Genomic DNA, 112,824 nt, shown 5'->3' with positions numbered 1-112,824 from the left:
CCCCGTACATGCCGGTCAGGTCGAGGTCCGGCCCCTGGCCGGTGTACATCCGGGCGGTCTCGAACGTCGGGGTCAGGCCCAGTCCGCCCAGCAGGGCGGCGGCTCGCGGATGGGCGTCCGGTACGTCCACGGCCACCGCGCCGTCGGGCGTCCGCTCCGCGAGCCGGAACAGCAGCGCCGCGGCGACGGCCGGGTCGGCCGCGTAGAGCGGGCCGATCCGGGCGGCGCCGCTGCCCGGCCGGACGACGCCGAGCCCCTCGATCCGGCCGTCCCGGACGGCGGCGAGGGCGCTGCGGCCGGGCAGTCCGACCCAGGCCGCGAGGAAGGCGTCGCGCGGCGCGGGGAAGAACCTCCGGTCGTACGCGGCGAGTTGCCCGAAGGGCAGGGTGGCGGCGTCCACGATCCGCACCTCGGGCGCGGCCTCCTCCCTTCCCGTGCCGGGCGGCCCGGACTCCCGCGGCACCCCCTCGTGGCGGACGTTGTTCCAGGCCGAGCGGAAGCCGGACTTGCGGTAGTTGTCCTGCTGCTCGACCACCCCGTCCAGCCCGACGAGCCGCCCGTCGAGCCGCTCCATTCCGGCCTTCCACAGCCGGATCCCGTACCCCTGGCCGCGGACGTGGGGACGGGCGATGTAGAAGCCGATGAAGCCGAATCCGGCCCCGTACCGGATGGCCGAGATACAAGCGACGGGCTCCCCGCGGAGCCGCCCGACGAGGAATCCGCCCGGATCGGCGGCGGCGAACGCGAACCGGTCGGAGTCCCCCGGGTTCCAGCCCTCTTCGTCTGCCCAGTCCCGGATGAGCGCCATGTCGGCGACGCTCGCGCCGTTGATCTCGAATCCAGCGAGTCCCGTCATGTCCGACGTTGTACCAGATGCGCCCGCGCCCCGGCCCGCGTCCCGTCCGGGCTCAACCGGCCGTCAGGAGGCGGACGAACGCCGTGCGATCGGCCTCCCGGTGCAGGTCGCTCACCTGCCCGTCGCCCACCTCCACGACCCGCCAGACGCCGTCCGCGCGCAGCGCGAGGTCCGTGGTGACGAAGGCGCAGCCGAGCTCCGCGACGGCGGCCCGCACCGGTGCGAGGTCCGGCGCCGCGGCGACGGCGTACGGGCTGTCGGGGTGGGCGGTGACCAGTCGGGGCTCGCCGTCGCGCCACCAGACCCGTACCTCGCCGGCCTCGCCCTCGGCCGCCGTGAACTCTTCGAAGGCGCGCAGCACCACCCCGCCGACCAGGTCCTCGCCCTGGAGTTCCACGAACCGGTTCACCACGCGGTGGACGGCGGCCCGGTCCGTGAGGTCGGGGAGGTGGCAGGCCTCGGCCCACTCGTGCTTGCGGGACTTGACGTAGTCCTTGACGATGCCCGCGCGCGAGGGGAGGGCCACGGCGGCGTCCGCGAGCCGGGCCGACTCCGGGGTCTTCCCCGGGGGTGTCGCCAGCCAGCGGCTGGGCGGGGTGAGTCCGGCGAACGCCTCGTACCAGCCGGGGAGTTCGTGGGCGCGCCGGTAGGCCTTCGGGGTGACGCGCAGTCCGGCGCCGCGCTCGCGCAGGGCCGCGTCGAGGTCGGCGTACCGACCCGCGGGAATCATCCAGCCCCGGTACCAGAGCGCTCCCGCCCCGGCGGGGACCCCGGCCACGGCCCGGCCGGCGTCCCCGGCCAGCAGGGCGTCGTGATCGATGAGCCCGATGCCACCCCCGGCGTCGCGCACCGCGCGGGCCTCCTCTGCGAAGTGGGCTTCGGCGCGGCGCCCGTTCAGCGGATCGGAGCAGTACAGGACGGTGGTCGGCATGCGGCCACCCTACGGAGTCCGGCGCGAAGACGGGGGCCGGGTTCCCCGGGCGCCCACCGGGATGATCTGGTCCCCGTGGACATGGCAGCCGGCGGCCGGGAAGGTGGCCGTTGCGGCCTGCACCTCGGAGGAGGTGGGCGGCGCGGTCTGCCGCCTCCTTCCGGTGGCCGCCCTCGTGGACTTCGCGGTCCCGCGCCTCCAGAAGCTCCTGGACGCGGACACGGGCGTCGGCCCGGCCCTCGGACCGTACGTCGGACCGGACCTCGGCCCGGACGCCGGACCGGGCACGGGCGTAGGCGCGCACGCGTCGGGCTGAGCGAAACCCTGTGGAGAAGAGCGCGCCCGCTCCCTAGGCTCGGCGCATGGGAAAGCCGCTCGTCGCAGTGTTCAGTGGGGCCGGAATGTCCACCGATTCGGGAATTCCCGACTACCGGGGGCCGCGGGGATTGTGGCGGCGGGAGCCCGACGCCGAGAAGCTCGTGACCTACGCGCCCTACATGGCCGATCCGGAGATCCGGCGCCGGTCCTGGCTGATGCGCGCCGAGCTCGGCGCCCTGGGGGCGCGGCCGAACGCCGCGCACCTCGCCGTCGCCGATCTGGAGCGTGCCGGGATCCCGCTGCGGGTGATCACGCAGAACGTGGACGGGCTGCACCAGCTCGCCGGGACCCCCGCGCGGAAGGTGTTCGAGCTGCACGGCACGGCGCGGGCGGTGGTGTGCACGGCCTGTCGTGCCCGGACCGGCATGGACGAGGCGCTGGCCCGGGTCGCCGCCGGGGAGCCGGATCCGGCCTGCCTGGCGTGCGGCGGGATCCTGAAGGCGGCGACCGTGATGTTCGGGGAGCGGCTGGACCCCGAGGTGCTGGCGCAGGCGGTCGCGGTCGCCCAGGGGTGCCAGGTCTTCGTGGCCGTGGGCTCGACGCTCCAGGTGCAGCCGGCGGCCTCGCTGGCCGGGATGGCCGCGGAGGCCGGGGCCCGCCTGATCATCGTGAACGCGCAGGAGACCCCGTACGACTCCCTCGCCGACGAGGTGATCCGCGAGCCCATCGGGACGGCGCTGCCCGCCCTGCTGGCGCGGATCGCCTCGGAGGGCGCACGCCTCTAGCCCGTCTCTTTCGGATCGCGCCGGGACCGTCTCAGCCCGCGTCCGCCGCCCGCCGCATCTCCGCCACGTCGAGCTTCTTCATCTTCATCATCGCGGCCGCCGCCCGGCCGGCCCGCCCCGGGTCGGGGTCGGAGATCAGCTCGATGGCCCCGGCCGGGATGACCTGCCAGGACAGCCCGAACTTGTCCTTGACCCAGCCGCAGGCGGATTCCGCGCCGCCGTCGGCGGTCAGCGCCTCGTAGTAGTAGTCCGCCTCGGCGTCGTCCGCGCAGTGGATCTGGAAGGAGACGGCCTCGGTGAAGGGGAATTGCGGGCCGCCGTTGAGCCCGACGAACCTCTGGCCGTTGATCTCGAACTCGACGACCATGACCTCGCCCGCCACGCCGCCGCTGTGCTCGGGACGAAGGCCCACGCGGCCGCGCTTGCCGTCCTTGAAGACCGAGAGGTAGTAGTCGGCGGCGGCCTCCGCCGCCCCGTCGAACCACAGACACGTGATGAAGGGGTTGCTCGCCATGACTGCCTCCGGAGTGTGAGGGACGGGGAATCCGTTCCCTCACATACAGACCGGCCCCGGCCCGGAAACTCATCGGTGGGGCCGGGACCGGTCCGAATCCAGTCCGCAATGCACTCCGGCGGGTTACACGTCGAGCATGCGATCGACGATGCGGCGGGCCGCCTGACCGTCGTCCAGGTCGCAGAACTCCTCGCGGAACGCCGCACGCGCCTGCGCGTACCGCGCGCCCACGGCGTCCGCGTTCCGCACGGCCTCGATCAGGCTCGCCGAATCCCTGAGCAGCGGGCCCGGGGCCTTCTTCTCCAGGTCGAAGCTGAAGCCGCGCAGGGTGTCCCGGTAGTGCTCCAGGTCGTAGGTGAAGAGCAGGACCGGCCGGTCGGTGTGCGCGAAGTCGAAGATCGCGGAGGAGTAGTCCGAGATCAGCACGTCGGCGACGAGCAGCAGGTCGGTGGTGTCGGGCCAGCGCGAGACGTCGACGACGAACCCGTCTCGGACGCCTTCGCACACCTGCTCGGTGACCTTGTGGTGGCTGCGGACCAGCAGGACGTGGTCCTCGCCGAGCTCGCGCCGGGCCGCGTCCAGGTCGATCCGCTGGTCGAGCTTGTAGCCGGAGGTGAGCGTCCAGCCCTCGCGGTTCTCCCGCCACGTGGGCAGGTAGAGGACGACCTTCTTGCCCTCCGGCAGGCCGAGCCGCCGGCGGACCTCCGCGATCCGCGCCGCGTCGGGGCGCACCAGGGCGTCCGTGCGCGGGCTGCCCGATTCGATGACCTCCCCGTCGTAGCCGAGCGCGCGCTTCAGGACCGGGGTGGCGTACGAGCCCGGGGAGGCGAGCAGCGACCACTGCGCGCTGTCGTGCTCCAGCGCCTCCAGCACCGCGGGGCTGGTGTAGTAGTCGTGGTTGAAGTCGTGGCCGATCTGCTTCAGCGGCGTACCGTGCCACGTCTGTACGACGGTCTGGCCGGGGCGGCGCCGGAAGGCGAGCGGCACGCTGTCGTTGACCACGTAGTACCGGGCGCGCGCGAGCAGCTCCCAGAATTCGAGGCTGTCGTACTGGACGGCGCGCGCGGTCTGCGGGACCTCGACGCGGCCGTCGCGCACCAGCCAGACGTGTTCGAGCTTCTCGCCGCGCCGCAAGAGTTCCTCGTGGATGGCGCGGGGCGAGTCTCCCGCGCCGTGCCCCTGGAAGGCGTCGTAGAGCACGACGTCCTTGAGCGGGAGCGCCCGCTGCGCCGGGTACGTGACATCGCGCGCGACCCGCTGCGCGTAGCGCGAGCGGTCGTGCGGGCTGAGCATCGGGTCGGCCACCAGGACGAGCCGGTCGTAGAGGCGCGATTCGAAGCGCATCCGGCGGCCCAGGACCGTCACGGCGTGGGGTCCGGAATACAGGGCGGTCGGGGAGAATTGCAGCGGGACGCCCCGGTCGACGCCGAGCAGGCTCGCGGTAGCCCCGCCCTGGGAGACCGGGCGCAGCGTGGGCCACCAGCGGCCCTGCGGCAGCGGGACGCGGCCGGCGTGGTGCTCGGGGAACACCGGCTCGAAGGAGGCCTCGAAGGCGTCCCCGTCACGGGTCACGGGATAGCTGAACTCCACGCCGGACGCATTGTGCAGGACCAGCTCGTAGGGCTCGTCCAGGGGCGCGACGAACCGGCCCCGGAGCGTCAGGGCGCCGTTCCCGGTCTCGACGGCGTCGACCAGCGGCGGGGAGGGCTGGATCGAGAGGATGAGGTGTCCGGTGGTGCCGCGCTTGGCGAAGAGGGCCCGTCCGGACTCCCCGCCGGGCAACGGGACGATCAGTCCGGCGAATCCGGCGCGCTCGTCGTGTGCCAGGCGGTGCTCCACGCCGTCCGCGCCGGTCACGGTCAGGTTCCACGGCTTGGGAGCCCACTGGCCGGGCACGCCCGGGGAGGCCGGGACGGCAGCCAGATCGGCCAGCGGAATCCGTACGGTGAAGGGGATCCGGCCGCCGCCGACGGCGGGAGCGGTCTCCATCGGGAGGTTGAGCACGGCCCGGCTGGAGACGTGCAGCGCGCGCAGGGTGGCTCCGGCGCCGACCTCGGCGGCGAGCTCGCCCGACACCTCGATGTCATCACCGTCGAGGCGGACGTCCAGGGCGCGGGCGCGGACGATCTCGACCTGGACGCTGAAGAGACCGCCGGTGCTCGGCACGATCCGCACGTCCGGGGCGACCCAGTGCGCGGGCGGGTTCTGTCCGCTGTCGTGTTCGCCGTGCGAGAGCCGCTCGCGGTGCAGGCCGCCGGCGCCCGTGGCGATGACGGACCCGGTCCACACGCCTTCGTTCCACTGGCCGTTCGTCTGAAAGGCGGTGGCGTCGATGGCGGCGCTGAATCCGGCCCAGTCGGCATGGCGCAGGGTGAGGTGCGGGGAGTTCGCCGTGGCCAGGGGGGAGGCGACCGTACGGGTGGTGACTACGGCCCGGCGAGGCTTGTTCTTGCCCTTGCCCTTGGCCTTGCGCTTGCCCTGCTCGCGGAAGACCAGCATCTTGCGCGAGCCGAGGCGGCTCTCGGCGCCCAGGTGGCCGGGCACCGCGTAGCCGCGCAGCAGCAGCTTGCCGTCGGCCCATTGGACCTGCTCCACGCGGCTGATGACGTGCCGTTCGCTCGGGCCGAGGGCGAGGATCTTCGCGGGAACCGGCGCCTTGAGGAAGGGGTAGTCGGCCTGCGGGCGGGCCAGCCCCTTGACCGGCAGGCTGTGGTGGAACGCGCGCTGGTGCCGTATGAGGGCCACGAACTCCTCGACCCGGCCCTGTTCCGCGAGGTAGGCCTTGAGCCGGTCCCCGACCGGCAGGTCGGACCAGGTTCCGGATCCCATCTCCCGGACGAGGCCGCCGACTTCCTTGGCGAAGGCGGCACGGAAGTCCGCGCCGCCCTCCGGAACGAACTTGTAGATGAGCTGGAGTTCCTCGGTCAGCAGGTTGTGGTCGTAGTCGCGCAGGTGGCGGGCGTGGACCGCGCCCTGCTCGCGCTGGAGGGCCTCGCGGACCAGCCGGATGGAGGCGACCCGGTCGATGACCGAAACCGGGTCGGTGGTCCGCTGGGTGATGGAGCGCTCACCGGCTTCGCGGACCCGCCAGTGGTAGACGCACTCGCCGATGACGTCGACGCTCTTGGCGAGGTAGTGCGCGGGGATGGAAACGGGGGCGTCCTCGTAGAGGATGCCTTCCGGGTACTGGAAGGCGTGCTCGTCCCAGAAGCTGCGCCGGTAGACCTTGTTCCACGCGGTGCGGTCGGTGACCAGCGCCGGGAACTTCGAGACGTGGGTCTTCAGCCGGGTCGAGGCGAAGGGGACCCGGTGTCCCCAGGCCTGCTGCATGCCGACGGAGCGGAAGCGCTTGACGTTGCCGGCGGCGAAGTCGGAGCCGGTCTTGTCGAGGGCGTCGATCATGCGCTGGTAGGCGTTCGGCGGCAGGGTGTCGTCGCTGTCGACGAAGGCCAGGAACTCGCTGTCCGGGCTGATGTGCCGGGCGCCCGCGTTGCGGGCCGCGCCGAGTCCCGCGTTCTCCTGGAGGACCAGCCGGAAGCGGTCGTCCCGGTCCACGAAGGCCTGAGCCAGTGCCGCGCTGCCGTCGGTGGAGCCGTCGTCGAGGAGTACGACTTCGAAGTCACCGAAAGTCTGTGCCGCGATGGACTCCAGGCACTCGTCGAGATAGAGCTCGACGTTGTAGACGGGCACGACGATGCTCAGGCGCGGGGGCATTGGTGGCGAGTTCTCCAGCTCAATAACACTTTGATGATCAGCCGATTACAGCATCTTACTCTGTAACGAGATGATAAATATCGGTCATCTCGGGCATAAAGCGAGAAGCCGCGGGGCGGGCGGCGATGAGTTCGGCCGCCCGCCACCTCGCCGTCATCGAATCAGACGTCCAGCTCCGCCTCGATCCTCTTCAGCTGGTGCCGGGCCATCGCGAGATTGGCCCGCGTCTTGTCGAGCGCGAGGTAGAGGAAGAGCCCCGCGGAGCCCCGTCCCTTCAGGAGCCGGATCAGGTGGTACTGGCTTCCGAGGGTGATGAGGATGTCCTCGATCTCGTCCTTCAGGCCGAGCATCTCCATCGTGCGGAGCTTGGCCCGCACCACGTCGGTGTTGCCCGCCGCGGCGACCGTGAGGTCGAGGTCCTTTCCGCCGCCGATGGTGCCGAGGGCCATACCGCTGCTGCAGTCGACCAGGGCGACGCCGAGCACGCCTTCGATGCTGGTGGTGGCTTCCTTGAGCGATGTCTCCACGTTGGCCATGGCTGTTCCCATTTCTCTTCGGTGTCCTGGACGTTTTCGGTCAGTGCGGTTCGTCAGTGCGGTTCGTCAGTGCGTTCGGTCGGTACGACGGGATCAGGAGCCCGGGGCCGGGCCGCGGCGGCCGAGGCTCTGGTCGATCAGCTCCGCTATGCGCAGGCTGGAACGGCGGGCCTCCAGGTGCAGCCGGCCGACGTTGACGCGCGGCTCCGCGATCAGGGTCAGCACGGCCGCTTCGCCCGCCGCGTAGGTGGCGACGTAACCGTCCTCCCCGCGCACGAGCAGCTCGCGGAACCCGCCCTGCCCGGTGCAGTCGCTGAGCCGCTGGGCCACTCCGAGGGCCGCGGCGGTGAGGGCCGCGACGGATTCCGCCTCGGCGGCGGCGCTGTCGTGGGCCAGGACCAGGCCGTCGACGCTCGCGGCGAGGGCGCCGCCCAGCTGCGGGACCCGGGCCCGCAGCCGGCGGAGCTCGGCGAGTATCTCGGCCTCGGCTTCGGCGGGCACCGTACTCATGTCGGACCTTCTCCTTTCGGACTGCCGCCGCTCGGAACGGTCGCCGCGCTGGGCGGCTCGCAGCGGGAGCCTCACAGGCTTGCCTCCAGTGCGTCGCGTAACCGGCGCAGCAGCGCCACGTCCGGGGACTGCGCCTGCGTCATCCAGTCGGGCAGCGGCGCCTCCGCCGCGGCGGCGGGTGCCGGCGCGTGCGGGGTCTCGACCAGCCCGGCCGCCGCGAGGCGTCGTACGTCGAGCAGGGTGTGAAAGGCCGGCCGGCCCAGCACCCAGGCGAGGTCCGCGGGTGTCCTTACCCCGTCGGCCAGGTCGAGCAGGATCCGCTGGCGGGCGGTGACGGTCTGCCCGGGGGCGGCGGCCCGGGGCACGACCGGGGAGGTGTCCAGCAGCGGATAGGGCCAGACCGCGTCGAGGAGTTCCCGGCGGCGGCAGGTCTCCCGCTCGACGGCGGCGGCCGGAACGGAACGGACGGAGCCGATCCAGTGGGTGGCCCCGCGCCGGAAGCGGGAGGGGCCGCTGCCCGGGGAGAGTGCGAAGAAGGCGGCGTCGAAGATCGCGGCGAGGTGGCATATCTCCAGCTCGCCGCCCGCGAGCCCGCCACTGTCGACGAGGAACCGGGCGACTTGGCGGCGGGCGCCGGCCTCGTTCACGGCTTCGGTCCAGCGCTCGGGGGTGAGGCCCCCGCCCGTGGTGAGCAGGACGTCGAGTCCGGGGGTGGCCGGGCTCTCCGCGTGCACCACGCGGCCGTCCTCCAGGAAGAGCGTGCCGCGTTCGCGGAACAGGGCGCCGGTCGCCCGCTCGGCGGCGAGCCGGGTGAGCAGGGGGGAGACGGCGACGGTGGCGACGGCGGTCATTTCAGCACCAGCTCCTCGGCCAGGGCCCGGAGTCTGTGCCGGGCGAGCGCGAGGTTTCCGTCGGTCCGGTCGAGCCACAGGTGCAGGAACACGCTGCTGTCGAAGCTGGTCTCGACGAAGCGGAGCACGTGGTAGCCGGTCCGGGTGGTGACGATCAGGTCCTCCACGGGCGGCCCGGCGCCGTCCTGCGCCTCGGGCCCGCCCGGGGCGAAGGACTCGTATTCGGCGGCCGCCCGGGCCAGCTCGGCGGTCTCGGCAGCGGTGGTCTCGTGGTCCCCCACCGGTGATTCCCCGGCGGTGCCGAGGGCCAGTCCGCTGCTCCAGTCGACCAGCGCGGCACCCCTGGCGCCGGGCAGGGCCATGGCTTCGAGCAGACATTCGTCGATCCCGGGCACGCGGGCTCCCCTCCCGGCCGGACCGTGCGTGGTGCACGGGCTACGGCGCGACAGAAGGGAACTTACTCAACTTCCACACTGTGGAAGGGCGTTCTGGCATTTTCCGCTGGAACATGCGCGATGGCACGTGACAGCTTGGCCGGAACCCCACGCATTTTGATCATTACCTTCGATCGCGCGCCCCGAACTCCCCGCGCGCGGGCCGCCGTCACGAGGCGAGCGGCAGATCGTCCGCGAGCCGGAAGGATCCGCCCTCGCGCTGTACGTAGCCCTCGTGGCTGAGGGTGCGCAGCAGGTGGTACACCGTGGGCAACGGGATTCCGGTGAGCCGGGAGAGCCGCTTGGCGGTCGCCCCGCCCTCCGCGTACATCGCCTCCACGAGCCGCAACGCCCGCTGTACGGAACCGATGAGGGTGGGAGCGGTGGTGGTGGTGCCGGCGCTGCCGCTTTCCGTGCTGTTCGCGCTTTCGATGCTGTTCGCGCTGTTCGCGCTGCCCGCGCTGCCCTTCGGACTGTGTTCGGTACCCATGAGTGGTCCCCCCTGCTCCGGTACGAGGCCTGGCAAACCCATCAAAGTCGCTCACCGGCCTCAAAACCAGCGGACGCGCGTAAACCTGAGCATAAGATCAACTAATGCTCGACCCCCGGAAACTGAAGCTCCTGGTGGACGTCGCGCGCACGGGCACCATCGCGGGTGCCGCACTGCGCGCCGACGTCACCGCCTCCGCCGCCTCCCAGCAGCTGTCCGCGCTCGAACGCCAGACCGGCTGTCCGCTGCTGGAGCGGTCCGGTCGGAGCGTACGCCTGACCGCCGCCGGGCACACCCTGGTATCCCACGCCACCCGCGTGCTCGCCGAGATCGAAGCCGCGGAGGAGGCGCTGCGCGATATCGCGGGGCTGCGCGACGGCCAGTTGCGGGTCGCCACCTTCGCCTCGGCCGCGGAGCCCTTCACGGTGCCCGCGCTGGCCGCGTTCCGGCGGACCCATCCGGGTCTCGACGTGAGCCTGACCGAGCTGGAGCCGGAGCTGGCCCTGCCCTCGCTGGCGGCGGGCAGCCTGGACCTGGCCGTCACCCACCAGTACCCCCACCTCCCGGAGCCGGACCTGCGCGGGCTGCGGCAGGTACTGCTGCGCCGGGAGAAGCTGCTGCTCGCCGTGCCCCCGCACGCCAGGCCACCGCTCGACGGGCCGGTCCGGCTCGGCGAGTTCGCCCGTACCGCCTGGGCATCGACCACGCCGAGCACCGGATTCCAGGCGGTGACCGAGGGGATCTGCCGGGCCGCCGGCTTCGAACCTGACATCGCCTTCCGCGCGGACAGCTATCCGATGCTGCTCTCCCTGGTCGCCGCCGACTTCGCGGTCGCGCTGGTGCCGCAGAGCGCGGCGGAGCGGCGCGCGGAGATCTCCTTCCACGACATCGCCGAACCGGCGCATCTCGTACGGGACATCTACGCGACCGTCCGGACCGGGGACCGCTGCCCGGCGACCGAGTCGATGATCCGCCACCTGGCGCGGCAGCTCGGCGGCTGACGCTCCCGGCCCGGACCGGATCAGATCCGGGCCGGATCAGATCCGGGCCGGTGTCCATCCCTCGACGTGCCAGGGCTCGCCGACGGTGAGCGCGTGCGGGGCGCCGGAGACGGTGAGGCAGGCCTCGCGCGGGGAGCCCCGTTCGAAGGTGAGCCGCAGGGAGCCGTTGCCGGTGACCTCGGCCGTGTCGATCCGGCACAGGGCCAGCTCGCCGAGGAGCGCCAGCGGATGGCCGGGGAGCATGCTGCCCGGGCTGGCGGAGACCCGGACGTCGCCGTCGGCGGCGATGCCGACGCGGACCGAGCCGAAGAGCGGCTGCTCCAGCCGCCAGGGCGCGTCGATGACGATCCGGGCTTCCGCGTCGGTCAGCTCGTCGTGGACGGTGAGGAAGGGCGAGGCCCGGCGCCGTTCGCCCGTCTCCAGGACGAGGGTGCCCTCCAGGTCCACGGGCAGCGGGGCCACCCCGCTCGCGACGGGGAACGGGCCGCTGTCCACCCGCAGGCACTCCGGGTCCAGGCAGTCGGGAACCGGATCCACCACGGGCCCCGGCAGCGGCGGCCGGTCGGTCACCTCGCCCCACAGGGCGGGAACGGCGTGGCGCAGCACCACGTCCGTGACCTCGTCCGCGACACGGGCGGCGGTGCGCTCGTCGGTGATGGTCCACCAGTGGTCGTGCGGATGGCCGAGGAGGCGTCCGATCCTGGCGTGCCAGCCGACGGGGCCGATCCGGTTGGCGCTGAGCCGGGTCCCGAGGGCCGGCCGCAGCCGCCGCAGGGCCTCGTGTTCCTCGTACGGGACCGCGCGCAGGTTGACGGTGAACCTGCATGCGTCGGCCCCGGACGAAGCGCTCCGCTGGAAGCCGAGCAGCGCGTGGTCGGGCTCGGCGGCGCGGAGCCGGTACTCCAGCCCCGTTCCGCTGAATCCCGCGTCGCGCAGTGCCGGGGCGATCCGCTCGCGGAGCGTCTGGTGGAACAAGTCGGTCGCGTTCACCCCCGTAGTGTCACAAGACGCACCCTCCCGACCAAAACCGGCCATCCCCGGGCGGCCGCAGCGGCCTGCCTGGCCACGGCCGACCCACAGCCCGCCCGGGTCGTCTGCGACGGACCCCGGGCGCGGGCGGTCGCCGCCGAACCGGCTCCGCCGCGCACCGCGCCGGCCCGCCGGGTGATCGCGGACCACGCCGGCTGAACCGTCGGCCTACCGCCTACGGCCTACTGCGTGCAGGTCACGTAGGCCGGCAGCGGGGTCTCCTCGACGAGGCGGCGGGGAAGGGACAGCGCGAAGCGGTGTTCCAGTACGGCGAGGGTGAGGCGGTCGCGCTCCTCGTGCGGTTCGTCCTCGGGGCGGGCGTAGCAGCCGTCCGGGGTGAGGATCTTGGCCTCGACCAGCTCCGGCAGGAGGAAGTCGGGCCGGTGGCCGCCGCGCCAGTGCTCCTCGCCGATGCCGAAGCAGCAGACGAGCTCGCCGTCCCGGGCGTACGCGAACTGCTTGGGCGGGTGATCGGGCTGCGGGTCGAGGTACACGGCCTCGGCCCCGGAGCGGGAGACCTCCGCGAGGCGGTGCGCCCCGGCGGGCACTCCGTGCTCCACGGCGAAGGACCAGCCGCCCCAGCTGCCGACCCGGGCCACGCCGTCGCCGTCCAGCGTCTCGGTGACCATGCTCCACGCATCGATGGCCCCGAGCGGCCCGGGGCGCAGGTCCGGCAGGGCGCCGAGCCGCACGGCCAGTTCCTCCGGGCCGACGCCCCGGGCGAAGGTGAGGCCGACGTACCAGGCGCTCCAGCCCGCCAGCCACTGGATGCCGCCGCCCGGGCCGCGGGCGCCTTCACCCGTTCCCTGCCCCGTCATGTCCGCCATAGCCACGGTCCCCTCCCGCGATCTCCGCGATGCGAGCCGGTCGTACCCGTCCTGCCGACGCCACCGGTCCTGGCGGCGCCACCCGTCCTGCCGGTCCTGCCGGGGCCACCCGTCCTGCCCCTGCCGGTCCTGCCGGAAGCAGCCCTACCGGCACGATAGTCAGTCGGCGGGGCCCTCCGGGAGGAGGCGCTCGACCATGGTGTCGATGAGCCCTTCCACCGCGTGGGGGTCCAGCAGTCCCGGCACGGTCAGGTCGTCCACGATCAGCCCGAGCATGGCCAGGTAGATCAGGACCACGCCCCGCCGGTCCCCCGGCAGCCCCGCCTCCAGGTGCCAGGCGATGTTCGCCTCCAGTTCGGCGCCCTGGAACCCGGCCAGCGCCTCCTGGAGTTCGGGACGCCGGGTGGCCTCGAGGCGCAGTTCCAGCATCGCGGTGTGGACGCTGCGCTCGCGGCGCATCCGCTCCAGGAGCCGGCGCAGCAGCACCTTCGTGTCGAACGGGCCCGTCAGGTCCGCGGGGTCGGGGGTCAGCCGCTCGCGGGTGCGGTGCAGGATCTGCACGAGGAGCAGGGCGCGGTTCGCGAAGTAGTTGGAGGAGGTGCCGGTCGGAACCCCGGCCTCGGTGTCCACCGCGCGCAGGGTCAGCCCCCGGGAGCCCTCGCGGGCGAGGACTTCGATGGCGGCGTCGAGCAGCGCGGCGCGGCGCTCCGGGTTCTGGCGCATGGGTGGATCCCTGACGGTGTGGACGTGGCTGCCGGTATGACCGCCGCATATGCACTGCACGTGCAGTGCTTCGGACACGCTAGCGGACACCGCCCCGTCGCGGCCCTCCCCAGCACCCCCTCCGACGTGCCACCCTGCCCGTCATGGAGCGGATCATCGGGGAGATACGCGAGGACCTGGACCGCCGGATGGCCGTGGCCGCCGAGCGGCTCGCCGACCGGTCACCGGACGGCGACCCGGCCTGTGCCGTCTACGTCGCCCTGCTCGGCCGGGCCGCCCTGCGCGAGGGGGTCCACCAGCTGCTCCGCCTGGCCGTCGAGGGTCTGCTCCGCGAGGCCCGCGGCCTGCCGCCCGAGCTCGCCGAGGCCCGCGCCGACGGGGAGCTCCGCGCCCGGCAGGGGCTGCCGCTGGATTCCCTGCTGCGCGTCCACCGGCTCGCCGGCCGGCTGCTGTGGCAGGTCCTGACCGAGGCCGTCGCCGCTCACGACCGGGCGGCGCTGCCCCGGCTGCTGCCCGGGGCGCCCGCGCTGTGGGACGTGGTCGACCGGATGGCGGACGCGACGGCCGAGTCCTACCGCCGGGCCGACGCGGTACGCGGCGACCGCGAGCGGGAGCTGCGGGGTGCCCTGCTCGACGCCCTGTTCGACGGCGGTGGTCCGGCGGGCCGGTCCGCCGAGTCGGCCCGGCGGCTCGGACTGCCCGAGCGCGGGCGGTTCGCCGTGGTGGTCCTCGACTCCGGGGACGGCGCGGGTACGGTCCCGGGCGGCGGTGCACCGCGCGTGCTGTGGCGGATCCGGGCCGACGGGGAGACCGGCCTGGTGGACCTGGGCCGGCTGCCGCTCGCCTCCGTGACCGATCTGCTCGCGCCCCTCGGCTTACGGGCCGGGGTGAGCCCGGTGGTTCGGACGCCCGGCGAGCTGGCCGGGGCCCGCCGGCTGGCCGTCCTCGCGCTGCGCGCGGCGCCGGGAGCCGACGGTCCGCACACCGCCCTGCTGGACGAACGGCTCCCGGCGGCGCTGGTCGCGGCCGAGCCCGAGCTCGCGGGCCGGCTGCGTCACGTGGTGCTGGGTCCGGTCCTGGCGCTGGGCCCGGAGGACCGGAGGGTGCTGCTGACCACCCTGGGCACCTGGCTGCTCTGCCGGGGCTCGACCACGTACGCCGCCCAGCGGCTGTACTGCCACCGCAACACCGTCTCGAACCGGCTGCGCCGCCTGGAGCAGCTCACCGGCCGCTCGCTGTCCGATCCCGCCCACGTCGTGGAGCTGGCGCTGGCCCACACGGCGGTCACCCAGCGCCCGGCCGGGTCCCCGCCCCCTCCTGATGCTCCCCCTCCTCCTCCGGCCTCGCGGACTCCAGCAGGTACGGCACGTCGATCACCGCGACCCCGGGCGTGAACAGCAGGCGAGCCTTGAGGCGCAGCGCGTTCTGGTTGTGCAGGGGCTGCTCCCACCAGTGCCCGACCACGTATTCCGGGATGACCACGGAGAGCATGTCGGTGCCCTCGGCCGCCGCCTGCTCCTGCACGTAGGCCAGCACGGGCCCGACCACCTCGCGGTACGGGGAGTGCAGCACCTTGAGCGGGATGCCGGGGTCGTGGTCCGCCCAGGCCTCGCGGAGCCGGTTCGCGTCCTCCTCGTCGGCGGCCACGGAGAGGGCCGTCAGGGTGTCGGGGCGCAGCCCCATCGCGAAGCCGAGGGCCTTGAGGGTGGGCGCGTGCACGGCGGCGACGAGGACGACGACGTGGTGGCGGGCGGGCTTGCGCGGTTTGACGCCGGGGGCGACGGCGAGTTCCCTGGCCACGGTGTCGTAGTGCCTGCGCACGCCCTTCATCCCGATGAAGAGCACCGGCATCGCGATGACCACGAGCCAGGCCCCGTGGGTGAACTTGGTGATCAGGACGATGACCAGGACGACGAAGGTCATGGTGGCGCCGACGGCGTTGATGGCGAGCCGGCGGTGGATGTGGATCCGCTCCTCCTTGCGGGTCTCGGGGGAGGAGAGCTCCTGCTGCCAGTGCCGGACCATGCCGGCCTGGGAGAGGGTGAAGGAGACGAAGACGCCGATGATGTAGAGCTGGATGAGGCGGGTCAGCTGGGCATCGAAGGCGACGATGAGGGCGATGGCCGCGAGCGCCAGCAGGACGACGCCGTTGGAGTAGACGAGCCGGTCGCCGCGGTTGAAGAGCTGGCGCGGTACGTACCGGTCCTTGGCCAGGATCGAGGCGAGCATCGGGAAGCCGTTGAAGGCGGTGTTCGCGGCGAGGACCAGTACGCCGGCCGTGACGGCCTGGAGCAGGTAGAAGAGGAAGTGCCAGTCGCCGAAGGTGGCCCGGCCGATCTGCGCGAGTGCGGTGGACATCGGGGTTCCGGGGGCCAGGCCCAGCTCCGTGGGATCGGCCGCCACGTGCACCTTGTAGCTCATGGCGAGGACGGTGATCCCGGCGAACATGGTGACGGCGAGCGCGCCCATCGCGGCGAGGGTGGTCGCCGCGTTCCTGCTCTTGGGCTTCTCGAAGGCGGGGACGCCGTTGCTGATGGCCTCGACGCCCGTGAGCGCCGTACAGCCGGAGGCGAAGGCCCGCAGTGCGAGGAGCACCACCGCGAGGCCGGCGTAGTTGCCCTCGGCGGTGATCGGCAGCTCGGCGGATTCGGCGCGGATCGTGTCACCGGTCGCGAGCCGGTAGGCGGCCACCGCGAACATCAGGTAGATCACGAGGACGAAGCCGTAAGTGGGAACGGCGAAGACCCGGCCGGATTCCCGTACCCCGCGCAGGTTCATGAGGGTCAGCAGCACCACGAAACCCACCGACAGGGGGACTTCGTGGTCGGAGAGGGAGGGGATGGCGGAGGTGATGGCGGCGACGCCGGAGACCACGGAGACGGCGACCGTCATGACGTAGTCGACGAGCAGCGCGCTCGCGGCGGTGAGGGCGGCGGTCTGGCCGAGGTTCTTGGAGCTGACGATGTAGGCGCCGCCGCCGCCCGGGTAGGCGTAGCAGGTCTGCCGGTAGGAGGCGACGACGACCACGAGCAGGAACACGATGGCGGCGGCCGCGTACCAGGCGAGGTGGAGCAGCGCGACCCCGCCGAGGGCGAGGATCAGCAGGATCTCCTCGGTGGCGTAGGCCACGGAGGAGAGCGGGTCGCTGCAGAAGATCGGGAGCGCGAGCCGTTTGGGCAGCAGGGTCTCGCCCAGACGCGCGGTGTCGAGCGGTTCGCCGACCAGCACACGTTTCGCATTGATACGCCTCATTCAGGCATGATCAGCCAAGACTGTATGGATTCGCCCCATATTGACCCTGTGTCATGGGGTGAACCACTTACCTGTCCGGCGCCGCCATCTTCGCGGCGGCGCTGCGGATGGCCTCCCGGATCCGGAAGTACGTGCCGCAGCGGCAGATGTTGGCGATCGCGTCGATGTCCTCGTCCGTCGGCGCGCTCGTCCGCTTCAGCAGGGCCACGGCCGCCATGATCTGGCCGGGCTGGCAGAAGCCGCACTGGGCGACGTCCTGTTCGAGCCAGGCCTCCTGCACCGGGTGCAGGTCCTCGCCGTCGGCCAGCCCCTCGATGGTGGTCACCGTCTTGCCCGCGCACGCGGAGACAGGCACCACGCACGGGCGGACGTCCACCCCGTCGAGGTGGCTGGTGCAGGCCTTGCAGACGTCCACTCCGCAGCCGTATTTGGGGCCGCGCACGTTCAGCATGTCGCGGAGCACCCACAGCAGGGGCAGATCGTCGGGGGCGTCCACGGTGACGCTCTGCCCGTTGACGGTGAAGGTGTGCGAGGGCACGGCTCGGCTCCTGGCTGACTAGCGCGGGTACGGGGTGAAGTCGACGTCGAAGTCGAGGGGGAAGCTGCGCGGCTTGGTGCCGGTGGCGCGGGCGTAGGCGTTGGCGATGGCGCCCACGGCGGCGGGCAGGCCCAGCTCGCCCGCCCCGCCCGGCTCGGTTCCGGTCGCCGGGAGCACGAAGACGCGTACGTCCTTCGGGGTGTCGCGCTGCCGCGCCCAGTGGAACTGGCTGTAACTGCCCTCCAGCGGGAGCCCCTTGTCCAGGTGCAGGCCGGCCGTCAGCGTGGTGGAGATCGCGTCGGTCAGGCCGCCGATCATCTGGGCCTCCAGACCGCGCGGGTTGACGGGCAGGCCCACGTCGACGGCGATGACCGCCTTCGTGACGCGGATGCGCTCCGGGTCCCTGGTGTCGATCTCGACCAGGCAGGCCGTCCGGGACTTGTACTCCTCGTGGAAGGCGATGCCCTGGGCGCACCCGGCCGGCACGGCCCGGCCCCAGCCCCCTTCGGAGGCCACCTTGTCGAGCACGGCGCGCTGGGCGGCCGTCTTCAGGAAGGTCCGGCGGAACTGGTACGGGTCCCGGCCCGTCGCGGCGGCCAGCTCGTCCACCACGATCTCCTCGGCCCCGCGCGTGTTCGCCGAGTACACCGAGCGCCAGGAGCCGGTGGGCACTCCGGTCGGGACCTCGGTGAGCGCCTGCGTGGTGAGCCCGAAGTGGTACGGGGACTTGATCGTGGTGAGGAAGAGGGTCTGGGCGAGGGTGGCGTTGCCGATGCCGAGCGGGAGACTGGCGGCGGTGGCGGTGATGATCTCGCCGAGCCCGTGCCGGAAGTCGGTCTCCGCGGCGGCGACCCGGTGTTCGAAGCTGAGCACCTGCCCCAGCGCGTGGGTGGCCCGGATCTTGTGGTGGGTGGCCGGGCGCATCCGGCCGTGCCGGGTGTCGTCCACCCGGGTCCACATCAGCCGGACGGGGCGGCGGCAGGCCTTGGAGATCCGGGCCGCTTCCAGGGCCGCGTCGAAGAACAGCCTGCGGCCGAAGGAACCGCCCGCCTGCACCACGTGGACGGTGACCTTGTCGAGGGGCAGACCGAGGTCGGCGGCGATCGTCTCGCGGGCCACGATCGGCGATTTGAGCCCGGACCAGATCTCGGCGCGGTCGTCCCGCACGTCGGCGACGGCCGAGTTGGTCTCCATCGGGGCGTGGCTGACGAAGGCGAAGTCGAACTCCGCGTCCACGTGCGCCGTGAGCAGCGGCGGCACGAGCAACGGCGGGGTGGCGGCGCGGAGCTTGGTCCGTACGGCCGCGTCCGAGAGGTGGTCGGCCGGGCCCGGGCCCCAGGTGACCTGGAGGGCGGCCTTGGCGTCGAGGGCCTGGCCGAAGGTCTCGGCGACGACGGCGACCCCGGTGGCGACGGTGACCACGTGCAGGACGCCGGGCATGGCCTTGACGGCGGCGAGGTTGGTGACGGAGCGGACGCTGCCGCCGAGGGTGGGCGGGCGGCGGACCACGCAGGGCTTGGCCCCGGGCACGTCCAGGTCGAGGGTGTAGCGCTGGGCCCCGGTGACCATGGCGCGGGCGTCGATCCGGCTGGTGGGCCTGCCGACCAGGGCGTGCTTCGCCGCCGGCTTGGGGGTGGCCCCGAGGACGATCAGGGCGGGGTCGGCGGCGTCCGCGGCGAGGGAGCCATAGGCCGCGGTTCGCCCGTCGGGGGCGCGGACGGAACCGGCGGCCGTGGTCAGGGTGGACGCCGGAAGGCTCCAGCGAACGGCGGCGGCCGCGACCAGCCGGGCCCGGGCGGTGGCGGCGCACTGGCGGACCGGGCCGTAGAGGGAGCGGATGGAGTTGGAGGATCCGGTGAGCTGGTTGAAGAGCAGCTCGGGGCGGGCGTCGTCCAGTTCGACCCGTACGGCGGCCAGCGGGGCGTCCAGTTCCTCGGCGACGAGCATGGCCACGGCGGTGGTGAGCCCCTGGCCGACCTCCTCGCGCGGCAGCCGGAAGCGGATGGTTCCGTCGGTCTCCACGACGAGCGCGAGCAGGGCGGAGGTGGGGGCGCCGGCCAGGATGAACAGGTCGCCGAGGTCCACCAGGTCCGCGATGGCGGGCAGGGTCGGGATCACGGCGTGCGCGGGCTGCGGGGCGAGGAGGTCGGCTCCGGCTCGCGTGACGAGGGCGAGGGTCGGGGCGGCGATCAGATAGGTGAGGAAGGAACGCCGGCTCCGCCCGTCGGCGGGGCCGTGCCCGTCGGTCGGCGCCGGGCCGTTCCCCTCGGTCGGCGCCGGGCCGTCTCCGTCGGTCGGCGCGTGGTTGTGCCCGGTCATGTCGTTGTGTCCCCACCCTGCGCGGCCTGCCCCAGCGAGCCTCCCCGGCTCATTACCGGCACGTAGAGTAGCCATTCGGGGGTTCGCGGGGAAGTCTGGATCACCTCCTGGACGAAATCACGGACGGCACGGGGTCCTTCGTTCGGGGGGCGCCGGCATCACCGTGTTGATCCGGGTCCCGCCTGTCTTTCGCCGGTTCGGCGGGGGGCCGGCCTCGTACACCTCGGCCGTACGCTCGATCATCGCCGTCCGGCAGGCCGCTTTCCGGCCGCGGGCGGACACTGCGGGCGGGCGACGCCGGTGGACGGCGGACGGAGCCGGGCGGAGCGGCCAGGAGGCGCCCACGACGCATTCCGCCGGGATCCAACCGGCACGGATCACCGTGCCACGACCCGGTTCGGGCAAGGGCCGGCGGGGTTCCCGCACTGGCACGCAGGCTTCGGCTGACCGGATTCGTTCGCACACGCCAGGAGGGCCGGAAGGCCTCGGGCATATCCCCGAGGCAAGTCCGCCACAGATGTTGCCAAACGCCTTACAGGCCGTCGCCGGCTGTGCAACAGTCGTTACCGGCCCTTCCTTCAGAACCGGTCCCTCCTCAGACTTGGCCGTGCCGCGCCTGTATCGGAGTTCAGATGCCGTCCCACCTGTACGCGGACCGCCCCGCGCAACCCCCCGAGCCAGGGTCGGTGGACGCGCTGATCTCTCAGACCCGACAGCTCCGGGGAGAAGTCGACGCAGTCCGCCGCGACACCGTGGTCGACGACGACGACGCGCAGGGCCGCTGGCAGCGCGCGCTGTGCGATCTCGCCGTCCACCACCTCGACGACCTCCGCGCCCACCTCGGCCAGCTCAAAGAGGGACTGCCACCCACCTCGTCCGAGTCCGCCGCGCTGCCGCAAGCCGCCCCCGAAACGGGCGCCGAGGCACAGCAGACCAGGGTCGGCAGTGCCGAGTGGAACCTGCTGACCGACGAGGTCAGTTGGTCCGACGAACTCTTCCAGATCTTCGGCCGCTCCCCCGAGGCCGGCGCGCTGCCCCTCGACGAACTCGGATCCACCCTGTTCTCCGAGGACCAGCCGCTGCTGACCGCGATGGTGACGGCCTGTCTGGTGGACGGCAAGCCGATAGACGGCGAGTTCCGCATCGTCCGGGCCGACGGCCGGGTCCGGACGCTGCACATGAGGGGCGAGCCGGTACTCGACTCCGACGGCTGCACGGCCTCCATGTGGGCCGTGCTGCGGGACGTGAGTGAACTGCGCCGGAGCCAGCGGGCGGTGCGCGAGTCACGGGACTCGCTGCAGCGCCGGCAGGAGATCGCGCAGACCGAGCGCCGGCTGGCGGTCGAGCTGCAGGAGGCCGTGCTCCCCCCGTGGCGCGGCTCCCTGCGGTTCCCGCACGACAACACGAGGGCGCTGGACGTCGCGGCGCACTACCTCCCCTCCGCGACCAGCGCGCTCATCGGCGGTGACTGGTACGACGCACTCGAACTCCCCGGCGGACACTCGATGCTGACGGTGGGTGACCTCACCGGCCACGGGGTGACCGCCACCTCCGGCATGGCGATGATGCTCGGCGCCCTGCGCGGGATGGCGATGGCGGGCATCGAGCCGGGCCCGCTGATGGGCTGGCTGAACCAGCTACTGGAAACCTCCGTCCAGCCCGCGCTGGGATCCGCGGTGTGCTGCCGCTACGATCCCGCGCGCCGGGTGCTGTCCTGGGCGCAGGCCGGCCACCCCGCCCCGCTGCTGTTCCGGCGCGGCCAGGGCCGTTCCCTGCTGCCGCCCGAGGGCGTCCTGCTGGGAGCGACCTCCGGAGCCGCGTACGGCCAGGCCGAGGAGCGGCTGGAGGTGGGCGACGTCCTCGTCCTGCACACCGACGGACTGACGCCGCGCAGCATCGAGTTCAGCAGGACCGACGGGACCGAACGGCTGCTGGCGCTGGCACCGCACTTCTCCGCCGCCCGGTCCGCCCAGGACTGTGTGCGCCTGGTGATCGGGGAGTTCGGCGAGGGCGAGCGCGAGGACGACGCCTGCGTACTGGTGGCCCGGATCGGCTCGTAGCGGGCGGCGGGCCGCGGGGGCTTCGCGGGATGCGGGGCTTCGCGGGATGCAGGGCCGCGCCGGAAGGCGCGGCCCTTCTCTTCGTGGGACCTCTTTCGTCGTCGACCCGTCGGCCACCGCTCTCAGACCGACCGCGCCACGGGGCTGTTCGGGAGGGCCAGCTTGATCTCCTCGCGGAGCTCCTCGATGCCGGCGAAGCCGGAGTAGTGCCCCGTCAGCCGGTACATCTCGCGCAGCCGGTCCCATGTCCGGTGCGAGGAGGTCTCGTTCATCGAGACCAGCGCCAGGCGGGCATAGCGGTCGGCCTGCTCCGGGTCGTCGGCGATGAAGCAGGCGGAGGCCATCGAGATGTAGTCGAAGATCTTCGAGCGCTGGTGGCCGTCGGCCCGCAGCCGCAGGGCCTCCTTCGCGTGCTGCTGCGCGATGGACGCCGCCGAGGGGTCGTGGTCGGCGAGGGTACGGAAGGCCAGCGCCTGCATGCCGTGCAGATCAGCCTCGTCGAAGTGCTGCATCCAGGACGGCGGCGGAACGTCGCCCGAGGTGGACACGAACAGGTCCTCGGCCTCGCCCAGGGTGCGGCGCATGGCCTGCCCCTTGCCGAGCGCGGCCTGCGCCCAGGCCTCGATGGTGTGGAGCATGGCGCGGGTCCGCGGCAGGGTCTGCTCCCCGGAGCCGGACTGCGCCAGCTTCATCAGGTCGAGCGCCTCGTTCGGCTTGCCGAGGTGGACCATCTGGCGGGCCGCGCGGGACAGCGCCTCCCCCGCGCGCGGCCGGTCGCCGCCCTCGCGGGCCGCGTGCGCGGCGATGACGAAGTACTTCTGCGCGGTGGGCTCCAGGCCCACGTCGTGGGACATCCAGCCCGCCAGGACCGCCAGGTTGGCCGCCACCCCCCACAGTCTGCGCTGGAGGTGGTCGGGGTGGTGGTACGCGAGCATGCCGCCCACCTCGTTGAGCTGCCCGACCACGGCCTTGCGCTGGAGGCCGCCGCCTCTGGAGGCGTCCCAGGCGCGGAAGACCTCCACCGAGCGCTCCAGCGCCTCGATCTCCTGGGAGCCGATGGGCGCCGCCTCGTAGCGGTCGTAGCCCGCGGAGTCGGCCTGGAAGCCGTCGCCGTGGCGCTGTACCTCCTTCGCGCGGGCGGGGTCGGAGTGGAGCCAGTCGTGCATGGCGTTGCCGATGGCGGAGCCGGCGGTGAGCACGGCACCCGCGCTCATCAGACCGCGACGGTTGAGCATGAGGTCCATTCCCGTGAATTCGGTGAGGACCGCGGCTGTGCGTTCGGGCGCCCAGGGCAATCCGTCGGGGTTCTCCTGCTCCCCGTCCGGTTGCTGTTTGGCGGTGCGCCGTTGTCGTACGAACCCGAGGTCCTCGATGGTCACGACACGACCGAGCCGCTCGGTGAACAGTGCTGCCAGTACCGTGGGCACCGGTTCGCGCGGGGTCTCCCCCATGTCGATCCAGCGCCGCACCCGCGAGGTGTCGGTGGCCAGCTGGTGGTGGCCCATCGAGGCCGCCTGCCGGTTGACCATCCTCGCCAGTTCGCCCTTGGACCAGCCGGCCAGGCCGAACAGGTCGTTCAGACGGGTGTTTGGACCTTTGCTCACGTCAAGCCCCCAGGTTCTCGGCTGAGTTGACAGTAACCCCCCGTCAGATGCCGAGCGACTATTCGCCAGGGTTCGCCAGGGCACGCAATGTGGTCCGCCACCCACGCCGGGGTGTCAGGTAGGAATGCGCCTCCCCGACCCGGTCACCGGCGGAACTCCCCAGGGTGATGCACGGGATCCGGCGGGGCGGCGTATGCAACTCGTCGGCGCACGAAGGGATCCGTAACGCCATGTACGCAGCCACGTCCTCCGTGTCCGCCCCGGTCCGGCCGCACCGCACGCTCCCCGCGGGCGGCGGCCCCTACCTCGAACCCGGCCGCCCCGCGGCCTCCGCGCAGGGCGCCCTACGGGCACGGCGGATGCCGGGTACCGGATCGCAGCCGCTCAGCGGGAGAATCGACCTGTCGGGCCCGCAGGGCGCGCAGTTGCGCACCGCACTCGCCTCCGTTCAGCGCATCTGTCCGGAGTTCGCGCCCGTCCAGGTACTGCGCCGCAGCGGCCGTTCGGTCCTGCTGGTGGGAACCACCGGACGGATGACGGCCGTCGCGAAGGTATTACTGGATCACTCGCCCGAGTGGCGCGAGCGGTACCGGCACGAAATAGCGACGTACCGGACGTTCGTCCGGCACCGCCCTCAGGTCCGGGTGCCGCGGCTGATCGCCGCCGATCCGGAGAACTGCGTACTGATCGTCGAGCGGATGGCCGGCCGCGTCGCGGCGCTCCAGCGGCATCCGGTGGAGGCCCCGCCGCGGGCCGACCTGCGGGCCGCGCTCGGAGCGGTGCGCCAGGTGAACGGCTGGCGGCCCGCCGACGAGTTGTTCGGGCGGCCGCTGGACTACGACCGGCGGATCGCCCGGGACTACCAGCTGGGCCTGCTGACCGACCGTGACTTCGGCGATCTGCAGAAGCTGCTGCACGGCGTGAAGATGTCGGGCAACCCCTGGCAGTTCAACCACGGCGACGCGCTGCTGTCGAACCTGCTGCTGTCCCCGACCGGTCCGGTGCTCCTCGACTGGGAGCACGCGGGCTGGTACCGGCCGGGCTACGACCTGGCCACCCTGTGGACGGTACTGGGCGACGCCCCGATCGCGCGGGCCCAGATCAGCCGCCTGGCGCAGGCGGCCGGGCCCGCCGCGCGGGACGCGTTCCTGGTCAACCTGATGCTGGTGCTCACCCGGGAGATCCGGATGTCGGAGACGGCCGTACAGCGCTCGATGCTGGCGACCACGCCCACCCAGGCGCCGCCGGCCGGTTCCCTGTCCTCGGGCGAGGAGCAGCGCCTGCTGCTGCGCCGCCTGCACGACGACGCGGGCATGGCCCGCAGGGCGGTCCGTGCGGCGGTGGGCACGCGCTGACCCGGGCCGCGCAGCGCGCGGTCGCCCACGAGAGCCCGTGCCGCACACACCCGGTGTGTGCGGCACGGGCTTTCGTGCGTCCGGGCCCCGAACCGCGCGTGCTCAGCGCAACTGGCGCGTATGCCTTGACTTCACATGATCCCCCGAACACCTTTTCTGACTCAGCATCAGAATGCTGGAGCCGTCCCCCCACTCCCCTCTCCGCTGGAGCCTGCCCATGACCGCGAGAACCGCCTCCGCAGCGAGTTCCGTACCGAATTCCCATCCGAGTTCCGAGCCGGGTTCCGAGCCGGGTTCCGCCCTCCCCTCCCGCCGGACGGTCATGGCCGGGGCGGGGGCCGGTGTGCTGGCCGCCACCCTGCTGCCGGCCGCCGCGGCCCATGCGGCCGGTGAGCCCTCGCTCGGCGAGTACGACGTCGTCGTGGTCGGCTCCGGAGCCTCCGGAATGACGGCCGCGCTCACCGCGGCCAAGCGGGGCCTGAGTGTGCTCGTGATCGAGAAGGCCCCGACCTTCGGCGGCTCGGCCGCCCGTTCCGGTGCCGGGATCTGGCTCCCCAACAACTCGGTGATCCTGGGCGCGGGCGTCCCGGACACCCCGGCGAAGGCGGCGCAGTACCTGTCCGCCGTGGTCGGCGACGGCTCCTCCGCGGACCGGCAGGCCGCCTTCCTCGCCAACGGGCCCCGGATGCTGGACTTCGTGATGGCCAACAGTCCGCTGCGCTTCCGCTTCATGGACGGCTACAGCGACTATTACCCGAACCTCCCGGGCGGGCTCCCCAACGGCCGCTCCATCGAGCCGGACCAGATCGACGGGAACATCCTCGGCGCCGAACTGGCCCACCTGAACCCGGCGTACATGCCGGTGCCGGCCGGAATGGTGGTGTTCAGCCAGGACTACAAGTGGCTCAACCTCGCCGCCGTGAGTGCCAAGGGGCTCGCGGTGTCCACCGAATGCCTGGCGCGCGGCACGGCGGCCGCGCTGCGCGGGCAGAAGCCGCTGACCATGGGCCAGGCCCTGGCGACCGGTCTGCGGGCCGGTCTGATCCGGGCCGGGGTCCCGGTGTGGCTGAGCAGCCCGCTCGTCGACCTGGTCCAGGAGGGCGGCGCCGTCACCGGCGTGGTGGTGGAGAAGGAGGGCGTACGGGGCGTGGTGCGGGCCCGCAAGGGCGTGGTCATCGGCTCGGGCGGCTTCGAGCACAACGCCGCGATGCGGGCCCAGTACCAGCAGCAGCCGATCGGCACCCAGTGGTCGGTCGGCGCGAAGGAGAACACGGGCGACGGGATCCGGGCGGGCCAACGGGCCGGTGCGGAGCTGGCGTTGATGGACGACGCCTGGTGGGGTCCCTCAATCCCGCTCCCGAACGAACCGTACTTCTGCCTGGCCGAACGGACCCTGCCCGGGGGCCTGATGGTCAACGCGAAGGGTGCCCGTTTCGTCAACGAGGCAGCCCCGTACAGCGATGTGGTGCACGTGATGTACGAGAAGGACCGGGATGCGGCCGGCTCGCACATTCCGGCCTGGCTGATCGTGGATCAGAATTACCGCAACAAGTACCTGTTCAAGGACATCCTGCCGACGTTCGTCTTCCCCGACTCCTGGTACCAGGCGGGCGCGGCGAAGAAGGCGTGGACCTGGGACGCCCTCGCCCACCAGATCGGGGTGCCCGCGGCCGCCCTGCGCTCCACCCTCAACCGGTTCAACGCCCAGGCGTGGAGCGGCACCGACCCCGATTTCCACCGGGGCGACACCGCGTACGACCACTACTACACGGACCCGGGCGTGACGCCGAACTCCTGTCTCGCCCCGATCTGGGCGCCGCCGTTCTACGCCTTCAAGATCGTGCCGGGCGACCTGGGCACGAAGGGCGGCATCGTCACGGACGCACGGGCGCGCGCGCTGCGCGCGGACGGGTCCGTGATCCGGGGCCTGTGGGCGGCGGGCAACGCGAGTGCGGCCGTGATGGGGCACAGCTACGCGGGAGCCGGTTCGACGATCGGTCCCGCGATGACGTTCGGCTACGTGGCCGCCAACGACATCGCGGACGGCGCGTGACCCCGGCGGAGCGGGCCCGCCCGGACTAGCCTGCCCGGACCAGCCCTGCCGACCAGCCCTGCCGGACTAGCCCTGCTGGAAGAGCTCGGCCGGGAGCGGCTTCAGCAGCGCGTAGAGGTCGTCCGTGATCGGGCGGTCCCAGCTCGCGATGGTGACCAGCACGTTGTCACTGCGGTCGAACTGCACGCAGCTGATCCGGCTCTCGGAGAGCTTGATCTTCCGGACGATGAGCAGGTTGTCGCCCTGCATGACGGGGCAGTCCTCGGCGCCGGTGACCTCGACGTCCTCGTCGTTCTCGAGGGCGTCGAGGAGCTGGGCCACCTCGAAGGGGACCTGACCCTCCGAGAGGTCGCGCGCGGGGGATCCCTCGGGGAGGTTTCCGATGATCATCGCGGGGCCGCGTCCGCCGAACAGGTCGTAGCGGAGGAACACACCCTGGCAGCTGCCGTCGGGCGCGGGCAGCAGCCCGGCCCCGAGATTGCCCGGCCAGTCCCCCGGGTCCATGGCCAGGACGTCGAAGTCCGGGCCGTCGGGTGTGGCGGCGCGGTGGCGGCGGAGGAAGGACATGCCGCAATGGTACGTGCCCCGCCGCCTTTCCCGGCCCCGCACCCCCTGACCCGGGGCCCCCGGCCCCGGCCGGGCGAAATCAGCCCCTCCGGCGTCTGAGGAGCAGGGGTCCGGGGACTGGTCCCCGGCAACGGCGCCGCACCCGGCATCGGGTCCGGGGCGGAGCCCCGGGGAACGGTGGAAGGGCGGGTAGGGGACTTCGCCCCGCGGGCCAGCCCACCCGCACCCGCACGCCGCTACTCGGCCCACGGCAGCGGCCGAGACCGGTCAGAGGGCGGCCCCGGGCACCGGGTCGCGGGGCAGGGCCCCGTCCAGCGCGAGCAGCGCAGCCGTGCCGGTGGCCACCAGGCCGTCCGCACCGCAGGCGCGGGCCGCCAGCACCGCACGCCGCAGGAGCTCCGCGTCCCCCCGCTCCTCCCCCAGCGCGGCCAGCGCCAGCGCCAGCTCGTAGGCCGCCGGCGAAGCCGACAGGACCTCCACCGCCTCCTCCAGGAGGACCGCTCGGTCCCGCGGCGCAGCCACCTCCGCGGCCACCCGCAGGGCCTGGCCGATGCCGGAAGCGGCTCCGAAGGCGCGGGCCCGGCGTACCGCCTCCCCGGCGAGCTCCCGCGCCCGCGCCGGGTCCTCCGCGGCTACGGCCCGGGCCAGGTGGAGCCGCCAAGGGCACCAGGAAGGGTTCTGGATGCCCCGGGGGGTCAACCGCCGGTCCACGGCCTCCAGCTCGGCCGCCGCGGCCTTCGCCTGGCCGCGGGCCAGCAGCAGTTCCGCGTAGACGGTCTGGGAGTCGGGGAAGACGACCGCCGCCGGGAAGGGTTCCCCGTACTCGTGTTCCCGGGACAGCTCCCAGGCCTCCTCCGCCCGGCCGCGCGCCAGCAGCGTGGTGACGAGGATCGCGATGGCGTACCAGTGCACGGGCGTACGCCGGCCGACGCGCTCGGCGAGGCGCAGTCCGGCCCGCGCCAGCTCCTCCGCCTCGGCCAGCCGCCCCCGGCGGTAGCGGATGTAGGCGCGCAGGCTGTAGGCGAAGGACAGGTGCGCCCCGCGCCAGCCCTGCCGCTCGAACTCGGCGGTGCCCGCCTCGAACAGTTCCTCCGCGCGCTCCGGCCGGTCGGCGTACATGTGCACCATCGCGACGAGCACCGGGACCTCGAAGCCCCGGTCCGCGTACGCCCAGCTGAACTCGGTCTCCAGGACCCGCCCGGCATGGTGGAGCACCACGTCGACCGGCTCCCCGCGCAGGCAGGCGTCCCAGGCGCGCAGCCCGATGACGTACCGCTCGGTGAGGTCCCGCCCGCTCAGCCGGTCCGCGAGCTTCGCGAGCCGCCGCGAGCGCGCCGGGGAGTCCGGCTCGGCGGCGTTGAAGGCGTCCCACATGAACTGCTCGGACTGCAGGCGCAGCCGGCCGCGCAGGTCCTGGGTGTACGGGATCTCGCGCGCGAGGCACTCCGAGGCCTCGGCGAGCCGGTCGCTGTGCGAGAGCACCTGGGCCAGCCGGATGACGATGCCCTGGCGCAGCGCCGGGTCCTCGAAGGGCTCTGCGAGGGCGGCGCGCAGGTGGTTGACGGTGTTGGCGGGCTCGGTGAGCAGGGAGGCACAGCCCAGTTCGTACAGGACGGCCGCGCGCTCGTCGAAGTCCGGGGGTTCGCGCAGGGCCCGCGCGAGCTGGCGGCGGGCGGCTTCGGGGGCGCCGGCCCGGAGGTTCTCGCCGGCGGCCTCGCGCAGGGTGCGCACCACCCAGGGGTCGTTCTCGGGGTGGGTCTCGAGCAGGTGCCGGGCCGCGGCGGAGGGTCCGAGTCCCGCGTCGACCACGGCCGCGGCGGCCTTGCCGTGCAGGGCGACGCGCAGGGCGTCGGGGATCGCGCGGTATATGGCGGTGGCGATGAGGGGGTGTACGAACTCCAGCCCGGACTCGTCCGCTTCCTCGGCGGCGGCCGACAGGATGCGGGCGTCGCGCAGCCGCCCGGTGGCGTCGACGGCCTCCTCGGTGCCGAGTCCGGCGACGCGGGCCGCGAGTTCCCGGGGGATGTCGGTGCCGAGGACGGCGCAGGCCCAGGCGAAGCGGACGGTGGACGGGCCCAGGCTGTGCAGGCGGGCGACGAGGCCGCTGCCGCGCTGGGCGGCGGCGAGGTCGCGCAGCAGCGGGGCGCTGGCTTCGACGGGGGCGAGGCCCTTGTCCCGGACCTTGGCGGTGAGCTCGACGGCTTCGAAGGGGTTGCCGGTGGTGACGGCCCAGGCCTCGCGGCAGAACGCCTCGTCGGCGTGTGCGCCGACGGCCTCGCGGACCAGGCCGGAGACGGCCTCGGCGGTGAGCGGAGCGAGGGACAGCGGGCGGTGTCCGGCGCGGCCGGGCAGCGTACGGAAGGCCTCGGCGTGCGCGGGCAGTTCGTCGGGGCGGTAGGCGACGACGAGGAGGAGCGGCAGGTGTTCGGCGCGCGGGGCGAAGGCGGCCAGCCAGGAGAGGGATTCGGGATCGGCCCAGTGGGCGTCGTCCAGGACGAGGGCGACGGGGGCGCGCTGTACGACGAGGTGGGTGAGGACCCAGTCCAGTCCGTCGCGCAGGCCCTGCGGGTCGGGCGGGGCTCCCTGCTCGGCCGCGCAGAGGCCGAGGGCCGGGCCGACGATGGAGTACCAGCTGCCGAGGGCCTCGCGCAGTTCCGCGTCGGAGGTACCGGCCAGTTGGGGCTGGATGAGCTGGCGGGCGACGTGGAAGGGCTGACTCTGCTCCTGTTCGCCGCCGCGTGCGGCGAGGACGGTGCACCCCTTGGTGTGGGCGCGGCGGCGGACTTCGGCCAGGAGCGTGGTCTTGCCGAGGCCGGCGGGTCCGGAGAAGGCCAGCAGGGCTCCGCCGGCGTCGGGGCCCGGGTCCGTGAGCTGGTCCAGGGCCTCGTCGACGGCGGTGAGCTCCGTGTCGCGTTCGAACATCGTGCGCCGTTTGCGGGTCCGGCGTTCCGTCATGGCTGGTACCCCCCAGGCCTGTTCGGGGGTTCAGCGTACGCCCGCGCACGCGCCCGGGAAGGCTGGTGCGGCAAATAAAGCTGATCTTCTTCCGGGAAGCGCCGGACTGTGCTTACCCTCGTCGGCTCAGTCCTGTGCGGGGCCGTGCGCGGGGTCCTGCGCGGAGTCGTGCGCGGGGTCCTGTGCCGAGCGTTCCGCGAGCGCTTCCAGGACGGCCACGGCCTCGTCGGCCCGGGCGGCGTCCACGAAGAGGTGGTCGTGGTGGTAGCCGGCGATGACGTTGCAGCTCAGGCCGTGTGCGCCGAGCTCGGTGGCGAAGGCCGCGGTGAGGCCGACGGCGTCGAGGGCGGAGTGGACGCGCAGGGTGATCCAGCCCGCGGTGTACGTGTACGGGAGGCCGGCCGCGTCGGCGTCCTCCTGGCTCAGCACGAGGGTGAGCCCCTCGGGTTCCAGGACGGAGGCGACGGGGGTGAGCCCGGCCAGGGCCTCCGGGTCGGTGTCGCCGGGGACGGTGCAGAACACGTACAGCCCGTCGTTCAGCTCGGGCCGCATGCCGCTCAGCAGCTTCCGCAGGTCGTTTTCTCCGCTCATGTCCCCCACCGTAGCGGTCGTCCCGTCGCGCCCGGCACGACACCCTTGGCCGCCGACCGGGCAGTCGGTCAGTCGCCCTCGTAGAGCCGCCGGTGCCACCAGGCGCGCGGACGGCCGCTCCAGTCCGCCCAGCCGGCGGCGGGCGGGACCGGGTGCGGGAGCGTGCGGCGGCGGAACCGCGCGTCCAGACCGCGCAGCACGCGGCCCAGCTCGGTGCGGGCTGCCGGCGGCAGGTCCCGGTACAGCTCGCCCAGGTCGTCCCGGACGACGGCGACGTCGTCGCGTGCGCAGCCGGGGCAGGCCGGGCACTCGGAGGGGACCAGGAGCAGGGAGCCGCCGGGGCGGCTCAGGAAGGTGCGGTACCGGATCAGCAGATCCACGATCTCGTAGGCCCGTCCGGGCCGGGCCCAGTGCGCGGCAGCGGCCGCGCCGGGCGACAGCCGGTCCACGGGCGGGAGTTCCCGAGCCCAGGCGGGCGGTCGGCGGTCCTCGTACGTTCCTCGTTCGGCGCGCAGGGCGCCGGGCCGTCTACGCGGCATCGCCCTTTCGGCGGGTGATCGTCATGGCGGCCATGGTGCCGGGCCCCTCCCGGTCGGGCAAGGGATTTACGGGGATCAGGAGGTGCGGGGATCCGGGGATCCGGGGATCCGGGGATCCGAGGAGGATGCGGCCCCCACCGGGGCGGCGGCTCCGCGCCCGGTGGTGCGCCGCGTACGCGTCCCCTCGCCGGCTACGTGAGGTCGAACTCCCCGCCCCGCGCGTCCAGGACGAACTTGCGCCACTCGTCCGGCGCGAAGATCAGCGAAGGGCTTCCGGGCCGGTCTCCGTTGCGCATCGCGATGAACCCCTCCACGAAGGCGATCTGGACGTCACCCGCCCCCCGGCTGCTCGACTGCCAGTCCGCCCCGGTCAGGTCGAGGTCCGGCTTTCCCCAGCCGGCGGGCGCCTTCGAAGTCATGCTCTCTGCCACGTGCGTGCTCCTCCCGGTACTCCCGGTTCGTCGTCCCGGGGCCAGGTTAGCCATCGCACGCCGTGCCGCACAGGCCACGTCGCGTCACTCGTGGCCTGTACGGCACCCCGCCCTGAACCCCGTTTCCGCTCAGGTGCCGGGCTGCTCCGCTCCCACCAGCCACATCGCGAAGAACTGCGCCCCGCCGCCGTAGGCGTGTCCCATCGCCCGCCGGGCGTCCGGGACTTGGTGCTCCCCCGCCTGACCCCGCACCTGGAGGGCCGCCTCCGCGAAGCGGATCATGCCGGAGGCGCCGATGGGGTTGGTGGACAGGACGCCGCCCGACGGGTTGACCGGGAGGTCCCCGTCGAGTTCCGTGACTCCGGCCTCGGTGAGCTTCCAGCCCTCGCCCTCGTCGGCGAAGCCGAGGTTCTCCAGCCACATCGGCTCGTACCAGGAGAACGGCACGTACATCTCCACGGCGTCGATCTCCCGGCGCGGATCGGTGATCCCCGCCTGCCGGTAGACGTCGGCCGCGCAGTCCTTGCCCGCCTGCGGGGACACGAAGTCCTTCCCCGCGAAGAGCGTCGGCTCGCTGCGCATCGCCCCGCCGTGCACCCAGGCCGGCGGCTTCGGCGAACGGGCCGCGCCCGCCCGGTCGGTGAGGATCATCGCGCACGCCCCGTCGGAGGACGGGCAGGTCTCCGAATACCGGATCGGGTCCCACAGCATCGGGGACGCCTGGACCTTCTCCAGGGTGATGTCGTGCTCGTGCAGGTGCGCGTACGGGTTCTTCAGCGCGTTGCGGCGGTCCTTGTACGCGACGAGCGAGCCCACCGTGTCGGGGGCGCCGGTACGCCGCATGTACGCGCGCACGTGCGGGGCGAAGAACCCGCCGGCCCCCGCCAGCAGCGGCTGCTGGAAGGGGACGGGGAGCGAGAGCCCCCACATGGCGTTGGACTCGGACTGCTTCTCGAAGGCGAGGGTCAGCACCGTGCGGTGCACCCGGGCGGCGACCAGGTTGGAGGCGACCAGCGCCGTGGAGCCGCCCACCGAACCGGCGGTGTGCACGCGGAGCATGGGCTTGCCGACGGCGCCGAGGGCGTCGGCGAGGTACAGCTCCGGCATCATCACGCCCTCGAAGAAGTCGGGGGCCTTGCCGATGACGACCGCGTCGATGTCCGCCCAGGTCAGCTCGGCGTCGGCGAGCGCCCGCGCCGCCGCTTCGCGCACCAGTCCGGCGATGGAGACGTCGTGGCGGGCGGCCACGTGCTTGGTCTGGCCGATGCCGACGACGGCCACCGGCTCCTTGCCCGTCGCGGCGGAGGTGCTCATGCTCGGTCCCCTTCCAGGACGGCGACCAGGTTCTGCTGGAGGCAGGGGCCGGAGGTGGCGTGCGCGACGGCCCGGTCGGACTCGCCGCGGTGGATGCGGGCGGCCGCCTCGCCGATCCGGATCAGGCCGGCGGCCATCATCGGGTTGGCGGCGAGCGCTCCGCCGGAGGGGTTGACGGCGACGTCCCCGCCGAGCCCGAGGGCCTTGCGCAGCACGACCTCCTGGGAGGAGAAGGGCGCGTGCAGTTCGGCGGTGTCCACCGGAGACTCGAAGACGCCCGCGTGCTCGGCGGCGATCCGCGTCGACGGGGAGTCGGTGAGGTCGCGCAGCCCGAGGCTGTGGGCCTCGATGCGGTGGTCGATGCCGGTGATCCAGGCGGGCCGCTCGCACAGCCGGCGGGCCACGTCCCCGGCGGCCAGGATGACGGCGGCCGCCCCGTCGCCGATGGGCGGGCAGTCGCCGGTGCGCAGCGGGGCGACCTGGTAGTCGCCCTGCGCGACGGTGCCGCTGAGCTGGGCGTGCGGGTTGGCGCCGGCGAAGGCCCGGCTGCGGGCGCCGATCGCGGCGAGCCCGGCTTCGTCGGTCTCCCCCGCGTCGATGAGCGCCTGCGCCTGGAGCGCGGCCAGGGCCACGGAGTCGGGCCAGAGCGGAGCGACGTAGTACGGGTCGAGCTGGCGGGTCAGCACGTCGCGCACCGACCCCGGCGAGGACTTTCCGTACGAGTAGACGAGAGCGGTGTCGGCCTCGCCGGTCTGGATCTTGACCCAGGCCTCGTAGAGGGCCCAGGCGCCGTCCATCTCCACGTGCGATTCGGAGATGGGCGGCCAGGCGCCGACCCCGTCGAGGGTCATGGTGAAGGAGAAGGCGCGGCCGGCCAGGTAGTCGCTGGAACCGGAGCAGGTGAAGCCGATCTCACCCGCCTTCAGCCCGGTGGCGGCCAGCACTTGGTGCAGGACCGGCATGACCATCTCGACTTCGCTGAGCTCGTCGGTGCGGCGCAGGTGGTCGCTCTGCGCGAAGGCGACCACCGCGACCTCGCGGGTGTATCGGGCCATCAGATGAGCTCCTTGTACACGTCGTAGTCCGCGTCCGGCTCTCCGGTGGGGCGGTAGTGGTCGGGGTAGCGCCCGCCCTCGGTCCAGACCGGTTCGACCCGCAGCCCCATCCGCACCTGGTCGTACGGGATGCCGCCGATCCGGCCGTGGAGGGCGAGGCCGGCGCCGTCGAGGGCGATGTGGGCGTAGACGTAGGGCACTTCGATGTCAAGGTTCTTGGCCTTGATGTTGACGATGCAGTAGGTGGTGACGGTGCCGGCGGGCCCGACCTCGACCCGGTCGGTCGTCGCCACCCCACAGGTGGGGCAGGCGCCGCGCGGGGGCACGTACACCTTGTGACAGGAGGGGCAGCGCTCGCCGATGGTCTTCTGCTCGGAGAGCCCGGCGATGTACGCGGTCTGCGCGCGGCCGGGGCTGTACGAGTAGTCCAGGCGGGCCTCGGCGACGATCCCTGTGACGGCGTCGGCGAACTCCCCGCTGTGCGGGGTCGCTTGTGCGTCGCGCGGCTCCCCGCCCCCGGCGGGCTCGAAGCAGGCGATGTCGGTGATCGCGCCCGTCCGCTCGGCGGCCCACCGCACGCGGACGCGCATGCCGGTGGCGACGGCCTCCGGTCCGGGGGCGTCGAGGGCGTGCAGGAGGGCGGTGTCGGCGCCGTCGAGGCGGACGAGCACCCAGGCGAAGGGCGTGGCGAGGGGCTGGTTGGGGCGCGGCGACCCGTTCCAGGCCCAGGTGGTGACGGTCCCGGTTGTCCCCACCTCGACGAGGTCACGGATCTCCTCGGCGGTCACGGGGTCGTACTCGACGGGCGGCACCATCACCTTGCCGTCGGCGGTCGTGACCCCGAGGACGACCCCTTCGCGCAGCCCGGTGAGGAAGGCGCTCTGCACGGGGCCGAGGGAGCGGGTGAAGGGGAACTCGACGACAAGGGGTGCGCGGAGGATCTCGGGTGGCGACGCGGCTGTCATGGGTGGGTCTCCGATGTGTGGGGGTTCAAGAACGGTTGGGTCCGACGCCGGACGTACGCGCCGGCGCCACAGGCCGGGCGACGGATCCACCACGGCCGACGGCGAATGCCGCCGGGGCGCACGCCCTGCGTCGGACGCCACCGGGGGCTGCATGCGGGTCCCGCCGGGGGCTGCGTACGGGTCCCGGCCGGGGGCTGCATGCGGGTCCCGGCCGGGGGTTCCGGCCGGGGGCTGCATACGGTTCCCGCCGGGACCCGCATACGGTTCCCGCCAGGGCTAAATCCGGTCCCGCCAGAACCTGCATACGGTCCCGCCAGGGCCTACATCCGGTCCCGCCAGAACCTGCATTCGATCCCACCAGGGCCTACATCCGGTCCCGCCAGGGCTACATCGGTCCCGCCGGGTAAATCCGGTCCCGCCGGGCGAACATCCAGCCCCTCCGGCGTTTGAGGAGCAGGGGTCCGGGGACTGGTCCCCGGCAACGACGCGGCACCCGGACCCCCGGGCACCCGCCCCCGCACGGCGAACCGCGCACCGCCGGGGCCGATGCAGCCCCGCCGGCGTTTGAGGCGCGGGGTCCGGGGACGCGTCCCCGGCAACGGCGCGGCACCCGGCCCCCGGCCCCCGGCAATGGCGCCGCACCCGGACCGCGGACCGGCCCCACCGGACGGGTGGGCCCGGCGCGGGCACGCGCACCCTACTCCCGCCGATACACCGCGGGCCGCTTCTCGGCGAAGGCCCGCGCCCCCTCCTTCGCGTCAGCGGTGTCGAAGATCGGCCACCCCCGCAGCAGCTCCGCCGCTAGCCCCTCCGACTCCGTCATCTCGGCCGTCTCGTAGACGGAGGCCTTCACCGCCTCCACCGCCAGCGGCCCGCACGCGTTGATCTTCTCCGCGATCTCCAGCGCGGCGTCCAGCGCCGTCCCGTCCGGGACGACCCGCCCCACGAGCCCGATCCGAGCCGCCTCCTCGGCCGCGTACGGCCGCCCGGTCAGCAGCATCTCCAGCGCGTGCGTCCGCGGGATCTGCCGCGGCAGCCGAACCGTCGAGCCACCGATGGGGAAGAGTCCCCGCTTGACCTCGAACAGCCCGAAGGTGGCCCCTTCGCCCGCGACCCGGATGTCGGTCCCCTGGAGGATCTCCGTCCCGCCGGCCACGCAGTAGCCCTCCACCGCCGCGATGACGGGTTTGCGCGGCCGGTGGTGGCGCAGCATCGCCTTCCAGTGCAGGTCGGGGTCGGCCTTGAGCCGGTCCCGGTACTGGTCGCCCGCCATGCCCTTGCCGGCCAGCGCCTTCAGGTCCATGCCGGCGCAGAAGTCCCCGCCGGCCCCCGTCAGCACCACCGAGCGGATCGTGTCGTCCGCGTCGGCCTCCAGCCAGCCGTCGTACAGCCCCACCAGCAGCGGCAGCGAGAGCGCGTTCTTCGCCTCGGGCCTGTTCATGGTGAGCACCAGCGTGGCTCCGTGGCGTTCCACGGTCAGGTGTTCTGTCCCACCCATTGCCGTCCTCCCGTCTCAAGACCTAGAACAGGTTGCAGGAGGGGCGGGTGCAGTTCAATAGTTTTCTGACACCCAGTCAGATTTCTTGGGCGGTCCCCTTCCCTGTTCGGGTTGGCGACGCTCTAATGACCGCCGAGCAGACCAGCCATGGGATTTTCTGGGTCAGGAGGACCGGTGGAGTACAACATTGCCGACCTGTTCGAGTCGGTCGTGGACGTGGTCCCGGACCGCGAGGCCCTCGTGTACGTGGACCACCCCGGGACCGGCGCCGAGCGCCGCCTCACGTACGCGGAGCTGGACGCGGCGGCGAACCGCATCGCGCACCATCTGCTGGACAGCGGCCTGAAGGCCGGTGAGCACCTGGGCCTGCACCTCTACAACGGCATCGAGTACCTCCAGACCGTCCTGGCCTGCCTCAAGGCCCGCCTGGTACCGGTGAACGTCAACTACCGGTACGTGGAAGAAGAGCTCGTCTACCTCTACAACGACGCCGACCTCGCCGCGCTCGTCTTCGAGGGCGAGTTCACCGAACGGGTCGCGGCGGCCCTCCCGCAGACGACGAAGCTCCGTCATCTGATCCGCGTCGGCCCGACCCCCGAGGGCGCCCCGGAGCCCTCGATCGCGCCGGTCGCGTACGCCGACGCGGAGGCGACCGGCTCGCCCGGCCGCGGATTCCCGCCCCGCTCCCCCGACGACCTGTTCATCATCTACACCGGCGGCACGACCGGCATGCCCAAGGGCGTCATGTGGCGCGCCGAGGACCTCTTCTTCGCGGGCCTCTTCGGGGGCGAGCCGACCGGCGAACCGGTGAAGCGGCCCGAGGAACTGGCCGAGCGGGTCGCCTCGAAGGGGGCCGGGCTGACCTTCTTCCCCGCGCCGCCCCTTATGCACGGCACGTCCACGCTGACGTCCTTCATCGCCTTCAACTACGGGCAGCGGGTGGTCATCCACCGCAAGTACGCGCCCGAGGAGGTGCTGCGCACGATCGAGAAGGAGAAGGTCTCCAGTGTCTCGCTGGTGGGCGACGCCATGCTGCGGCCGCTCATCGACGCACTCAACGGGCCCCTGAAGGGCACCGACCTGTCCTCCCTCTTCAGCGTCTCCTCCTCCGGCGCGATCATGTCGGAGACGGTGCGCGCCGAGTTCCAGGCGCTCGTGCCGAACGTGATGCTGCTGAACAACTTCGGCTCGTCCGAGTCCGGTTCGAACGGCCGCGCGACGAACGACTCCAGCCCGGAGAAGGGCTTCCGGCTGGAGGTCAACGAGCGGACACAGGTGGTCGACCCGGTCACCCACGAACCGGTTCCGATCGGCGAGCCGGGACGGCTCGCGCAGCGCGGGTACGTCCCGCTGGGCTACTACAACGACCCCGTCAAGACCGCCGAGACCTTCTTCCAGAAGGGATCCGAGCGGTGGGTGCTGCTCGGTGACATGGCGACCGTGGACGAGCAGGGCATCGTCACCGTCCTCGGCCGCGGTTCGCAGTGCATCAACACGGGCGGCGAGAAGGTGTACCCGGAGGAGGTCGAGCAGGCGCTGAAGTCCCACCCGGACGTCTACGACGCCTTGGTCGCCGGGGTCGCGGACCCGAAGTGGGGCAGCCACGTGGCGGCGGTGGTCGAGGTCCGGGCGGGGGCCACCGAGCCCACGCTCGACGAGATACAGGCCCACTGCCGCACCAAGCTGGCGGGCTACAAGATCCCGCGCCAGCTCGTCATCGCCCCCGCCATCCAGCGCTCCCCGAGCGGCAAGGCGGACTACCGGTGGGCGAAGTCGGTGGCCACGGAGGCGGACGCGGGCGCCGCGGGCTGACCCCGCCCCGCGAACGCCCGCGGGCCGGGACCCGGACGGGTTCCGGCCCGCGGGCGTTCGCGCGTCCCCGCATGACTTCGGAGCGGGAGCGGCCCCCGCTCAGGCCCCGGTGGCCAGGAACCGCTCGACGCGGGCCGCGAACCAGCGCGCCCCGTTCAGCCGTCGGTGTGATCAGGGCCGGCCGGCGCCCGGAGGACAGTACGCCGAGGTCGCCGAGGTAGGCGGAGGCCCGCATGGCGCCGCCGGGGAGGCAGGCGAGCGGCTCGCCTTCGCCCTGGACGTGGTACGCGAGTTCGGTTCCGTCGTCAGTGGTGAAGGTAAAGGTGCAGGTGGAGGGTGTGGAGGCCGCCATGGACGCAATCCCCGTAGACGATCACCCGTTCGAGTAATTGATTTGGCCGCCGCCGTCCGGCAATCTACCGAATGATCGGTCGGTTGACTCGGGCAGGTTGAGCCGGACAAGGGGTGGGCGGCATGGGTACGTACACACGGGGCCACGACGACGGTGCGGACGCGAGCGAGCGGATGGGCCGGGACGAGCTGGCGGCGCTCCAGTTGACCCGGCTGCGGGCGACCTTGCGCCGGGCGTACGACCGGGTGCCCTTCTACCGGCAGGCCTTCGACAAGGCCGGCCTGCATCCCGACGACTGCCGCACCCTCACCGATCTCTCCTTGTTCCCCTTCACCACCAAGTCCGATCTGCGCGACCAGTACCCCTTCGGAATGTTCGCCGTACCGCGCTCCGAGGTCCGCCGCATCCACGCCTCCAGCGGCACCACGGGACGCCCGACCGTCGTCGGGTACACGGACGCGGACCTGTCCACCTGGGCGGACGTCGTCGCCCGCTCGATCCGCGCGGCGGGCGGCAGGCCCGGCCAGATCGTCCACATCGCCTACGGATACGGCCTGTTCACCGGCGGCCTGGGCGCCCACTACGGCGCGGAGCGCCTGGGCTGTACGGTCGTCCCCGCCTCGGGCGGGATGACGGACCGCCAGGTCCGGCTGATCCAGGACTTCAAGCCGGAGGTCATCATGGTGACCCCTTCCTACATGCTGACCCTGCTGGACGAAATGGAACGCCAGGGCATCGATCCCCGCGCCACCTCGCTGCGCACCGGGATCTTCGGCGCCGAGCCCTGGACGGAGGAGATGCGCGGCGAAATCGAGGAACGCCTGAACATCGACGCGGTCGACATATACGGGCTCTCGGAGGTGATGGGCCCGGGCGTCGCACAGGAGTTCGCCACCAGTAAGGACGGGCTTCACATATGGGAGGACCACTTCTATCCAGAGGTGGTCGACCCGCTGACGGGCGCCGTACTGCCCGAGGGCGAGCCCGGGGAGCTGGTCTTCACCTCGCTGACCAAGGAGGCGATGCCCGTCATCCGCTATCGCACCCGGGACCTGACCCGGCTGCTGCCCGGCACCGTCCGGCCGGCCTTCCGCCGGATGGAGAAGATCACCGGCCGCAGCGACGACATGATCATCCTGCGCGGGGTGAACGTCTATCCGACCCAGATCGAGGAGGTGCTCCTGCGGACCCCGGCCCTGGCTCCGCACTTCCAGCTCCGGCTGACCCGGCAGGGACGGCTGGACGCCCTGACGGTACGGGTGGAGGCCCGCCGCGGCAGCGACGCCGCTCAGCGGGAGGCCGCGGCCGCCTCGGTGGTGCGGGCCGTGAAGGAGGGTGTCGGAGTGTCGGTCGCCGTGGAGGTGGTGGACCCGGAGACCCTCGAACGCTCGGTGGGCAAGATCAAGCGCATGGTGGACCTCCGAGAATCCTGACGGCCCGGGCCCTCCCGCGCGGCCTGTCGGCCTTGGGGCGGCCGCGTCGGAGTCCGCGGACCTCGCCGCCTGATCCCAGGGGGCGGGCTCGCCGCCCGCCACGACACGACCGCCGCCACCTGCCGCGCCGGACTCCTAGTCCACTAGTCCACGTAGGTGAAGGGGAGCTGGTTCGTGAGCCGGCCGCAGGGTGTCGCCGCGACCACAGAGACGGTCCCTGCCACGGGCCACTGGGGGACGGTGGCGATCAGGGCGCTGTCGCTGATGACCGTCACACCGGTGGCCTCCAGCCCCGTGAAGCAGCCGTCGGGTGCCAGGGAGCCGAAGAGCACCCGGGTATAGGGCGTCAGCCCGCTGCCGTTCAGCACCACTTGGGTGCCGCCGCTGCTGGGCGCGGCGTCCGGCTGGAGCGCGACGAGCACGCCCTGCGCGTCCTGATCCGGCCCGGCGGGGTGGACGGGCAGTGCCCCGGCGGCACAGTGCGGAGGCCGCGCGGCCTCGGCACGTGGGGCGGCATGGACCAGCAGAAGGGTGCACAGGGGCAACGCGACGAGCAGGATCCCGGCGCGACGATGCGTAGGTCTCAAGACGGTGCCTTCCGGTGAAGGGTGGATCCGGAGGAGCCCGGACCCCGCCCATCATGCGGTGGCGATAACGCGTGAATCCAGGAGGGAACTCTCATAACGCCCACGCGTCGCGAGCCGGGTTCCCGGACGCGCGAGCCGCGCAGTCGGCGGGGCCGGGCGCGCCGGGCCACCCCTTCGGGCTCAATTCCGGGGGCGGGCCGGGACGGGGCGGGGCTGTCCGGGTAGGGAGAGAGGCGTGACCTCGACCTACCGGCGGATCCACGACCGGCTCCAGGCCTCCCCGGCCGGGCTGGCATGGAGCCGTGGCCGGGAGATGGAGCTGATGCACCGGGCCATGGGCTTCGCCGCGCTCGGCTTCCTCACCCTGGTGCCGCTGCTCGTCGTCGTCGCGGCCGCCGCGCCGGGCAGCGGCTCGGGCTTCGGCCGGTGGCTCGGTCAGGCCCTCGGGGTGACGGAGTTCTCCCGGGAGCGGGTGGAGATGCTGTTCGGTGCCGCGGACCTGGCGCTGGAGCGGACCACCGCCTTCGGTCTGGCCGCCCTCGCGGTCTTCGGCCTGACCTTCGGCTCCGCCGTGCAGACGGGGTACGAGAAGGTGTGGGACCTGCCGACCGCCCGCTGGCACACCATGTGGCGGCACGTCGTCTGGCTCGCCCTGCTCGTCTGCTATCTCGCCCTGCTGGTCCTCATCCCCGCCCCCTCGGACGATGCGCCCGGCACGATCCTCGGCACCTCGGGCGATCTCATCGGCACCTGCCTGTTCTTCTGGACCTCCCAGTGGATCCTCCTCGGCGGGCGGGTCCGCTGGCGCGCCCTGCTCCCGGGGGCGGCGTGCACCAGCCTGGGCCTCCTCGGCCTGCGGATCTTCTCGCAGCTGGTGTTCTCCCCGCTGATCGCCTCCAACGCCGTGACGTACGGCCCCTTCGGCACCCTCCTGGTCGTCCAGTCCTGGCTGGTCGGCGTCGGCTTCGTGGTCTACGGCGGCGCCCTCGTCGGCCGGCTCTTCCACGAACACCTCGTGCTGCGCCGACTCCGCGCAGCGGAATTCGATTGAGTGTGCGTCCCCGGCCGTGGTACCACTTCGTGGTTCGCAAGATGATCACGAGATGGACCAGAGGTGTGGTGGGCATGGCGCTCGGAGAACTGGTGAAACTGCGGGCGATGGGCCCCGAGGACGCCGAGGCCCTGTGGCGCTGGAACCACGACGCCGAGGTCATGCGCTGGATGGACGACAACTACGCCCAGCCGGTGGAGCGCGTGCGCACCTGGCTGACCGACCGCCCCCGCAACTCCTACGGCGACCTGCTCCTCGGCATCGAGGCGCTCGCCGACGGCAAGCTCATCGGTCTGGTCACGCTGCACGACGCGGAGCCGGAGAAGGGCATCGCGGAACTCGACATCTACCTGGGCGAGAAGGCGTACTGGGGCCGCGGCTACGCCACGGACGCGGTGCGGACCATCTGCCGCTACGGGTTCGAGGACATGCGCCTGCACAAGGTGACCCTGACCGTGGTCACCGAGAACCACGCCGCGCGCAAGGCCTACGAGAAGGTCGGGTTCGTCGAGGAGGGCCGCCTGCGGCAGGTCTTCCGCCGCGATGGCCGCTGGTTCGACATGTTCACCATGGGGCTGCTCGCGGACGAACTCCGCTGACTCCGCTCAGGACGGGGTCGAGAAGCGGTCGCGCAGGGTGCGCTTGAGGATCTTGCCGCTCGCGTTGCGCGGGAGGGCGTCCACGAAGAGGATCCGCTTCGGGGCCTTGAAGTGGGCCAGCTTCTCGCGGGCGTAGGCCAGGAGTTCCGCCTCCGTCACCCCGTCGCGCGGGACCACCACCGCCGTGACGGCCTCGATCCACCGTTCGTCCGGCAGGCCGACCACGGCCGCCTCGGCCACGCCCGGGTGGGAGTACAGCACGTCCTCGACCTGCCGCGAGGCGACCAGGACCCCGCCCGAGTTGATGACGTCCTTCACCCGGTCCACGACCGTGAAGTACCCCTCCGGATCCCGCACCGCCAGGTCGCCCGAGCGGAACCAGCCGTCCCGGAAGGCCTTCTTCGTGGCCTCCGCGTCGTTCCAGTAACCCAGGCAGAGCTGCGGGGAGCGATAAACCACCTCGCCCGCCGTGCCGTCCGGGACCTCGGCCCCGTCCTCGTCGACGACCCGCGCCTCCACGTGGTGGACGGGCCGCCCGCACGAGTCCATCCGCCCCTCGTGCTCCTCCGGCCGCAGCACCGTGGCGAGCGGGCCGATCTCGCTCTGGCCGAAGCAGTTGTAGAAGCCGAGTCCGGGCAGCCGCGCCCGCAGCCGCTCCAGGACCGGCACCGGCATGATCGAGGCCCCGTAGTACGCCTTGCGCAGGGCGGACAGGTCCCGGACGGCGAAGTCCGCGAAGTCCGGATGGTTGGCCAGCCCGATCCACACCGTGGGCGGTGCGAACAGGCTGTCCGCCTCCCCCGCCTCCACCAGGTCGAAGATCTCCTCCGGCACCGGCGCGTCCACGATCGTGTTCCGCGCGCCCACCGCCAGGTACGGCAGCAGGAACACGTGCATCTGCGCCGAGTGGTACAGCGGCAGGGAGTGCACCGGCAGATCGCCCTCCGCCAGGTCCAGGGCGGCGATCGCGCTCTCGTACTCGTGGCAGAGCGCCTCGTGCGTCATCATCGCCCCCTTCGGCAGGGCGGTGGTCCCGGAGGTGTAGAGGAGCTGCGCCAGCCGGGACGGGTCCCCGGAGCGGGCGAAGGCCGCGGGCCCGGCGAGCCCCGCCGGTTCGGCCACTTCCGCCGGCTCCGCCACTTCGGCCGCTTCGGCCACTTCGGCCACTTCGGCCACTTCCGCCGGCTCTGCCACTTCGGCCGGCCCCGCCGCTTCGGCCGGCCCCGCCAGTGCGGCCAGGAAGGAGCCGGGCGCGTCGCGCAGCGGGCGTACGGCGAAGCCCTCCGGGACCCGCGCGGCCAGGCCCGGGTCCGCGAGGACGAGCGCGCTCCCGGAGTTCTCCAGGATGTACGCGAGGTCCTCGCCGGTGAGGTTCTGGTTGACGGGGACGTGCGTGAGCCCGGCCCGGGCGCAGGCGAGGAAGGCCAGGAGGTAGGCGTCGGAGTTGTGCCCGAAGGTCGCGACCCGGTCCCCCTCGGTCAGCCCGTAGCCCCCGCGCAGCACGGCCGCGCCGGTGGAGACGGCCGCGTCCAGTTCCGCGTAGGTCCAGGTCCGCTCGCGGTAGCGGACCGCGATCCGCTCCGGGACGCGCCGCGCGCTGTCGTGGAGCAGTCCGTCGACCGTGTTCTTCCGCACCGGGGTCATGGCGGGATCCTCGTACGCGCGTACGCCCGGGGTCAATGACCCGGGCCGTACGGCCGGCCGGCCGGCCGGAACCTCCGGGGATACCAAACGGCATGTTGACATGACGTCAGGTGGCCTGCATGAGTGTGGGGGCACACCAGCGCCACCCATCCGCACGGGCGTTTCCGCCCGTCCGCAGGCTACTTGGGAGGTACGTTGCGCCTTTTCCACGGACGCCGTCGCGCCCGCCCGCTCCTCCGACGTGTCGCGCTCACCGCCACCGCACTGCTGGCCGCCGCCTCGGCGGTGCCCGAGGCCGCCGCCCGGGACCAGGGTTCCGGCCCGTCCGGCGGCGGCCTGTCCGCCGTCATCCGGTACACCGAGAACGGGATCCCGCACATCCTGGCCCGTGACTACGCCCATCTCGGCTTCGGCACCGGCTGGGCGCAGGCCGCCGACCAGGTGTGCGTGCTCGCCGACGGGTTCCTGACCGTCTCCGGGGAGCGGTCGCGGTGGTTCGGCCCGGACGCCGTGCCCGACGGTTCGCTCTCCTCCGCCGCCAAAAACCTCTCCAGCGACCTGTTCTTCAAGGGCGTGCGCGATTCCGGCACCGTGGAGAAGCTGCTGGCCGCACCCGCACCGGCCGGGCCGGGCAAGGAGGTCAAGGAACTGATGCGGGGCTGGGCCGCCGGTTACAACGCCTGGCTGGCCCAGAACCGGATCACCGACCCGGCCTGCGAGGGCGCCGGGTGGGTGCGCCCGGTCACCGCCACCGACGTCGCCGCCCGCGGCTTCGCCGTCTCGGTCCTCGGCGGCCAGGGCCGCGCGGTCGACGGGATCACCTCGGCGCGGCCCCCGGGCGCCACGGCCGCCCCGGCGACCGCGGGCCCCGATCCGGCGGCGGCCGCGGAGGCGGCCCGGGAGTTCTTCGACACCACCCGCTACGACAGGGGCTCCAACGCGGTGGCCTTCGCCGGCTCCACCACCGCGAACGGCTCCGGCCTGCTCCTCGGGAACCCGCACTATCCGTGGCAGGGCGGCCGCCGGTTCTGGCAGTCGCAGCAGACCATCCCCGGCGAGCTGAACGTCTCCGGCGGCTCGCTGCTCGGCACCACCGTGGTGAACATCGGCTTCAACGAGAAGGTGGCGTGGAGTCACACGGTGGCCACCGGCACCCCCGTCAACCTGCACCAGCTGACCCTGGACCCGGCCGACCCCACCGCCTATCTGGTGGACGGCACGCCGGAGAAGATGACCCCGCGCACCGTCAGCGTCCAGGTCGCGGGCGGCGCCCCGGTCACCCGGACGCAGTGGTGGACCCGGTACGGCCCGGTCCTGTCCGGGCTCGGCGCCGGCCTCCCGCTGCCCTGGAGCACGACCACCGCCTACGCGCTGGCCGACCCCAACGCCGCGAACCTGCGCGGCTCCGACACGGCACTGGCCATGGGCAGGGCCCGCTCGGTCGCCGGCCTCCAGGACGCCCTGCGGCGCACCCAGGGCCTGCCCTGGGTCAACACGGTGGCCGCCGACGCGGCGGGCGACACCCTCTTCACCCAGTCCCAGGTGCTCCCCCGCATCACCGACGAGCTCGCCGCACGCTGCTCGACCCCGCTGGGCAGGGCCACGTACCCGTCCTCGGGGCTGGCGGTGCTGGACGGCTCGCGCGGTGACTGCGCTCCCGGCTCGGATCCGGACGCGGTGCAGCCCGGGGTCTTCGGGCCGGGCAGGGCGCCGGCCTTGCGGGGCGCCTCGTACGCCGAGAACTCCAACGACAGCGCCTGGCTGGCCAACGCGGAGCAGCCGCTCACCGGCTACGAGCGGATCTGGGGCAATGCCGGGACCCCGCGCTCGCTGCGCACGCGGGGCGCCCTGGAGGACGTCTCCGCGATGGCCGCCCGGGGCGGGCTGACGGTGGCGGACCTACAGGAGCAGCAGTTCGCGAACCGGGTGCCGGCCGGTGATCTGGCGGCGGCCGACGCGGCGAAGGCCTGCGCGGCCCTGCCGGGCGGGACGGCCACGGGCTCCGACGGCGCCGCCGTGGACGTGTCGGCGGCCTGCGGGGTACTGGCCGCCTGGGACCGCACGGCCGACGCCTCGAGCCGCGGAGCCCTGCTCTTCGACCGGTTCTGGCGGAAGCTGACCGCGAGCACGGCGGCCAGGGACCTGTGGCTGGTGCCCTTCGACGCGGCCGATCCGGTACGGACGCCCCGTACGCTCAACCGGGCGGCGCCCGGAATCGCGCGGGCCCTGGCGGACACTGTGGCGGAGCTGAGGGCGGCGGGCATCGCCGCGGACGCCCCGCTCGGGGAGCACCAGTTCGTGGTGCGCGGCGGGCAGCGGCTGCCGGTGGGCGGCGGTACGGAGGCCCTGGGCGTCTGGAACAAGATCGAGGCTCCGTGGAACGCGGCGGCCGGGGGCTACCCGGAGGTCCTGCACGGCTCCAGCCACATCCAGGCGGTCGGCTGGGACGGCGGCCGCTGTCCGATGGCGCGCACGCTGCTGACGTACGGCCAGTCCTCGAACCCGGATTCCCCGTACGCGGCCGACCAGACCCGGCTCTTCTCCCAGGAACGCTGGGTGAAGGCACGGTTCTGCGAGCGGGACATCCTCACCTCGCCCCGGCTGAGGGTGGTCTGGCCGCGCGAGCGGCACTGACACCCGCGCGACCCCGTACGACAGGCTCCGGGGGCTGTCGTACGGGGGCCCGGCCGGCAAGCTCCGGAAGCGACGACCCGGGCGCGCTCAGGGGCTGACGGCGAGGAAGAGGTAGGCCGCCAGCAGCACGAGGTGCACGCCGGCCTGGAGCAGCGTGGCGCGGCCCGGAACGATGGTGAGGGCACTGACGACGACGGTCAGCGCGAGCAGCACCATGTGGACGGGTTCGAGCCCGAGCACCAGCGGCCCGGAGAGCCAGATCGTGGCGAGGGCGATCGCCGGGATGGTCAGCCCGATGCTCGCGATGGCGGAGCCGTAGGCGAGGTTGAGGCTGGTCTGCACCCGGTCGCGGCGGGCCGCGCGGACGGCGGCCAGGGTCTCGGGCGCCAGCACGAGCAGGGCGATGATCACACCGACCACGGCGTAGGGCAGGCCGAGGTCCGCGACGCCGCGTTCGATGGTCGGGGAGACCGCCTTGGCGTTTCCGACGACGGCGACGAGCGCGACGAGCAGCAGCCCGAGACTGATCAGGGCGGCGCGGGCGGTGGGAGGTTCGGCGTGTTCGTCGTCCTCACCGGCGGCCGCGGCTGCCGCCGCCTTCGCGGCCTCCTTGCGGATCCGCTTCGTGTCGACGGGCAGGAAGTAGTCCCGGTGGCGGACCGTCTGGACGGCGACGAACAGACCGTAGAGGGCGAGCGAGGCGGTCGCGGCGAAGGCGAGCTGGGCCGTGGAGAACTCGGGGCCGGGCTTGGTGGTGGTGAACGTCGGCAGGACGAGGCTGAGTACGGCGAGCGTGGCGACGGTGGCCAGGGCCGCACCCGAGCCCTCGGCGTTGAAGACGGCGACGCGGTTGCGCAGGGCCCCGACGAGCAGGGACAGGCCTACGATGCCGTTGCACGTGATCATGACGGCGGCGAAGACGGTGTCACGGGCGAGGGAGGAGGTCTTGCTCCCGCCGTCGGCCAGCAGGGTGACGATGAGTGCCACTTCGATGACGGTGACCGCGACGGCGAGGACGAGCGAGCCGAAGGGTTCGCCGACCCGGTGCGCGACGACCTCGGCGTGGTGGACCGCCGCCAGCACCGCGCCCGCCAGGCAGAGGGCCACCAGGGCCACGGCGAGCGAGGGCAGGTCGCGCCCCCAGCTGAAGACGAGCGCGACGAGCGCCACCACGGGGACCACGACGGTCCAGTCGGTCAGGGGGGATCTATGGGTTGCCGTACTCATATCAGCCAACTTGCCAGAACTGTCCGCCCTGTGCGGTCGAACACCCGCCTTCACGCCCCTGACGTGGCACTTCTCACGAAACTCCGGGCGTGGCGGACGGCCGGGCGGGGCCGGACCCGCGGGGCCGCCCCACCGGTCGGGCCGGGCCGTCACATCGCGCGCTCGTGGCCCTCCCAGTACGGCTCGCGCAGCCGGCGCTTGTACAGCTTGCCATTGGGGTCGCGCGGCATCGTCTCGATGAAGTCCACGGTCTTGGGCCGCTTGTACCCGGCCAGTTGCCGCTCGCAGTGGTTCAGGATCTCCGCGGCCAGCGCGTCGCTCGCCGCGAAGCCCTCGGCCGGTTCGATGACCGCCTTGACCTCCTCGCCCCAGGAGGGGTGCGGGATGCCGAAGGCGGCGGCGTCCGCGACCGCCGGATGGGTGAGCAGCGCCGATTCGATCTCGGCCGGGTAGATGTTCACCCCGCCCGAGATGATCATGTCGATCTTCCGGTCGCGGAGGAAGAGGTACCCCTCCTCGTCCATCAGGCCGAGGTCCCCGACGGTGAAGAAGTCGCCGATGCGGTTCTTCTTCGTCTTGCCCTCGTCCTTGTGGTAGCTGAAGCCGCCGGTGTTCATCTTGATGTAGACGGTGCCGAGTTCGCCTGCGGGCAGCCGTTCGCCGTCGTCGTCGAAGATGGCGAGCTCGCTGATCGGCCAGGCCTTGCCGACGGTTCCCGGCCTCTTCAGCCAGTCCTCGGCCGTCGCGAAGGCGCCGCCGCCCTCGCTCGCCGCGTAGTACTCCTCCACGCACCCGCCCCACCAGTCGATCATCGCCCGCTTGACGTGATCGGGGCAGGGCGCGGCGCCGTGGATGGCGTGCCGCATGGAGGAGACGTCGTACGCGTCCTTCGTCTCCTGCGGGAGCGCGAGGAGCCGGTGGAACTGCGTCGGAACCATGTGGGTGTGCGTGCAGGCGTGACCGTCGATCAGGCGCAGCATCTCTTCGGGGGTCCACTTGTCCATCAGGACGAGCGGGTGCCCGATGTGCAGGGCCGCGGCCGCGAACTGCAGGACGGCCGTGTGGTACAGCGGCGAGCAGACGAGGTGGACGTTGTCGTCGAAGGCGCGGATGCCGAAGATGCCGAGGAAGCCGCCGAGGTACGTCTCCTCCGGGAGCTTGCCGGGCAGCGGACGGCGGATGCCGCGCGGCCGGCCGGTGGTGCCGGAGGTGTAGTTCATGACCCAGCCGAGCGTGCGGTCGGCGGGGCCGGTGTCCGGCTGCCCGTCGAGCAGTTCGCCGTACGGGCGGAAGCCCGCGACCGCTCCGATCGCGTAGCGGTGGCTCGCGGGCAGGCCCGCCTCGTCGGCCGCGGCGGTGGCGGCGTCGGCGAACCGTTCGTGGGCGATCAGGACCTTGGCTCCGGAGTCGGAGACGATCCAGGCGATCTCGGGGCCGACGAGGTGGTGGTTGACCGGGACGAGGTAGAACCCGGCCTGGGAGGCGGCCAGGTAGGCGGTGAGGAACTCGACGCCGTTGGGGAGGACGACGGCGAAGACGTCGCCCCGTTCCAGGCCGGCGGCGCGCAGTCCGTGCACGAGCCGGTTGACGTCGGCGTGCAGCCGGGCGGCGGACCAGGTCTCGCCCTCGGGGGTGACCAGGACGGTGCGCTCGGGGTCGGCGGTCGCCTGGGCCCAGAAGCCGTTGGGGGGTGTGTCGGTCATCTTGTCCACTCCTCGGAGCCTCAGGCCCGGCCGGCGATGCGGGTGATGCGGTCGATGGCGCGCTCGAAGCCGCTGGTGAGGTCGTCGAAGACGGCCTGGACGCTGCGTTCGCTGTTCATCCGGCCGACGATCTGCCCGACGGGAGTGCCGAGCAGTGGCTGGATCTCGTACTTCTGGATGCGGGACACGGCTTCGGCGACGAGGAGTCCCTGCAGGGGCATCGGCAGGGCGCCGGGGCCCTCCGGGTCGTCCCACGCGTCGGTCCACTCGGTGCGCAGCTGCCGGGCGGGCTTGCCGGTCAGCGCGCGGGAGCGAACGGTGTCGCCGGAACCCGCCGCGAGCAGCTTCTCGGTGAGGGCGCGGGAGTGCATGTCCGCCTCGGTGGTGGTCAGCCAGAGCGAACCGAGCCACGCGCCCTGGGCGCCGAGGGCCAGTCCGGCGGCGATCTGCTCGCCGCTGCCGATGCCGCCGGCGGCGAGGACCGGGAGCGGGGCGACGGCCTCCACCACTTCGGGTACGAGGACCATGGTGGCGATGTCGCCGGTGTGTCCGCCGGCCTCGTAGCCCTGGGCGACGACGATGTCGATGCCGGCCTCGGCGTGCCGGCGGGCGTGCTTGGCGCTGCCGGCGAGGGCGGCGACGAGGACCCCGTGTTCGTGGGCGCGCGCGATGACGTCGGCGGGCGGGGAACCCAGCGCGTTCGCCAGGAGTTTGATGGGGTAGTCGAAGGCGACGTCGAGTTGGCCCCGGGCGACCTGTTCCATCCAGCCGGTGATGCGCCAGCCCGAGGCCTCGCCCTCGGGGAGTTCGGGTACGTGGTGTTTGGCGAGGGTGTCGCGGACGTACTCCCGGTGCGCGGCCGGGATCATCGCCTCGATGTCGGCCTCGCTGACGCCGTCGACAGCCTTCTTCGCGGGCATGACCACGTCGAGCCCGTAGGGCTTGCCGTCGGTGTGCTCCTGCATCCAGTCGAGGTCGCGCTTCAGGTCGTCGGGGGCGGTGTAGCGGACCGCCCCGAGCACCCCGAACCCGCCCGCGCGGGTGATGGCAGCGGCCACGGCCGGGAAGGGCGTGAAGCCGAAGATGGCGTGCTCGATTCCCAGTTTCCTGCTCAGCTCCGTCTCCATGGGCGGCAGGATGCCGCAGCCCGGCCGCCGAGGGAAGAGGTTTTCTGATGCAGCGTCAGATTCTTTGCCGGCCGGTCACCGCGGGGCCCGCGTCGTGAGCGGGCAGATACTCGGGAGGGCACGACGGCGGACGGGAGGACGGGTCTTGAAGACACGATGGACAGCCGGGAACGACGGTGACGCGGGCGGTGACACGAAGGGTTCCGGAACGGCCGACTCCGGCATGACCGCCACGACTGGAACGGCCGGCACGACGGACCCCGGCATGGCAGGCATGACCGGCTCGGCCGCCGCGATGGCACTGGACGCCGCCGTCAGCGGGACCGGGGCGGACGTCGGCCGGCCCGGGGTGGAGGGCGGCACCGACACCGGCACGGCCGACGCCGACGCCACCGCCACCGCCACCGCCACCGGCCGCGGCCGCGGGCTCTCCCGGCGGCGGCTCGGCGCGCGGCTGCTCGCGCTGGGCGGTGTGCTCGTACTCCAGGCCGCGCTGCCCGGTTCCGCGGGGGCCTCCGGGGGGCCCGCCGAGCGGCGCGCGCTGCAGGGACTGCGCCTGCGGTACGGGTCCGCCCGCCAGGCCGGGCTGCTGGAGAGGCACCTCGAAGGGGTGGCGGACGAGGCGCGGCGCTTCCTCGGCCCCTCCCCCGAACACCCTTACTACGCCGGCGCCGTGGTGCTCGCCGGCCGGGGCCGCACCGTGGCGCTGCACCGGGCGATGGGCGACGCCGCCCGGTACGCCGACTACGACGGCCACACCGACCGGGTCCGGGAGTTCCCGGCCGCCCAGCGGATCGCGATGGCCGAGGACACGGTCTTCGACCTGGCCTCCCTCTCGAAGCTGTTCACCTCCCTGCTGGCCGTGCAGCAGATGGAGCGCGGGCGCCTGGAACTGGAGGCGCCGGTGCACCGGTACCTGCCCGAGTTCACCGGCGGGGGCAAGGAGTCGATCACCGTACGCCAGCTCCTCACGCACACTTCGGGGCTCCGATCCTGGGCCCCGTTCTACCAGGAGCCCACCCGGGCGGGTCAGTTGAGGCTGCTGTGGTCGGTGAGGCCACAGGAGACCCCGGGGACGGTCTACCGCTACTCCGACCTCAACCTCATCGCCCTCCAACTGCTCTTGGAACGGATCACCGGTCACACTCTGGACCTCCTGCTCCAAGACGAGATCACCGCTCCACTCGGGATGCACCGCACTCGTTACAACCCACCGCTCTCCTGGCGCCGGGTCACCGCCGCCACCGAGGTGCAGCGCCCGCCCTGGTCCGGCCTGGACCGCGGGCTCGTCTGGGGCGAGGTCCACGACGAGAACGCGTACGCGCTGGGCGGCGTCGCCGGCCACGCCGGGGTCTTCGGCACCGCCTGGGACCTGGCGATCCTCGCCCGCACCCTCCTCGACGGCGGGGTCTACGCCGGCAAGCGCATCCTGCGCCCCGCCTCCGTCGAGCTCCTCTTCACCGACTACAACACCGCCTTCCCCGGCGATGACCACGGCCTGGGCTTCGAGCTCTACCAGCACTGGTACATGGGCGCCATGGCCACCCCGCACTCCGCCGGCCACACCGGTTTCACCGGCACCTCCCTGGTCCTGGACCCCTCCACGGACTCCTTCCTGATCCTCCTGGGCAACTCCGTCCACCCCGTGCGCACCTGGCGCGCCGGCAGCGCCCCCCGCGTCGCCACCGGCAACCGCTTCGCCCGCGCCGTCCCCGTCCGCACGAGGCACGGCGGCCCGGCCTGGTACTCCGGCATGGAGACCGGCGGCTCGGGCACCCTGACCCTCCCGCCCCTCACCCCCACCACCGGCTCCGCCCGGCTGCGCTGCGCGCTGTGGTGGGACACCGTGCCCGGCGCGGGAGCGCTGCACCTGGAGGCCTCCGCCGACGGACGGGCCTGGGAGCCGCTCCCCTTCACCACCGTGCGCACCACCGGCGGCGCCGCCGAACAGTGGCCGCGGGGCTCCGTCTCCGGCTGGTCGGGCCGCATCTGGCACCGCCTCGAAGCCCCGCTCACCGCATGGGCCGGCCGGGAGGTCCGCCTGCGCTTCCGGCACACCGCGCAGGGCCGTTACGTGGGCCGCGGCGCCTACGTGGACGTCCTGCGCGTCTCGGAACCCTCCCATCTCCTCTTCGCCGAGGACCGCCCCGCGGACGCCTCCCGCATCGAGGCGACGGGCTGGTACCGCTCGGCGGACTGAAGGCCGCGCGCGCCGCCACCGTTCGCGGCGCGGGCCGTCATCGTTCGCGCCGACGGGCGCGGTGCCGGCGGACGGCGTCCCGGCCGCCGCAGCGCGGCGAGCAGTACCGCTGGGTGCCGTTGCGCGAGGTGTCGACGACGACGTTCGCGCAGGGGTGAGCCGCGCACCGGCCGAGGCGGCCCATGCCGCGCGTGGTCAGGTGGAGTGCGGTGCCGACGCTGAACACGGCGCGCAGGACTCGTGCCAGGTCGTCGTCGACGTCGCGATAGTGCAGGTGCCAGCCCTCGCCGTGGTGGTCGGTCAGGCGTGGATAGGCGGTCGCGGCGGCCATCTGCTCGTTGAGGATCGCCGCCCGCTCGCCCGGATCACCGGCGTCGACGATCCGGATCCAGTCGTCGAGCACCGCCCGGCAGCGTGCGTGGTCGTCGGGCCGCTCGGGGAAGGGCATCGTCATGCCGAACTCGCGGGTCCGCTCGACGATCCCGGCCCGGGTGTCGGGCCAGTCGTCGGCCAGGGAACGGGCGAGGAGCACCGCGTACTCGCCGTAAGGGTTGAGATGCATAAGCCCATTACATCAAGGTGGGTGCATGTCCCTCACCTCGCTGTCCTCACCCGTGTCCGGTGCGTCCGCGCTCGGCATGGCCCTCACCGCGCTGGTCATGGTGCTGACCCCCGGGCCCAACATGATCTACCTCGTTTCGCGCAGCATCAGCCAGGGGCGTACCGCGGGGCTCGTCTCGCTGGCCGGCACCGGCGTCGGCTTCGTCGTCTACATGCTGATGGGCAACCTCGGCCTCGCGGTCCTGTTCGTCGCCGTGCCCTGGTTGTTCATCGGCTTCAAGGCCGCCGGCGTCCTCTATCTCACCCACCTCGCCTGGCAGGCCCTGCGCCCCGGCGGGCGGGGCATGTTCGAGGTCCGCGACGTTCCCCGCGACAGCCCGGCCCGGCTCTTCCGCATGGGGCTGGTCACGAACCTGCTCAACCCCAAGGCCGCGATCATGTACCTGACCCTGATCCCGCAGTTCATCGACCCCCATCGCGGGCATCCGACCGCGCAGGGCCTGACGCTCGGGTCGGTTCAGATCGCGGTGAGCCTGACCGTCAACGCCCTCATCGTCGTCGCCGCCGGCGCCATCGCCACCTTCCTCGGCCAACGCCCGAGCTGGGCCACCGTGCAACGCCGCGTCACCGGCACCCTCCTGGGCGCCGTGGCACTCCTGCTCGCCCGCGAGGTACCCGCCCGAGCCCGCGCCTGACCGAAAGGCCCCCGCCGCCTCCTTCGGCCCCCTACGCGCCCCGGCAGCAGACGCCGCGGCCCCGGCCGGACGGCTCCTAATCGAGGGCCGCGTCGAGCATCCTGCGGGTCACGGAGGTGAGTTCGGCCAGGTCCGGGGCCGGGCGGGAGCGGGCGAGCGCGCCCGCGAGCCGGTCGTAGAGGAGTCCGTCGGCCCACGCGACCAGGAGTTCGGCGGACTCGGCCGGCCGGGCGGCGCCGAGCGCCGCGAGGATCCCGGCCGCCCGGTCCCGCGAGCCCCGGCCGGCCCGGTGGAGTTCCGTGGCCAGCTCCGGGTTCCGTGCGGCCTCCAGGCTCAGCTCGAAGCGCGCCAGTTGGCGCGAGCGCCCGGTGGTCAGCCATCGGTACAGCAGTGCGGCGAGCGCTGCGGCGACGGCGTCCCGGGCCGTCTGCGACGGCGGGGCCGCCGAGGGGGGCGCGGGTGTCGGTGAAGCCGGGGCGCCCCCGTCGAAGTCGCCGAGGTCCAGCTCGGCCAGCCGCGCGTAGCAGGCGCCGATCAGCGCCGTCCTCGTACGGAAGTAGTACGAGGTGCTGCCCGCCGGGAGCCCGGCCGCACCGTCGACCGCCCGGTGGGTCAGGCCCCTGAGCCCGGCGGCGGCCACGAGGCCGATCGCACTGTCCGCGATCAGGGTTCTGCGGTCGCTTCCGCGCTCGGGGGGACTCATACCGTCACTCTACAGATGTAGAGTGACGGCCGAGATCCCTCTACATCCGTAGAGGGCGTGGGGGGGAGCGAGGGAGGACCTGTCATGACACGACGTCACGCGGTGGTCGCGGGTGCGGGGATCGGCGGACTCTCGGCGGCGGTGGCCCTGCACCGGCGCGGCTGGGAGGTCACCGTCTGCGAGCGCGCGGCGGAGCCGTCCGCCGTCGGCGCGGGGATCGTCCTCGCCCCCAACGCCCTGCGCGCCTACGAAGCGATCGGCTTCGACGCCGCCCGCGCGACGGGGAACGCCACCCCGGCCGCGATGGACCTGCGCCGCCCCGGCGGCCGCCTGCTGAGCCGCGCCGACGCCGCCGCGCTGGCCGCCCGGTACGGCCGGCCCCCGCTCGCCGTGTACCGCCCGGCCCTCGCCGCCGCCCTGACCGCCGAGCTCCCCGAGGGAACCGTCCGGTACGGCACCGCGGTGACCGCCGTCGACGACGCGGACGGCGGTCCGGTGGTCCACACCCCGGCCGGCGCCCTCGCCCCCGACCTCGTCATCGCCGCCGACGGCATCCACAGTCCGATCCGCCGCCAGTACTTCCCGGCCCATCCCGGCCTGCACCACAGCGGGGAGACCGCCTGGCGGACCGTCCTCGCGGCCGGCGGCCCGCCCGTGCGCGCCGCCGCGGAGACCTGGGGCCGCGGGGAGCGCTTCGGCGTCGTCCCGCTCGCCGACGGCCGCGTGTACCTGTACGCCACCGCGCTCGCCCCCGAGGGGTACCGGCCCGCCGATGTCCGCGCCGAACTCCTGCGCCGCTACGGCACCTGGCACGACCCCATTCCCGCCCTGCTGGAACGGATCGACCCCGCGGCCGTGCTCCAGCACGACCTGTACGACCTCGCCGCCCCGCTCCCCCGCTTCCATCGGGGCCGCCTGGCGTGGCTCGGCGACGCGGCGCACGCCATGACCCCCAACCTCGGCCAGGGCGGGTGCCAGGCCGTCGAGGACGCCGCCGTCCTCGCACACCTGCTGGAGGGGGCCGGCGTACGGGCCGCCCTGGCCGCCTACAGCGCGGCCCGCCACGCCCGCACCGACTCCCTGCGCATCCGCTCCCGCCGCGCGGGCCGGGTAGCCGCCCTCCGCCACCCCCTCGCGGTGGCCGCCCGCGACCTCGCCATCCGCGCCACCCCGCCCCGCGCCACCCGGCGCGCCCTGGACGGCCTTTTCGGCGGATTCGTACTTCCCGATCACCCCTGAAGGGCCGTGCCCTGTGGCGGTGGCGCTCGTTGTTGTGGTTCGTTGACCGTTCAACACGAAGGCAGGCGAACCCATATGACCGACATCGACTGGGACGACCCGATCGACCCCAAGCCCGGCTGGACCCTGGATCACGTCAAGCTGTACGTCGGGTCCGGCGGGACCGAGGGGCAGTACTGGAACAACACCCAGACCCTGCTGCTCACCACCATCGGCCGCAAGTCCGGGAAGCCCGTGCGGACCCCGCTCATCTACGGCGAGGACGACGGCCGCTACCTCATCGTCGCCTCCAAGGGCGGCGACCCCGCGGACCCGCTCTGGTACCGCAACCTCAGCGAACACCCCGAAGTCCGGGTGCAGGTCGGCCCGAAGATCCTCCAGGGCATCGCGCGGACCGCGACCCCCGAGGAGCGTGCCGGGTTCTGGCCGCTGATGGTGAAGCACTGGCCCTCATACGACGAGTACCAGACCAAGACCAGCCGGGAGATCCCGATCGTCGTGATCGATCCCGTGGCCTGAGCCGCCCCGCCGATGATCCGCGTCAGTGCCCCAGTACCGCCATCGCCGCGTTGTGACCGGGGACCCCGCTGACGCCGCCGCCGCGGACCGCCCCCGCGCCGCACAGCAGTACGTTGCGGTGGGCGGTCTCCACGCCCCAACGGCCGCCGCCCGCATTGGAGTCGGAATCGGAATCGGCGAACGGCCAGGACAGGTCCCGGTGGAAGATGTGCCCGCCGGGCAGGCGCAGTTCGCGCTCCAGGTCGAGCGGGGTCTTGGCCTCGATGCACGGGCGGCCGTCGGCGTCGAAGGCCAGGCAGTCGGTGAGCGGTTCGGCCAGGTGGGCGTCGAGCTGGGCGAGGGTGGCGGCGAGGAGCACCTCGCGCGCCCCCTGGTTGTCCTTCTCGAACAGCCGCGCCGGGGTGTGCAGTCCGAAGAGGGTCAAGGTCTGGTAGCCCTGCCCCGCCAGCTCGGGCCCCAGGATCGTGGGGTCCGTCAGCGAGTGGCAGTAGATCTCCGAGGGCGGTACGGAAGGCAGTTCGCCGGCGGCGGCCTCCGCGTGGGCCCGGGCGAGCTGCTCGTACCCCTCCGCGATGTGGAAGGTGCCCCCGAAGGCCTCGCGCGGATCCACGGACGTGTCCCGCAGCCGGGGCAGGCGGCGCAGCAGCATGTTGACCTTGAGCTGGGCCCCCTCGGGGGCCGGCTGCGCCGGTTCCTCGCCCAGGAGTTCGGCCAGCGCCCGCGGCGAAGCGTTGACGAGCACCACCCGGCCGGCGACCCGTCCTTCGCCCGTCGCCGTGCGGAAGGTCACCTCGGCCGGGGCGGTCGTGCCGTCCGTGTCGATGCGCAGCGCCTCGTGCCCGGTGGCGATCTCCGCCCCGGCCGCCAGCGCGGACGCGGCGAGGGCGTCGGTGAGCGCGCCCATGCCGCCGACCGGTACGTCCCAGTCGCCGGTGCCGCCGCCGATGACGTGGTAGAGGAAGCAGCGGTTCTGGGCCAGGCCGGGGTCGTGGGCACCGGCGAAGGTGCCGATCAGCGCGTCGGTGAGGACCACCCCGCGCACCAGGTCGTCGGCGAACTCCCGCTCGACGGCCCGGCCGATCGGCTCCTCGAACAGCATCCGCCAGGCCGCCTCGTCGTCGAGCCGCGCCCGCAGCTCCGCGCGCGTGGGCAGCGGCTCGGTCAGCGTGGGGAAGAGCCGCTCGGCGGCCCGCCCGGTGGTCCCGTAGAAGGCGCGCCAGTTCTCGTACTCCCGCTCCGAGCCGGTCAGCCGCGCGAAGGACTCCCGGGTGCGTGCCTCGCCCCCGCCGACCAGCAGTCCGCCGGGGCGTCCGGCGCGCTCGACCGGGGTGTACGAGGAGACCGTGCGCCTGCGCACCGCGAAGTCCAGCCCCAGCTCGCGCACGATCTTCGCGGGGAGCAGCGAGACGAGGTAGGAGTACCGGGACAGGCGGGCGTCGACGCCCGGGAACGGCCGGGTGGACACGGCGGCCCCGCCGGTACGGCCGAGCCGCTCCAGGACCAGGACGGAGCGGCCGGCCCGGGCCAGGTAGGCGGCGGCGACGAGGCCGTTGTGGCCCCCGCCCACGATCACCGTGTCGTACACGTCGTGCCCGAAGCCCCGCGAGGTCGTCATGGCTCTTGGTAACACACCTGGCCGAGCCGCTCCAGACAGTGCGCCTCGTCGGCGTGGGCGGCGACCGTGTCCGGGTGGCCGTCGCCCACCGACCGTTCGCGGATGCCGGAGAGTTCCCGGTAGACCGGCAGCGCCTGGTCCCAGCGGCCCAGCCGGCCGAGCCCCACGGCGAGTTCGCGGCGGCTGACCAGGGTGTCGGGGTGCTCGGGCCCCAGCGTGCGGGCCCGCGCCTCACCCACCTCCCGGGCTTCGGCCACCGCTTCCTCCCAGCGCTCCAGGCGTCCGAGGTTCACCCCGAGGACGTGCCGGGCGCGCAGCGTCTCCGGGTCGGCGGCCCCGTAGGCGCGGGTGCGGTCGCGGACCAGGTCCCGGAACAGGTCCAGGGCCTCGGCCGAGCGCCCGGTCCGGCCCAGCGCGATCCCGGCCTCGTATCGGGCTGCCAGCGTGTCGGGGTGGTCCCGGCCGAGCACCCGCTCCCGTACGGCCGCGATGTGCCGGAAGCCCTCCAGGGCCTCGTCCCAGCGTTCCAGGCGGCCCAGCGCGTACGCCACCTCGTACCGGGTCAGCAGCGTGTCCGCGTGCTCCGCCCCCAGGACGGCCGCCCGGTCGGCGGCCACGTCGGCGGCGGCGGTGTGGGCCTCGGAGAAACGGCCGAGGGCGCCCAGCGCGCAGGCCAGGTTGTGCCGGCAGCGCAGGGTGTCGGGGTGGATCCGGCCCACGGTCCGCTCCCGGGCGGCGAGCACCGCCCGGTAGCCCTCGTACGCCTCCTGGTGGCGGCCGAGCAGGCCCGTCTCGTACGCCGCCTCCTGCCGTGCGGCGAGGGTGTCCGGATGGTCGGCGCCGAGCACGCGGGCGCGGCCTTCGGCGACGGCCGCGTACCCGGCGAGAGCCTCCTCCGTACGGCCGGCCCGGCTGAGGGCGAAGGCCCGCGTGTGGCCGGCGTCGAGCGCGGCCGGGCCCGTGGGGCCGGGGCCCTGCGGAGACCCGTAGGCGGCGGTGAGCCGGGGGTCTTCGGCCGGACGCGGTCGCACGACGGCCGGTGCGGGGCCGGGCCCGGTGGCGGCGGCCTTCACGGCCCGGGGGACGGTGGCGGCGCCGATGGCCGCCCCCGTTGCCGTCCGCCGCTCCCCGCTCGATCGCGCGGCGGTCCAGGAGCCGGTGAGGACGGCCCACTCCCCGCTCGCCGGGCGGGCCTCGATGCCGGCCCTGCGTCCGGCGGTCATCCCGTCGGCCCATTCGGGCAGCGGCGGGTGCGCTCCGCTGACCGCTCCGGTCGCCGCTCCGGCCACCGCTCCCGCCACCGCTCCGGGGCCGAGCCGGGCCTCGACGAGCTGGCGGTGCAGGTGGCGGGCGTCGCCCGGCCGGTCCTCGGGGCATTTGGCGAGCAGGTCGAGCACCAGCCGCTCGAAGGAGGGCGGCAGCTCGGGCCGGTGCTCGCGCGGCGGCACGGGCGCGGTGTCGCGGTGGCCCACCAGCACGGACCAGGAGTCGCCGAGGTCGAAGGGCGGGGCTCCGGTGGCGATCTCGTACAGGACGCAGCCCAGCGAGTAAAGGTCGCTGCGGTGGTCCACCTCGCCGCCCGCGATCTGCTCGGGCGACATGTAGTGCGGGGTGCCCATGGCCATGCCGCCGCCGGTGAGCTTCGCGGTGAAGCCGATGTCGGCGGCCAGCCGGGCGATGCCGAAGTCGCAGATCTTCACCGTGCCGTCGGTGAGCCGCATGATGTTGGCGGGCTTCAGGTCGCGGTGGACGACACCCTGGTCGTGGGTGTAGCCGAGGGCGGCCGCCATCTGCTCGGCGATGTCGACGACCACGTCCACGGGGAGCGGGCGCGCGTCGTTGTCCTCCAGGAGCTGGCTGAGGTTGCGGCCTTCGAGGAGCTCCATGACGAGGTAGAGGGGACCGCCGGCCGCACTGTCGTCACCGAAGTCGTGGACGACGGTGACGCCGCGGTGCTGGAGCGAGGCGGCGACGCGCGCCTCGCGGCGGAAGCGCTCGCGCAGCACCTGGGTGAAGTGGGAGTCCTGCTCGGGGCCGAGGGGCTTCAGGCATTTGACGGCGACCTGCCGGCCCAGCGACTCGTCGCGGGCCCGCCACACCTCGCCCATGCCGCCGCGGCCGATCAGATCGAGCGACCGGTACCGGCCGTGGATCAGTCTGGACTCCGCCATGTCTTGAAGTCGCCCCCGTGTGTCGTGCTACGCCCTCCCCGGCCGGTCCAGTATGGCCGCTGATGTACGCAGTGTGTACGGCGCGGGGCGGCTCGCGGGGCCCATGCGGCGCATCGCTTTCAAGATGTGACCTGGAGGCAGCTGCCAGCGCAGACCTGCGGGAATGCTGCGCAGCAGGGTACCGGTGAGGCGCAGGCGGCGGGTAACGCTGCGCGGGGCCGGTGCGGGGCGGCCGTACAGCTGGTGCGCCCAGCCGGGGAGAGACCCGTAGGCGAGGGCGGCGAGCGGGCCCCACACCAGCTTTCGGCCAGGGACCAGGAGGGGGTGGATGGGCGGGGCGCACAGGAAGGCGTCGACGGCGTGCGCGTCGGGTCCGGCGGCGAGTTCGGGGCGGATCCGCTCGAAGTAGGCGGCGAGGGACGCGGTGTCCGCCGGTACCCCGGACGGGTCGAGGCCGACGAGCCGTGCGTTGACGCGGTTCTCGGCCACGTAGCGGTCCGCCTGCGCGGGGGAGAGCGGGACCCCGGAGCGGCGCAGGACGTGCAGGAAGCTGTCGATCTGGGCGCAGTGGATCCAGAGCAGCAGCTCGGGCTCGTCCACGCGGAACCGTGCCCCGGTGGCCGGATCGGTCGCCGACAGCATGGTGTGGATCTTGCGGACGCGGGCGCCGGCCCGCTCGGCGGCCTCGGTGGTGCCGTAGGTGACGGTGCCGACGAAGTCGGCGGTGCGCAGCAGGCGTCCCCAGGCGTCGCCCCCGCCGTTCTCCCCGCTGAAGGCGGAGCTGTTCTCCATGACTCCGCGGACCGCGCGCGGGTGCAGGGCCTGGAGGTACAGGGCGCGGACCCCGGCGATCCACATGACCGGGTCCCCGTGGCACTGCCAGGTCACGGAGCCGGGGCCATAGAGCCCCGGATCGGGGCCCGTGCTCTCGTCCATGTCCGACTCCTCCCCCGTGGCTGTGAGCCCTTGCTGTGAGCCCTGCTGTAGGCCCTTGCTCTGAGCCATTGCCATGCGCCCTTCCAGCATTCCACCGAACGGCCGCACGCACGCCCGTGCGCGCCACTAGGCTTTCCCGCCGGCGGACCGCACCCGCCTCCCCTCGGGACGCGGAGGCACGGTCATGGGTACGGGGCACGCGGGGCACGCGGGACATGCGGGACAGCTCGAAGGGCAGGTCGCGGTCGCCACGGGCGGCTCGTCCGGGATCGGCCTGGCGACGGCCCGCCGCTTCGTGGAGGAGGGTGCCCGGGTCTTCGTCACCGGCAGGCGGCCGGAGGAACTCGCTGCGGCGGTCCGCGAGCTGGGCCCGGGCGCCGTGGCCGTCCCGGGTGACGCCTCCCGCGTCGCGGACCTGGACCGGCTCTACGCAGCGGTCGCCGCCGCGGGCTGCGGGGCCGTCGACGTGCTGGTCGTGAACGCGGGCGGCGGCCCGCCCGGTGGCTTCGCCGAGTTCACCGAGGAGCAGTTCGACGCCACCTCGGACCTCAACTTCCGGGGCGCCTTCTTCACCGTCCAACGGGCCCTGCCGCTGCTGCGCGACGGCGCCTCGGTGATCCTGCTGGGCTCGGCCGCCGGATCCTCGGCGTCCACGCGCTACGGGGTGTACGCCGCCACGAAGGCGGCCGTACGGTCCCTCGCGCGCAGCCTGGCGCTGGAACTCGCGGGGCGCGCCATCCGGGTCAACACCCTCAGCCCGGGTCCGATCGACACCCCGGCGCTGGCCGGCGCCCCGGCGCACGTACGCGAGCGGGCGACCGCCGGAGTCCCGCTCGGCCGGGCCGGACGCCCCGAGGAGGTGGCCGCGGCGGCCCTGTTCCTCGCCTCCCGGGAGAGCAGCTTCATCACCGGGATCGAACTCTTCGTGGACGGCGGAGCGGGCCAGGTCTGAGCCGCGAGGGCAGCGCCTCCCTCCCTTGACCAGCGGGTTCACGTGGCTGAAAGTGACCCTACTGATCGACTGGGGCGGGAACGATGACACACGACGATTACGCCGTACGCTGCGAGGAACTCTTCGCGGTGGGCGGTTTCACCAAGGTCCGGACCCTGGCCGAATCCGGCCTGTCCGAGCTCGGACCCGATCCGGTGCTCTACCGGTGGCTCGGCCTCGCGCACGCCGCGGAGGACGAGGACGACCACGACACCGAGGCGGAGAAGGCCTACGAGGCCGGACTCGCCCAGTGGCCCGACGACCTCGGACTGCTCGTCTCGTACCTGGAACTGTGCTTGCGGGCCGACGGGTGGGAGTACCCCTGGCGCGCCAAGCAGGCGGACCGGCTCAAGGAACGGATCGCCGAGCTGGCGCCGCCCGGGTCGCCCGAGGCCGCCCGGGTGGAGGCCGCGGTCGGCTGGGCCGGGCGGGGCTACTGGCAGGACATCCGCGAGAAGACGGCCGACGCGCGGGACGAACGGGCGGCTCTGACCTCCCACGGCTCCGATGTCGCGGAGGCGCTGGAGCAGGGCGGCCGGGCGGCGCCCGCCCATCCCGAGGACCTGCGGGCCGCCGGGGTGGCCGCCGCGCTGGAACTGCTGGCCGGCCCCTGGCGGGCCCCGCTGCGCCTCATGGTCCGTCACCGGGTGGCCGCGTACGTCGCCACCTTCGTGCTGGTCCTGGCCACCAACAAGGCGCTGGTGATGAGCGGGACGCTGTCCTACAGCGTGTGGGGCTGGCTCTGGTACGTGCCGCTCCTCATGTCCGACGTGAAGCTCAGGCAGGCCCGGCGGCTGGGCCGCCGGCGGGTGATCGCCGCGATGGAAGCCCGGCACGCCGAAACGGTCACCGCCGCGGGCTGAGCAGTTCGGCGGAGCGGCGTGCGGTCCGGCGGGCCGCAGGACGGCCGGGGCCCGGGTCCCCGGCCCGTCAGCGGCGCACCCTCGGCATGCCGAGGCCGATCCACGAGATGATCTCGCGCTGGATCTCGTTGTTGCCGCCGCCGAAGGTGAAGATGACCGCGCTGCGGTAGCCGCGCTCCAGTTCGCCGTGCAGGACCGCGCCCGCCGAGCCGTCCTTGAGGGAGCCGGCCGCGCCGACCACCTCCATCAGCCAGGCGTACGCGTCCCGGCGCGCCTCGGAGCCGTAGACCTTGACGGCGGAGGCGTCCTGCGGGGTGAGGACGCCATCCTGGACGGCGTTGACCATCTGCCAGTTCAGCAGCTTCATCGCGTCGAGGCGGGCGTGGGTGCGGGCGAGGCGGCCGCGGACCCAGGAGAGGTCGATGACGCGGCGGCCGTCGGCGAGCTTGGTCGCGGCGGCCCAGCGCTGGACGTCGTGCAGGGCGCGGATGGCCATGGTGCCGTGGGCGGCGAGGGTGACGCGCTCGTGGTTGAGCTGGTTGGTGATCAGGCGCCAGCCCTTGTTCTCCTGGCCGACCCGGCGGCTCGCGGGGACCCGGATGTTCTCGTAGTAGCTGGCGGTGGTGTCGTGCGAGGCCAGGGTGTTGATCAGGGTGCAGGAGTACCCGGGGTCGGAGGTCGGTACCAGGAGCATGGTGATGCCCTTGTGGGCGGGGGCGTCCGGGTCGGTGCGGACGGCGAGCCAGACCCAGTCGGCGGTGTCGCCGTTGGTGGTCCAGATCTTCTGCCCGTCGACCACGTAGGTGCCGGTCTCCTCGTCGCCCTCGCGGACGGCCTTGCACTTGAGGGCGGCGAGGTCCGTGCCGGCGTCGGGTTCGCTGTAGCCGATGGCGAAGTCGATCTCCCCCGCGAGGATCTTGGGCAGGAAGTACGCCTTCTGCTCGTCGGTGCCGAACTGCATGATGGTCGGCCCGACGGTGTTGAGCGCCATCAGCGGCAGCGGTACGACGGCCTGCGCGGCCTCGTCGAAGAAGATGAACTGGTCCATGGGCGACATCCCGCGCCCGCCGTACTCCTTGGGCCAGCCGACCCCGAGCCAGCCGTCGGCGCCGAGCCGGCGGATGGTCTCCCGGTAGAAGCGCTTCTGCGCGGCCGGGTCCTCGTACCGCGCGTGGACGTCGTCCGGGATCAGTTCGGCGAAGTAGGCGCGCAGCTCGGTGCGCAACCGCTGCTGCTCAGGCGTGTATTCGAGGTGCACGGCCCCTCCGGGTCTCTCGTGGTTCAAGGTCGCGCGGACGGCCGCCGCCGCCGCGGGGGCAGACTAGAACCTGTTCCAAGAATCCGGAAGGGCAGGCGGGAAGTCGGTGGGCTGCCCGGCAGCAGGCCGGCGTGCCGGGCACGCCCACACAGTTCACGACCGCGCCTGCGCCTGTACGACGATCCGTTCGCCGAACCCGCCGGGGAAGGCATTGCCGTAGCCCACGGTCCGCACGACTCCGCCCGGGTCGACCGCCCAGGGTTGGCCGACGACCCCGGTGCCCGGTTCGGGACCGGTCGTGCCGGGCCCGTACCTCCCACTGAGCGGGAGGAATCCGGCCGGCCGCCGCTCAGGAGTAGAGGAAGAGGTAGTCGAAGTACACGAGGTCGCGGATGCCGTCGAAGCGGAAGGTGCCCGACGGAATCACGTCCAGGCCTTCCTCCAGGGCGACCTTGTCGTACGTCGTGCTCTGCTTCCAGGCCGCGCTGGAGGGAATGAACGGTTTCAGCGGGACCGGCGGCCCGGGCAGCGGCCCGACCTCGAAGCGGTGGGCGGGATCGCGCATGATGCGGTTCGCCGTGCCCTGCTTCAGGTGCGCGACCCCGACGAGGCGTACGCGGGAGTCCGGGCTCGGGATCGTCCGGTCGTTGTTGGACTCGTCGATGTCGTAGCCCAGCCAGTGCGCGTCGGAGACGTCGCCCAGCGCGGTCCAGAAGCGCCGGTTGAGCGGGGCCAGATCGGTGCGGACCTTCTCCGCGTCTTCTTCCTCGGGCCACATCGCGTAGCCGAGCCCCGCCGCGCCGAGCAGCAGCGGGGCCCCCAGTCCCAGGAGAAGCCGCCGTCTGCTGCCGAGGCCCCGCTGTGTGTCCATCCAGTCCCCCCAGTACCCGTTCCGGTCAGTTCAGGGCGCTGATCATAGCGGCGGCCGTCGCCGTCATCGCCTCCCTTGCGGCGGTCAAATACGGACGGGGATCGGCCGGGGTCAGGTGGGTGCGGATGGCCTCGGTCATCGCCACGTTGAGCGCGGTGCCGATGTTGACCTTGCGGATGCCGCCGGCGACGGCCGCGGCGAGTTCCGTGTCCGGCAGACCGGAGGAACCGTGCAGCACCAGCGGGACCTCGACCGTCTTGGCCAGGCGGCCGAGCAGCAGGTGGTCCAGGGTCGCGGTCCGGCTGGTCATGGCGTGGCTGCTGCCGATGGCGACGGCCAGCGCGTCCACTCCGGAGTCGGCGACGAACCGCCTCGCCTCGTCCGGGTCGGTACGGGCGCCGGGTGCGTGCGGGTCCAGCGGCGCGGCCCCGTTCTTGCCGCCGACCTCGCCCAGTTCGGCTTCGATCCAGAGCCCGTTGACGTGGGCCCAGTCGGCGGCGGAGCGGGTGGCCTCCAGGTTCTCGGCGTAGGGGAGGTGCGCGGCGTCGTACATGACCGAGCTGAATCCGGCGTCCACGGCCTGCCGGAGCAGTTCGGAGCTCTTGACGTGGTCCAGGTGCAGCCCGACCGGGACCCCGGCGGCCTCGGCCACGGCGACGGCCGCGCGGCTGATCGGCAGCAGCGCCCCGCCCCGGAACTTGACGGCGTTCTCGCTGAGCTGGAGGACGACCGGCAGTCCGGCGGCCTCGGCGCCCGCGACGACGGCTTCGGCGTGCTCCAGCGTGATGATGTTGAAGGCGGCGACGGCGCGGCCCTGGGCGGCGGCCTCCAGGACGAGCCGGCCGGCGGGGACGAGGCTCATCGGACCGCCTCCTCGCCCGTGGTGAGGATGACGGACCGGGTCAGATGGCGCGGCGCGTCCGGGTCCAGCCCCTGGTGCGCGGCGACGGCGACGGCCAGGCGGTGCACGCGGACCAGCTCGGCGAGCGGGTCGAGGTGTCCGGCCACCCACTGGGCTCCGGTCCCCCGGACCTGTTCGGCGAGCCCTTCGGGCGCGTCGCCGAGCGACCAGGTGGCGGTGCCGGGCGCCGAGACGCTGATGGGGCCGTGCCGGTACTCCATGGCCGGGTAGGACTCGGACCAGGCCAGGGCGGCTTCGCGCATCTTCAGCGCCGCCTCGTTGGCGAGTCCTACGCTCCAGCCCCGTCCGAGGAAGGTGAACTGCCCCCGGGTCTCCAGCTCGGCGGGGAGCGGTTCGGCGAGTGCGGCGCGCGCGTCGGCGACGACGGAGGGGCTGTGCAGGCCGACGTGGGCGCGCAGCAGGGTGAGGGCGGTGGTGGCGAAGCGGGTCTGCACGACGGACCGCTCGTCGGCGAAGTCCAGGACGACGAGCGCGTCGGCGAGGGTGATGACGGGGGTGGCGGGGTCCCCGATGACGGCGGTGGTGGGCACGCCCGCGTCCCGCAGCCCGGCCAGCAGGTCGAGGACCTCGGTGGTGGTCCCGGACCGGGTCAGCGCGACGACCCGGTCGTAGCGCCGGTGGCGGGGGAACTCCGAGGCGGGGAAGGCGTCGGTCTCGCCCTGCCCGGCCTCCTCGCGCAATACGGCGGCGGCCTGGGCCATGTAGTACGAGGTCCCGCATCCGACGATCGCGGTACGCTCCCCCGGCCGCGGCAGCACCGCCCGGTGTTCCGGGGCCAGTTCGGCGGCCCGCTCCCAGCATGCGGGCTGCGTGCTCAACTCGTACGCGACATGGCTCATGGCGGCTCCCTAGCGCGGTGCGTGCACCTACGTGCACCTGCGTGCACCTCTCAGTGCTTGTTCCTGCAAGATACTGGGCTCTTTCGCGCAACTTCAAGCATCTCGGGGATGATCTCCTGCGTTAATCTCGAGGTGTAGGCCAAGAGGGAGCGCCGAAGCGAACGGCGAAGCGAGAATCGAAGACACGACCGGAAGGGCGGCCGATGACCCGCAAGGAACGCTGGCAGACACTGCTGGACCTGCTGGTGGAGCGGGGCGAGCTGGAAGTGGAACCCGCCGCGGAAGCCCTCGGCGTGTCGGCCGCCACCATCCGGCGCGACCTCGACCAGCTCGCCGAGCAGCAGCTGCTGGTCCGCACGCGCGGCGGAGCGGTCCTGCACGGGGTCTCGTACGAACTTCCCCTGCGCTACCGCACCTCGCGCCGGGCCGCCGAGAAGGGCCGCATCAGCGAAACCGTCGCGGCGCTGATCGTCCCGGGCGAGGTGATCGGCCTGACCGGCGGCACCACGACCACCGAGGTGGCGCGCGCGCTGGCCGCCCGGCCCGACCTCGCCACCGGCTCAACCGGCTCCCCCGCCCTCACGGTGGTCACCAACGCGCTGAACATCGCGGGAGAGCTGGTCATCAGACCGCAGTTCAAGATCGTCCTCACCGGAGGCGTGGCCCGGCCCCAGTCCTACGAACTCACCGGCCCCCTGGCCATGCAAGTGCTCGGGCAGCTCTCGGTGGACACCGCCGTCGTCGGCGTGGACGCCTTCGATCCCGCCGACGGGGCCGCCACCCGGCACGAGGACGAGGCGGCCATGAACCGGCTGCTCTGCGAGCGCGCCCGCCGTGTGGTGATCGCGGCCGACTCCAGCAAGCTGGGCGTCCGCGCCTTCGCCCGGATCGTCTCGACCGACGCCGTGGACGTCCTGGTGACGGACACCGGCCTGTCCCCGTCGGTGGCCGAGGCCTTCGAAGCGGCGGGCGTGGAGGTCATCCGCGCCTGAGCCACGGCCGGAGTCCGGTCAGGGCCGACCGGACGAACGGACGACCGGGGCGGCCGCCCCGGCCCGGGGCCGCCCGCACGGCGTCTTCACGGTCGGTCAGGGCTCCGGTCAGATCGCCGAGCAGGGCTTCGGTGAGGCCGTCCGGTGGGCCCGGGACCCGCTCGGTCAGTGTTCCGGGAGCCGGTCCGCCTCGCGGGTCAGGGCCGCCAGGACCGGGGCGATCAGCGGGTGCGCCTCGGCGCCGCGCCGGGTGGCGGCGAAGACGCGGCGGGTGGGCGCGGGCCCGGACACCGGGCGGACCCGGACCTCCTTGAGCTCCATGCCGCGCAGCGCCGAGCGCGGCACGAGGGCCACTCCGGCGCCGGCGCCGACCAGGGCCACCACGGCCCGGAAGTCGTCGGAGGAGTGCACCAGCCGGGGCTGGAATCCCGCCAGTTCGCAGGCGAGGAGCATCACGTCGTGGCAGGGGTTGCCGGGGTACTGGCCCACCCAGTCCGCATCGGAGAGTTCGGCCAGGGACACTTCGGGCAGGTCCCCGAGCGGGTGCCCGGCCGGGAGGACCGCGTCGAAGGGCTCGGCGTAGAGCGGGAGCACGGACAGCCGGCCGTCGTCGGCGCCCGGGGCTCCCCGGTACTCCACGGCCAGCGCCAGGTCCGCCTCCCCGTCCAGCAGGAGCAGCAGGCTCTGGTCGCCCTCCGCGTCGCGTACGCGCAGCCGGATCCCGGGGTGGTCCGCGGCGAGCCGGGTGATGGCCGGGGCCAGTACTTCGGCGATTCCGGTGGCGAAGGCGGCCACGGTGACCTCGCCCGCCGAGCCGCCCGCGTAGGCGGCGAGCTCCGCTTCCGCCCGCTCCAGTTGCGCGAGCACCTCGTGGGCGTGCCCGAGCAGGATCTGCCCGGCCGCGGTGAGGCGTACGCCCCGGCCGCTGCGGGTCAGCAGGGCGTGCCCGGTCTCCTGCTCCAGCGCCGCGAGCTGCTGGGAGACGGCGGAGGGGGTGAGGTACAGCGCTGCGGCCGCGGCGGTCACCGTACGGTGGTCCGCGACGGCCCGCAGGATGCGGAGCCTCCGGGGGTCGATCACCCTGCCATTCTCGCAGCCCGCGAGGCCCTGCCGGGCCGACGGACCGGACCGGGCCGGCCGGGGGCGGGGCCGGGCCCGGGTCCGGGGAGAACCGGGTCGGGGTGCGCCGCACCCACCCGAGCGTTCGGGCCGGGCTGGACCGGACCGCCCGGGGGGCGGGTCGCGGTCAGATCGTGACCGGGCCGTGGGCGGTGGCGAACTCGACCGAGACCAGGCCCGGTTCCTCGTCCTCGACCCAGGTGACGTCGATCTGTTCGAGGGGGTGGTCGGCCGGTTCGCCGAGGAATTCGGCGATGGAGGCAGCGTCGCCGGCGATCGAGACCCCCTGGATGGTGCTGGAGGTGCGCGGGTCGGCGCTCGGGCGCTCCTCGATGGGGACCGACCACTGAAGGAAGTAGGGCAGTTGTGGATCCTCCATCAGTTCCAGCAGGCCGATCTGCTTCCACCTCAGGTCGAACCCGTCGGGGCGGACCCGGTGGCCCTCCGCCGAGGTGCGGCCGAGGCGGGCCTCGACCGGGGCGATGTCTTCGACGGAGACCACCCAACCGAGCCAGCCTCCGCCCTCGGCGGCGCGGCGCGCGACCGCCTGACCGAAGGGTGCGCGGTCGGCGGCGGGGTGGTCGAGTGTGGTGACGACCTCGACGTAGGTGCCGCCGCTCAGCGGGAGGATGAAATTGCGGGTGCCGAACCGCGGGTGCACGCCACCGTCGACGAACCCGGCGCCCAGGGCCGATCCGATCCACTGGACGGTCGAGACGAAGCTGTCGCGGGCAACCGCGTAGGACACGTGATCAAGTCGCACCGCGCCATCATCACCCGACGACCCGCACGAATCCCCGACGCCACGCCCGCCGCCCCGTCCGTGTCCCCGTCCGTCTCCGCGTCCGTGTCCGTGTCCGCGTCCGTGCCCGCCATGGATTCAGCCGTGGAGCGGATCGGTCCTCAGGCGCCCGCCAGGGCCGCCCGCGCGTCGATGAACGCCGCGATCGCGCGTTCCACGTCGGCCGTCGAGTGCGCGGCCGAGAGCTGGACGCGGATCCGCGCCGCGCCCATCGGCACCACCGGGTAGGAGAAGCCGATCACGTAGACCCCGCGCTCCAGCAGGAGCTCCGCCATCCTGGCCGCCTCGGCCGCGTCGCCGATCATCACGGGGGCGATGGCATGGTCGCCGGGCAGGATCTCGAAGCCTGCCTCGGTCATCTTCGTACGGAAGAGCGCGGTGTTGGCGGCGAGCCGCTCGCGCAGGTCGTCGGCCGACTCCAGCAGGTCGAGGACCTTGAGGGAGGCCGCCGCGATGACCGGGGCGAGGGAGTTGGAGAAGAGGTACGGGCGCGAGCGCTGGCGCAGCAGCTCGACGATCTCGGCGCGCGCCGCGACGTAGCCGCCGGAGGCCCCGCCCAGCGCCTTGCCGAGGGTGCCGGTGATGATGTCCACGCGGTCCATCACCCCGTGCAGCTCGGGGGTGCCGCGGCCGCCGGGGCCGACGAAGCCGACGGCGTGCGAGTCGTCGACCATGACCATGGCGTCGTAGCGCTCCGCGAGGTCGCAGATCTCGGCGAGCGGGGCGACGTAGCCGTCCATCGAGAACACGCCGTCGGTGACGATGAGCTTGCGGCGGGCACCGCCCTCGGTGGCCTCCTTGAGCCGGGTCTCCAGCTCCGCCATGTCGCGGTTGGCGTAGCGGAAGCGGCGGGCCTTGGAGAGACGGATGCCGTCGATGATCGAGGCGTGGTTGAGGGCGTCGGAGATCACCGCGTCCTCGGGGCCGAGGATGGTCTCGAAGACTCCGCCGTTGGCGTCGAAGCAGGAGGAGTAGAGGATCGTGTCCTCCTGGCCGAGGAAGGCGGAGAGCCGCGCCTCCAGCTCCTTGTGGACCTCCTGCGTACCGCAGATGAAGCGCACGGAGGCCATTCCGTAGCCCCAGCGGTCCAGGGCCTCCTTCGCCGCGGTGACCACCTCGGGGTGGTCCGCGAGACCGAGGTAGTTGTTGGCGCAGAAGTTGAGGACCTCGCCCGCGGCGCCGCCCGAGGTCACGGCGACGGCGGCGTTCTGCGGGGTGCCGATGACGCGCTCGGGCTTGTGCAGACCCGCGGCGCGGATCTCGTCAAGGGTGGTACGGAGGTCCGCGCGGACGGTCTCGAACATGTGCGGTGCTCTCTTTCTCACGAGGAGGGAAGGGGGGCCGGGCCCCGCGGAGGGGGGTGATGCGGGGCCCGGCCGGAGGGAGATGGTCTGTGGGGCTGGAGGGCTGACCGCCCGCGCTACGCCTGGGTCCAGTCCAGGATGATCTTGCCGCTGCGGGCGGTCGCCGCCTCGTCGAACGCGGCCTCGAAGTCCCCGTAGGCGTAGCGGCCGGTGATGACGGGGCTGAGGTCGAGCCCGCCCTCCAGCAGCACGGTCATCGCGTACCAGGTCTCGAACATCTCGCGGCCGTAGATGCCCTTGATCGTGATCATCGAGGTGACGACCTTGGCCCAGTCGACGGCGAACTCCTGCGCCGGCAGGCCCAGCATGGCGATCCGGCCGCCGTGCGTCATGTTGTCGATCATGTCGCGCATGGCCTCGCCGCGGCCGGACATCTCCAGGCCGATGTCGAAGCCCTCGCGCAGGCCGAGCTGGGCCTGCGCGTCGGCGATGGTCGCCTGCGAGACGTCGAGCGCGAGGGTGGCGCCCGCCTTGCGGGCGATCTCCAGACGCTCCGGGCTGACGTCGGTGATGACCACGTTGCGCGCTCCCGCGTGCCGGGCCACGGCCGCCGCCATGATGCCGATCGGGCCCGCGCCGGTGATCAGTACGTCCTCGCCGACCAGCGGGAAGGACAGCGCCGTGTGCACGGCGTTGCCGAACGGGTCGAAGATCGCCGCGACGTCGAGGTCCACCTTGGTCCGGTGCACCCACACGTTCTGCGCGGGCAGCACCACGTACTCGGCGAAGGCGCCGTCGCGCCCGACTCCGAGCCCGATCGTGCTGCGGCACAGGTGGCGGCGACCGGCCAGGCAGTTGCGGCACTTCCCGCACACCAGGTGGCCCTCGCCGCTGACCAGCGCGCCGACCTCGATGTCGGAGGACACGTCCGCACCGAGCGCGGCCACCTCGCCGACGAACTCGTGACCGAGTACGAGGGGGGTCTTGACCGCGCCCTGGGCCCAGCCGTCCCAGGACCGGATGTGCAGGTCCGTCCCGCAGATGCCGGTGCGCAGCACCTTGATCAGCACGTCGCCGGGGCCGTATTCGGGCTCGGGAACGTCCATGAGCCACAGCCCGGGCTCGGCCTTGTGCTTGACGAGTGCCTTCATGGGGGTGGCTCCAGGCATGCGGAAGGAAGCGCTACGGGGCGTGCGGGCCGGGCAGCGTTCGGACGGCACCAATCTGCCGACCTGCGGGTGATCAGTCCATCGAGGATTTCTTAAGCGGGTCCACAGCCCAGCTTCACGCCTATGCTCCTGGGGTGACGGGCAGGGGCCGGGGAGTGGGCCGGGCCGGGTATGGGGAGGTGAGGGGCGTGCCGAGTCTGCGCAGCAGGGCGCTTTCGGTCGCGCTGATCGCGGCGGGACGGCGAAGACGGTTCGGGAGCGCGGAGGCGGTCCGTACCCAGGTGGCGGAATCGATGCGGCGCCCCGCGTCGCACCTTCCGCCGCGTTCGCTGGGCCGGGTGGCGGAGGTCTCGCGGACGTTCGTCGGGGCCTGGCCCGTGTACGAGGTCTCGCCACTCGGCGAGGAACCGACCGCGCGGGTGCTGTACGTGCACGGCGGCGGGTACATCAACGAACTGGTCCGGGCGCACTGGTCGCTGATCCGGACCCTGGTCACGCAGGCGCAGGCCCGGGTGGTCGTACCGGCGTACATCCTGGCCCCGCGCGGAACCGCCGACCGGACCGTCCCGGTCGCTGCCGACCTGCTCAGCGGCCTGATCGCGGGCGGGGGCGCCGGCGGCACGGTGCTCCTCGGGGATTCGGCGGGCGGCGGGCTGGCGCTGGCCGCGGCGCAGCGGCTGCGCGACCGCAACGGGACGCAGCCGTCGCGGATCGTGCTGATCTCGCCCTGGCTGGACGTGTCCATGAGCCACCCCGACCAGGCGGCCATCGAGGCGGGCGACCCGATGCTGGCCCGCCCCGGGCTGCGGGAGGCCGGGCGGCTGTACGCGGGCAACCTGGCGGCCGACGATCCCCGGGTGAGCCCGCTGCACGGGTCGTTCGCGGGGCTGGCCCCCCTGACGGTGTTCACGGGCACGCGGGACGTCCTGACGACCGACAGCCGCGAACTGCTGTACAAGGCGCGGGCGGCCGGCGCCGAGGTGGAGTTCATCGAGGAGCCGGGGCTGCCGCACGACTACCCCCTGATGCCGCTTCCGGAGGGCAAGGCCGCCCGGGACCGGATCGTGCAGCTGGTCCGCGCGGCGGCGGCGGAGTCCTGAGCCACCGCGGGGGCCGGTACGGCCTCCGCGCGACCGACGGCCGCTCAGGCCACGCAGTTCATCAGGGAGCCGACGGGGGCCGTGCGGTAGCGGGCCCAGTAGGTCTCGTCCCGGGTCGCGCACGCGGGCGGGGTCCGGGTCGGCTGCCAGGTCACGGTGGCGAAGCCGGCGTCGGCCGCGGCCTCCGCGAAGTCGGCGTGGGCCCACTCCCGGCATTCGAACGGCACCGGCGGGTCGGTCTCCAGCCGGGCCCGCAGCAGCGGGGCGTCCCCGCCGGGAGAGCGCTCGACGACGCTGATCCCGTACGGCTCCCAGTCCGCGTAGGGGAAGGCCCCCGGGTTCGGCACGATGGCGAGCAGCCTCCCGCCGGGGCGCAGGGTGGCGCGTACGGCGCGGAACATGGCGTGCAGGGCGGTGCGGTCGTGGGCCTGGTTGAACAGGTACACGGCGGTGGCCAGGTCGAACGGTCCCAGGGCCGGCAGGCCGGCCGCCGGGTCCGCGACCACGTACTCGACGGGGTGCGCGAGGTCCGCGCCGGTCTCCCGGGCCCGGCGGATGCGCTCGGGGCAGCTGTCGACGCCCACCGTCCTGCGGGCACCGGCGCTCGCCAGCAGCCGGGTGGTGGTGCCGTGCCCGCAGGCCATGTCGAGGGTGTCGAGCCCGCGGACGCCGCCGAGGGCGTCCAGGGCGGTACTCAGGGTGAAGGCGTCGGCGACCGAGAAGGCCGGCGGGGGCGTTGACGTGTCGTACTGCTGTCGCATGTCCGCAAGCCTGCCCGCCTCCGGGCCGCGGCCGTCGGTCCCCGCCCCGCGCCTCCCCCGGACGGGGGAGGCGTTCGGATCAGTCCTACGACGGACGGAGCCGCGGCCCTGGCCCCGTGAGGCGTGCGGCGGCACCGGCTCGTGCGGCGACGGCCCCCTCCTCGGGTCCTCCCCTCGCCCCGCCGGCCTGGACCGCCTCGGCGATCCTGGTCCTGGTCCTCGTCCTGGTCAGGCCGGTGCCGAGCGCCGCCGTGGCGTGCCAGTCGCCGAAGCCGGCCGGGGCCACGAGGGGCGCCGTGGCGCGGGTGACCGTACCGAACACGCTCTGTTCGACGTCGACCTCGCCGAAGCCTCCGTGGCCGGCCGCGGCGGGGATCGCCATGAGGAGCCAGACGGCGGCCGCGGTCGCGACGATGATGCCGCCGGCGGTGCGCAGGAAGGCGGCGAGCTTCTGCCAGACCTGCGCGCCGGTGACCCGCAGGGTGGGCAGCCGGTAGGGGGGCAGTTCCAGGACGAGCGGCTCCTCCTTCATGTCGCGGAACAGCAGGGGCCGCAGGATCAGCCCCATGCCGACGACCAGCAGCACGGAGGCGACGTAGAGGAAGAAGACGACGGTGCCGGAGTTCGAGCCGAAGAAGACGCCCGTGATCATCACGTAGACGGCGAGGCGGGCGGTGCAGCTCATGTACGGGATGAGCAGGCCGACGAGCAGCCGGTGCGAGCGCCGGTTGAGGATCCTCGTGCCGGCGAGGGCGGGGACGTTGCAGCCGAAACCGACGACGAGCGGCAGGAAGGCGCGGCCGGGCAGCCTCAGCGTGCGCATCAGGCGGTCGGCGACGAACGCGGCGCGGGCGAAGTAGCCGGAGTCCTCCAGCAGGGCCAGCAGCAGGAACATGATGATCATCAGCGGGACGAAGGTGAGCAGTTGGCCCACTCCGTTGATCAGGCCGTCGACCAGCAGTCCGGTCAGCCGGCCGGGCGCGTGGAGGGCTTCCAGGAGCCGGCCGGCTCCCCCGCTGACGGGTCCGGAGACGAAGTCGCCGAGGCCGTCCTGGAGGGGTTTCGCCAGGGCGGTGGTGGCCTCGAAGACGCCCCACATGACCGCGAGGAAGAACGGGATGCCGAAGCCCCGGGACAGCAGCAGCCGGTCCACCCGGTCGGTGAGGGTGGGCTTGGCACCGGCCGGGCGGGGCGCCGCGCGTTCGATGACGGCGTGCGCCCAGGCGTAGCGGGCCTCGGCGACGAGGAGTTCGGCGTCGGCGTCGGCGTCCGTGTGGGCGTCGGTGGCCATGCCGGAGTCGGTGTCCGTGGCGGTGGCGCCGTCCGTGGCGGTGGCGCCGTTCCCTGCCGCCGCCGTGGCGAGGCGGTCCGCCGCCGCACCGGCCCGCCGGGCCAGCTCCGCCGGGACCTCGGGCGGCTCCTCGCCGCAGAGCAGGCTCACGGCCAGCCACAGCGCGGGGTGCGGGCTCAGCCCGGAGGCCGCCGCGGCCAGCTGCGCCAGTTCGCCCGCCACGGGCGAACCCGCCGCCCAGGCGGACGTCCGCCCCGGACGCGGGGCTCCCGCGTCCAGGGCCTCGCACACCGCGTCGGCGAGGGTGTCCAGCCCCGCCCCGGAGCGCCCCTCCACCCGTACGACGGGCAGCGCGAGCTCGCGGGCCAGCGCCTCCGGGCCGGGGGGCACGCCGCGCCGGGCGGCGACGTCGGTCATGGTGAGCGCGACCACGACGGGGATGTCGGTGTCGAGGATCTGCGAGAGCAGGTACAGGTTGCGGGCCGGGTTGGCCGCGTCGAGCGCGAAGAGCACGGCGTCGGGCCGCTCCCCCGCCGGCGCGGTCAGCACGTCGCGCACCAGCGCCTCGTCCGGGGAGTCGGGCAGCAGGCTGTAGGAGCCGGGCAGGTCCGCGACGCGCAGCGGGCGCCCGCCGGCGGTGCGCCAGTCGCCCTGGGCGACGGAGACGGTCTTGCCCGGCCAGTTGCCGACCCGCTGATGGGCGCCGGTGAGGGCGTTAAAGAGGGTGGACTTGCCGACGTTGGGATTGCCGGCGAGGGCGACGAACGGCAGACCGGTCCGACGCTCCGCCGTGGCGGCGGCCCCGGATCCGGCCCCGGATCCGGCCCCGGTGGCGTGACAGCTCATCCGGCACACCTCAGCCGGCCGGCGGTACGGGTGTCCAGCGCGACCCGGGTGTCCCCGAGCCCGACGAGCAGGCCGCCGGTGGCGCCCCGGGCGATCACGGTGACGTCCACGCCCGGCACGAAGCCGAACTCCAGGAGCCGGCGCCTGCTCCCCCCTGCCTGACCGGAATCGATCCCCGTGATGCGTACGGTCACCCCTGGACGGCTGTCGTTGAGCGACGGCACCGGACCTCCTTGTTCGAATCCACTTAGGCAAACCTAAGCAGCTCGGGGAGCATCGAAGGCCGGGCAAAGACCCTGATCGACAGGGCCTTTCAGCCCCCCCGGTCCCGCCCGCCCGTCGGCCGATCGGCCGAGCCGGGGACGTCGCGGCGCGCCGGACACCACTGCGGGAGGACCTGCCGGATCAGCCCGTCAGGCCGTACGAGAGGATGCTGCTCAGCCCCTCGGGAGAGAGCGAGCCCCACAGTGACGGAACCGGCCCCGGTGAGCCTGGTCGACCTGCGAGGCACCGACGGCAGCCGCTGCGTGGTCAGCGTGACCGGCCGCCATCGGCCCGGGATCCTGACCGGCCACGACACGCTCCGGGCCGGTGTCCGGGTCACCGCCGACTTCGTCGACGCCCGGCTCGAACTCTTCTTGCTCCAGCAGGACCTCGACATCTGGCAGCGGGCCCTCACCCGGCTTGCGCCGGGCGGGCGCGCGACGATCGGTGGCGACCGCGGGCTGAGCCTCGACTTCTTCACGCACGAGGACGGCACGTTGTCCTTGACGGTCCACGACCCCGACCGCCTGAGCGTCACGCTCTGGATCGACCCTCCGGAGACCTGGATCCAAGACCATGACCAGCGGCTTCGCCAGGTTCGGGAGACCTGGCCCAGCGAGGTCGTGGAGACGGCTCCCAATACCTACGAATGGAGCCCGAGCCGCGCTCGCCGAGTTCAGGGCGACGGGGATATTGCGGAGCACCTGGTCCCCGCCGTGCGGGCCGGACTCAACGGACCTGATCCGCAAGCCCAGTTTCGATCTGAGTAGCCGTGCGGTGGAGCTGGTTCCCACCAGTCCGTGCCGGGTCACGGAGCGGTGATTGCGCCGTCTTCCGTCCGATAATCAGCGTCGATGGCGGACAGGAGCCCGCACGGGGTGTGCGGAAGCACCGGGCCGAGCGCATTCTGGAGGGGTGACGGCCAGACCGGACACCAGCGGCCCCGTCACCGACGCCACGGCCCAGGTGCTCGCGCGGGCCGCTCTCGATGCCGTGGGGGCCGCCGGCGGGTACGCGGGCGGGGTCTACGTGCGCTCCGGCACGGAAGGCCTCCTGCTGATGGCGGCCGTCACCGGGCTCCCGGCCCCGCTGTTCCGCCCCTGGTGGCGGATGCACGTGAACCGCCCCTACCCGGTCGCCGAGGCCTACCGGTCCGGCCAGTCCGTGCACCTGCCCGACGCGGAATCGGCGATGCGGCGCTTCCCCCAGCTGATGGCCGGGCTGCCGTTCCCCTTCGGCTCGCTCTACGAGCCCGTGACCCGTGGCCGCGAGCGGTACGGGGTCCTCTTCGTGCTGCGCCCCGCGACCCCCGGGGTCCCGGTCGGACCCGGCGACCGGAAGCGGCTGCGCGCGGTGGCCGCCCGGCTGGCCGGGGAGCTCGCCGCGCTCGCCGCGGGCGGGGCCGAGGTGACCTGGGAGGGCGACCCGGCGTGCGTCCCCGGCCCGGGCCCGGGCCCGGGGGGCGGCCCGGGGGGCGACGCGTCGGGCAGCGCGAAGAGCACCGCGCGGAGCACCGCGGCGGGCGGTCCGGCGGGCACCGCGCGGAGCACCGCGGCGGGCGGCCCGGCGGGGAGTCCCGCCGAAAGCCCCGCCACCGGCGCCCGCGCGGCCGTGGACCGGCTGGACCTGGCCGTCCTGTCCGTGGACCGGCAGGGCGTGATCGGCTTCGCCAACTCCCGCGCCCGCTCCGCCGCCACGACCCTGCTCGGCTCCGACGGGGCGGAACTCTCCGGGCGGATCCTCTGGGAGGCGCTGCCCTGGCTCGGACACCCCGCCTACGAGGACCACTTCCGGGCCGCGTTCCTCGCCCCCGCTCCGGTGCACTTCCAAACCGCACCGCGCGGAACCGAACCCTCCCCGCACTGGCTGTCGGTGGGTCTGCATCCCGCGATCGACGGAGTCACCGTCACCATCGCCCAGACCGAAACACCCACGTACGCACCCGAGTCACTGGTACGGCCGGGCACGGGACTCGGGTCCTCCGGCCAGGGTTCGCCCGCCGACCGGGCTTCGGCCCTGTACCGGCCGGTGGCGCTGGCGATCGCGCTGACCGAGGCGGTGACGGCCCGCCAGGTGTCGATGGTGGTCACGGACGAGCTGCTCCCGGCCTTCGGCGGGAGGCAGTTGGCGATCTACCTGCTCGGTGAGGGGCATCTGCACCTGGCGTGGGAGACCGGCTTCCCCCAGGGTTTCCTCGACCGGTTCGACGGGGTCGCGCTGGACGTACGGCTGCCCGGAGTGGAGACCCTCACTTCGGGCCGTCCGCTGTTCTTCGAGTCGATGCAGCACCTGGCCGCCGCCTATCCGGGGATCGAGCTGGACTCCGCCGTCGGTGCCCGGGCCTTCCTCCCCCTGATCGCCTCCGGCCGGCCGGTCGGCTCGTGCATCCTCGGCTTCGACGCCCCGCGCGGGTTCAGCCCGGAGGAGCGTACGGTCCTCACGGCGCTGGCCGGGCTGATCGCGCAGGCGCTGGAGCGGGCCCGGCGCTACGACAGCGAAGCGGCGCTGGCCCGCGGGCTCCAGGCGGCCCTGCTCCCGCACCGGCTACCGGTCCGCGAGAACGTGGTCACGGTGGGGCGGTACCTGCCCGGCACCGCCGGGATGGACGTGGGCGGCGACTGGTACGACGTCATCGAGGCTCGCGGCGGGCAGCTCGCGCTGATCATCGGGGACGTCCAGGGGCACGGGGTGGCGGCCGCGGCCACGATGGGCCAACTACGCAGCGCTGTAAGGGCCTTCACGCTCGGAGGCAATACACCGGAGCAGGTGATGCGCGGCACGAACGAGCTGCTCATCGACCTCGACCCCGGTCAGTTCGCCAGCTGTTGCTACGTCCTGCTCGACCCGGCGTCCGGCCTCGCCCTCGCCGTCCGGGCCGGGCATCCCCAGCCGCTGCTGCGACATCCGGGCGGCCGGACGGAGGTGCTGGACCTGGCGGGCGGGACGGTCCTCGGCGTCGACGCCGAGGCCGAGTATCCGGTGACCCGGCTGCGGATCGAGCCGGGAGCGGTGCTCGCCCTGTACACCGACGGGCTGGTGGAGATCGCGGGCGCGGACATCGACGTGGGAGTGGAGCGGCTGCGGGCCGCACTGGCGGACGCCGGTCCCGGTCCGCTGACCGAGACGGCGGACCGGCTGGTCTCCGAGGCGGGGCACTCCACGGACCGGCCGGACGACATCGCCCTGCTGCTGGCGTCCCGCACGTCCGCCCCGGAGGTGGTCACCCCGGAGCGTGCGGACCCGGACCAGGCCGTCCCCCACGAGGCCCGCGCCGCGAGGGACAGCCCGCGCGCGGAGCCCCGTAGGACGGCTCCGTAGGACGGCTCCGTAGGACGCGGGCAGCCCTCGAGGAGCTGTCCGCGTCCCGTCTGTCGACGCTACCTCTTGGCGTACGCGCGGGCGTAGGAGTCGCCCGCGATCAGGGCGTCGGCGACCATCTCCGGGGTCACCGGGAACGGCATGTTGTGCGTGGTCTCGCCCTCCGCGGTGGCCGCGCGCCCGATGGCGAGGAGTTCCTCGCGGTCCGGGTCGCCGAGGCCGATCTCGGCGAGGGTCGTGGGCAGGCCCACGGCGCGGCTGAAGCGCAGGTACGTGTCCAGCTCGTCGGTCGGGGCGCCTTCCATGACGAGCTGGGCGAGGGTGCCGATGTTGACCTTCTCGCCGTGCATCATGCCGTGCACCTTGTGCGAGACGGTCAGCCCGTTGTGGATGCCGTGCGCGGCGGCGAGCCCGCAGGACTCGAAACCGAGGCCGGAGAGAAGGGTGTTGGCCTCCGTGACCTTCTCCAGCGCCGGGGTGACCACGTGCGCCTCGGCGGCCAGCCGGGCCTGGGGGCCGTACTCCATCAGCGTCTCCCAGCAGAGCCGGGCGAGCGCGAGGGAGGCCTCGGTGGCGAGACCGCCGGCCATGGCGACCCGGTTGGCGGCCACACAGACCCGGGCTTCGTACCAGGTGGCGAGCGCGTCGCCCATGCCGGAGACGATGAACCGGCTGGGCGCGCCGGCGACGAGCGCGGTGTCGACGAGCACCAGGTTGGGGTTGCGCTGGAAGAAGGAGTAGCGCTCGAAGGCACCGGACTCGGTGTAGATCACGGCGAGCGCGCTGGTCGGCGCGTCGGTGGAGGCCACGGTGGGCGCGGAGACGACGGCGATGTCGCCGAGCGCGTGACCGACGGCCTTCGCGGTGTCGATGGCGGTGCCGCCGCCGATGCCGATGACGACGTCCGCGCCGGCGGCCCGGGCGGCAGCGGCGACCCGGTCGATCTCCTTCTGGGTGCAGAGCCCGCCGAAGACCTCCTTGGTCAGCTTGACCCCGGCCGAGGAGAGGGAATCCGTGACGGCCGTGTCGACGAAGCCCCAGACGCCCTTGTCCGCGAGGACCACGGCGTTCTTCCCGAGGCGGGCCGTGTGCTCGCCCAGGTCGTTCATCGCCCCGGCGCCCTGCACGTACTTGGGCGGGCTGATCATCATGCGCGTACCGACGGTCTTCACGTGAATCCTCCTCATTGTGAATTCAATTCCGCTTGCTTATTCATCCCTATCACGGATTCCGGCGACACTCCGAGATATGCACGGTCCCCCCGCGTACGGGCCTTTCCGCGCCCCGATCCGGGACCAAGGACCCGAACTGTTCCACGGGCTCACCAGGGTAAAGTTCCAGCCAAGCGCCCCGGAAGCGGTGGCGGATCGGCGACGGTGCCAACTTAATACCGTCCCGCAATTCCTATTTCCGCTCCGGACCGGCGTGCCGAGTTCCCCGTCCCGCCTTCCCCTTTCCAGGAAAGAGGCCTCCGTGAAGAAGCTCATCAATTCTCCCGAAAGTGTCGTCGCCGACGCACTGCGCGGAATGGCCGCCGCCCACCCGGGGCTCCGCGTCGAGGCGGAGAAGGGCATCGTCACGCGAGCCGGCGCCGCGGCCGGGGAGCCGGCCGGGAAGGTCGCGCTGCTCTCGGGCGGCGGCAGCGGGCACGAGCCGCTGCACGCCGGCTTCGTCGGGCGCGGCATGCTGGCGGCGGCCGTGGCCGGCCCGGTGTTCACCTCCCCGGTGCCGGACAACATCGCGGCGGCCACCTGTGCGGTCGACGCGGGTGCGGGCGTCCTGCACATCGTGAAGAACTACACGGGCGACATTCTCAACTTCACGATGGCGGCGGAGGACTGCGAGGACGAGGGCGTCAAGGTCGAGCAGGTCGTCGTGGACGACGACGTGGCCGTCGCCCGCACGGAGCACGGACCGGGCCGCCGCGGCACCGGAGCCACCCTGTTCGTGGAGAAGATCGCGGGCGCGCTGGCCGAAGAGGGCGCTCCGCTCGCCGAGGTCGCCGCGGTCGCCCGCAAGGTCAACGCGAACGCGCGCAGCTACGGCGTCGCCCTGACCTCCTGCACCACCCCCGCCAAGGGCAGTCCCAACTTCACGCTCGGCGAGGACGAGATCGAGCTGGGCATCGGCATCCACGGTGAGCCCGGCCGCGAACGCCGGAAGATCATGACGGCCGCCGAGACCGCCGAGGCGATGCTCGACGCCATCCTCGACGACCTCCCGGAGGCGGCCGGCGCCCCCGTCATCCTCCTCGTCAACGGCCTGGGCGGGACCCCTCCCGTGGAGCTGTACATCATGCGCGCCGAGGTCGAGCGGGTGCTCGGCGAACGCGGGATCACCGTGGCCCGGTCCCTGGTCGGCAACTACGTCACCAGCCTGGACATGGCCGGCTGCACCCTCACCCTGTGCCGCGCCGACGAGGAACTGCTGCGCCTGTGGGACGCGCCGGTGGACACCCCGTCCCTGCGCTGGGGCTGCTGACCCCGCCCGCTCTTCCCCTCCCGACACTCTCCAGGAGCCTTTCCCCATGACCGCCACGCCCGCCAGCCCGACCGCCTCCACGACCTCCCCGACCCCGGCCACCGAGGCCGCCGTGCTGGGCACCGCGCTGGACACCGCGCCGGACGCGGCGCTGGACACCGCCTACTTCCGCCGCTGGATCGCCGAGACCAACCGGCTCGTCCGGCGGGACAGCGCGCGCCTCACCGAACTGGACGCGGTCATCGGCGACGGGGACCACGGCGCCAATCTCGTACGGGGCTTCGGCGCCGTCGGCGCGGCCGTGGCCGAGCAGCGGCCCACCACCCCGGGGGCACTGCTGACGCTGGCCGGCACCACCCTGACGAACACCGTCGGCGGCGCCTCCGGCCCGCTGTTCGGCACCGCGCTGCGCCGCACCGGCAAGGTGCTCGGCGACACCGCAGCGCCGACCGTGACGGAGCTGGGGGCCGCGCTCGGTGCCGGGCTCAGGTCGGTGCAGAAGCTGGGCGGCGCGGAGCTCGGCGACGCCACCCTGGTCGACGCCCTGGCCCCCGCGGTGACGGCGCTGGCCGAAGCCGGCGAGGCGGAGCGGCCGCTGCGCGAGGCCCTGGACGAAGCCGTACGGGCGGCCCGCGCGGGCGCCGACGCCACCGGGCCGCTCGAAGCCCGCAAGGGCCGGGCCAGTTACCTCGGCGAGCGCAGCATGGGCCACCAGGACGCCGGGGCCAACTCCGTGGCCCTGCTGATGGAGGCACTGCGCGCCGCGGTCGACGCCCCCGAGGCAGAACTCGTCACCGAGGAGCCGAAGGCATCCGAGACCCCTGCTCCGGCGCAGGAGCAGGCGGAGGAGCAGGCGCCGAAGACCCGTACCGGCCGCGTCGGCATCGTGCTGGTTTCGCACAGCAAGGCGGTCGCGGAGTCCGTGGCGGCGCTGGCGGGCGCGCTGCTCGGGTCGGTCGAGCCGGCTCCGCTGGCGGTCGCGGGCGGCACCCCCGACGGCGGGATCGGCACCAGCGCGGAGCTGATCACGGCCGCCGCCCGGTCGGTGGACGAGGGGCGCGGCGTGGCCGTGCTGTGCGACATGGGCAGCGCGGTGCTGACGGTGAACGCCCTGCTCGGCGAGGAGCCCTCGCAACTGCCCGAAGGCGCACGGATCGTGGACGCACCCTTCCTGGAGGGCGCCGTGGCCATCACGCTGACCTCGGCGATCGGCGGCGACCTCGATGCCGTACTGGCGGCCGCCGAGGACGCGCGCGGCTACCGCAAGCGCTGACCCGCACGCCGACAGCCGGTGGGCGGCCCTCCTCGAGGAGGGCCGCCCACCGGCGTTCAGGGCCGCGTGCCGGTGCGGGCACCCGCCCGTACCCCGCCGTGGCGGCATCGGGCACATGACACCCAGGAAGATCCGCGGTCCGGCCGAGCGGATGCTCGGCTACGCCCACGTCAAGGAGGCCCGGGACCCGGAGACCGCGGGAGACCGGCTGCGCTAGCTCGCCGGGGGGCTGCCCGGCCGGGGCGACCCGTCCTCTCCCTGCGCCGGTACGTCGTCCACCACCCGGGCGTCTCAGCGGAGTCACGGGCCGAACTCCTGGCTCGGACTGTCGGCCTCCGGCCGCCGTGAGTGTCGGTGGGGCTTGGTAGAACTGTTGTCGGACGACACCGCACGGCCGGGGACCGCCACCCGCCATACCGTCAGGAGCTGGGTACATGACCATCGGGACGCACCTGAGCGAGTTCGGCGGCCTGCCCGCCTTCGACTTCCCGGGACCCAAGGACAGCCGTACGCTGCCCGAGCCCGGAGCCGTGGCCTGGCGGATCTCGGTGGCCACCTACGACGCCGACGAGGAGTGGCAGCAGGCCTTCGCCCGCTTCGCCGAGTCCGTGGACACCCGCCAGGTGCGCGCCCTGATCGTGGGCGGCTGGTCCGAGGCGTACGAGACCTCCAACTCCGTGATCGTCGAGGCACTCGCCGGGGCCGCGTCCGAGTTCCCCGCGCTGCGGGCCCTGTTCGTCGGTGACATCACCTTCGAGGAGTGCGAGATCTCCTGGATCAACCAGTCGGACGTGGGCCCGCTGCTGCGGGCGTATCCCGCCCTGGAGGAGTTCGGGGTGCGCGGCGGCGAGGGCCTGGTCTTCCCGCCCGTGCGGCACGAGACGCTGCGCGTGCTCCGGATCGAAACCGGCGGACTGCCCCGGGAGGTGGTGCGCGGGGTCGCCGCGAGCGAACTGCCCGCGCTCACCGAGCTCGACCTGTGGCTGGGCACCCCCGACTACGGCGGGGACGCGGAGCCCGGCGATCTGGATCCGTTCCTGACCGGTGAGCGGCTGCCGTCCCTGCGCCGGCTCGCGCTGCGCAACAGCGAGATCCAGGACGAGGTCGCCGCCGCGCTCGCCACCGCTCCGGTCCTCGGGCGGCTGGAGGTACTGGACCTGTCCATGGGGATCCTGGGCGACGCGGGCGTCGAAGCCCTGCTGGCGGGTGGCCCGCTCACCCACCTCACCAAGCTCGACCTCCACCACCACTACGTCAGCGAGCCGCTGCGCGAGCGGCTCCGCGCGGCGCTCGCCCCGCACGGCGTGGAGGTCGACCTCGGCGACGGGCAGAGCCGAGACAAGGACGGCGAGGCCGAGGACACCGAGCACCGCTACATCGCGGTGGCGGAGTGAGCCGTACGGCTCACTCCGCCACCCCGGCCTCGGCCGCCACCCCGGCCTCCGCGGTCATCCCGGCCTCGGCCGTCACCCCGGCCTCCGCCCCCACCCCCGCCCCCTTCGCCGTCGTCGGCAATCCGGGCAACCGCCGGGTCGCCCTGTTCCAGGACGCCGTGCGCGCCGCCGGGCTGCCCGAAGCGCGGGTGGTTCCCTGGCGGGACGTACTGACCGGCCGGGCCGTCTTCCGGACGGGCGAGTGCGTACGGATCGACTCCCCCGGCGAGGACCCCGAGGTGGAGCGGCTGCTGCGCGGGGCCGCCGACACCACCCGGGTCGAGGGCACCGGACGCTGGTACCGCCGGTTCACCGAGGCGGTGCACGCGGTGGCCGAGGGAGTCCGGTCGGCCGGCGGCACGCTGACGTGCGATCCGGCCGAGCTCGCGGTGCTGTTCGACAAGCGGCTCTGTCACGGGGTGCTGGCCGCCGCCGGGACGCCCGTCCCCGCCTCCCCCACCTCGGGCCCGGGCGCCGTCCGCGCCCCGGTGCGCGGCTGGGAGGAGGTCCGGGCGGTCCTCGCCCTCCCCGGCTACCGCCGGGCTTTCGTGAAGCTCGCGCACGGCTCCTCGGCCTCCGGGGTGCTCGCGGTGGAGACGGGCGCGGGCGGCCGGATCCGGGCCACCACCTCCGTGGAGCGGGCCCCTTCGGGAGCCCTGCACAACTCGCTGCGCCTGCGGCGGTACGAGGACGAGCGGGTGATCGGCGCCATCGTCAACGCGCTGGCCCCCGACGGCCTGCACATCGAGCGGTGGCTGCCGAAGGCTTCCCAGCGGGGCCGCTCCGCCGACCTGCGGGTCGTGGTCATCGGCGGCCGGGCCACCCACGCCGTGGTCCGCACGGCCGCCGGTCCGCTCACGAACCTGCACCTCGGCGGTGCCCGCGGCGATCTCGACGCGGTCATCGCCGCCGTCGCGGAGGCGGGCGGGCGCTGGGAGGCGGACGCGCTCGCCGTCTGCGAGCGGGCGGCGGACGCCTTCCCGCGCACGCTGTGCGTCGGGGTCGATCTGCTGCCCGCCCTCGGCTGGCGGAGCTTCGCCGTGGGCGAGGTCAACGCCTTCGGGGACCTGCTGCCCCGGCTGACGGGACTGCCCGGCTCGACCGCCGAGGGCCAGGACACCTACGCGGCCCAAGTGGCCGCCGTACGACAGGAACAGCATGCACACGCCCCCGCCCGCCCCTGACCCCGGTCCCGGCGCGGACCCCGGCACCGAGCCCGAGCCCGAGCCGGAACCCAAGCTCGAGCCCGAGCCCGAGCCCGACATGAACGAGGTCGTCGGCCGGGACGACCTGCTGCTCGTCACCCTCGACACCCTGCGCCACGACGTGGCCGCGCGGCTGGCCGCCGAAGGCCGGATCCCGAACCTGGCGGCGCACCTGCCCGGCGGGGCGTGGGAGCGGCGGCACGCGCCGGGAAGTTTCACCTACGCCTCCCACCAGGCCATGTTCGCCGGCTTCCTGCCCACCCCCGACGGGCCGGGCCCGCATCCGCGGCTGTTCGCCGCCCGGTTCCCGGGCAGTGAGACCACCGCGGGGCGCACCTGGGTGTTCGACACCCCGGACCTGGTGTCGGGGCTGGCCGGGGCGGGCTACCGGACCGTGTGCGTGGGCGGCGTCGGCTTCTTCAACAAGGCGGCCGCGCTGGGCTCCGTACTGCCCGGGATGTTCCAGGAGTCGTACTGGGAACCGGAGTTCGGGGTGACGTCACCGACCTCCTTCGAGGCCCAGGTGGCCCGCGCCGAGCGGGTCGTGGCCGGACTGCCGCACGACCGGCGGCTGTTCCTCTTCCTGAACGTGTCGGCCATGCACCAGCCCAACTGGTTCCACTCCCCCGGGGCGACCGCGGCGGACGGGGACTCGTGGGAGACGCACGCGGCCGCGCTGGAGTACGTCGACCGGCACATCGGGCGGCTCTTCGACGCGATGCGGTCGCGGCGCCGCTGCTTCGCGATCGTCTGCTCCGACCACGGGACCACGTACGGGGACGACGGGTACACGGGCCACCGGCTCGCCCACGAGGCCGTCTGGACGGTCCCGTACGCACAGTTCCACCTGAACCACGAGGAGCCCGGCCCCCGATGACCCCCATGACACCTATGACGCCCATGACGCCTACGACACCTCTGGCACCTCCGGCATCCCTCAACGGCTTCACACCGTACGAGAGTTACGTGTACGCCTACCCGCACAAGACGGCGTACCGCGCGCTGCCCGAGCCCGCCGAGCTGAGCCGGGAGTGGGCGCGGCAGCCCAAGGACGCCCTGTCCCTCTACCTCCACATTCCCTTCTGCGAGGTGCGCTGCGGTTTCTGCAACCTCTTCACCCGGATCGGTGCGCCGGAGGGGCTGACCACGGCCTATCTCGACGCGCTGGAGCGGCAGGCGAAGGCGGTCCGCGGCGCGCTGGGCGAGGAGGAGCCCCTACGGTTCACCGCGGCGGCCTTCGGCGGCGGGACGCCGACCTTCCTGACGGCGTCCGAACTGGAGCGGCTCTGCGATATCGCGGAGAAGGCCGCGGGCGCCGACCTGCGGGCGGTGCCGCTGTCCGTGGAGGCCTCGCCGGCCACGGCGACGGCGGACCGGCTCGCGGTCTTGGCCGACCGGGGCACGACCCGGCTCAGCCTGGGCGTGCAGAGCTTCGTGTCCGAGGAGGCGCGTTCCGCCGTACGTCCGCAGAAGCGGGCGGACGTGGAGACGGCGCTGGCCCGGGTCCGGGACGCGGCGATACCGGTTCTGAACATCGACCTGATCTACGGCATCGACGGGCAGACGGAGGCGAGTTGGCGCCGTTCGCTGGACGCGGCCCTGGCCTGGCGCCCGGAGGAGCTCTACCTCTACCCGCTGTACGTGCGCCCCCTGACGGGCCTGGGGCGCAGGCCGGGCGAGTCCACGGCCGCCGGCTGGGACGAGCAGCGGCTGCGGCTCTACCGGGCCGGGCGGGACCACCTGCTGGCCTCCGGGTACGAGCAGGTGTCGATGCGGATGTTCCGCCGGGCCGGGACCCCCGGAGAGGGCGCCGACCAGGACGTCGAGCCGGGCGCCTGCCAGACCGACGGCATGATCGGCCTCGGTTGCGGGGCCCGCTCCTACACGGCCGGACTGCACTACTCCTTCGACTACGCGGTCGGCATGAGCGAGATCCGCGGCATCATCGACGACTACGTGAGCCGCCCCGAGGAGGACTTCGCGCGGGCCGGGATCGGCCGCCGGATCGACGGGGACGAGGCCCGGCGCCGACACCTGCTGCAGTCCCTGCTCCAGGCGCGCGGGATGCCCGTGGGCGAGTACCGGGAGCGGTTCGGGAGCGGCCCCTGGGAGGACTTCCCGGTGGAACTGGCGGCCTTCGCGGAGCGCGGCTGGCTCGAGGACGACGCGGAGCTGCTGCGGCTGACGCCGGAGGGGCTGGCGCACTCGGACGCGGCGGGCCCGGCCCTGTTCTCGGCGGACGTGCGGGCCGCGATGGCCGCGTACGAGCGCAAGTGACGGGGGCGGGACGAGGAGCGGAGGGCTCGCCGATGGACCTGACCGTGCTCTACCGGGGGCCGCTGTCCTCCTGCGACTACGACTGCCCCTACTGCCCGTTCGCCAAGCGGCGGGACAGCCGCGAACTGCTGACCGCCGACCGGGCCGCCCTGGAACGGTTCACCGGCTGGGCTGCCGGGAACACCGGCGACCGGCTGTCCGTCCTGTTCACCCCGTGGGGCGAGGGCCTGGTCCGCTCCTGGTACCGGCGCGCCCTGGTGGAGCTGTCGCACCTGCCGCAGGTGCGCCGGGTCGCGATCCAGACCAACCTGAGCGGCCGCACCGGCTGGACCGCCGACGCCGACCGGGACACGCTCGCGCTGTGGTGCACGTACCACCCGGGGCAGACCCCGTACGTCCGCTTCCTGGGCAAGTGCCGGGAACTGGCCGACGCCGGCGTCCGGTTCAGCGTGGGCGTGGTCGGCCTGCCGGAACATCTCGCGCTGGCCCGCCGGCTGCGCGCCGCGCTGCCGCCCGAGGTGTACCTGTGGATCAACGCGGCGGAGGGACACGCGTACACCGATCCAGAGGCGGCCGACTGGACCGCCCTGGACCCGCTCTTCCCGTTCAGCCGTCACCCGCACCGCTCGGCGGGCCTGCCGTGCCGCACGGGCGCCTCGGTGATCTCGGTGGACGGCTCCGGCACGGTCCGGCGCTGCCACTTCGTCAAGGCGGAGCTGGGCAACCTCTACGACGGCTCCTACCGGGCCGCGCTGCGGCCGCGCGCCTGCCCCCTGGCGGTCTGCGACTGCCACATCGGCTATGTCCACCTGGAGACGCTCCCGCTCTACGACGTCTTCGCGGGCGGCGTCCTGGAGCGGATCCCCGCCCTGCCGTGACAGGAGAGGGCGGCGGGTGGGCAAAGCCGCGGAAGATTCACCCGCGGTCACGTCTCCACCACCAGGTCGGCGCATCCGCCGGTCGACTCCCTGACGGCGGGGCCCCACTCGGGCGTGCGCACGTAGTTCACGACCGCGTCGGACCCCAGTGCCTTCAGCCGGTCGGCCTTCTCCTCGCTCAACGTGGTCGAGACGACCCGGCAGCCCAGCAGTTTCGCGAACTGCACCGCGAAGAGGGCGACCGGACCTCAGCTCGACGGCCGTGGACGTGACCCTGGCCGAGCTGCGCCTGGGGCCTTCCTGCCCGCCGACGCGGCCGGCGCCGAGCTGCTGCGGCACCGGGAGGAGGCCCGGTCGGGGAGCGGCCCCGGCGCTGATTCCCGTACCGCCGTCCCGCATGGTGGAACGGGTGTCTCGCCCGCTCCGCCCCTTCGTCTATGCTCCGCGCCATGGCCGTCACCCAGCGCCTCCTGTCGCGCTCCTGTTGTCCCCGCTGACGCCTGCCTGCTCCGGACCGCCCGCCCCGCGCCGCCGACGACGTCCCCGTCGCCCCCGCTTCGCGCCCCGAGGTCCCCCGGCCCCACCGCATCCCCGCGCTGCCCGCGCTGCCCGCACTGCCCGCGCTGCCCGCGCTGCCGTGCATCCCCTTTGCCCTCCCCGAAGGAGCCCGTCCGCCATGAGCAGCAGCCTCGCCCTCCTCGATGTCGCCCAGGCCCACGCCCGTCACACCGAGTTCCGGATCGTCGATGTCCGCACCCCCGGCGAGTACGCCTCCGGCCACCTGCCCGGCGCGCTGAACATCCCGCTCGACCGGATCGGCCGCTCCCTGACCGAGCTGCGCGAGGCCGCGCGGACTCCCGCATTCCTGCCCGCACTTCCCCGCACCCGTGCCACCGCCGCCCCGCAGCCCGATCCTCACCGCGGCGGTGCGTCGCGTCACGCTGCTCCGACGAGGTTTCGCCATGCCCGAGAATCCGCTCCTGCTGCACTGGTTCCTGCCCACGGGCGGGGACGGCCGCGACCCCGGCGGGGTCACCGCCGTCCAGGGGCGCAGCCGCACGGCCACCCGCCGGCCCGCGGACGTTCCGTACCTCGCCCAGGTCGCTCGCGCCGCCGAACAGGCGGGTTTCCACTCCCTGTTGACGCCGGTGGGGCTCGGCTGCGTCGATCCGTGGATCCTGACGGCAGCGCTCGCGCAGCACACCACCCGGATCGGCTTCCTCGTGGCCTTCCGCGCCGGGTTCGCGAGCCCGACGCTGATCGCCCAACAGGCCGACGCCTTCCGCCGGTTCGCCGGTGGGCGGCTCGGACTGAACGTGGTGACCGGCGGCGACCCCGCCGAACAGCGCGCCTACGGGGACGGCCTGGCGCACGACGAGCGCTACGCCCGCACCGACGAGGTGATGGCGGTACTGCGGGATCTGCTGGACGGGAAGCCCGTGGACCACCAGGGCACCCATCTGCACATCGAGGGAGCCCGCCTCACCGATCCGGAGCTGCGCCACCCGGTCCCGCTGTACTTCGGCGGGGCCTCACCCGCCGCCGAGGAGGTCGCCGCCCGGCGGGCCGACGTACAACTGCTTTGGGGTGAACCGCCGTCGGCCGTCGCCGCCCGCATCGATCGGCTGCGCGAGCGGGCCCGTTCGGCGGGCCGTACGGTCCGCTTCGGGCTGCGGCTGCACGTCATCAGCCGGGATTCCGCGGCCGAGGCCTGGGCGGAGGCCGACCGGATCCTCGCCGGACTGGATCCGGCGGCCGTCCGGGCGAGCCAGGAGCGGTTCGCCGCCATGGATTCCACCGGGCAGGCCCGGATGGCGGCCCTGCACGGCGGAATCGCGGACGCGGAACGGCTGACGGTGGCGCCGAACCTGTGGGCGGGCATCGGGCTGGTCCGCGAGGGCGCGGGGACGGCCCTGGTCGGCTCGCACGACGAGGTCGCGGCGCGGCTGGCGGAGTACCGGGCCCTCGGGATCGACGAGTTCATCCTGTCCGGCTATCCGCACCTCGAAGAGGCCTACCGGGTGGGCGAAGAGGTCGCCCCGCGCCTGCGACGCGCCCTGACCGGGGCGGCGGCCGCGTGACCGCGCTCACCACCGAGGCCCCCCGTCAGGCCGCCGCGCCCGAAGCCCCGTCGGACACGGCGCCGCGGCGGTCCCGTGCCCGGATCCGGGAGGCACTGCACTGGACCGCGCTGCGCCTCCTCGCCCTGACCGTGCTGCTCGCCGCCTGGCAGGCGGCGGTGGCGGCCGAGCTGTGGCCCAGGGTGCTGGTCCCCTCGCCCGGTGAGGTGTGGCGGCAGTTCCTGCTGGCGTCCACCACGCACGACGGCGTGCGCGGCTACGGAGGCCATCTGCTGATCGAGCACCTCGGGGTGAGCCTGGGCCGCATCGGCACCGGTTCCGCGTACGCGGTGCTGGTGGGGGTGCCCCTGGGGCTGCTGATCGGCACCGTCCGGCCGCTCGCGGTGGTGCTGGAGCCGGCCGTGACCTTCCTGCGCACCCTGCCGCCGCTCGCGTACCTCTCGCTGCTCGTGATCTGGTTCGGCATCGACGAGGCGCCGAAGATCTGGCTCCTGGTGATCGCCGCGCTGCCGCCGATCGCCGCGGCCACGGCAGCCGCCGTACGGACCGTCCCCGGCGAACTCGTCGAGGCGGCAAAGGCATTGGGCTCCGGACCGGCGTCCCTGCTGCTGTCGGTACGGCTGCCGTCCGCGCTGCCGGAGATCCTCACTGGCATCCGGATCGCCGTCGGGGTCGCGTACACCTCGGTCGTGGCGGCGGAGACCATCAACGGCGTGCCCGGCATCGGCGGCATGATCCGCGATGCCCAGCGCTACAACCAGACGGCCCTGGTGATCGCCGGCATTCTCGCCATCGGACTGTCCGGGATCGTGCTCGACGCCCTGCTCCGGGGGATCGAGCGGTTCGCCGTCCCCTGGCGCGGCCGAAGCTGACGCCCGCCCCCTCCCCCCTTCTTCCCCAACGCCCTTTCTCACTCATGGAGTTCCCCCATGCCCAGAAACGCATCCCGCCGCGCCCTGCTGCTGGCCGCCGCCGTCGCCCTGACCGCTTCCACCACCGTCGCGTGCGGGGCGGACGGGGACGACTCGGGGGCCGGGCCGGGGCGGATCAGCGTACGGATCGCCTACCAGGCGATACCCAATGCCGACCTGATCGTGAAGAACCAGAAGCTGCTGGAGAAGGCCCTGCCCGAAGCCGATGTGAAGTGGGTGAAGTTCGAGTCCGGCGGTGACGTCAACACGGCCGTGATCACCGGATCGGTGGACCTGGGCCTGGCCGGGTCGAGCCCCGTCACCAAGGGGCTGTCGGCCCCGCTGAACATCCCGTACAAGGTGGTGTGGATCCACGACCTGATCGGCGACAACGAGGCGCTGGTCGCCAAGCCGGCGATCGGGTCGGTCAAGGACCTGGCCGGGAAGAAGGTGGCCACACCCTTCGGATCCACCGCCCACTACTCGCTGCTCGCCGCGCTGAAGGCCGCCGGGGTGGACGCGGCGGCCGTACAGACCATCGACCTCCAGCCGCAGGACGCCCTCGCCGCGTGGAAGCGCGGGGACATCGACGCGGCGTACGTGTGGACGCCGACGCTGAGCGAGCTGACCAAGGACGGGAAGGTGCTCATCACGAGCCGGCAGCTCGCCGAACAGGGCAAGCCCACCGCCGACCTGGGCGTGGTGACGAACGCGTTCGCGGCCAAGCACCCCGAGGTGGTCACGGCCTGGATCAAGGCGCAGGACCAGGCCGTCGGGCAGGCCCGTACGGCCCCCGACCAGGCCGCGAAGTCCATCGGGGCGGAGCTGGGGCTGGCCCCGGAGGAGGCCAAGCGCCAGCTCTCGGAGCTGGTGCTGCTGAGCGCGAAGGAGCAGACCGGCCCCGACTACCTCGGCACGCCCGGCGCCCCCGGAAAGCTGGCGGCGACCCTGCGCGACGCGGCCGTCTTCCTGAAGGAGCAGAAGAAGGTGGACTCCGTTCCGGACGAGGCCGCCTTCGGCCGGGCCCTCGCGGTGGAGGAGCTCGGCCGTGCCGCGAACTGAGCCCGCCACCCACGGCGCCCTCGACACCGCCGACGACAGCGACAGCGACAGCGACAGCGATACCACCCCCGCAGCCACCGCCGACGGGGCGCTCGCCGTGGACCTCGCCGGAGTGTCGGTCCGCTACGGACCGGCGAAGCAGCCCGTGACGGTGCTCGACGCGGTGGATCTACGGGTCTGCGCAGGCGAGTTCGTCGTCCTCGTGGGCCCCTCCGGCTGCGGCAAGACCACCCTGCTGCGGGTGATCGGCGGCTTCGCGCAGCCCGCCTCGGGTACCGCCCTGGTCCGGGGCGCCGCTCCGCGCCCCGGGCGGGGCGCGGGGGTGGTGTTCCAGCAGCCGAGGCTGTTCCCGTGGCGGACCGTCGGCGGGAACCTCGGCTTCGCGCTGGCCCGCCACGGGGTGCCGCGGTCCCGGCGGCCCGACCGGATCGCCGAGTTGCTGGACCGGGTGGGACTGCCCGGCATGGCCGGCCGCCGCACCTGGGAGCTGTCCGGCGGCCAGCAGCAGCGGGTGGCGCTGGCCCGCGCCCTGGCGGCGGAGCCCGAACTGCTGCTGATGGACGAGCCGTTCGCGGCTCTGGACGCGCTGACCCGGGAACGGCTCCAGGAGGAGGTCCGCTCCCTGGCCGGGCGGCTCGGCACGACGGTGCTCTTCGTGACGCATTCGGTGGAGGAGGCGGTACTGCTGGGATCCCGTGTCCTGGTGATGGCGGCGGGGCCCGGCCGGGTCGTGGAGGACCTGCCGGTGCCGCTCCCCCGCGACCCGGCGACGGACGTCGCGGGGTTGCGGGCCTCCCCCGAGTTCGCGCGGCTGCGCGGCCGGCTGGCCCGGGCGCTGCGCCCGGGCTGACCGCCGCCGCTCACCCGCAGCTCCTCGCCCGCAGCTCTTCACCCGCCGCCCCTCACCGGGCCGCGCTCCTCAGATCTGGCCCGCCGCCAGGCTGCTCCCGCCCAGGGTGAGTGCGGTGTTCACCAGGCCGACGTGGCTGAACGCCTGCGGGAAGTTGCCGAGTTGGCGTCCGGAGACGGGGTCATACTCCTCGGCGAGGAGTCCGAGGTCGTTGCGTACGGACAGCAGCCGCTCGAAGAGCTCCCGCGCCTCCTTCTCCCGCCCGGTCAGGTACAGGGCGTCGGTCAGCCAGAACGAGCAGGCGAGGAAGGCCCCTTCGTCGCCGGGCAGGCCGTCCACGGAGAGCCCCTCGGTGCTGTAGCGGCGGACCAGGCCACTGCGGCCCAGCTCCTCGCGGACCGCGTCGACCGTGCCGACGACCCGGGGGTCGTCGGGCGGCAGGAAGCCGACGCGGGGGATGAGGAGGGTGGCGGCGTCCAGCTCGCGGGAGCCGTAGTACTGGGTGAAGGTGCGCCGCTGCGGGTCGTAGGCGTTCTCGCACACGTCGCGGTGCACCGCGTCCCGCATGGTGCGCCAGCGCTGTACGTCGCCGGGGAGTTTGGGGTTGAGTTCCAGGGTGCGCACGGCACGGTCCGCGGCGACCCACGCCATCACCTTCGAGTGGGTGAAGTGGCGGCGCGGGCCGCGCACTTCCCACAGGCCCTCGTCGGGGCGGTGCCAGTTCTGCTCCAGGAAGTCGAGGAGCGCGAGCTGGAGCTTCCAGGAGTGCCACTCCGCGGGGAGTCCGGCGGAACGGGCCACGTACAGGGAGTCGAGGACCTCTCCGTACACGTCGAGCTGGAGCTGGTCGACGGCCGCGTTGCCGACCCGGACGGGCGCGGAGCCCGCGTACCCCTTCAGCCAGGGCAGCTCGCTCTCCGGGATGCGCCGCTCGCCGCCGATCCCGTACATGATCTGCAGGTCGGCCGGGTCGCCCGCGACGGCCCGCAGCAGCCACTCCCGCCAGGCGCGGGCCTCGTCGAGGTAGCCGGTGGCCAGCAGGGAGCCGAGGGTGAGGGTGGAGTCGCGGAGCCAGCAGTAGCGGTAGTCCCAGTTGCGGACGCCGCCGAGCTCCTCCGGCAGGGAGGTCGTCGCGGCGGCGGCGATCCCGCCGGTCGGGGCGTAGGTGAGGGCCTTGAGGGTGATCAGGGAACGCACCACCGCGTCGCGGTAGGGGCCCTCGTACGTGCAACGGCCGGTCCATTCCCGCCAGTCGGCGAGGCTCTGCTCCAGCGCGGCGTACGGGTCCAGCGGCTCGGGGCGCGGTTCGTGCGAGGGGTGCCAGGTGAGCACGAAGGCGACGCGCTCGCCGGCGGCGACGGTGAAATCGGAGCGGGTGCTCATGCCCTCGCCCCACGTGTGCACGGAGGGTTCGCTGCGCAGCCACACCGCGTCGGGCCCTGCGACGGCGACCCGGTCGCCCTCGCGGTTGCCGCCGCGCCGGACCCAGGGCACGACGTGGCCGTAGTCGAAGCGCAGGCGCAGGGTGCTGCTCACGGCCGATTCACCGGTGAGGCCTTCGACGATCCGCATCAGGTCGGGCGCGCTGTCGCGCTGCGGCATGAAGTCGATGACCTTGAACGAGGCGCCGTCCTCGGTCTCCCAGAAGGATTCCAGGACGAGGGTGCCGTCGACGTAGGCGCGGCGGGCGCAGCGCGCGGAAGCGGGGGCGGCCGACGGGGCGATGCGCCAGTGGCCGTTCTCCTCCTCTCCGAGGAGGGCGGCGAAACAGGCGGCCGAGTCGAAGCGCGGCAGGCACAGCCAGTCGATGGACCCGTCGCGACCGACCAGTCCACTGGTCATCAGGTCGCCGATGAGTGCGTAGTCTTCGATGGGTTGTGTCATTTAGGGCACTTTCCCTCGAAGGCCCGCACTCAATCAGCCCGTACGGGTCCCCGCGCGGAGCCGCCCCGGGACGGCCGCCTCCGCTCAGTTCCGCACGAGGAGCAGCACGCCCGCGGTGACGACGCCGAGGCCGACCGCGAGGGCGCCGTGGGCGAGGCGGTGGCCGCGCAGGACGGGCAGGAAGCGGTCGACGGCGTACCGGCCGGGGCCGGTGAGCGCGAGGGCGGCGGCGCCGACGGTGAGCAGGAGCTCGTACTCGATGCCCCGCGGGGCGAAGAAGGAGCCGACGCCGTGCACGGCGATCGCGTTGATCATGGTGCCGACCAGGGCGGCGCCCGCCAGCGGCGTGAGCAGCCCGAGGACGAGGCCGAGCCCGCCGAGGGTTTCGGTCAGGCCGGCGAGGACGGCCATGGCGTCGCCCGCCGGGTAGCCGCTGGCGGTGAAGAACTGGCCGGTACCGCTGATGCCGCCGCCGCCGAACCAGCCGAAGAGCTTCTGGACGCCGTGGCCGGCCATGGTCAGTCCGAGGACCACGCGCAGGAGGAGCAGGCCGACGTCGTGGGCGGGGGTGGACGGCGCGGCGGCGGAGCGGTGCGCGAGGGGCGCGGCCGGTTCGCCGGTTCGCGGCTTCGGCGTGGTGACGGAGGGGCTGGTCATGGGGGTCCTTCCGGTCGGGCGGCGCGAGGGGGATCGTTCCACTCATTGTTCAAATTCGAACGACTTCCCCAGACCCTAGCCGCGCATCCACCGTCGATTCAAATTGGAACGGCACGTGTAGCCTGGATCCATGGCTGAAACGAAATGGCTGGACGACCGCGAGATGCGTGCCTGGCACGGGTTCCTGGCCGCTACCGCCTTGGTCGGCCGCCGCCTCGATCAGCAGCTCAAGGACGACTCCGGACTCTCCCACCCGCAGTACGAGATCCTCGTACGACTCGCCAGGGCGCCGGAGGGCGAACTGCGCATGACGGAGCTCGCCAACGGGCTCGTCAACTCCAAGAGCGGCCTGACCTACCAGGTCACACAGATGGAGAAGGCGGGACTGGTCCGTCGCCGCACCTGCCCGTCCGACGTCCGCGGGATCTACGCCGTCCTCACCGAGGCGGGCCGTGCCCGGCTGACGGAGGCCGCGCCGGGCCACGTGACCACGGTGCGCGAGGTCCTGGTGGACGTCCTCACCCCCGAACAGCTCGACGCGCTCGCGGACGGGCTCGGCGAAGTCAGCCGCCGACTGCGACCCCAGGGCGCCGCCTGATGGACACGACGACTGTCTGGCTCGTCGTGGCGGCGGTGGTGGCGGCCGGCCTGGCGGTCACCGCGGCCGTGCTCCTCGTACGGGTCTTCGCGGCCCGCAAGCTCCTGCGCGACGCGGGCATCCCCCTGCGCGACAAGGCCCTGTTCTGGGCCGCCGTGGCGTACACGATCTCCCCGGTGGACCTGATTCCCGACCCGGTCTACCTGGACGACATCGGCATCCTGCTCCTCGCCCTGCGCTCCCTCCACGCGGCGGCCTCGGCGGCCCGCCCGCCCAAGGAACTCGACGCGGCGTAGGACATCGGCGACTTCCGGGGCCACCGGGTCAGCTGACCCCGCGCGGGCGGAACTGGACGCTGATGCGGGGGCCGACCGGACGGGCCGTCTTGGGGACGGCGTGCTCCATCGTGCGCTGGCAGGAGCCGCCCATCACCACCAGGTCGCCGTGACCCAGGGGGAGGCGGAGCAGGGTGGGGCCGCCGTCGCGGGGGCGCAGGGCCAGGTCACGGGGGTCGCCCACCGAGAGGATGGCGACCATCGTGTCCTCGGTGGCGGAGCGGCCGGTCCGGTCGCCGTGCCAGGCGACGCTGTCGCGGCCGTCGCGGTAGAGGCACAGGCCCGCCGTGGCGAAGGGTTCGCCCAGCTCGGGGGCGTAGTGACGACTCAGAACGTCCCGGGCCTCGGTGAGGGCGGGGTGCGGCAGCGGGTCGGCCTCGCCGTAGTGGGCGAGCAGCCGCGGGACCGCCACCTCCCGCTCGTACATCCGCCTCCGCTCGGCGTGCCACGGGACGTCCGCCGCGAGCCGCTCGAACAGCGCGTCGGCGCCGGTCAGCCAGCCCGGAAGGTGATCGACCCAGGCCCCGGCACCCAGCTCGGTGCGCCGGACGCCCCCCGGCGGGCCGAGCCGGATCTCGTCACCCTGATCGAAGAGCGAGCCCTGGAGTGCGTGCATGGGTCCAGGGTAACGCGAGATTCGAACGCTTGCACGAATGACGGGGCGGGATCGTGGTGCCCCGCCCCGCCACTCCCCGGCTGCTCCCCCGCTACTTCAGGTAGGGCCCGGTGGCGCCCACCTTGCCGGGGGCGGCGTTGCTGCCGCCCAGGTCGAGCACGTAGACCCGCATGTTGCCCTTTCCGGGGGCCGGGACGGACAGGGTGCCGTTGGAGACGGTCTTCACGTCGCCGGTGACGGCGTCCTTGTACGTGCCGTTGGGCACGCCCGTGTACGTGGCGGCCCCGGTGACGGCCACCAGGGCGAAGCTGTCCACTCCGGTGGCGGTGTCGGTGTAGCGGCGCTTGAAGGCCATGCCCCCCGAGACGCCCTCGGTGGAGTACTGGCCCATCTGGAGCGCGGGCACGGCGCGGCGGATCTCGTTCAGCCGCTGGAGGTGTTTGACCAGGGGGGATTCGAGGGTGGTGGCGACCGGCCCGGTGGCGTTGGCGACCTTCGAGAAGCCGGAGGCGGTGACCGTCCCCGCGATCCTGTCCCCGTAGTACGCACGACCGGTACCGGCGAGCGGGCAGGTCGGGCCGCAGTCGATCTGCTTGCCGGCCTGGAACTCGGTCTCGGAGCCGTAGTACAGGGTCGGGATGCCGCGGAAGGTCCACATCAGGGCCATGTTCTCGGCCCAGGCGTCGGTGCCCCCGGCATAGCGGGTGGAGGACTTTCCGGGGCCGTAGTCGTGGCTGTCGACGTAGACGACGTTGTAGGTGGCGTCGTTGTAGCTGTCGTCGGAGTCCTTGCCGTTCTGGAAGGCGTTGTTCGCGTCGCCGAAGTTCATGTGCATGCGCATGTCGATGACGTTCATGCCGGAGAACTTGCTGCGGTCGGGGGCGTGGTACTGGTTCCCGTTGAGGAAGGCGTTGGTACTGGTCGGCTGCTTCGCCGGATCGTTGTCGGTCGCGTACTGCTGGACGGCGGCGGTGGCGTCGTCCGCGCTGTACGTCGCCGACTCCTTCCAGGTGTAGTACTGGGCCGACTGGTTGGCCGAGCCGCGGTTCCACTTGTCGTTCACGAAGGAGCCGACCTCGCCGAACACGTAGAAGTCCTGGGCCTTCTGGGCGCCGAACTGCTGGGCCACGCGCTGCTGGATGGCGGGCAGGAAGCGGCGGTTCCAGGTGACCCGGGGAATGTGCACCGCCGTGTCCACGCGGAAGCCGTCCACACCCATGTCGATGTACTTGTTGTAGGCGCCTATGAGGTAGTTCTGGACGGCCGCGTTCTCGGTGTTGAAGTCGGCGAGGTCCTCGTGGATCCAGCAGGAACGGGCGTCCTCGCCCTCCCAGTTGCCGATCCAACACTGGTGGAACAGGGCCTTGGGGAACATGCCCGAGGTGGGATTGGGCCACTGGCAGTTGTAGATGGTGTAGCCCTCGGCGCTCTTGTGCTGCGTGGCCACGCCCCAGTTGACGCAGGTGTTCCCGGCCGGCTCGGCGGTCGACCACAAGTCACCGTTGTAGTACGACTTCCCGCTCTTGGGGTCCACGGTGAGGCCGTCGTACTCAAAGCCGGCCTGCTTCTCGTCGTAGTACCAGGACCACTGCGCGTCGCGCACGCCGTAGACGGTGGGCGTGAACAGGCCCTTGGCCCCCACGCGGGAACTGTGGTTGTAGACCACGTCCTGGTAGATCTTGACGCCCTTGGCGTGGGCGGCGTTGATGAGGTCCTGATACGACGCTCCCGCCGATTCCAGCCGGGGGTCGACCTTGTAGAAGTCGTAGCCGTGATAGCCGTGGTAGTCGTAGTCGGAGCGGTTCAGGACGACCGGGGTGATCCAGATCGCGGAGAAGCCGAGGGCCTTGACGTAGTCGAGCTTCTCGACCAGACCCTTGAAGTCCCCCCGGAACATGGGGTCGTTGCCGGCGGCGTTCCCGGACTTCACGTGCTGGCTGCCGCCCCGGTTGTTGGCGCCGTCACCGTCGTTGAAGCGGGCGGTGAGCACGAAGTAGATCGGGTCCTTGCGCGGGTCTCCGCCCAGCGGCGCGGATCCGGCGGGGGCCGGGGGCCTGGTTCCGGTGGTGGCGACGGCCGCGGCGGACGGGGCGGAGACGTTCCCGGCCGCGTCCACCGCCTTGACCGTGTAGGTGTAGGCGGTGCGCTCCTCCAGGTTGGATTCGGTGAGCACCGTGGAGGTGACCGAAGTGACCACGGTGCCCTTGGTGCCGCCCGAGCGGGTGACCTGGTAGCCGGTCACTCCCCGGTCGTCCGTGGCCGCGTCCCAGGTCACGACGGTGGACACGTCGGTGGCGGCCGCCCGGAGGCCGGCGGGCGCGGTGGGCGCGGTGGTGTCGGGGACGGTGGCGGCGCACGGGTCGGCTGCGTTCGCGGTGACCGTGGTGTTCTTCACCGTGGACAGGCCCGCGCCGAGGGCGTAGTTCCTGCCGTTGTTGTTGTCCCAGGTGCCGTTGCCGTTGTTGAAGGTGGCGGCGAGGCCGGCGGCCGAGCCGAGCGACACCGTCTTCTTCACCCAGCCCGTGCAGGCCGGGTCCATTCCGGCGCCGGGGGCGGTGGTCCAGGAGCCGCCGGTCGGGGCCCAGTGCAGATTGACGGTCGGCCAGCCGACCGTCGTCGTCGCGTAGTAGACGGTGGCGCTCGCACCGGTTCCCGTACCGCCGCCCGGGTCCGCGGCGCAGGGGTCGCTGTGCGCCACGACCCCGTCCTTGACGGTGATGACCCCGGTACCCAGGGCATAGTTCTTGCCCCCGTTGTTGTCCCAGGTCCCCTGGCCGTTGTTGAAGGTCGCCTGAAGGCCGGCGGCCGAGCCGAGGCTGACGGTCTTCTTCACCCAGTCGGTACAGGCGGCCTCCATCCCGGTGCCGGGCACACTCGTCCAGCTCCCGCCGTCGGGAGCCCAATGCAGTTTGTAGGCGGCCCAGTTGCGGGTCTTGGTGTAGTAGAAGACCGTCGCCGTTCCGTCGCCCGCCGCCGTCACGGCAGCGGGTGCCGCCTCGGCGAGAGAAGCTCCGGCGGCCGGCAGCGCGGCCGCCAGACTTCCCGCGACGGCCAGGGCCAGGGCAGTGGACCGCCCGCTGGGATGCGATCGCGTACGTGATCTCAAGGTCTGCTCCTCGAAGCGGGGCCCAACAGCCCTGCGGCTCCGCGGCATTGAAAACTTGCCGCAAGGTTTTGCGGGGAGGTTAGCGGCCTGTCACCAGCACGTGAAGCCCTTGTGAACCGGAAATCTCGCCACCGCGCACATCGGGGTAGGCCTCGTGGACCCTTTGTGGGGAGAACTTACGCAATGGCTTGCAGAAATTTTCTCCGGACGGGCGCGGGCGAGGGCGAGGGCCGGGCCGACGCGACCGTCGATGGCTTATCGATAAGTCGACATAGGCGATGTGGGCGCCCCCACGGGACCGGCGGGACCCCGGGAACCGGCTGGAGGCCCTGGAGGGCCTGGGCCTCCAGGGCCTCCAGGGCCGGCCAGGCCCTCCGGGGCCGAGCGGAGTCTCGCGGGCAGGCCGTACGCCTCCCCGCCGGCGTCCCCTACCGACCGCCGCGCAGGGTTTCGATCTCGCGGCGTTCGCGCTTCGTCGGGCGGCCCGCGCCGCGGTCGCGGATGCCGACCACCGCCGCCTCCACCGGGGTCGGCGGCGGCGGGCTGTTGTCGGTCAGGCATTCCGCGGCGGCCGGGGCGCCGACCCGCTTGGAGACCGGGCGCCGGACCACCACGATGCGCTCGCGCCCGGCATGGAACAGGCGCACCTCGTCCCCGGCCCGCACCGCCTGGGCCGGCTTCGCGCGCTCCCCGTTGACCCGCACGTGTCCCGCGCGGCACGCCGTGGCGGCGATCGCCCGCGTCTTCGTCAGCCGGACCGACCAGATCCACACGTCGACCCGCGCCGACCCCGCGCCTGCGGTTCCTTCTTCAGCCATGCCCCGACTTTAGCGAGACGGGCCGGGCCGGCCGAGCCGCGGAAACGGAATGATTTTTGGCGGTTCCAACAAGTGCGATGGCATCTGCCATGGATATCATCCCAATGGAATTGCAAATGCCGGACAGGTGCCCCTACCTTGTCGCACATGCAGTCCTACACCATCGGTCAGGCGGCCCGTCTTCTGGGCGTCAGCCCGGATACCGCACGCCGCTGGGCCGACGCCGGCCGTGTCGCGACCCATCGCGACGAGGGCGGACGCCGGCTGATCGACGGCCGCGCCCTGGCCGCCTTCTCGATCGAGGTGGCACAGGGGGCCCACGGCGAGGAGGGCGAGACCTGCACCTCGGCGCGCAACGCCTTCCCGGGCATCGTCACGGCCGTGAAGCTCGGCGACGTGGCCGCCCAGGTCGAGATCCAGGCCGGTCCCCACCGCCTGGTCTCCCTGCTCACCCGGGAGGCCGTCGAAGAGCTCGGACTGCGGGTCGGCATGCGGGCCACCGCCCGCGTGAAGTCGACCAGCGTGCACATCGACCGCGCCTGACCCCGCTCCGCACCACCCGGCACCACCCGGCAGCACCCTGTCCGGCAGCACCCGGTCCGGCTCCGCTCAGCACCGCCGAGCACCGCCGAGTCCCACCGAGTACCGCTCAGTACGACGCGTCCCCACCCGCTCCGTCCGTCACCGGCGCGGGTCACCACCGCGCGGATCCGGCACCAGGCCGACCGCCGACCCGACCGAGGAGCACCAGCTCATGTCCCCGATCCTGCCCCTGAACCGCCGCACCACCGCGCTCACCCTCTCCGCCGCCCTGCTCGTGCCGGCGCTCGCCGCCTGCGGCAGCGGCGACGACAAGAAGGACGCGGCCGCCTCCCCGAGCGCCTCCTCGTCCGCCGGGCCCAAGGCCGCGAACCTGACGGTCCTGGCCGCCGCCTCCCTCACGGACGTCTTCAAGACCGCCGGTGCGGCGTACGAGAAGGCGCACCCCGGCACCAAGATCACCTTCTCCTTCGCGGGTTCGCAGGAGCTCGCCGCCCAGGTCAAGCAGGGCGCTCCGGCCGACGCGCTGGTCACCGCCGACACCAAGACCATGACGGGCCTGCTGGCCGAGACCAACGACCCGGCGATCATCGCCAAGAACCGTCTGGTCATCGCCGCCGGCAAGGGCAACCCGTTCAAGATCGCCGGCCTCAAGGACCTCGCCAACACCAAGCTCAAGGTCGTACTGGCCGCGCCCGAGGTTCCGGTCGGCCGCTACAGCAAGCAGATCCTCGACGCCCAGAAGATCGAGGTGAAGCCGGTCTCCCAGGAACCCAACGTCCGCGCCGTGCTGAGCAAGGTCGAGCTGGGCGAGGCCGACGCCGGTCTCGTCTACAAGACCGACACCCTCAAGTCCGGTGACAAGGTCGCCGTCGTGGAGATCCCGGACGCAGAAAACGCCGTGGCCTCGTACCCGGCCGCCTCGCTCAAGGGTTCCAAGAACGCCGAGGCCGCGGCCGCGTTCGTGACGTGGCTGACCACCCCGGAGGCCCAGAAGATCCTCCAGGACGCGGGCTTCCAGAAGCCGTAACCGCCTGCCGGGAGCGGCGAACGGAGAGGGACCGCCCGGTCCGGGGGGACGGGCGGTCCCTCTCCGTTCGCCGCCCGCGCATTACCCTTCAGACGCGGCCCGGGCGTCCCGACCTCCCCGGACGGCGTCCCGACATCCCCGGCCAGGAACCCACATGAGCAGACTCCGTACCCGCCGCGCCCGGCCCCCCGTGGCTCTGGCGCTCCCCGCGCTGCTCGCCGTGGCGTTCCTGCTGATGCCGCTCGTCGGCATCCTCAGCCGCACCCAGTGGCGCGATCTCGGCACGCACCTGACCAGCCCCGGTGTGGTCGAGGCGTTGCGGCTCTCGCTGGTCGTGTCCCTGTGGGCCCTCGGCTTCTCCCTCCTCCTCGGGGTGCCGCTGGCCTGGCTGCTGGCCCGCGTCGAGTTCAAGGGCAAGGCGCTGGTGCGCTCGCTGGTCCTGCTCCCCATGGTGCTGCCGCCCACGGTCGGCGGTGTGGCCCTGCTGCTCGGTTTCGGCCGGCGCGGGCTGCTCGGCCCCTGGTTGGAGGGCACCTTCGGCATCACGCTGCCCTTCCACACCTCCGGCGCGGTCATCGCGGCCACCTTCGTCGCGATGCCCTTCCTCGTGATCAGCCTGGAGGGCGCGCTCGGCGGGCTCAAGCCGAGCTACGAGGAGACCGCCGCCTCCCTGGGTTCCACGCCGCTGCGCGTGTTCTTCACCGTGACGCTGCCGATGGTGGCCCCGGGGCTGATCGCCGGAGCCGCGCTGACCTGGGCCCGGGCGCTCGGCGAGTTCGGTGCCACCATCACCTTCGCGGGCAACCTCCCGGGCACCACCCAGACCCTGCCGCTCCAGGTCTACCTGCTGCTCCAGGACCAGCCCGAGGCCGCCACCTCCGTGTCCCTGCTGCTGCTCGCGATCGCCATGGCCGTACTCGTCGCCCTGCGCGGGCGGTGGACGGGTACCCCGGCCGCCCGCATGGAACCCGGCGCGCCGGTGTACGCCGAGGAGCCCGCCGACCCGGCCCCCGAGGGCCCCGTAGGCCCCCTACCGTCCGGGGTTCCGGCCGCCCCTGAGGCTCCGGTCTCCCCCGAGGCGCAGGTCGATGGCGGGCACTGGCCGCTGCACGCCACCGTCACCGGTTTCAACGAGCTCACCCTCGACGCCGAACCCGGCACCACCATCGCCGTCGTCGGCGAGAACGGCGCAGGCAAGACCACCCTGCTGCGCGCCCTGCTCGGCCTGACCCCGCGCGCCCACGCCGAACTCCGCCTCGGCGACGCCGACGTGACCGACCTGCCCCCGCACCGGCGTCAGGTCGCCTGGGTCCCCCAGGACGGGGCGCTGTTCCCGCACCTGAGCGCGCTCGCCAACACCTCGTACGGGTTGCGCGCCCGCCGGGTGCCCCGCGCCGCGGCCCGGGCGGAGGCGCAGGCCTGGCTGGACCGGCTCGGCGTCGGGCACCTCGCCCACCGCAAGCCCGCCCAGCTCTCCGGCGGGCAGGCCCAGCGGGTGGCACTGGCCCGCGCGCTGGCCGCCCGGCCCCGGCTGCTGCTGCTCGACGAACCCCTCGCCTCCCTCGACCAGACCACCCGCGCCCGTGTCCGGCACACGCTGCGCACCCATCTGGCCGGCTTCGGCGGGGTCTGCCTGATCGTCACGCACGACCCCGTCGAGGCGGTGTCCCTGGCCGACCGGGTCCTCGTACTCTCCGACGGGCGGACCCTGCAGGACGCCCCGCCCTCCGAGGTGACCCGGCACCCGCGCTCCCCGTGGGTGGCCCGGATGCTGGGGCGCAACGCCTGGCCCGGCACGGCCTCGGCCGACGGTCTGGAACTCGCCGCCGGGGGCCGCCTGGTGGTGGCCGAGGCGCTGCCCGAGGGGGCGCAGGCGCTCGCGATCATCGCCCCCGAGGCGGTGTCCGTGCACCGGGTCCGCCCGGGCGGCAGCCCTCGTAACGTATGGCCCGGAACCGTACGGGAGATCACCGCGGTCGGCAGCCGGCTGCGCGTACTGGTCGGCTCGGACCAGGCACCCGACCTGGTCGCGGAGATCACCCCCGAGGCCGCCGCCGAACTGGGAATCGTCGACGGCGCCGCGGTGTGGACCAGCGTGAAGGCGACCGAGGTCACCCTCGTACGCCTCTGAGGCGGTGCCTCGACCCGGGGTTCCGCGGGTTCCGTGCGGCGCGGCGGCTCCGAGCGGCGAAACGGGGATGCGAAGCCGCGCCCCTGAGGACTGGAACGAGACGGTGCCCGTCTTTCTCTGCACCAAGTGCGGCGCCGCGATCACGCCGGAACCGGCCGAACTCGCCGCCGTCCCCGCCGTCTCCGACGACGAGCGGGACCGGGACCCCACTGCGTGAACTCCCTCCGGACCGGGCGGGCCCGGGCTACCCGGTCCGGACGTGGCTCGGCGCGTCCGCCACGGGGGCGGGCACCCCGTCGGTGCGACGGGGGCCCGCCGGCGGACGCGCTCAGGCGCCCACGTAGGTCGCCAGGTGCTCGCCGGTGAGGGTGGCGCGGGCCTCGACGAGGGCGGCCGGAGTGCCCTCGAAGACGATCCGGCCGCCGTCGTGACCGGCGCCGGGACCGAGGTCGATGATCCAGTCGGCGTGCGCCATGACCGCCTGGTGGTGTTCGACCACGATCACCGACTTGCCGGAGTCGACGAGTCGGTCGAGGAGGCCGAGGAGCTGCTCGACGTCGGCGAGGTGCAGGCCCGCGGTCGGCTCGTCGAGTACGTAGACCCCGCCCTTCTCCGCCATGTGCGTGGCCAGCTTGAGCCGCTGCCGCTCGCCCCCGGAGAGGGTGGTCAGCGGCTGCCCGAGGCTGAGGTAGCCCAGCCCGACGTCCGCCAGCCGCTCCAGGATCCGGTGCGCGGCCGGGGTGCGCGCCTCGCCCTCGCCGAAGAACTCGGCGGCCTCGGTGACCGGCATCGCGAGGACCTCGCTGATGTCGCGGCCGCCGAGGTGGTGTTCCAGGACCGAGGCGTGGAAGCGCTTGCCGTCGCACTCCTCGCAGACGGTGGAGACGCCGGCCATGATCGCCAGATCGGTGTAGACGACCCCCGCACCGTTGCAGCCGGGGCAGGCGCCCTCGGAGTTGGCGCTGAACAGGGCCGGCTTCACGGCGTTGGCCTTGGCGAAGGCCTTGCGGATCGGGTCGAGCAGGCCCGTGTACGTGGCCGGGTTGCTCCGCCGGGAACCGCGGATGGCGCCCTGGTCCACCGAGATGACGCCCTCGCTCGCCGGGATCGACCCGTGTACGAGCGAGCTCTTGCCGGAGCCCGCCACGCCGGTGACCACGACGAGCACCCCGAGCGGTACGTCGACGTCGACGCCCCGCAGGTTGTGCGTCTTCGCTCCGCGGATCTCCAGCTTCCCGTTGGGCTCGCGCACCGTCTCTTTGAGGCTCGCGCGGTCTCCGAAGTGCCGGCCCGTGATGGTGTCGCCCGCCCGCAGCCCCTCGACGGTGCCCTCGAAGCAGATGGTGCCGCCGCCCTGGCCCGCGCCGGGGCCGAGGTCGACGACGTGGTCGGCGATCGCGATCGTCTCCGGCTTGTGCTCCACGACGAGCACCGTGTTGCCCTTGTCGCGCAGCCGCAGCAGGAGGCGGTTCATCTGCTGGATGTCGTGGGGGTGCAGGCCGACCGTGGGCTCGTCGAACACGTAGGTGACGTCGGTGAGCGAGGAGCCGAGGTGGCGGATCATCTTGACGCGCTGGGCCTCGCCGCCCGACAGCGTGCCCGAGGGCCGGTCCAGGGACAGGTAACCCAGCCCGATCTCCACGAACGAGTCCAGGGTCTGGCGCAGCGTGGTCAGGAGCGGGGCCACCGAGGGCTCGTCGAGGTCGCGGACCCACTTGGCCAGGTCGCTGATCTGCATCGCGCAGGCGTCGGCGATGCTGATCTTCTTGATCTTCGAGGACCGGGCCCCCGCGCTGAGCCGGGTGCCCTCGCAGTCGGGACAGACCGTGAAGGTCACCGCACGCTTCACGAACGCCCGGATGTGCGGCTGCAGCGCTTCGACGTCCTTGGAGAGCATCGACTTCTGGAGCTTCGGGATGATGCCCTCATAGGTGAGGTTGATCCCCTCCACCTTGATCTTCGTCGGCTCCCTGTGGAGCAGGTCGCTCAGCTCGCGCTTGGTGTACTTGCGGATCGGCTTGTCCATGTCGAAGAAGCCGGAGCCGCTGAAGATGCGGCCGTACCAACCCTCCATCGTATAGCCGGGGATGGTGAGGGCGCCCTCGCTGAGGGACTTGGTGTCGTCGTACAGCGCGGTGAGGTCGATGTCGTTGACCGAGCCCCGGCCCTCACAGCGCGGGCACATGCCGCCCGTGATGCTGAAGGTGCGCTTCTCCTTCACGGTCTGCCCGGCGCGCTCCATGGTGACCGCGCCGGCCCCGCTGATCGAGGCCACGTTGAAGGAGAAGGCCTTGGGCGAGCCGATGTGCGGTTTTCCGAGCCGGCTGAAGAGGATGCGCAGCATCGCGTTCGCGTCGGTGGCGGTGCCCACCGTCGAGCGGGGGTCGGAGCCCATCCGCTGCTGGTCGACGGTGATCACGGTGGTCAGCCCGTCGAGGACGTCCACCTCGGGCCGTGCCAGGGTCGGCATGAAGCCCTGGAGGAAGGCGCTGTAGGTCTCGTTGATCAGCCGCTGCGACTCGGCGGCGATGGTGTCGAACACCAGGGAGCTCTTGCCCGAACCGGACACGCCGGTGAAGAGCGTGAGCCGGCGCTTGGGGATCTCGACGCTGACGTCCTTGAGGTTGTTCACCCGCGCACCGTGTACGCGGATCAGGTCGTGGACGTCGGCGGCGTGCGGCTCGGGTGACTGCGCGCCGCCCGTCCTCGTGACCTTGCTCATCGTGTCTCCATACTGTCGGGCCGGCGCCGCTGGATCGGGCCGGCGCCGCCTGCGCGGTCGCGGCAACGCCTTACTGTCTACCCGATCGGCGGTGTCATCCGTGAGCGGCGCCAGGTAAGAGGTGCGGTGGATCTCAGCGCGTGCGGGGCTGGTTGGACCGGATCATGTCGCCCGCCGGGTCGCGGAAGGTGCGGTCCCGGACCCCGTACGGCTGGTCGAGCGGCTCCCGGAGCACCTCGGCGCCGGCGGCGGCCCGGACGCGGCCGGCGTCGCCCCGGAACTCCGGCCCGAAGACGTCCCGGTAGGAGGGGAGCGCCGTGTCGTGGTCGTCGACGGCGATGACGCACTGCGAAGGGCCCAAGTCCATGGGTTTCACGCTACGGGCCGGGGGCCGGCCGGCGCTTCTCCGTTCCTGACCGGATGGCCCGGTCGCACCGACGGCCCGGATCACCGGCCGCCGGCCGGGTCCGGGGCCGGCAGTACGGAGAGCCAGTCGCCCGACGCGAAGGCGTCGGCGCCGATCACGGTGCGGCCGGTGCGCGGGGCCGCGACGGTGAGCACGCCCTCCGTGCGGCCGGCCGCGAACCGGGGCGCGCCGACCGTGATGACCACGGCCCGCTTGCCGGTGGCCCGGCGGAACTCCGCCAGGAGGCGCAGCCGCAGGGCGGCCTCCTTGCGGTCGACGGCCTGCGGCGCGTACGGCTCTACGACGGCCAGCGCGCCGGTGCCCTGCTCCCGGGAGGCCGCCGCGAGGGCCGCGCGCAGGGCCGTGATCCGGTCCAGCCCGCCGCCGGCGAGGGTGGGGCGCGTGGAGCCGGTCGGGAGGAACCGTACGCCCCGGTGCACGAAGGCCGGGCGGCCGGCGCCGGTCAGCGCGAAGTCGACGGCGGAGCCGGAGACCGCGGCCGGCCGGGCCCCGGCGGGGGCGACCGCGAACCGCCAGGGCCGGGAGTCCACCCGGGCCGCGGTGGCCACGATCGGATCCACCCCGTCGGCCGTACGCACCACCCCGGTCGGCGGCGTCCGCGCCCCCAGACTGTCCACCACAAGCCGCGGACCCCCGCCCCCGGCGGGGGCCTTGACCTTGGCCGGGGCCGGAGCCGGGGGCTTGGCTCGGGTGGCCGCGGGGGTGGTGGCCGAGAGCCTGGTCACGGTGAAGGGGCGCTCCGCCGTCGCCGGGAGCGGCAGGCTGATCTCCCGCCAGCCTGTCCAGTCCACCGCGGGCCCGCGCAGGATCGCGGCGGCCCCGTCGCCGTCGGCGAGTTCCACCGCGGGCCGGGCCCCGGAGCCGTCGCCGTTCACCCAGAGGGACAGCGACCGGGCCAGTTCGGGGACCCGGAGGGGACGGGGCGGGGTCCCGGTGGCGGTTCCTCCCCCGGCGGGCGGTGCGAGGGCGAGCCCCCGGCCGGGACGTCCCTGCCCGGGCGCGGCGCCGGGACCGGTCCACCGGGCACCATCCTCCAGATCCGCGAGCGGCACCTCCGACAGACCCACCCCGAGGGCCAGGAGAGCCGGGGCGGGCACGCCCGCAGGGCCCGTTCGGAGCGTCGTGTCAGGCTCGCCCGCCGGGCGCCGGACCCTGGCGCGCAGTTGGCCCGTCGCGTTCGGGACGCGGGCCGTGACCGTGAATCCGCCGTGTCCGTCGTCGGCCACCCTCCACCGGGAACGGTCGAAGTCGAGTTCCACGTCACGGGGTTCGACCAGGGCGGCGGCGCCCTGCGCGTCGTAGCCGGTCAGGACGAAGCGCGCGGTCTCGCCCTCCGCCGCGAGCCCGATCCGCTCCGGCACGGCCCGGATCCGGGTCAGGGGGCCGAGAACGTCGACGCGGAGCACCCCGCTCGCCGCTCCGAGGCGCGCCCGCACCTCCACCGGGCCGGAGCCCGACGCCCGCAGGACCCCGCCGGGATCGATCCGGCCCCGGCCCGCCGGGAGGGACCAGCCCGGCGCCGCGTTCTCCCGCGCGGGCACCGGACCGAGGTGTGCGTCGTACGGGGTGGCCCCGAGGGTCCGGGTCAGGCCGGGGAAGGCCCGCGCGGCGCCGCCGACGGGCTCGATCCGGTAGCCGGCGGCGCGGCCGTCGCCGGCCGGAGCGGTCAGGACCAGGCCGTTGGGGACCGCGCGCTGGCGGCCGTCGGACGGGGAGTTCTCCACGGTCAGCGCCGCCTGCCCGGCGAGCGCGGCGAGCAGGGTCGAGGAGCCGCCGCCGTCCAGGTTGAGGGCGTCGTGGGCGCCGAGCCGGTGCATCAGCCGGCCGAGCGCCGTCAGGGTGAGGCCTCCGCTGTCGCGCTGGCGGCCGTCGACGGTGACCAGGCGGGCCCGGCGGCCGTCGCGGGAGAAGCCGACGGCGGTGCGCGGCGCGGCCGCGTTGTTGGGCGCGCCGTCGTGGTTCTGCGGAACCCCGGCCACCACGAGCGCCTCCCGGCCGCCGACCGCGCTCGCCGGGAGCGGCCCGCCCCCGGCGGCCACCGGCCGGGCCGTCACGGCGACCGCGTCCCCGGGGCGCAGGGCGGCGAGTTCCGGCGCCGCCGCGCCCGCCGCGACCAGCAGGGTGGTTCCGGGTGCGGGACGCTCCCGGCGCGCGGGCCCCCGTACCGCCGCGCGCACGGCCCTGACCCGGCCGTCGCGCAGTTCCACCGCCGGTCCGGTCGCGGGGAGTCCGTCCGCCGGCCAGTCGGTGGTGTAGGCGGCGAAGCCCTCGGCGGGCGGACGGGCGGTGTTGAAACCGGCGAGCGGGCGGACCAAGGCCCCGGGCAGGGTGACGCTCCCGTCCAGGGCCAGGCGCAGTACCCGGCCCGGCCCGTCGGCTCCGAAGCCGACGGCCCATCCGGCGCCGGCCGAGGCCGCGTGCAGCAGCCGTCCGGCGCCGATGCCGGGGCCGAGCGGGGCGCCCGTACCCCGGATGTCGAAGAAGTCCCCGTTCACGGCGGCTACCACGCGGCGGCCCGGCCCGGCGGGGTGCCGGGCGGCGGAGTCGGAGACGGTGGCGACGCCCCGGCCGCCGAGGTACTCCGCGCGCACGCCGGCGCCGGCGCCCGCCAGCCGCACGTCGAGTTCGTCGATGCGCAGCCACCGGTCGGCTTCGAGCCGGTCGTACGACTCCAGCCGTACCCCGGGGGCGATCTGCCGGGCGGTACGGGCCGTCTCGATCCCCTCTCCCCCGCCGTTCCCGGTGGCATGGGCCGGCGGAGGCGCCGGGGCCACTAGCAGCACCACCGTGAGCAGGGCCGGCAGCAGGACGGGCGACAGCGGGCGCAGGGGGGACATCCAGGCAGGATCGGCCAGCTTCGCGCATACGAGCACATGAACACAGCGGGAGTCCGTGACTGTCAGCCATTCGCCCGCAGCATGGCCGGGAAGCCCCCGGGCGGGCCAAGTCATCCAAAGGTGCGGTCTGAAATCTTGACCCCGCCACGTCTTCGACCCGGGGGTACCAGTTCATGTCTTTCAGCGCGACCGGCTCACCGCAGCCCGTCGACGAGCCGTTGCCGGAGTCCGCCCCGGAGCCCGCCCCGGAGTCCGCCCCCGAGCCCGCCCCGGAGCCCGTCACCCCGCTGCGCCCGCCCGGGGGGCTCGCGACGGCCACGAGCGTCCTGCTCGCACTGGCCGGCCTGTACGCCCTGCTCCTGGCCGGAACCGGCCTGTACCTCGGCTCGGCCCTGCGCGCCGGGAGCTACCCGGATGCGGGCACCGGGGACGGCAACACCCTGCCGGACACCTTGCTGGCCCTGACGGGCCGCATCGAGATTCCGCTGCTGGCCGTCACGGCCGCCGTGTTCATCACCTGGTTCCACCGGGTCCACCAC

The 112,824-nt window shown here is 73.2% G+C and carries 94 protein-coding genes and 4 pseudogenes (2 of these 98 cut by a window edge); 41 read left to right on the top strand and 57 right to left on the bottom strand.

The annotated features are described in order from the left end of the window. On the bottom strand, window positions 1-856 hold the 5' portion of the coding sequence (locus ACIQV3_RS01005; RefSeq protein ID WP_403708413.1) for a GNAT family N-acetyltransferase. 23 nt of this gene lie to the left of the window's left edge; the window shows 856 of its 879 coding nt (coding positions 1-856); it begins with the start codon at window positions 854-856; its stop codon lies beyond the left edge, outside the window. Between the two features lie 52 nt (window positions 857-908). Next, window positions 909-1,787, bottom strand: coding sequence for an ATP-grasp domain-containing protein (locus ACIQV3_RS01000; RefSeq protein ID WP_403708411.1), 879 nt, complete (start codon window positions 1,785-1,787; stop codon window positions 909-911). Here ACIQV3_RS01000 and ACIQV3_RS00995 point away from each other — a divergent pair. Both ACIQV3_RS00995 and ACIQV3_RS00990 read left to right on the top strand, forming a co-directional pair. Next, the gene (locus ACIQV3_RS00995; protein ID WP_403708409.1) at window positions 1,786-2,103 is read left to right on the top strand and encodes a hypothetical protein; all 318 of its coding nucleotides are present in this window, start codon (window positions 1,786-1,788) and stop codon (window positions 2,101-2,103) included. The two genes, ACIQV3_RS01000 and ACIQV3_RS00995, sit on opposite strands and share 2 nt — an antisense overlap. Before the next feature lie 46 nt (window positions 2,104-2,149). Continuing rightward, a complete protein-coding gene (locus ACIQV3_RS00990) occupies window positions 2,150-2,890 on the top strand; it encodes an SIR2 family NAD-dependent protein deacylase (protein ID WP_403708407.1) in 741 nt (246 codons plus the stop codon). Between the two features lie 31 nt (window positions 2,891-2,921). On the opposite strand, the gene ACIQV3_RS00985 is transcribed toward ACIQV3_RS00990, so the two are convergent. The 7 genes and pseudogenes from ACIQV3_RS00985 to ACIQV3_RS00955 form a co-directional block, all read right to left on the bottom strand. After that, the gene (locus ACIQV3_RS00985) at window positions 2,922-3,404 is read right to left on the bottom strand and encodes a VOC family protein (protein ID WP_403708405.1); all 483 of its coding nucleotides are present in this window, start codon (window positions 3,402-3,404) and stop codon (window positions 2,922-2,924) included. A gap of 123 nt (window positions 3,405-3,527) precedes the next feature. Next, window positions 3,528-7,118: a CDP-glycerol glycerophosphotransferase family protein gene (locus ACIQV3_RS00980; protein ID WP_403708403.1), complete on the bottom strand. Its 3,591-nt coding sequence runs from the start codon at window positions 7,116-7,118 to the stop codon at window positions 3,528-3,530. Between the two features lie 161 nt (window positions 7,119-7,279). Continuing rightward, entirely contained in the window at window positions 7,280-7,654 is a 375-nt protein-coding gene (locus tag ACIQV3_RS00975) for a hypothetical protein (protein WP_403709124.1), read from the bottom strand. A 93-nt stretch (window positions 7,655-7,747) separates the two neighbouring features. Beyond that, the gene (locus tag ACIQV3_RS00970) at window positions 7,748-8,164 is read right to left on the bottom strand and encodes a roadblock/LC7 domain-containing protein (protein WP_403708401.1); all 417 of its coding nucleotides are present in this window, start codon (window positions 8,162-8,164) and stop codon (window positions 7,748-7,750) included. 71 nt (window positions 8,165-8,235) lie between these two features. Beyond that, window positions 8,236-9,015 (bottom strand): transcriptional regulator, encoded by a 780-nt coding sequence (locus ACIQV3_RS00965; RefSeq protein WP_403708399.1) that lies wholly within the window; start codon window positions 9,013-9,015, stop codon window positions 8,236-8,238. Next, window positions 9,012-9,410, bottom strand: coding sequence for a hypothetical protein (locus tag ACIQV3_RS00960; RefSeq protein ID WP_403708397.1), 399 nt, complete (start codon window positions 9,408-9,410; stop codon window positions 9,012-9,014). The genes ACIQV3_RS00965 and ACIQV3_RS00960 overlap by 4 nt, the downstream gene beginning before the upstream one ends. 235 nt (window positions 9,411-9,645) lie before the next feature. Continuing rightward, a pseudogene (locus ACIQV3_RS00955) lies at window positions 9,646-9,780 on the bottom strand (helix-turn-helix domain-containing protein); the annotation flags it as partial. A gap of 263 nt (window positions 9,781-10,043) precedes the next feature. Between ACIQV3_RS00955 and ACIQV3_RS00950 the strand changes: the two are divergent. After that, on the top strand, window positions 10,044-10,940 hold the full coding sequence (locus tag ACIQV3_RS00950; protein WP_403708395.1) for a LysR family transcriptional regulator: 897 nt from the start codon (window positions 10,044-10,046) through the stop codon (window positions 10,938-10,940). Between the two features lie 36 nt (window positions 10,941-10,976). Here the strand turns inward: ACIQV3_RS00950 and ACIQV3_RS00945 are convergent, their stop codons facing one another. The 3 genes from ACIQV3_RS00945 to ACIQV3_RS00935 all read right to left on the bottom strand — a co-directional run bounded on the left by ACIQV3_RS00945 (window position 10,977) and on the right by ACIQV3_RS00935 (window position 13,519). Next, entirely contained in the window at window positions 10,977-11,930 is a 954-nt protein-coding gene (locus ACIQV3_RS00945; RefSeq protein WP_403708393.1) for a DUF4304 domain-containing protein, read from the bottom strand. 221 nt (window positions 11,931-12,151) lie between these two features. Then, window positions 12,152-12,796 (bottom strand): DUF6461 domain-containing protein, encoded by a 645-nt coding sequence (locus ACIQV3_RS00940; RefSeq protein ID WP_403709122.1) that lies wholly within the window; start codon window positions 12,794-12,796, stop codon window positions 12,152-12,154. A gap of 159 nt (window positions 12,797-12,955) precedes the next feature. After that, window positions 12,956-13,519 carry a TetR/AcrR family transcriptional regulator gene (locus ACIQV3_RS00935; protein WP_403708391.1) on the bottom strand — a complete coding sequence of 188 codons (564 nt, stop codon included), beginning with the start codon at window positions 13,517-13,519 and terminating at the stop codon, window positions 12,956-12,958. Between the two features lie 143 nt (window positions 13,520-13,662). On the opposite strand from ACIQV3_RS00935, the gene ACIQV3_RS00930 reads away from it, so the two are divergent. After that, entirely contained in the window at window positions 13,663-14,913 is a 1,251-nt protein-coding gene (locus ACIQV3_RS00930; RefSeq protein WP_403708389.1) for a helix-turn-helix domain-containing protein, read from the top strand. On the opposite strand, the gene ACIQV3_RS00925 is transcribed toward ACIQV3_RS00930, so the two are convergent. The 3 genes from ACIQV3_RS00925 to ACIQV3_RS00915 all read right to left on the bottom strand — a co-directional run bounded on the left by ACIQV3_RS00925 (window position 14,804) and on the right by ACIQV3_RS00915 (window position 19,628). Next, entirely contained in the window at window positions 14,804-16,771 is a 1,968-nt protein-coding gene (locus ACIQV3_RS00925; protein ID WP_403708387.1) for an APC family permease, read from the bottom strand. The two genes, ACIQV3_RS00930 and ACIQV3_RS00925, sit on opposite strands and share 110 nt — an antisense overlap. 67 nt (window positions 16,772-16,838) lie before the next feature. Next, window positions 16,839-17,309, bottom strand: a complete 471-nt coding sequence (locus ACIQV3_RS00920; protein ID WP_403708385.1) for a (2Fe-2S)-binding protein — start codon at window positions 17,307-17,309, stop codon at window positions 16,839-16,841. 18 nt (window positions 17,310-17,327) lie between these two features. Continuing rightward, entirely contained in the window at window positions 17,328-19,628 is a 2,301-nt protein-coding gene (locus ACIQV3_RS00915; protein WP_403708383.1) for a molybdopterin cofactor-binding domain-containing protein, read from the bottom strand. A gap of 632 nt (window positions 19,629-20,260) precedes the next feature. Here ACIQV3_RS00915 and ACIQV3_RS00910 point away from each other — a divergent pair. Next, window positions 20,261-21,688: a PP2C family protein-serine/threonine phosphatase gene (locus ACIQV3_RS00910; protein ID WP_403708381.1), complete on the top strand. Its 1,428-nt coding sequence runs from the start codon at window positions 20,261-20,263 to the stop codon at window positions 21,686-21,688. Between the two features lie 122 nt (window positions 21,689-21,810). Here ACIQV3_RS00910 and ACIQV3_RS00905 read toward each other — a convergent pair whose 3' ends face one another. Beyond that, window positions 21,811-23,292 (bottom strand): hypothetical protein, encoded by a 1,482-nt coding sequence (locus ACIQV3_RS00905; protein ID WP_403708379.1) that lies wholly within the window; start codon window positions 23,290-23,292, stop codon window positions 21,811-21,813. 230 nt (window positions 23,293-23,522) lie between these two features. Between ACIQV3_RS00905 and ACIQV3_RS00900 the strand changes: the two genes are divergently transcribed. Further along, window positions 23,523-24,647: an aminoglycoside phosphotransferase family protein gene (locus tag ACIQV3_RS00900; RefSeq protein WP_403708378.1), complete on the top strand. Its 1,125-nt coding sequence runs from the start codon at window positions 23,523-23,525 to the stop codon at window positions 24,645-24,647. Window positions 24,648-24,969: 322 nt separating this feature from the next. Next, the gene (kstD, locus tag ACIQV3_RS00895) at window positions 24,970-26,700 is read left to right on the top strand and encodes a 3-oxosteroid 1-dehydrogenase (protein ID WP_403709120.1); all 1,731 of its coding nucleotides are present in this window, start codon (window positions 24,970-24,972) and stop codon (window positions 26,698-26,700) included. Window positions 26,701-26,766: 66 nt separating this feature from the next. On the opposite strand, the gene ACIQV3_RS00890 is transcribed toward kstD, so the two are convergent. The 9 genes from ACIQV3_RS00890 to ACIQV3_RS00850 all read right to left on the bottom strand — a co-directional run bounded on the left by ACIQV3_RS00890 (window position 26,767) and on the right by ACIQV3_RS00850 (window position 36,615). Continuing rightward, window positions 26,767-27,267, bottom strand: a complete 501-nt coding sequence (locus ACIQV3_RS00890; RefSeq protein ID WP_403708377.1) for a hypothetical protein — start codon at window positions 27,265-27,267, stop codon at window positions 26,767-26,769. Between the two features lie 267 nt (window positions 27,268-27,534). Further along, complete coding sequence (locus ACIQV3_RS00885; RefSeq protein ID WP_403708375.1) at window positions 27,535-30,222, bottom strand: ATP-binding protein; 2,688 nt, start codon at window positions 30,220-30,222, stop codon at window positions 27,535-27,537. Window positions 30,223-30,348: 126 nt separating this feature from the next. Then, window positions 30,349-30,813: an ACT domain-containing protein gene (locus ACIQV3_RS00880; RefSeq protein WP_403708373.1), complete on the bottom strand. Its 465-nt coding sequence runs from the start codon at window positions 30,811-30,813 to the stop codon at window positions 30,349-30,351. 68 nt (window positions 30,814-30,881) lie between these two features. Continuing rightward, window positions 30,882-31,352, bottom strand: a complete 471-nt coding sequence (locus ACIQV3_RS00875) for a hypothetical protein (protein WP_403708371.1) — start codon at window positions 31,350-31,352, stop codon at window positions 30,882-30,884. Window positions 31,353-31,543: 191 nt separating this feature from the next. Next, window positions 31,544-31,771, bottom strand: a complete 228-nt coding sequence (locus tag ACIQV3_RS00870; protein WP_403709118.1) for a DUF397 domain-containing protein — start codon at window positions 31,769-31,771, stop codon at window positions 31,544-31,546. A gap of 141 nt (window positions 31,772-31,912) precedes the next feature. Next, window positions 31,913-33,097: a thiolase domain-containing protein gene (locus ACIQV3_RS00865; RefSeq protein ID WP_403708369.1), complete on the bottom strand. Its 1,185-nt coding sequence runs from the start codon at window positions 33,095-33,097 to the stop codon at window positions 31,913-31,915. After that, the gene (locus ACIQV3_RS00860; protein WP_403708366.1) at window positions 33,094-34,152 is read right to left on the bottom strand and encodes a thiolase domain-containing protein; all 1,059 of its coding nucleotides are present in this window, start codon (window positions 34,150-34,152) and stop codon (window positions 33,094-33,096) included. The genes ACIQV3_RS00865 and ACIQV3_RS00860 overlap by 4 nt, the downstream gene beginning before the upstream one ends. Then, window positions 34,152-35,117: an OB-fold domain-containing protein gene (locus ACIQV3_RS00855; RefSeq protein ID WP_403708363.1), complete on the bottom strand. Its 966-nt coding sequence runs from the start codon at window positions 35,115-35,117 to the stop codon at window positions 34,152-34,154. The genes ACIQV3_RS00860 and ACIQV3_RS00855 overlap by 1 nt, the downstream gene beginning before the upstream one ends. Before the next feature lie 697 nt (window positions 35,118-35,814). Then, window positions 35,815-36,615, bottom strand: a complete 801-nt coding sequence (locus ACIQV3_RS00850; protein ID WP_403708360.1) for a crotonase/enoyl-CoA hydratase family protein — start codon at window positions 36,613-36,615, stop codon at window positions 35,815-35,817. Between the two features lie 174 nt (window positions 36,616-36,789). On the opposite strand from ACIQV3_RS00850, the gene ACIQV3_RS00845 reads away from it, so the two are divergent. Continuing rightward, window positions 36,790-38,427, top strand: a complete 1,638-nt coding sequence (locus tag ACIQV3_RS00845) for an acyl-CoA synthetase (protein WP_403708357.1) — start codon at window positions 36,790-36,792, stop codon at window positions 38,425-38,427. 169 nt (window positions 38,428-38,596) lie between these two features. Here ACIQV3_RS00845 and ACIQV3_RS00840 read toward each other — a convergent pair. Next, a pseudogene (locus ACIQV3_RS00840) lies at window positions 38,597-38,779 on the bottom strand (hypothetical protein); the annotation flags it as partial. Window positions 38,780-38,901: 122 nt separating this feature from the next. On the opposite strand from ACIQV3_RS00840, the gene paaK reads away from it, so the two are divergent. Continuing rightward, complete coding sequence (gene paaK, locus ACIQV3_RS00835; RefSeq protein ID WP_403708354.1) at window positions 38,902-40,212, top strand: phenylacetate--CoA ligase PaaK; 1,311 nt, start codon at window positions 38,902-38,904, stop codon at window positions 40,210-40,212. Between the two features lie 143 nt (window positions 40,213-40,355). On the opposite strand, the gene ACIQV3_RS00830 is transcribed toward paaK, so the two are convergent. After that, a complete protein-coding gene (locus tag ACIQV3_RS00830) occupies window positions 40,356-40,799 on the bottom strand; it encodes an IPT/TIG domain-containing protein (RefSeq protein WP_403708351.1) in 444 nt (147 codons plus the stop codon). 235 nt (window positions 40,800-41,034) lie between these two features. Between ACIQV3_RS00830 and ACIQV3_RS00825 the strand changes: the two genes are divergently transcribed. Both ACIQV3_RS00825 and ACIQV3_RS00820 read left to right on the top strand, forming a co-directional pair. Beyond that, window positions 41,035-41,850 carry a YhjD/YihY/BrkB family envelope integrity protein gene (locus ACIQV3_RS00825; RefSeq protein WP_403708348.1) on the top strand — a complete coding sequence of 272 codons (816 nt, stop codon included), beginning with the start codon at window positions 41,035-41,037 and terminating at the stop codon, window positions 41,848-41,850. A gap of 74 nt (window positions 41,851-41,924) precedes the next feature. Continuing rightward, a complete protein-coding gene (locus tag ACIQV3_RS00820; protein ID WP_403708345.1) occupies window positions 41,925-42,449 on the top strand; it encodes a GNAT family N-acetyltransferase in 525 nt (174 codons plus the stop codon). Between the two features lie 6 nt (window positions 42,450-42,455). On the opposite strand, the gene ACIQV3_RS00815 is transcribed toward ACIQV3_RS00820, so the two are convergent. After that, window positions 42,456-44,093, bottom strand: coding sequence for a fatty acyl-CoA synthetase (locus ACIQV3_RS00815; protein ID WP_403708342.1), 1,638 nt, complete (start codon window positions 44,091-44,093; stop codon window positions 42,456-42,458). 195 nt (window positions 44,094-44,288) lie between these two features. On the opposite strand from ACIQV3_RS00815, the gene ACIQV3_RS00810 reads away from it, so the two are divergent. Next, entirely contained in the window at window positions 44,289-46,727 is a 2,439-nt protein-coding gene (locus ACIQV3_RS00810; protein WP_403708339.1) for a penicillin acylase family protein, read from the top strand. Window positions 46,728-46,814: 87 nt separating this feature from the next. On the opposite strand, the gene ACIQV3_RS00805 is transcribed toward ACIQV3_RS00810, so the two are convergent. The 3 genes from ACIQV3_RS00805 to ACIQV3_RS00795 form a co-directional block, all read right to left on the bottom strand. After that, the gene (locus ACIQV3_RS00805) at window positions 46,815-47,954 is read right to left on the bottom strand and encodes a calcium:proton antiporter (protein ID WP_403708335.1); all 1,140 of its coding nucleotides are present in this window, start codon (window positions 47,952-47,954) and stop codon (window positions 46,815-46,817) included. Window positions 47,955-48,103: 149 nt separating this feature from the next. Continuing rightward, the gene (locus tag ACIQV3_RS00800; RefSeq protein WP_403708332.1) at window positions 48,104-49,657 is read right to left on the bottom strand and encodes an acyl-CoA synthetase; all 1,554 of its coding nucleotides are present in this window, start codon (window positions 49,655-49,657) and stop codon (window positions 48,104-48,106) included. A 20-nt stretch (window positions 49,658-49,677) separates the two neighbouring features. Beyond that, a complete protein-coding gene (locus ACIQV3_RS00795; protein ID WP_403708329.1) occupies window positions 49,678-50,784 on the bottom strand; it encodes a nitronate monooxygenase in 1,107 nt (368 codons plus the stop codon). 274 nt (window positions 50,785-51,058) lie between these two features. Here ACIQV3_RS00795 and ACIQV3_RS00790 point away from each other — a divergent pair, with 274 nt between their 5' ends. Beyond that, window positions 51,059-52,984, top strand: a complete 1,926-nt coding sequence (locus ACIQV3_RS00790; RefSeq protein ID WP_403709116.1) for a serine hydrolase — start codon at window positions 51,059-51,061, stop codon at window positions 52,982-52,984. A gap of 37 nt (window positions 52,985-53,021) precedes the next feature. Here ACIQV3_RS00790 and ACIQV3_RS00785 read toward each other — a convergent pair whose 3' ends face one another. Beyond that, window positions 53,022-53,546: a CGNR zinc finger domain-containing protein gene (locus ACIQV3_RS00785; protein WP_403708326.1), complete on the bottom strand. Its 525-nt coding sequence runs from the start codon at window positions 53,544-53,546 to the stop codon at window positions 53,022-53,024. A 25-nt stretch (window positions 53,547-53,571) separates the two neighbouring features. Here ACIQV3_RS00785 and ACIQV3_RS00780 point away from each other — a divergent pair, with 25 nt between their 5' ends. After that, window positions 53,572-54,240 carry a LysE family translocator gene (locus tag ACIQV3_RS00780; protein WP_403708323.1) on the top strand — a complete coding sequence of 223 codons (669 nt, stop codon included), beginning with the start codon at window positions 53,572-53,574 and terminating at the stop codon, window positions 54,238-54,240. A gap of 76 nt (window positions 54,241-54,316) precedes the next feature. On the opposite strand, the gene ACIQV3_RS00775 is transcribed toward ACIQV3_RS00780, so the two are convergent. After that, a complete protein-coding gene (locus tag ACIQV3_RS00775; RefSeq protein ID WP_403708320.1) occupies window positions 54,317-54,943 on the bottom strand; it encodes a TetR/AcrR family transcriptional regulator in 627 nt (208 codons plus the stop codon). Window positions 54,944-55,027: 84 nt separating this feature from the next. Between ACIQV3_RS00775 and ACIQV3_RS00770 the strand changes: the two genes are divergently transcribed. Together ACIQV3_RS00770 and ACIQV3_RS00765 are read left to right on the top strand one after the other, a co-directional pair. After that, complete coding sequence (locus ACIQV3_RS00770) at window positions 55,028-56,182, top strand: FAD-dependent monooxygenase (RefSeq protein WP_403708317.1); 1,155 nt, start codon at window positions 55,028-55,030, stop codon at window positions 56,180-56,182. A 75-nt stretch (window positions 56,183-56,257) separates the two neighbouring features. Continuing rightward, window positions 56,258-56,701 (top strand): nitroreductase family deazaflavin-dependent oxidoreductase, encoded by a 444-nt coding sequence (locus tag ACIQV3_RS00765; protein WP_403708314.1) that lies wholly within the window; start codon window positions 56,258-56,260, stop codon window positions 56,699-56,701. Window positions 56,702-56,723: 22 nt separating this feature from the next. Here the strand turns inward: ACIQV3_RS00765 and ACIQV3_RS00760 are convergent, their stop codons facing one another. Genes ACIQV3_RS00760 through ACIQV3_RS00750 form a run of 3 tightly spaced genes read right to left on the bottom strand, consistent with a single transcriptional unit; the run spans window position 56,724 to window position 61,423 of the window. Then, window positions 56,724-58,316, bottom strand: a complete 1,593-nt coding sequence (locus ACIQV3_RS00760; protein ID WP_403708311.1) for a phytoene desaturase family protein — start codon at window positions 58,314-58,316, stop codon at window positions 56,724-56,726. Further along, on the bottom strand, window positions 58,313-60,487 hold the full coding sequence (locus ACIQV3_RS00755; protein ID WP_403708308.1) for a tetratricopeptide repeat protein: 2,175 nt from the start codon (window positions 60,485-60,487) through the stop codon (window positions 58,313-58,315). Before ACIQV3_RS00755 ends, ACIQV3_RS00760 begins: the two co-directional genes overlap by 4 nt. Before the next feature lie 27 nt (window positions 60,488-60,514). Beyond that, complete coding sequence (locus ACIQV3_RS00750; protein ID WP_403708305.1) at window positions 60,515-61,423, bottom strand: oxygenase MpaB family protein; 909 nt, start codon at window positions 61,421-61,423, stop codon at window positions 60,515-60,517. A gap of 184 nt (window positions 61,424-61,607) precedes the next feature. On the opposite strand from ACIQV3_RS00750, the gene ACIQV3_RS00745 reads away from it, so the two are divergent. Both ACIQV3_RS00745 and ACIQV3_RS00740 read left to right on the top strand, forming a co-directional pair. Further along, window positions 61,608-62,375 (top strand): SDR family oxidoreductase, encoded by a 768-nt coding sequence (locus ACIQV3_RS00745; protein ID WP_403708302.1) that lies wholly within the window; start codon window positions 61,608-61,610, stop codon window positions 62,373-62,375. Between the two features lie 83 nt (window positions 62,376-62,458). Then, on the top strand, window positions 62,459-63,277 hold the full coding sequence (locus ACIQV3_RS00740) for a hypothetical protein (RefSeq protein WP_403708299.1): 819 nt from the start codon (window positions 62,459-62,461) through the stop codon (window positions 63,275-63,277). A 67-nt stretch (window positions 63,278-63,344) separates the two neighbouring features. On the opposite strand, the gene ACIQV3_RS00735 is transcribed toward ACIQV3_RS00740, so the two are convergent. From ACIQV3_RS00735 to ACIQV3_RS00720, 4 genes are all read right to left on the bottom strand, one after another. Next, window positions 63,345-64,535, bottom strand: a complete 1,191-nt coding sequence (locus ACIQV3_RS00735) for an acyl-CoA dehydrogenase family protein (RefSeq protein WP_403708296.1) — start codon at window positions 64,533-64,535, stop codon at window positions 63,345-63,347. 349 nt (window positions 64,536-64,884) lie between these two features. Beyond that, window positions 64,885-65,406: a hypothetical protein gene (locus ACIQV3_RS00730; protein ID WP_403708294.1), complete on the bottom strand. Its 522-nt coding sequence runs from the start codon at window positions 65,404-65,406 to the stop codon at window positions 64,885-64,887. Window positions 65,407-65,431: 25 nt separating this feature from the next. Next, window positions 65,432-66,268: a ketose-bisphosphate aldolase gene (locus ACIQV3_RS00725; RefSeq protein WP_403708291.1), complete on the bottom strand. Its 837-nt coding sequence runs from the start codon at window positions 66,266-66,268 to the stop codon at window positions 65,432-65,434. After that, window positions 66,265-67,167, bottom strand: a complete 903-nt coding sequence (locus ACIQV3_RS00720) for an SIS domain-containing protein (protein ID WP_403708288.1) — start codon at window positions 67,165-67,167, stop codon at window positions 66,265-66,267. Before ACIQV3_RS00720 ends, ACIQV3_RS00725 begins: the two co-directional genes overlap by 4 nt. A gap of 203 nt (window positions 67,168-67,370) precedes the next feature. On the opposite strand from ACIQV3_RS00720, the gene ACIQV3_RS00715 reads away from it, so the two are divergent. Then, window positions 67,371-68,159: a DeoR/GlpR family DNA-binding transcription regulator gene (locus tag ACIQV3_RS00715; RefSeq protein ID WP_403708285.1), complete on the top strand. Its 789-nt coding sequence runs from the start codon at window positions 67,371-67,373 to the stop codon at window positions 68,157-68,159. A 165-nt stretch (window positions 68,160-68,324) separates the two neighbouring features. On the opposite strand, the gene ACIQV3_RS00710 is transcribed toward ACIQV3_RS00715, so the two are convergent. The 4 genes from ACIQV3_RS00710 to tdh form a co-directional block, all read right to left on the bottom strand. Continuing rightward, entirely contained in the window at window positions 68,325-69,239 is a 915-nt protein-coding gene (locus tag ACIQV3_RS00710; protein WP_403708282.1) for a LysR substrate-binding domain-containing protein, read from the bottom strand. Window positions 69,240-69,405: 166 nt separating this feature from the next. Further along, entirely contained in the window at window positions 69,406-70,041 is a 636-nt protein-coding gene (locus ACIQV3_RS00705) for a VOC family protein (protein WP_403708279.1), read from the bottom strand. Between the two features lie 140 nt (window positions 70,042-70,181). Next, window positions 70,182-71,384: a glycine C-acetyltransferase gene (locus ACIQV3_RS00700; protein WP_389436788.1), complete on the bottom strand. Its 1,203-nt coding sequence runs from the start codon at window positions 71,382-71,384 to the stop codon at window positions 70,182-70,184. A gap of 116 nt (window positions 71,385-71,500) precedes the next feature. Then, a complete protein-coding gene (gene tdh, locus ACIQV3_RS00695; protein WP_403708276.1) occupies window positions 71,501-72,535 on the bottom strand; it encodes an L-threonine 3-dehydrogenase in 1,035 nt (344 codons plus the stop codon). A 206-nt stretch (window positions 72,536-72,741) separates the two neighbouring features. Here tdh and ACIQV3_RS00690 point away from each other — a divergent pair, with 206 nt between their 5' ends. After that, window positions 72,742-73,653: an alpha/beta hydrolase fold domain-containing protein gene (locus tag ACIQV3_RS00690; RefSeq protein WP_403708273.1), complete on the top strand. Its 912-nt coding sequence runs from the start codon at window positions 72,742-72,744 to the stop codon at window positions 73,651-73,653. Window positions 73,654-73,697: 44 nt separating this feature from the next. On the opposite strand, the gene ACIQV3_RS00685 is transcribed toward ACIQV3_RS00690, so the two are convergent. The 3 genes from ACIQV3_RS00685 to ACIQV3_RS00675 all read right to left on the bottom strand — a co-directional run bounded on the left by ACIQV3_RS00685 (window position 73,698) and on the right by ACIQV3_RS00675 (window position 76,775). Continuing rightward, window positions 73,698-74,414 carry a class I SAM-dependent methyltransferase gene (locus ACIQV3_RS00685; RefSeq protein WP_403708270.1) on the bottom strand — a complete coding sequence of 239 codons (717 nt, stop codon included), beginning with the start codon at window positions 74,412-74,414 and terminating at the stop codon, window positions 73,698-73,700. Window positions 74,415-74,499: 85 nt separating this feature from the next. Further along, on the bottom strand, window positions 74,500-76,551 hold the full coding sequence (feoB, locus tag ACIQV3_RS00680; RefSeq protein ID WP_403708268.1) for a ferrous iron transport protein B: 2,052 nt from the start codon (window positions 76,549-76,551) through the stop codon (window positions 74,500-74,502). Next, entirely contained in the window at window positions 76,548-76,775 is a 228-nt protein-coding gene (locus tag ACIQV3_RS00675) for a ferrous iron transport protein A (protein ID WP_403708265.1), read from the bottom strand. The genes feoB and ACIQV3_RS00675 overlap by 4 nt, the downstream gene beginning before the upstream one ends. 261 nt (window positions 76,776-77,036) lie before the next feature. Here ACIQV3_RS00675 and ACIQV3_RS00670 point away from each other — a divergent pair, with 261 nt between their 5' ends. Both ACIQV3_RS00670 and ACIQV3_RS00665 read left to right on the top strand, forming a co-directional pair. Further along, a complete protein-coding gene (locus tag ACIQV3_RS00670; RefSeq protein WP_403708262.1) occupies window positions 77,037-77,585 on the top strand; it encodes a DUF5959 family protein in 549 nt (182 codons plus the stop codon). A gap of 145 nt (window positions 77,586-77,730) precedes the next feature. After that, window positions 77,731-80,133 carry a SpoIIE family protein phosphatase gene (locus ACIQV3_RS00665; RefSeq protein WP_403708259.1) on the top strand — a complete coding sequence of 801 codons (2,403 nt, stop codon included), beginning with the start codon at window positions 77,731-77,733 and terminating at the stop codon, window positions 80,131-80,133. Window positions 80,134-80,192: 59 nt separating this feature from the next. Here ACIQV3_RS00665 and ACIQV3_RS00660 read toward each other — a convergent pair whose 3' ends face one another. Further along, window positions 80,193-81,305, bottom strand: coding sequence for a glycerol dehydrogenase (locus ACIQV3_RS00660; protein WP_403708256.1), 1,113 nt, complete (start codon window positions 81,303-81,305; stop codon window positions 80,193-80,195). 301 nt (window positions 81,306-81,606) lie between these two features. On the opposite strand from ACIQV3_RS00660, the gene dhaK reads away from it, so the two are divergent. The 8 genes and pseudogenes from dhaK (at window position 81,607) to ACIQV3_RS00620 (ending at window position 89,680) form a co-directional block, all read left to right on the top strand. Beyond that, the gene (gene dhaK, locus ACIQV3_RS00655; protein ID WP_403708253.1) at window positions 81,607-82,614 is read left to right on the top strand and encodes a dihydroxyacetone kinase subunit DhaK; all 1,008 of its coding nucleotides are present in this window, start codon (window positions 81,607-81,609) and stop codon (window positions 82,612-82,614) included. A gap of 46 nt (window positions 82,615-82,660) precedes the next feature. Further along, window positions 82,661-83,386, top strand: a pseudogene (gene dhaL, locus ACIQV3_RS00650) (dihydroxyacetone kinase subunit DhaL); the annotation flags it as partial. Beyond that, window positions 83,360-83,887, top strand: a complete 528-nt coding sequence (locus ACIQV3_RS00645) for a PTS-dependent dihydroxyacetone kinase phosphotransferase subunit DhaM (protein ID WP_403709114.1) — start codon at window positions 83,360-83,362, stop codon at window positions 83,885-83,887. The pseudogene dhaL and the gene ACIQV3_RS00645, both read left to right, overlap by 27 nt. Window positions 83,888-84,321: 434 nt before the next feature. Further along, window positions 84,322-85,281 (top strand): STM4015 family protein, encoded by a 960-nt coding sequence (locus ACIQV3_RS00640; RefSeq protein WP_403708250.1) that lies wholly within the window; start codon window positions 84,322-84,324, stop codon window positions 85,279-85,281. 56 nt (window positions 85,282-85,337) lie between these two features. Further along, complete coding sequence (locus ACIQV3_RS00635) at window positions 85,338-86,504, top strand: STM4014 family protein (protein WP_403709112.1); 1,167 nt, start codon at window positions 85,338-85,340, stop codon at window positions 86,502-86,504. A 79-nt stretch (window positions 86,505-86,583) separates the two neighbouring features. Further along, a complete protein-coding gene (locus ACIQV3_RS00630) occupies window positions 86,584-87,402 on the top strand; it encodes an STM4013/SEN3800 family hydrolase (protein WP_403709110.1) in 819 nt (272 codons plus the stop codon). Between the two features lie 23 nt (window positions 87,403-87,425). Continuing rightward, window positions 87,426-88,802: an STM4012 family radical SAM protein gene (locus ACIQV3_RS00625; RefSeq protein WP_403709109.1), complete on the top strand. Its 1,377-nt coding sequence runs from the start codon at window positions 87,426-87,428 to the stop codon at window positions 88,800-88,802. A gap of 32 nt (window positions 88,803-88,834) precedes the next feature. Beyond that, on the top strand, window positions 88,835-89,680 hold the full coding sequence (locus tag ACIQV3_RS00620) for an STM4011 family radical SAM protein (RefSeq protein WP_403708247.1): 846 nt from the start codon (window positions 88,835-88,837) through the stop codon (window positions 89,678-89,680). A 47-nt stretch (window positions 89,681-89,727) separates the two neighbouring features. On the opposite strand, the gene ACIQV3_RS00615 is transcribed toward ACIQV3_RS00620, so the two are convergent. Further along, on the bottom strand, window positions 89,728-89,907 hold the full coding sequence (locus tag ACIQV3_RS00615) for a zinc-binding dehydrogenase (RefSeq protein WP_403708244.1): 180 nt from the start codon (window positions 89,905-89,907) through the stop codon (window positions 89,728-89,730). A gap of 170 nt (window positions 89,908-90,077) precedes the next feature. Here ACIQV3_RS00615 and ACIQV3_RS00610 point away from each other — a divergent pair. From ACIQV3_RS00610 to ACIQV3_RS00590, 5 genes and pseudogenes are all read left to right on the top strand, one after another. Continuing rightward, window positions 90,078-90,482, top strand: a pseudogene (locus ACIQV3_RS00610) (rhodanese-like domain-containing protein); the annotation flags it as partial. 160 nt (window positions 90,483-90,642) lie between these two features. After that, window positions 90,643-91,761: an LLM class flavin-dependent oxidoreductase gene (locus ACIQV3_RS00605; protein WP_403708241.1), complete on the top strand. Its 1,119-nt coding sequence runs from the start codon at window positions 90,643-90,645 to the stop codon at window positions 91,759-91,761. Then, window positions 91,758-92,633: an ABC transporter permease gene (locus ACIQV3_RS00600; protein ID WP_403708238.1), complete on the top strand. Its 876-nt coding sequence runs from the start codon at window positions 91,758-91,760 to the stop codon at window positions 92,631-92,633. Before ACIQV3_RS00605 ends, ACIQV3_RS00600 begins: the two co-directional genes overlap by 4 nt. Before the next feature lie 57 nt (window positions 92,634-92,690). Continuing rightward, on the top strand, window positions 92,691-93,734 hold the full coding sequence (locus ACIQV3_RS00595; protein ID WP_403708235.1) for an ABC transporter substrate-binding protein: 1,044 nt from the start codon (window positions 92,691-92,693) through the stop codon (window positions 93,732-93,734). A gap of 97 nt (window positions 93,735-93,831) precedes the next feature. After that, a complete protein-coding gene (locus ACIQV3_RS00590) occupies window positions 93,832-94,584 on the top strand; it encodes an ABC transporter ATP-binding protein (RefSeq protein WP_403709107.1) in 753 nt (250 codons plus the stop codon). 69 nt (window positions 94,585-94,653) lie between these two features. On the opposite strand, the gene ACIQV3_RS00585 is transcribed toward ACIQV3_RS00590, so the two are convergent. Both ACIQV3_RS00585 and ACIQV3_RS00580 read right to left on the bottom strand, forming a co-directional pair. Further along, entirely contained in the window at window positions 94,654-96,468 is a 1,815-nt protein-coding gene (locus ACIQV3_RS00585; RefSeq protein ID WP_403708232.1) for a glycoside hydrolase family 15 protein, read from the bottom strand. An 84-nt stretch (window positions 96,469-96,552) separates the two neighbouring features. Continuing rightward, the gene (locus ACIQV3_RS00580; protein WP_403708228.1) at window positions 96,553-97,125 is read right to left on the bottom strand and encodes a DoxX family protein; all 573 of its coding nucleotides are present in this window, start codon (window positions 97,123-97,125) and stop codon (window positions 96,553-96,555) included. Window positions 97,126-97,255: 130 nt separating this feature from the next. Between ACIQV3_RS00580 and ACIQV3_RS00575 the strand changes: the two genes are divergently transcribed. After that, window positions 97,256-97,723: a MarR family winged helix-turn-helix transcriptional regulator gene (locus ACIQV3_RS00575; protein WP_403708225.1), complete on the top strand. Its 468-nt coding sequence runs from the start codon at window positions 97,256-97,258 to the stop codon at window positions 97,721-97,723. Further along, window positions 97,723-98,019 carry a YkvA family protein gene (locus tag ACIQV3_RS00570; RefSeq protein ID WP_403708222.1) on the top strand — a complete coding sequence of 99 codons (297 nt, stop codon included), beginning with the start codon at window positions 97,723-97,725 and terminating at the stop codon, window positions 98,017-98,019. Before ACIQV3_RS00575 ends, ACIQV3_RS00570 begins: the two co-directional genes overlap by 1 nt. A gap of 28 nt (window positions 98,020-98,047) precedes the next feature. On the opposite strand, the gene ACIQV3_RS00565 is transcribed toward ACIQV3_RS00570, so the two are convergent. The 3 genes from ACIQV3_RS00565 to ACIQV3_RS00555 all read right to left on the bottom strand — a co-directional run bounded on the left by ACIQV3_RS00565 (window position 98,048) and on the right by ACIQV3_RS00555 (window position 102,598). After that, complete coding sequence (locus tag ACIQV3_RS00565; protein WP_403708219.1) at window positions 98,048-98,674, bottom strand: alpha-ketoglutarate-dependent dioxygenase AlkB; 627 nt, start codon at window positions 98,672-98,674, stop codon at window positions 98,048-98,050. A gap of 91 nt (window positions 98,675-98,765) precedes the next feature. Next, window positions 98,766-101,828: a carbohydrate binding domain-containing protein gene (locus tag ACIQV3_RS00560; RefSeq protein ID WP_403708216.1), complete on the bottom strand. Its 3,063-nt coding sequence runs from the start codon at window positions 101,826-101,828 to the stop codon at window positions 98,766-98,768. Between the two features lie 380 nt (window positions 101,829-102,208). Beyond that, window positions 102,209-102,598, bottom strand: coding sequence for an RNA-binding S4 domain-containing protein (locus ACIQV3_RS00555; RefSeq protein ID WP_274547381.1), 390 nt, complete (start codon window positions 102,596-102,598; stop codon window positions 102,209-102,211). Between the two features lie 147 nt (window positions 102,599-102,745). Here ACIQV3_RS00555 and ACIQV3_RS00550 point away from each other — a divergent pair, with 147 nt between their 5' ends. The 3 genes from ACIQV3_RS00550 to ACIQV3_RS00540 all read left to right on the top strand — a co-directional run bounded on the left by ACIQV3_RS00550 (window position 102,746) and on the right by ACIQV3_RS00540 (window position 106,299). Next, the gene (locus ACIQV3_RS00550) at window positions 102,746-103,141 is read left to right on the top strand and encodes a molybdopterin-binding protein (protein WP_403708213.1); all 396 of its coding nucleotides are present in this window, start codon (window positions 102,746-102,748) and stop codon (window positions 103,139-103,141) included. Window positions 103,142-103,352: 211 nt separating this feature from the next. Next, the gene (gene modA / locus ACIQV3_RS00545; protein ID WP_403708210.1) at window positions 103,353-104,168 is read left to right on the top strand and encodes a molybdate ABC transporter substrate-binding protein; all 816 of its coding nucleotides are present in this window, start codon (window positions 103,353-103,355) and stop codon (window positions 104,166-104,168) included. Window positions 104,169-104,322: 154 nt separating this feature from the next. After that, window positions 104,323-106,299: an ABC transporter permease gene (locus ACIQV3_RS00540; RefSeq protein ID WP_403708207.1), complete on the top strand. Its 1,977-nt coding sequence runs from the start codon at window positions 104,323-104,325 to the stop codon at window positions 106,297-106,299. Window positions 106,300-106,627: 328 nt separating this feature from the next. Here ACIQV3_RS00540 and ACIQV3_RS00535 read toward each other — a convergent pair whose 3' ends face one another. The 3 genes from ACIQV3_RS00535 to ACIQV3_RS00525 all read right to left on the bottom strand — a co-directional run bounded on the left by ACIQV3_RS00535 (window position 106,628) and on the right by ACIQV3_RS00525 (window position 112,285). Further along, window positions 106,628-109,021, bottom strand: coding sequence for an ATP-binding cassette domain-containing protein (locus tag ACIQV3_RS00535; RefSeq protein WP_403708204.1), 2,394 nt, complete (start codon window positions 109,019-109,021; stop codon window positions 106,628-106,630). 133 nt (window positions 109,022-109,154) lie between these two features. Then, window positions 109,155-109,388 (bottom strand): hypothetical protein, encoded by a 234-nt coding sequence (locus ACIQV3_RS00530; RefSeq protein WP_403708201.1) that lies wholly within the window; start codon window positions 109,386-109,388, stop codon window positions 109,155-109,157. Between the two features lie 80 nt (window positions 109,389-109,468). Next, on the bottom strand, window positions 109,469-112,285 hold the full coding sequence (locus tag ACIQV3_RS00525; protein WP_403708198.1) for a phosphodiester glycosidase family protein: 2,817 nt from the start codon (window positions 112,283-112,285) through the stop codon (window positions 109,469-109,471). A 173-nt stretch (window positions 112,286-112,458) separates the two neighbouring features. Here ACIQV3_RS00525 and ACIQV3_RS00520 point away from each other — a divergent pair, with 173 nt between their 5' ends. Next, window positions 112,459-112,824: the 5' end (the start) of a DUF4328 domain-containing protein gene (locus tag ACIQV3_RS00520; RefSeq protein ID WP_403708195.1), read on the top strand. It continues 441 nt past the right edge of the window; 366 of the gene's 807 nt are visible here — the first part of the coding sequence; its start codon is at window positions 112,459-112,461; its stop codon lies beyond the right edge, outside the window.

The organism is Streptomyces sp. NPDC099050 (genome assembly GCF_044759865.1).
Classification (GTDB): domain Bacteria; phylum Actinomycetota; class Actinomycetes; order Streptomycetales; family Streptomycetaceae; genus Streptomyces.
The sequence above is the reverse complement of the archived record's forward strand: the minus strand, read 5'-3'. Positions and strand labels throughout refer to the sequence as shown.

Bases quoted from the DNA above. Each gene is read 5' to 3' on its own strand.
- feoB (WP_403708268.1), bottom strand. From the start codon at position 76,551: ATGAGCTGTCACGCCACCGGGGCCGGATCCGGGGCCGGATCCGGGGCC.
- ACIQV3_RS00975 (WP_403709124.1), bottom strand. From the start codon at position 7,654: ATGGCCAACGTGGAGACATCGCTCAAGGAAGCCACCACCAGCATCGAA.
- kstD (WP_403709120.1), top strand. From the start codon at position 24,970: ATGGCCGGGGCGGGGGCCGGTGTGCTGGCCGCCACCCTGCTGCCGGCC.
- ACIQV3_RS00970 (WP_403708401.1), bottom strand. From the start codon at position 8,164: ATGAGTACGGTGCCCGCCGAAGCCGAGGCCGAGATACTCGCCGAGCTC.
- ACIQV3_RS00525 (WP_403708198.1), bottom strand. From the start codon at position 112,285: ATGTCCCCCCTGCGCCCGCTGTCGCCCGTCCTGCTGCCGGCCCTGCTC.
- ACIQV3_RS00640 (WP_403708250.1), top strand. From the start codon at position 84,322: ATGACCATCGGGACGCACCTGAGCGAGTTCGGCGGCCTGCCCGCCTTC.
- ACIQV3_RS00765 (WP_403708314.1), top strand. From the start codon at position 56,258: ATGACCGACATCGACTGGGACGACCCGATCGACCCCAAGCCCGGCTGG.
- ACIQV3_RS00760 (WP_403708311.1), bottom strand. From the start codon at position 58,316: ATGACGACCTCGCGGGGCTTCGGGCACGACGTGTACGACACGGTGATC.
- tdh (WP_403708276.1), bottom strand. From the start codon at position 72,535: ATGAAGGCACTCGTCAAGCACAAGGCCGAGCCCGGGCTGTGGCTCATG.
- ACIQV3_RS00950 (WP_403708395.1), top strand. From the start codon at position 10,044: ATGCTCGACCCCCGGAAACTGAAGCTCCTGGTGGACGTCGCGCGCACG.
- ACIQV3_RS00890 (WP_403708377.1), bottom strand. From the start codon at position 27,267: ATGTCCTTCCTCCGCCGCCACCGCGCCGCCACACCCGACGGCCCGGAC.
- ACIQV3_RS00850 (WP_403708360.1), bottom strand. From the start codon at position 36,615: ATGGGTGGGACAGAACACCTGACCGTGGAACGCCACGGAGCCACGCTG.
- ACIQV3_RS00535 (WP_403708204.1), bottom strand. From the start codon at position 109,021: ATGAGCAAGGTCACGAGGACGGGCGGCGCGCAGTCACCCGAGCCGCAC.
- ACIQV3_RS01000 (WP_403708411.1), bottom strand. From the start codon at position 1,787: ATGCCGACCACCGTCCTGTACTGCTCCGATCCGCTGAACGGGCGCCGC.
- ACIQV3_RS00720 (WP_403708288.1), bottom strand. From the start codon at position 67,167: ATGAGCCATGTCGCGTACGAGTTGAGCACGCAGCCCGCATGCTGGGAG.
- ACIQV3_RS00860 (WP_403708366.1), bottom strand. From the start codon at position 34,152: ATGGCCCGATACACCCGCGAGGTCGCGGTGGTCGCCTTCGCGCAGAGC.
- ACIQV3_RS00530 (WP_403708201.1), bottom strand. From the start codon at position 109,388: ATGGACTTGGGCCCTTCGCAGTGCGTCATCGCCGTCGACGACCACGAC.
- ACIQV3_RS00775 (WP_403708320.1), bottom strand. From the start codon at position 54,943: ATGAGTCCCCCCGAGCGCGGAAGCGACCGCAGAACCCTGATCGCGGAC.
- ACIQV3_RS00935 (WP_403708391.1), bottom strand. From the start codon at position 13,519: ATGCGCCAGAACCCGGAGCGCCGCGCCGCGCTGCTCGACGCCGCCATC.
- ACIQV3_RS00795 (WP_403708329.1), bottom strand. From the start codon at position 50,784: ATGGAGACGGAGCTGAGCAGGAAACTGGGAATCGAGCACGCCATCTTC.
- ACIQV3_RS00745 (WP_403708302.1), top strand. From the start codon at position 61,608: ATGGGTACGGGGCACGCGGGGCACGCGGGACATGCGGGACAGCTCGAA.
- ACIQV3_RS00880 (WP_403708373.1), bottom strand. From the start codon at position 30,813: ATGAGCGGAGAAAACGACCTGCGGAAGCTGCTGAGCGGCATGCGGCCC.
- ACIQV3_RS00550 (WP_403708213.1), top strand. From the start codon at position 102,746: ATGCAGTCCTACACCATCGGTCAGGCGGCCCGTCTTCTGGGCGTCAGC.
- ACIQV3_RS00985 (WP_403708405.1), bottom strand. From the start codon at position 3,404: ATGGCGAGCAACCCCTTCATCACGTGTCTGTGGTTCGACGGGGCGGCG.
- ACIQV3_RS00595 (WP_403708235.1), top strand. From the start codon at position 92,691: ATGCCCAGAAACGCATCCCGCCGCGCCCTGCTGCTGGCCGCCGCCGTC.
- ACIQV3_RS00910 (WP_403708381.1), top strand. From the start codon at position 20,261: ATGCCGTCCCACCTGTACGCGGACCGCCCCGCGCAACCCCCCGAGCCA.
- ACIQV3_RS00605 (WP_403708241.1), top strand. From the start codon at position 90,643: ATGCCCGAGAATCCGCTCCTGCTGCACTGGTTCCTGCCCACGGGCGGG.
- ACIQV3_RS00685 (WP_403708270.1), bottom strand. From the start codon at position 74,414: ATGCGACAGCAGTACGACACGTCAACGCCCCCGCCGGCCTTCTCGGTC.
- ACIQV3_RS00855 (WP_403708363.1), bottom strand. From the start codon at position 35,117: ATGACAGCCGCGTCGCCACCCGAGATCCTCCGCGCACCCCTTGTCGTC.
- ACIQV3_RS00730 (WP_403708294.1), bottom strand. From the start codon at position 65,406: ATGGACACACAGCGGGGCCTCGGCAGCAGACGGCGGCTTCTCCTGGGA.
- ACIQV3_RS00800 (WP_403708332.1), bottom strand. From the start codon at position 49,657: ATGACCGACACACCCCCCAACGGCTTCTGGGCCCAGGCGACCGCCGAC.
- ACIQV3_RS00930 (WP_403708389.1), top strand. From the start codon at position 13,663: ATGGAGCGGATCATCGGGGAGATACGCGAGGACCTGGACCGCCGGATG.
- ACIQV3_RS00630 (WP_403709110.1), top strand. From the start codon at position 86,584: ATGAACGAGGTCGTCGGCCGGGACGACCTGCTGCTCGTCACCCTCGAC.
- ACIQV3_RS00755 (WP_403708308.1), bottom strand. From the start codon at position 60,487: ATGGCGGAGTCCAGACTGATCCACGGCCGGTACCGGTCGCTCGATCTG.
- ACIQV3_RS00620 (WP_403708247.1), top strand. From the start codon at position 88,835: ATGGACCTGACCGTGCTCTACCGGGGGCCGCTGTCCTCCTGCGACTAC.
- ACIQV3_RS00965 (WP_403708399.1), bottom strand. From the start codon at position 9,015: ATGACCGCCGTCGCCACCGTCGCCGTCTCCCCCCTGCTCACCCGGCTC.
- ACIQV3_RS00540 (WP_403708207.1), top strand. From the start codon at position 104,323: ATGAGCAGACTCCGTACCCGCCGCGCCCGGCCCCCCGTGGCTCTGGCG.
- ACIQV3_RS00870 (WP_403709118.1), bottom strand. From the start codon at position 31,771: ATGACTTCGAAGGCGCCCGCCGGCTGGGGAAAGCCGGACCTCGACCTG.
- ACIQV3_RS00580 (WP_403708228.1), bottom strand. From the start codon at position 97,125: ATGACCAGCCCCTCCGTCACCACGCCGAAGCCGCGAACCGGCGAACCG.
- ACIQV3_RS00575 (WP_403708225.1), top strand. From the start codon at position 97,256: ATGGCTGAAACGAAATGGCTGGACGACCGCGAGATGCGTGCCTGGCAC.
- ACIQV3_RS00875 (WP_403708371.1), bottom strand. From the start codon at position 31,352: ATGCCGCGTAGACGGCCCGGCGCCCTGCGCGCCGAACGAGGAACGTAC.
- ACIQV3_RS00790 (WP_403709116.1), top strand. From the start codon at position 51,059: ATGACCGGCTCGGCCGCCGCGATGGCACTGGACGCCGCCGTCAGCGGG.
- ACIQV3_RS00990 (WP_403708407.1), top strand. From the start codon at position 2,150: ATGGGAAAGCCGCTCGTCGCAGTGTTCAGTGGGGCCGGAATGTCCACC.
- ACIQV3_RS00555 (WP_274547381.1), bottom strand. From the start codon at position 102,598: ATGGCTGAAGAAGGAACCGCAGGCGCGGGGTCGGCGCGGGTCGACGTG.
- ACIQV3_RS00750 (WP_403708305.1), bottom strand. From the start codon at position 61,423: ATGGACGAGAGCACGGGCCCCGATCCGGGGCTCTATGGCCCCGGCTCC.
- ACIQV3_RS00625 (WP_403709109.1), top strand. From the start codon at position 87,426: ATGACGCCTACGACACCTCTGGCACCTCCGGCATCCCTCAACGGCTTC.
- ACIQV3_RS00560 (WP_403708216.1), bottom strand. From the start codon at position 101,828: ATGCCGCGGAGCCGCAGGGCTGTTGGGCCCCGCTTCGAGGAGCAGACC.
- ACIQV3_RS00645 (WP_403709114.1), top strand. From the start codon at position 83,360: ATGGAGGCACTGCGCGCCGCGGTCGACGCCCCCGAGGCAGAACTCGTC.
- ACIQV3_RS00815 (WP_403708342.1), bottom strand. From the start codon at position 44,093: ATGACCCCGGTGCGGAAGAACACGGTCGACGGACTGCTCCACGACAGC.
- ACIQV3_RS00700 (WP_389436788.1), bottom strand. From the start codon at position 71,384: ATGTTCGAGACCGTCCGCGCGGACCTCCGTACCACCCTTGACGAGATC.
- paaK (WP_403708354.1), top strand. From the start codon at position 38,902: ATGGGTACGTACACACGGGGCCACGACGACGGTGCGGACGCGAGCGAG.
- ACIQV3_RS00805 (WP_403708335.1), bottom strand. From the start codon at position 47,954: ATGAGTACGGCAACCCATAGATCCCCCCTGACCGACTGGACCGTCGTG.
- ACIQV3_RS00980 (WP_403708403.1), bottom strand. From the start codon at position 7,118: ATGCCCCCGCGCCTGAGCATCGTCGTGCCCGTCTACAACGTCGAGCTC.
- ACIQV3_RS00820 (WP_403708345.1), top strand. From the start codon at position 41,925: ATGGCGCTCGGAGAACTGGTGAAACTGCGGGCGATGGGCCCCGAGGAC.
- modA (WP_403708210.1), top strand. From the start codon at position 103,353: ATGTCCCCGATCCTGCCCCTGAACCGCCGCACCACCGCGCTCACCCTC.
- ACIQV3_RS00925 (WP_403708387.1), bottom strand. From the start codon at position 16,771: ATGAGGCGTATCAATGCGAAACGTGTGCTGGTCGGCGAACCGCTCGAC.
- ACIQV3_RS00725 (WP_403708291.1), bottom strand. From the start codon at position 66,268: ATGAGCCTCGTCCCCGCCGGCCGGCTCGTCCTGGAGGCCGCCGCCCAG.
- ACIQV3_RS00900 (WP_403708378.1), top strand. From the start codon at position 23,523: ATGTACGCAGCCACGTCCTCCGTGTCCGCCCCGGTCCGGCCGCACCGC.
- ACIQV3_RS00885 (WP_403708375.1), bottom strand. From the start codon at position 30,222: ATGACGGAACGCCGGACCCGCAAACGGCGCACGATGTTCGAACGCGAC.
- ACIQV3_RS00865 (WP_403708369.1), bottom strand. From the start codon at position 33,097: ATGAGCACCTCCGCCGCGACGGGCAAGGAGCCGGTGGCCGTCGTCGGC.
- ACIQV3_RS00940 (WP_403709122.1), bottom strand. From the start codon at position 12,796: ATGGCGGACATGACGGGGCAGGGAACGGGTGAAGGCGCCCGCGGCCCG.
- ACIQV3_RS00995 (WP_403708409.1), top strand. From the start codon at position 1,786: ATGCGGCCACCCTACGGAGTCCGGCGCGAAGACGGGGGCCGGGTTCCC.
- ACIQV3_RS00780 (WP_403708323.1), top strand. From the start codon at position 53,572: ATGTCCCTCACCTCGCTGTCCTCACCCGTGTCCGGTGCGTCCGCGCTC.
- ACIQV3_RS00585 (WP_403708232.1), bottom strand. From the start codon at position 96,468: ATGACACAACCCATCGAAGACTACGCACTCATCGGCGACCTGATGACC.
- ACIQV3_RS00740 (WP_403708299.1), top strand. From the start codon at position 62,459: ATGACACACGACGATTACGCCGTACGCTGCGAGGAACTCTTCGCGGTG.
- ACIQV3_RS00565 (WP_403708219.1), bottom strand. From the start codon at position 98,674: ATGCACGCACTCCAGGGCTCGCTCTTCGATCAGGGTGACGAGATCCGG.
- ACIQV3_RS00915 (WP_403708383.1), bottom strand. From the start codon at position 19,628: ATGACCGGGCACAACCACGCGCCGACCGACGGAGACGGCCCGGCGCCG.
- ACIQV3_RS00770 (WP_403708317.1), top strand. From the start codon at position 55,028: ATGACACGACGTCACGCGGTGGTCGCGGGTGCGGGGATCGGCGGACTC.
- ACIQV3_RS00785 (WP_403708326.1), bottom strand. From the start codon at position 53,546: ATGCATCTCAACCCTTACGGCGAGTACGCGGTGCTCCTCGCCCGTTCC.
- ACIQV3_RS00570 (WP_403708222.1), top strand. From the start codon at position 97,723: ATGGACACGACGACTGTCTGGCTCGTCGTGGCGGCGGTGGTGGCGGCC.
- ACIQV3_RS00715 (WP_403708285.1), top strand. From the start codon at position 67,371: ATGACCCGCAAGGAACGCTGGCAGACACTGCTGGACCTGCTGGTGGAG.